Origin of the sequence: Mycobacterium sp. RTGN4 (assembly GCF_033804635.1) — a bacterium.
GTDB lineage: Bacteria > Actinomycetota > Actinomycetes > Mycobacteriales > Mycobacteriaceae > Mycobacterium.
The window spans coordinates 1-114,560 of sequence record NZ_JAPZLB010000013.1 but is presented as its reverse complement, the minus strand read 5'-3'; the positions used below and the strand labels follow the sequence as shown (position 1 = coordinate 114,560).

The 114,560-nt window shown below is 66.9% G+C and carries 104 protein-coding genes and 1 pseudogene (1 of these 105 running past the window's edge); 60 read left to right on the top strand and 45 right to left on the bottom strand.

Features of this window, described 5'->3' with window-relative positions; translation table 11 throughout:
• Positions 1-1,330, top strand: partial view of an ABC-F family ATP-binding cassette domain-containing protein gene (locus SLQ30_RS24755; RefSeq protein ID WP_319449429.1) — the 3' portion only. Its footprint begins 278 nt before the window's first position; only the last 1,330 of its 1,608 coding nucleotides appear in the window; its start codon lies beyond the left edge, outside the window; its stop codon occupies positions 1,328-1,330.
• On the opposite strand, the gene SLQ30_RS24750 is transcribed toward SLQ30_RS24755, so the two are convergent.
• Positions 1,327-2,199 carry a type VII secretion target gene (locus SLQ30_RS24750; RefSeq protein WP_319449428.1) on the bottom strand — a complete coding sequence of 291 codons (873 nt, stop codon included), beginning with the start codon at positions 2,197-2,199 and terminating at the stop codon, positions 1,327-1,329. The two genes, SLQ30_RS24755 and SLQ30_RS24750, sit on opposite strands and share 4 nt — an antisense overlap.
• Before the next feature lie 160 nt (positions 2,200-2,359).
• Between SLQ30_RS24750 and SLQ30_RS24745 the strand changes: the two genes are divergently transcribed.
• A complete protein-coding gene (locus SLQ30_RS24745) occupies positions 2,360-2,581 on the top strand; it encodes a hypothetical protein (protein WP_319449427.1) in 222 nt (73 codons plus the stop codon).
• A 61-nt stretch (positions 2,582-2,642) separates the two neighbouring features.
• On the opposite strand, the gene SLQ30_RS24740 is transcribed toward SLQ30_RS24745, so the two are convergent.
• From SLQ30_RS24740 to SLQ30_RS24720, 5 genes and pseudogenes are all read right to left on the bottom strand, one after another.
• A complete protein-coding gene (locus SLQ30_RS24740) occupies positions 2,643-3,545 on the bottom strand; it encodes a hypothetical protein (protein ID WP_319449426.1) in 903 nt (300 codons plus the stop codon).
• A 12-nt stretch (positions 3,546-3,557) separates the two neighbouring features.
• Positions 3,558-5,909 (bottom strand): EspA/EspE family type VII secretion system effector, encoded by a 2,352-nt coding sequence (locus SLQ30_RS24735; protein WP_319449425.1) that lies wholly within the window; start codon positions 5,907-5,909, stop codon positions 3,558-3,560.
• 73 nt (positions 5,910-5,982) lie between these two features.
• On the bottom strand, positions 5,983-6,576 hold the full coding sequence (locus SLQ30_RS24730) for a type VII secretion target (protein ID WP_319449424.1): 594 nt from the start codon (positions 6,574-6,576) through the stop codon (positions 5,983-5,985).
• A 2-nt stretch (positions 6,577-6,578) separates the two neighbouring features.
• On the bottom strand, positions 6,579-7,076 hold the full coding sequence (locus tag SLQ30_RS24725; RefSeq protein ID WP_319449423.1) for an EspA/EspE family type VII secretion system effector: 498 nt from the start codon (positions 7,074-7,076) through the stop codon (positions 6,579-6,581).
• A gap of 9 nt (positions 7,077-7,085) precedes the next feature.
• Positions 7,086-8,324 (bottom strand): annotated as a pseudogene (locus tag SLQ30_RS24720) (AAA family ATPase); the annotation flags it as partial.
• A gap of 62 nt (positions 8,325-8,386) precedes the next feature.
• Between SLQ30_RS24720 and SLQ30_RS24715 the strand changes: the two are divergent.
• The 7 genes from SLQ30_RS24715 to SLQ30_RS24685 all read left to right on the top strand — a co-directional run bounded on the left by SLQ30_RS24715 (position 8,387) and on the right by SLQ30_RS24685 (position 14,141).
• Positions 8,387-8,950, top strand: coding sequence for a TIGR00730 family Rossman fold protein (locus SLQ30_RS24715; RefSeq protein ID WP_319449422.1), 564 nt, complete (start codon positions 8,387-8,389; stop codon positions 8,948-8,950).
• A gap of 31 nt (positions 8,951-8,981) precedes the next feature.
• The gene (fadD6, locus tag SLQ30_RS24710) at positions 8,982-10,793 is read left to right on the top strand and encodes a long-chain-acyl-CoA synthetase FadD6 (RefSeq protein ID WP_319449421.1); all 1,812 of its coding nucleotides are present in this window, start codon (positions 8,982-8,984) and stop codon (positions 10,791-10,793) included.
• Positions 10,794-10,922: 129 nt separating this feature from the next.
• Positions 10,923-11,753: a dihydropteroate synthase gene (gene folP, locus SLQ30_RS24705; RefSeq protein WP_319449505.1), complete on the top strand. Its 831-nt coding sequence runs from the start codon at positions 10,923-10,925 to the stop codon at positions 11,751-11,753.
• The gene (locus tag SLQ30_RS24700) at positions 11,750-12,700 is read left to right on the top strand and encodes a glucosyl-3-phosphoglycerate synthase (protein ID WP_319449420.1); all 951 of its coding nucleotides are present in this window, start codon (positions 11,750-11,752) and stop codon (positions 12,698-12,700) included. The genes folP and SLQ30_RS24700 overlap by 4 nt, the downstream gene beginning before the upstream one ends.
• A gap of 46 nt (positions 12,701-12,746) precedes the next feature.
• Positions 12,747-13,199, top strand: a complete 453-nt coding sequence (locus SLQ30_RS24695) for a DivIVA domain-containing protein (RefSeq protein ID WP_319449419.1) — start codon at positions 12,747-12,749, stop codon at positions 13,197-13,199.
• Positions 13,196-13,801, top strand: a complete 606-nt coding sequence (locus tag SLQ30_RS24690; protein ID WP_319449418.1) for a DNA-3-methyladenine glycosylase I — start codon at positions 13,196-13,198, stop codon at positions 13,799-13,801. The genes SLQ30_RS24695 and SLQ30_RS24690 overlap by 4 nt, the downstream gene beginning before the upstream one ends.
• 172 nt (positions 13,802-13,973) lie before the next feature.
• Positions 13,974-14,141 (top strand): DUF3117 domain-containing protein, encoded by a 168-nt coding sequence (locus SLQ30_RS24685; RefSeq protein WP_003406247.1) that lies wholly within the window; start codon positions 13,974-13,976, stop codon positions 14,139-14,141.
• A 69-nt stretch (positions 14,142-14,210) separates the two neighbouring features.
• Here SLQ30_RS24685 and glgA read toward each other — a convergent pair whose 3' ends face one another.
• Complete coding sequence (gene glgA / locus SLQ30_RS24680; RefSeq protein WP_319449417.1) at positions 14,211-15,374, bottom strand: glycogen synthase; 1,164 nt, start codon at positions 15,372-15,374, stop codon at positions 14,211-14,213.
• A gap of 134 nt (positions 15,375-15,508) precedes the next feature.
• Here glgA and glgC point away from each other — a divergent pair, with 134 nt between their 5' ends.
• A complete protein-coding gene (gene glgC, locus SLQ30_RS24675; protein WP_319449416.1) occupies positions 15,509-16,723 on the top strand; it encodes a glucose-1-phosphate adenylyltransferase in 1,215 nt (404 codons plus the stop codon).
• Between the two features lie 6 nt (positions 16,724-16,729).
• Here glgC and SLQ30_RS24670 read toward each other — a convergent pair whose 3' ends face one another.
• Positions 16,730-17,320, bottom strand: a complete 591-nt coding sequence (locus SLQ30_RS24670) for a DUF4126 domain-containing protein (RefSeq protein WP_319449415.1) — start codon at positions 17,318-17,320, stop codon at positions 16,730-16,732.
• 93 nt (positions 17,321-17,413) lie between these two features.
• Positions 17,414-18,583 carry a Fic family protein gene (locus tag SLQ30_RS24665; protein ID WP_319449414.1) on the bottom strand — a complete coding sequence of 390 codons (1,170 nt, stop codon included), beginning with the start codon at positions 18,581-18,583 and terminating at the stop codon, positions 17,414-17,416.
• Positions 18,584-19,200: 617 nt separating this feature from the next.
• Between SLQ30_RS24665 and SLQ30_RS24660 the strand changes: the two genes are divergently transcribed.
• The 9 genes from SLQ30_RS24660 (at position 19,201) to SLQ30_RS24620 (ending at position 29,267) form a co-directional block, all read left to right on the top strand.
• The gene (locus tag SLQ30_RS24660) at positions 19,201-19,683 is read left to right on the top strand and encodes an NADH-quinone oxidoreductase subunit NuoB (RefSeq protein ID WP_319449413.1); all 483 of its coding nucleotides are present in this window, start codon (positions 19,201-19,203) and stop codon (positions 19,681-19,683) included.
• Positions 19,684-19,724: 41 nt separating this feature from the next.
• Positions 19,725-21,656, top strand: a complete 1,932-nt coding sequence (locus SLQ30_RS24655) for a proton-conducting transporter membrane subunit (protein WP_319449504.1) — start codon at positions 19,725-19,727, stop codon at positions 21,654-21,656.
• A 5-nt stretch (positions 21,657-21,661) separates the two neighbouring features.
• On the top strand, positions 21,662-22,612 hold the full coding sequence (locus tag SLQ30_RS24650; RefSeq protein WP_319449503.1) for a respiratory chain complex I subunit 1 family protein: 951 nt from the start codon (positions 21,662-21,664) through the stop codon (positions 22,610-22,612).
• A gap of 10 nt (positions 22,613-22,622) precedes the next feature.
• On the top strand, positions 22,623-23,285 hold the full coding sequence (locus SLQ30_RS24645; RefSeq protein WP_319449412.1) for a hypothetical protein: 663 nt from the start codon (positions 22,623-22,625) through the stop codon (positions 23,283-23,285).
• Positions 23,285-24,754: a proton-conducting transporter membrane subunit gene (locus SLQ30_RS24640; protein ID WP_319449411.1), complete on the top strand. Its 1,470-nt coding sequence runs from the start codon at positions 23,285-23,287 to the stop codon at positions 24,752-24,754. The genes SLQ30_RS24645 and SLQ30_RS24640 overlap by 1 nt, the downstream gene beginning before the upstream one ends.
• Positions 24,751-26,232 carry an NADH-quinone oxidoreductase subunit C gene (locus SLQ30_RS24635; protein ID WP_413468176.1) on the top strand — a complete coding sequence of 494 codons (1,482 nt, stop codon included), beginning with the start codon at positions 24,751-24,753 and terminating at the stop codon, positions 26,230-26,232. The genes SLQ30_RS24640 and SLQ30_RS24635 overlap by 4 nt, the downstream gene beginning before the upstream one ends.
• Before the next feature lie 205 nt (positions 26,233-26,437).
• Positions 26,438-26,830: a DUF5313 domain-containing protein gene (locus SLQ30_RS24630; RefSeq protein WP_319449410.1), complete on the top strand. Its 393-nt coding sequence runs from the start codon at positions 26,438-26,440 to the stop codon at positions 26,828-26,830.
• A gap of 131 nt (positions 26,831-26,961) precedes the next feature.
• Positions 26,962-27,324, top strand: a complete 363-nt coding sequence (locus tag SLQ30_RS24625; protein ID WP_319449409.1) for a metalloregulator ArsR/SmtB family transcription factor — start codon at positions 26,962-26,964, stop codon at positions 27,322-27,324.
• Positions 27,325-27,419: 95 nt separating this feature from the next.
• Entirely contained in the window at positions 27,420-29,267 is a 1,848-nt protein-coding gene (locus SLQ30_RS24620; RefSeq protein ID WP_319449408.1) for a phosphoenolpyruvate carboxykinase (GTP), read from the top strand.
• Between the two features lie 672 nt (positions 29,268-29,939).
• Here SLQ30_RS24620 and SLQ30_RS24615 read toward each other — a convergent pair.
• The 6 genes from SLQ30_RS24615 to SLQ30_RS24590 form a co-directional block, all read right to left on the bottom strand.
• The gene (locus SLQ30_RS24615) at positions 29,940-30,614 is read right to left on the bottom strand and encodes an isoprenylcysteine carboxylmethyltransferase family protein (protein WP_319449407.1); all 675 of its coding nucleotides are present in this window, start codon (positions 30,612-30,614) and stop codon (positions 29,940-29,942) included.
• Between the two features lie 8 nt (positions 30,615-30,622).
• Positions 30,623-31,297 (bottom strand): isoprenylcysteine carboxylmethyltransferase family protein, encoded by a 675-nt coding sequence (locus SLQ30_RS24610; protein ID WP_319449406.1) that lies wholly within the window; start codon positions 31,295-31,297, stop codon positions 30,623-30,625.
• Between the two features lie 9 nt (positions 31,298-31,306).
• The gene (locus tag SLQ30_RS24605; protein ID WP_319449405.1) at positions 31,307-32,950 is read right to left on the bottom strand and encodes an ABC transporter permease; all 1,644 of its coding nucleotides are present in this window, start codon (positions 32,948-32,950) and stop codon (positions 31,307-31,309) included.
• Complete coding sequence (locus tag SLQ30_RS24600; protein ID WP_319449404.1) at positions 32,947-33,876, bottom strand: ABC transporter ATP-binding protein; 930 nt, start codon at positions 33,874-33,876, stop codon at positions 32,947-32,949. The genes SLQ30_RS24605 and SLQ30_RS24600 overlap by 4 nt, the downstream gene beginning before the upstream one ends.
• A 2-nt stretch (positions 33,877-33,878) precedes the next feature.
• On the bottom strand, positions 33,879-34,532 hold the full coding sequence (locus SLQ30_RS24595; RefSeq protein WP_319449403.1) for a TetR/AcrR family transcriptional regulator: 654 nt from the start codon (positions 34,530-34,532) through the stop codon (positions 33,879-33,881).
• Positions 34,533-34,703: 171 nt separating this feature from the next.
• On the bottom strand, positions 34,704-35,363 hold the full coding sequence (locus SLQ30_RS24590; protein WP_319449402.1) for an O-methyltransferase: 660 nt from the start codon (positions 35,361-35,363) through the stop codon (positions 34,704-34,706).
• A 174-nt stretch (positions 35,364-35,537) separates the two neighbouring features.
• Here SLQ30_RS24590 and sigE point away from each other — a divergent pair, with 174 nt between their 5' ends.
• From sigE to SLQ30_RS24565, 5 genes are all read left to right on the top strand, one after another.
• Positions 35,538-36,308, top strand: coding sequence for an RNA polymerase sigma factor SigE (gene sigE / locus SLQ30_RS24585; RefSeq protein ID WP_319449401.1), 771 nt, complete (start codon positions 35,538-35,540; stop codon positions 36,306-36,308).
• A 92-nt stretch (positions 36,309-36,400) separates the two neighbouring features.
• Positions 36,401-36,796: an anti-sigma E factor RseA gene (gene rseA / locus SLQ30_RS24580; protein ID WP_319449400.1), complete on the top strand. Its 396-nt coding sequence runs from the start codon at positions 36,401-36,403 to the stop codon at positions 36,794-36,796.
• A gap of 61 nt (positions 36,797-36,857) precedes the next feature.
• On the top strand, positions 36,858-38,342 hold the full coding sequence (locus tag SLQ30_RS24575; protein WP_319449399.1) for a S1C family serine protease: 1,485 nt from the start codon (positions 36,858-36,860) through the stop codon (positions 38,340-38,342).
• A gap of 2 nt (positions 38,343-38,344) precedes the next feature.
• Positions 38,345-38,755 carry a Sec-independent protein translocase protein TatB gene (gene tatB, locus SLQ30_RS24570; protein WP_319449398.1) on the top strand — a complete coding sequence of 137 codons (411 nt, stop codon included), beginning with the start codon at positions 38,345-38,347 and terminating at the stop codon, positions 38,753-38,755.
• Between the two features lie 73 nt (positions 38,756-38,828).
• Positions 38,829-40,310, top strand: a complete 1,482-nt coding sequence (locus SLQ30_RS24565) for a S1C family serine protease (RefSeq protein WP_319449397.1) — start codon at positions 38,829-38,831, stop codon at positions 40,308-40,310.
• Positions 40,311-40,319: 9 nt separating this feature from the next.
• On the opposite strand, the gene SLQ30_RS24560 is transcribed toward SLQ30_RS24565, so the two are convergent.
• The 4 genes from SLQ30_RS24560 to SLQ30_RS24545 form a co-directional block, all read right to left on the bottom strand.
• Positions 40,320-41,462: a P-loop NTPase gene (locus tag SLQ30_RS24560; RefSeq protein ID WP_319449396.1), complete on the bottom strand. Its 1,143-nt coding sequence runs from the start codon at positions 41,460-41,462 to the stop codon at positions 40,320-40,322.
• A 61-nt stretch (positions 41,463-41,523) separates the two neighbouring features.
• Entirely contained in the window at positions 41,524-42,777 is a 1,254-nt protein-coding gene (locus SLQ30_RS24555) for a lytic transglycosylase domain-containing protein (RefSeq protein ID WP_319449395.1), read from the bottom strand.
• A gap of 59 nt (positions 42,778-42,836) precedes the next feature.
• Complete coding sequence (locus SLQ30_RS24550; RefSeq protein WP_319449394.1) at positions 42,837-43,361, bottom strand: DUF1003 domain-containing protein; 525 nt, start codon at positions 43,359-43,361, stop codon at positions 42,837-42,839.
• Complete coding sequence (locus SLQ30_RS24545; RefSeq protein ID WP_319449393.1) at positions 43,358-44,677, bottom strand: magnesium transporter MgtE N-terminal domain-containing protein; 1,320 nt, start codon at positions 44,675-44,677, stop codon at positions 43,358-43,360. Before SLQ30_RS24545 ends, SLQ30_RS24550 begins: the two co-directional genes overlap by 4 nt.
• Before the next feature lie 25 nt (positions 44,678-44,702).
• Here SLQ30_RS24545 and SLQ30_RS24540 point away from each other — a divergent pair, with 25 nt between their 5' ends.
• Positions 44,703-45,659, top strand: coding sequence for a CoA ester lyase (locus tag SLQ30_RS24540; RefSeq protein WP_319449392.1), 957 nt, complete (start codon positions 44,703-44,705; stop codon positions 45,657-45,659).
• A gap of 49 nt (positions 45,660-45,708) precedes the next feature.
• On the opposite strand, the gene SLQ30_RS24535 is transcribed toward SLQ30_RS24540, so the two are convergent.
• Together SLQ30_RS24535 and SLQ30_RS24530 are read right to left on the bottom strand one after the other, a co-directional pair.
• Complete coding sequence (locus SLQ30_RS24535) at positions 45,709-46,248, bottom strand: DUF4190 domain-containing protein (RefSeq protein WP_319449391.1); 540 nt, start codon at positions 46,246-46,248, stop codon at positions 45,709-45,711.
• Between the two features lie 62 nt (positions 46,249-46,310).
• Positions 46,311-47,012 carry a DUF4190 domain-containing protein gene (locus SLQ30_RS24530; protein WP_319449390.1) on the bottom strand — a complete coding sequence of 234 codons (702 nt, stop codon included), beginning with the start codon at positions 47,010-47,012 and terminating at the stop codon, positions 46,311-46,313.
• A gap of 175 nt (positions 47,013-47,187) precedes the next feature.
• Between SLQ30_RS24530 and SLQ30_RS24525 the strand changes: the two genes are divergently transcribed.
• The 6 genes from SLQ30_RS24525 to SLQ30_RS24500 all read left to right on the top strand — a co-directional run bounded on the left by SLQ30_RS24525 (position 47,188) and on the right by SLQ30_RS24500 (position 52,818).
• Positions 47,188-47,685, top strand: coding sequence for a general stress protein (locus SLQ30_RS24525; protein ID WP_319449389.1), 498 nt, complete (start codon positions 47,188-47,190; stop codon positions 47,683-47,685).
• Positions 47,686-47,850: 165 nt separating this feature from the next.
• The gene (locus SLQ30_RS24520; RefSeq protein ID WP_319449388.1) at positions 47,851-49,248 is read left to right on the top strand and encodes an ABC transporter substrate-binding protein; all 1,398 of its coding nucleotides are present in this window, start codon (positions 47,851-47,853) and stop codon (positions 49,246-49,248) included.
• A complete protein-coding gene (locus SLQ30_RS24515) occupies positions 49,245-50,177 on the top strand; it encodes a carbohydrate ABC transporter permease (protein ID WP_413468175.1) in 933 nt (310 codons plus the stop codon). The genes SLQ30_RS24520 and SLQ30_RS24515 overlap by 4 nt, the downstream gene beginning before the upstream one ends.
• 40 nt (positions 50,178-50,217) lie before the next feature.
• Entirely contained in the window at positions 50,218-51,042 is an 825-nt protein-coding gene (locus SLQ30_RS24510; protein ID WP_319449500.1) for a carbohydrate ABC transporter permease, read from the top strand.
• Positions 51,043-51,045: 3 nt separating this feature from the next.
• Positions 51,046-52,218, top strand: a complete 1,173-nt coding sequence (locus tag SLQ30_RS24505; protein WP_319449387.1) for a sn-glycerol-3-phosphate ABC transporter ATP-binding protein UgpC — start codon at positions 51,046-51,048, stop codon at positions 52,216-52,218.
• A 6-nt stretch (positions 52,219-52,224) separates the two neighbouring features.
• Positions 52,225-52,818 (top strand): suppressor of fused domain protein, encoded by a 594-nt coding sequence (locus SLQ30_RS24500; protein WP_319449386.1) that lies wholly within the window; start codon positions 52,225-52,227, stop codon positions 52,816-52,818.
• 34 nt (positions 52,819-52,852) lie between these two features.
• Here SLQ30_RS24500 and corA read toward each other — a convergent pair whose 3' ends face one another.
• On the bottom strand, positions 52,853-53,950 hold the full coding sequence (gene corA / locus SLQ30_RS24495; protein ID WP_319449385.1) for a magnesium/cobalt transporter CorA: 1,098 nt from the start codon (positions 53,948-53,950) through the stop codon (positions 52,853-52,855).
• A gap of 148 nt (positions 53,951-54,098) precedes the next feature.
• On the opposite strand from corA, the gene SLQ30_RS24490 reads away from it, so the two are divergent.
• Positions 54,099-55,268 carry an NADP-dependent malic enzyme gene (locus SLQ30_RS24490; protein ID WP_319449384.1) on the top strand — a complete coding sequence of 390 codons (1,170 nt, stop codon included), beginning with the start codon at positions 54,099-54,101 and terminating at the stop codon, positions 55,266-55,268.
• Between the two features lie 7 nt (positions 55,269-55,275).
• Positions 55,276-56,106 (top strand): glycine betaine ABC transporter substrate-binding protein, encoded by an 831-nt coding sequence (locus tag SLQ30_RS24485; protein WP_319449383.1) that lies wholly within the window; start codon positions 55,276-55,278, stop codon positions 56,104-56,106.
• Positions 56,107-56,117: 11 nt separating this feature from the next.
• On the opposite strand, the gene SLQ30_RS24480 is transcribed toward SLQ30_RS24485, so the two are convergent.
• Positions 56,118-56,948 carry an SDR family NAD(P)-dependent oxidoreductase gene (locus tag SLQ30_RS24480; RefSeq protein ID WP_319449382.1) on the bottom strand — a complete coding sequence of 277 codons (831 nt, stop codon included), beginning with the start codon at positions 56,946-56,948 and terminating at the stop codon, positions 56,118-56,120.
• A 104-nt stretch (positions 56,949-57,052) separates the two neighbouring features.
• Between SLQ30_RS24480 and SLQ30_RS24475 the strand changes: the two genes are divergently transcribed.
• Positions 57,053-57,418 (top strand): DUF732 domain-containing protein, encoded by a 366-nt coding sequence (locus tag SLQ30_RS24475; protein WP_319449381.1) that lies wholly within the window; start codon positions 57,053-57,055, stop codon positions 57,416-57,418.
• A 22-nt stretch (positions 57,419-57,440) separates the two neighbouring features.
• On the opposite strand, the gene SLQ30_RS24470 is transcribed toward SLQ30_RS24475, so the two are convergent.
• Together SLQ30_RS24470 and SLQ30_RS24465 are read right to left on the bottom strand one after the other, a co-directional pair.
• Positions 57,441-61,139, bottom strand: coding sequence for a multifunctional oxoglutarate decarboxylase/oxoglutarate dehydrogenase thiamine pyrophosphate-binding subunit/dihydrolipoyllysine-residue succinyltransferase subunit (locus tag SLQ30_RS24470; protein ID WP_413468179.1), 3,699 nt, complete (start codon positions 61,137-61,139; stop codon positions 57,441-57,443).
• A gap of 224 nt (positions 61,140-61,363) precedes the next feature.
• Complete coding sequence (locus SLQ30_RS24465; protein ID WP_319449379.1) at positions 61,364-62,107, bottom strand: hypothetical protein; 744 nt, start codon at positions 62,105-62,107, stop codon at positions 61,364-61,366.
• A gap of 152 nt (positions 62,108-62,259) precedes the next feature.
• On the opposite strand from SLQ30_RS24465, the gene SLQ30_RS24460 reads away from it, so the two are divergent.
• Complete coding sequence (locus SLQ30_RS24460) at positions 62,260-63,540, top strand: multidrug effflux MFS transporter (RefSeq protein WP_413468174.1); 1,281 nt, start codon at positions 62,260-62,262, stop codon at positions 63,538-63,540.
• 190 nt (positions 63,541-63,730) lie between these two features.
• On the top strand, positions 63,731-65,803 hold the full coding sequence (locus SLQ30_RS24455; RefSeq protein WP_319449498.1) for an MFS transporter: 2,073 nt from the start codon (positions 63,731-63,733) through the stop codon (positions 65,801-65,803).
• 18 nt (positions 65,804-65,821) lie between these two features.
• Here the strand turns inward: SLQ30_RS24455 and SLQ30_RS24450 are convergent, their stop codons facing one another.
• The 3 genes from SLQ30_RS24450 to SLQ30_RS24440 all read right to left on the bottom strand — a co-directional run bounded on the left by SLQ30_RS24450 (position 65,822) and on the right by SLQ30_RS24440 (position 71,222).
• On the bottom strand, positions 65,822-67,180 hold the full coding sequence (locus tag SLQ30_RS24450) for an FAD-binding oxidoreductase (RefSeq protein ID WP_319449378.1): 1,359 nt from the start codon (positions 67,178-67,180) through the stop codon (positions 65,822-65,824).
• Positions 67,173-70,610, bottom strand: a complete 3,438-nt coding sequence (locus tag SLQ30_RS24445; RefSeq protein ID WP_319449377.1) for a TM0106 family RecB-like putative nuclease — start codon at positions 70,608-70,610, stop codon at positions 67,173-67,175. The genes SLQ30_RS24450 and SLQ30_RS24445 overlap by 8 nt, the downstream gene beginning before the upstream one ends.
• A gap of 63 nt (positions 70,611-70,673) precedes the next feature.
• On the bottom strand, positions 70,674-71,222 hold the full coding sequence (locus SLQ30_RS24440) for an LppP/LprE family lipoprotein (RefSeq protein ID WP_319449376.1): 549 nt from the start codon (positions 71,220-71,222) through the stop codon (positions 70,674-70,676).
• A 71-nt stretch (positions 71,223-71,293) separates the two neighbouring features.
• Between SLQ30_RS24440 and SLQ30_RS24435 the strand changes: the two genes are divergently transcribed.
• Both SLQ30_RS24435 and SLQ30_RS24430 read left to right on the top strand, forming a co-directional pair.
• Complete coding sequence (locus SLQ30_RS24435) at positions 71,294-72,979, top strand: DEAD/DEAH box helicase (RefSeq protein WP_319449375.1); 1,686 nt, start codon at positions 71,294-71,296, stop codon at positions 72,977-72,979.
• On the top strand, positions 72,964-74,079 hold the full coding sequence (locus tag SLQ30_RS24430; protein ID WP_413468178.1) for an acyltransferase family protein: 1,116 nt from the start codon (positions 72,964-72,966) through the stop codon (positions 74,077-74,079). Before SLQ30_RS24435 ends, SLQ30_RS24430 begins: the two co-directional genes overlap by 16 nt.
• On the opposite strand, the gene SLQ30_RS24425 is transcribed toward SLQ30_RS24430, so the two are convergent.
• From SLQ30_RS24425 to SLQ30_RS24415, 3 genes are read right to left on the bottom strand one after another with little or no spacing between them, the layout of a single operon-like run.
• A complete protein-coding gene (locus SLQ30_RS24425) occupies positions 74,069-74,644 on the bottom strand; it encodes a TetR/AcrR family transcriptional regulator (protein ID WP_319449497.1) in 576 nt (191 codons plus the stop codon). The genes SLQ30_RS24430 and SLQ30_RS24425 overlap by 11 nt on opposite strands.
• The gene (locus SLQ30_RS24420) at positions 74,641-75,879 is read right to left on the bottom strand and encodes a cytochrome P450 (RefSeq protein ID WP_319449373.1); all 1,239 of its coding nucleotides are present in this window, start codon (positions 75,877-75,879) and stop codon (positions 74,641-74,643) included. The genes SLQ30_RS24425 and SLQ30_RS24420 overlap by 4 nt, the downstream gene beginning before the upstream one ends.
• A 44-nt stretch (positions 75,880-75,923) precedes the next feature.
• The gene (locus tag SLQ30_RS24415) at positions 75,924-76,946 is read right to left on the bottom strand and encodes a LacI family DNA-binding transcriptional regulator (protein WP_319449372.1); all 1,023 of its coding nucleotides are present in this window, start codon (positions 76,944-76,946) and stop codon (positions 75,924-75,926) included.
• Between the two features lie 157 nt (positions 76,947-77,103).
• Between SLQ30_RS24415 and SLQ30_RS24410 the strand changes: the two genes are divergently transcribed.
• The 8 genes from SLQ30_RS24410 (at position 77,104) to SLQ30_RS24375 (ending at position 86,076) form a co-directional block, all read left to right on the top strand.
• Entirely contained in the window at positions 77,104-78,435 is a 1,332-nt protein-coding gene (locus SLQ30_RS24410; RefSeq protein ID WP_319449371.1) for an aryl-sulfate sulfotransferase, read from the top strand.
• On the top strand, positions 78,432-79,298 hold the full coding sequence (locus SLQ30_RS24405; protein WP_319449370.1) for an ABC transporter permease: 867 nt from the start codon (positions 78,432-78,434) through the stop codon (positions 79,296-79,298). The genes SLQ30_RS24410 and SLQ30_RS24405 overlap by 4 nt, the downstream gene beginning before the upstream one ends.
• A gap of 1 nt (position 79,299) precedes the next feature.
• Positions 79,300-80,085: an ABC transporter ATP-binding protein gene (locus SLQ30_RS24400; RefSeq protein WP_319449369.1), complete on the top strand. Its 786-nt coding sequence runs from the start codon at positions 79,300-79,302 to the stop codon at positions 80,083-80,085.
• Positions 80,082-81,050: an ABC transporter substrate-binding protein gene (locus tag SLQ30_RS24395; protein WP_319449368.1), complete on the top strand. Its 969-nt coding sequence runs from the start codon at positions 80,082-80,084 to the stop codon at positions 81,048-81,050. The genes SLQ30_RS24400 and SLQ30_RS24395 overlap by 4 nt, the downstream gene beginning before the upstream one ends.
• Positions 81,050-81,382 (top strand): YidH family protein, encoded by a 333-nt coding sequence (locus SLQ30_RS24390; RefSeq protein WP_319449367.1) that lies wholly within the window; start codon positions 81,050-81,052, stop codon positions 81,380-81,382. Before SLQ30_RS24395 ends, SLQ30_RS24390 begins: the two co-directional genes overlap by 1 nt.
• Positions 81,379-81,699, top strand: a complete 321-nt coding sequence (locus SLQ30_RS24385; protein WP_413468173.1) for a DUF202 domain-containing protein — start codon at positions 81,379-81,381, stop codon at positions 81,697-81,699. Before SLQ30_RS24390 ends, SLQ30_RS24385 begins: the two co-directional genes overlap by 4 nt.
• Positions 81,700-81,781: 82 nt before the next feature.
• On the top strand, positions 81,782-84,328 hold the full coding sequence (locus tag SLQ30_RS24380; RefSeq protein ID WP_319449366.1) for an ABC transporter ATP-binding protein/permease: 2,547 nt from the start codon (positions 81,782-81,784) through the stop codon (positions 84,326-84,328).
• Positions 84,325-86,076, top strand: a complete 1,752-nt coding sequence (locus SLQ30_RS24375; RefSeq protein ID WP_319449365.1) for an ABC transporter ATP-binding protein — start codon at positions 84,325-84,327, stop codon at positions 86,074-86,076. Before SLQ30_RS24380 ends, SLQ30_RS24375 begins: the two co-directional genes overlap by 4 nt.
• Here the strand turns inward: SLQ30_RS24375 and SLQ30_RS24370 are convergent.
• From SLQ30_RS24370 to SLQ30_RS24360, 3 genes are read right to left on the bottom strand one after another with little or no spacing between them, the layout of a single operon-like run.
• A complete protein-coding gene (locus SLQ30_RS24370; RefSeq protein WP_319449364.1) occupies positions 86,069-87,433 on the bottom strand; it encodes an FAD-binding oxidoreductase in 1,365 nt (454 codons plus the stop codon). The genes SLQ30_RS24375 and SLQ30_RS24370 overlap by 8 nt on opposite strands.
• Before the next feature lie 30 nt (positions 87,434-87,463).
• Positions 87,464-88,123 (bottom strand): pyridoxal 5'-phosphate synthase, encoded by a 660-nt coding sequence (locus SLQ30_RS24365; RefSeq protein ID WP_319449363.1) that lies wholly within the window; start codon positions 88,121-88,123, stop codon positions 87,464-87,466.
• 11 nt (positions 88,124-88,134) lie between these two features.
• Complete coding sequence (locus tag SLQ30_RS24360) at positions 88,135-89,376, bottom strand: MFS transporter (protein ID WP_319449362.1); 1,242 nt, start codon at positions 89,374-89,376, stop codon at positions 88,135-88,137.
• A gap of 90 nt (positions 89,377-89,466) precedes the next feature.
• Here SLQ30_RS24360 and SLQ30_RS24355 point away from each other — a divergent pair, with 90 nt between their 5' ends.
• Both SLQ30_RS24355 and SLQ30_RS24350 read left to right on the top strand, forming a co-directional pair.
• Entirely contained in the window at positions 89,467-90,282 is an 816-nt protein-coding gene (locus SLQ30_RS24355; RefSeq protein ID WP_319449361.1) for a uracil-DNA glycosylase, read from the top strand.
• Positions 90,283-90,360: 78 nt separating this feature from the next.
• Positions 90,361-91,413: an LLM class flavin-dependent oxidoreductase gene (locus tag SLQ30_RS24350; protein WP_319449360.1), complete on the top strand. Its 1,053-nt coding sequence runs from the start codon at positions 90,361-90,363 to the stop codon at positions 91,411-91,413.
• Here SLQ30_RS24350 and SLQ30_RS24345 read toward each other — a convergent pair.
• The 3 genes from SLQ30_RS24345 to SLQ30_RS24335 are packed head-to-tail and all read right to left on the bottom strand — an operon-like array spanning position 91,410 to position 92,788.
• Complete coding sequence (locus SLQ30_RS24345) at positions 91,410-91,862, bottom strand: nitroreductase family deazaflavin-dependent oxidoreductase (RefSeq protein ID WP_413468172.1); 453 nt, start codon at positions 91,860-91,862, stop codon at positions 91,410-91,412. The genes SLQ30_RS24350 and SLQ30_RS24345 overlap by 4 nt on opposite strands.
• 2 nt (positions 91,863-91,864) lie before the next feature.
• Entirely contained in the window at positions 91,865-92,299 is a 435-nt protein-coding gene (locus tag SLQ30_RS24340; protein ID WP_319449359.1) for an HIT family protein, read from the bottom strand.
• A 21-nt stretch (positions 92,300-92,320) separates the two neighbouring features.
• The gene (locus tag SLQ30_RS24335) at positions 92,321-92,788 is read right to left on the bottom strand and encodes a VOC family protein (RefSeq protein WP_319449358.1); all 468 of its coding nucleotides are present in this window, start codon (positions 92,786-92,788) and stop codon (positions 92,321-92,323) included.
• Positions 92,789-92,884: 96 nt separating this feature from the next.
• Here SLQ30_RS24335 and SLQ30_RS24330 point away from each other — a divergent pair, with 96 nt between their 5' ends.
• Genes SLQ30_RS24330 through SLQ30_RS24315 form a run of 4 tightly spaced genes read left to right on the top strand, consistent with a single transcriptional unit; the run spans position 92,885 to position 96,673 of the window.
• Complete coding sequence (locus SLQ30_RS24330) at positions 92,885-93,514, top strand: helix-turn-helix domain-containing protein (RefSeq protein WP_319449357.1); 630 nt, start codon at positions 92,885-92,887, stop codon at positions 93,512-93,514.
• A complete protein-coding gene (locus tag SLQ30_RS24325; protein WP_319449356.1) occupies positions 93,511-94,443 on the top strand; it encodes an SDR family NAD(P)-dependent oxidoreductase in 933 nt (310 codons plus the stop codon). The genes SLQ30_RS24330 and SLQ30_RS24325 overlap by 4 nt, the downstream gene beginning before the upstream one ends.
• Positions 94,444-94,453: 10 nt before the next feature.
• Positions 94,454-95,266, top strand: coding sequence for a helix-turn-helix domain-containing protein (locus tag SLQ30_RS24320; RefSeq protein ID WP_319449355.1), 813 nt, complete (start codon positions 94,454-94,456; stop codon positions 95,264-95,266).
• Between the two features lie 18 nt (positions 95,267-95,284).
• Positions 95,285-96,673 carry an amidase gene (locus SLQ30_RS24315; protein WP_319449354.1) on the top strand — a complete coding sequence of 463 codons (1,389 nt, stop codon included), beginning with the start codon at positions 95,285-95,287 and terminating at the stop codon, positions 96,671-96,673.
• Here the strand turns inward: SLQ30_RS24315 and SLQ30_RS24310 are convergent.
• Positions 96,670-97,161 carry a DNA-deoxyinosine glycosylase gene (locus tag SLQ30_RS24310; protein WP_319449353.1) on the bottom strand — a complete coding sequence of 164 codons (492 nt, stop codon included), beginning with the start codon at positions 97,159-97,161 and terminating at the stop codon, positions 96,670-96,672. The two genes, SLQ30_RS24315 and SLQ30_RS24310, sit on opposite strands and share 4 nt — an antisense overlap.
• A gap of 40 nt (positions 97,162-97,201) precedes the next feature.
• On the opposite strand from SLQ30_RS24310, the gene SLQ30_RS24305 reads away from it, so the two are divergent.
• Together SLQ30_RS24305 and SLQ30_RS24300 are read left to right on the top strand one after the other, a co-directional pair.
• Positions 97,202-98,326 carry an adenylate/guanylate cyclase domain-containing protein gene (locus tag SLQ30_RS24305; RefSeq protein WP_319449352.1) on the top strand — a complete coding sequence of 375 codons (1,125 nt, stop codon included), beginning with the start codon at positions 97,202-97,204 and terminating at the stop codon, positions 98,324-98,326.
• Between the two features lie 61 nt (positions 98,327-98,387).
• On the top strand, positions 98,388-99,221 hold the full coding sequence (locus tag SLQ30_RS24300) for a glycoside hydrolase family 16 protein (RefSeq protein WP_319449351.1): 834 nt from the start codon (positions 98,388-98,390) through the stop codon (positions 99,219-99,221).
• 4 nt (positions 99,222-99,225) lie between these two features.
• Here the strand turns inward: SLQ30_RS24300 and SLQ30_RS24295 are convergent, their stop codons facing one another.
• Genes SLQ30_RS24295 through SLQ30_RS24280 form a run of 4 tightly spaced genes read right to left on the bottom strand, consistent with a single transcriptional unit; the run spans position 99,226 to position 104,044 of the window.
• Complete coding sequence (locus tag SLQ30_RS24295) at positions 99,226-101,361, bottom strand: heavy metal translocating P-type ATPase (RefSeq protein WP_319449350.1); 2,136 nt, start codon at positions 101,359-101,361, stop codon at positions 99,226-99,228.
• A gap of 2 nt (positions 101,362-101,363) precedes the next feature.
• A complete protein-coding gene (locus SLQ30_RS24290; protein WP_319449349.1) occupies positions 101,364-101,567 on the bottom strand; it encodes a heavy-metal-associated domain-containing protein in 204 nt (67 codons plus the stop codon).
• Positions 101,568-101,612: 45 nt separating this feature from the next.
• Positions 101,613-103,169, bottom strand: a complete 1,557-nt coding sequence (locus SLQ30_RS24285) for a class I adenylate-forming enzyme family protein (RefSeq protein WP_319449348.1) — start codon at positions 103,167-103,169, stop codon at positions 101,613-101,615.
• Positions 103,170-103,180: 11 nt separating this feature from the next.
• The gene (locus SLQ30_RS24280) at positions 103,181-104,044 is read right to left on the bottom strand and encodes an AIM24 family protein (protein ID WP_319449347.1); all 864 of its coding nucleotides are present in this window, start codon (positions 104,042-104,044) and stop codon (positions 103,181-103,183) included.
• Positions 104,045-104,168: 124 nt separating this feature from the next.
• Here SLQ30_RS24280 and SLQ30_RS24275 point away from each other — a divergent pair, with 124 nt between their 5' ends.
• Together SLQ30_RS24275 and SLQ30_RS24270 are read left to right on the top strand one after the other, a co-directional pair.
• A complete protein-coding gene (locus tag SLQ30_RS24275; protein ID WP_319449346.1) occupies positions 104,169-104,369 on the top strand; it encodes a hypothetical protein in 201 nt (66 codons plus the stop codon).
• 69 nt (positions 104,370-104,438) lie between these two features.
• Entirely contained in the window at positions 104,439-104,996 is a 558-nt protein-coding gene (locus SLQ30_RS24270; RefSeq protein ID WP_319449345.1) for a hypothetical protein, read from the top strand.
• Between the two features lie 66 nt (positions 104,997-105,062).
• On the opposite strand, the gene SLQ30_RS24265 is transcribed toward SLQ30_RS24270, so the two are convergent.
• Both SLQ30_RS24265 and SLQ30_RS24260 read right to left on the bottom strand, forming a co-directional pair.
• On the bottom strand, positions 105,063-106,946 hold the full coding sequence (locus SLQ30_RS24265; RefSeq protein ID WP_319449494.1) for an ABC transporter ATP-binding protein: 1,884 nt from the start codon (positions 106,944-106,946) through the stop codon (positions 105,063-105,065).
• 8 nt (positions 106,947-106,954) lie between these two features.
• The gene (locus SLQ30_RS24260) at positions 106,955-108,721 is read right to left on the bottom strand and encodes an ABC transporter ATP-binding protein (protein WP_319449493.1); all 1,767 of its coding nucleotides are present in this window, start codon (positions 108,719-108,721) and stop codon (positions 106,955-106,957) included.
• Positions 108,722-108,946: 225 nt separating this feature from the next.
• Here SLQ30_RS24260 and SLQ30_RS24255 point away from each other — a divergent pair, with 225 nt between their 5' ends.
• A complete protein-coding gene (locus SLQ30_RS24255; protein ID WP_319449492.1) occupies positions 108,947-109,456 on the top strand; it encodes a DUF3558 domain-containing protein in 510 nt (169 codons plus the stop codon).
• A gap of 5 nt (positions 109,457-109,461) precedes the next feature.
• Entirely contained in the window at positions 109,462-110,013 is a 552-nt protein-coding gene (locus SLQ30_RS24250; RefSeq protein ID WP_319449344.1) for a DUF3558 domain-containing protein, read from the top strand.
• A gap of 5 nt (positions 110,014-110,018) precedes the next feature.
• Here the strand turns inward: SLQ30_RS24250 and SLQ30_RS24245 are convergent, their stop codons facing one another.
• Positions 110,019-110,531, bottom strand: coding sequence for a SixA phosphatase family protein (locus tag SLQ30_RS24245; RefSeq protein ID WP_319449343.1), 513 nt, complete (start codon positions 110,529-110,531; stop codon positions 110,019-110,021).
• A gap of 136 nt (positions 110,532-110,667) precedes the next feature.
• Here SLQ30_RS24245 and SLQ30_RS24240 point away from each other — a divergent pair, with 136 nt between their 5' ends.
• Together SLQ30_RS24240 and SLQ30_RS24235 are read left to right on the top strand one after the other, a co-directional pair.
• Complete coding sequence (locus SLQ30_RS24240; RefSeq protein WP_319449342.1) at positions 110,668-111,819, top strand: exonuclease SbcCD subunit D; 1,152 nt, start codon at positions 110,668-110,670, stop codon at positions 111,817-111,819.
• A complete protein-coding gene (locus SLQ30_RS24235) occupies positions 111,816-114,428 on the top strand; it encodes an AAA family ATPase (protein ID WP_319449341.1) in 2,613 nt (870 codons plus the stop codon). Before SLQ30_RS24240 ends, SLQ30_RS24235 begins: the two co-directional genes overlap by 4 nt.
• Positions 114,429-114,560 lie beyond the last annotated feature (132 nt).

The window sequence follows — 114,560 nt, the reverse complement described above, 5'->3', positions numbered from 1 at the left end:
GCTCGATGTGATGGCCGCCGGTGACGCCTCCGAGGCGGTCTTCGCCGCCATCGGCGACGACTGGGACGTCGAGGAGCGGCTGCGCGCTCAACTGGACCGGCTAGGTCTGGCGCACCTCGCCCTCGACCGGCCGCTTGGCTCGCTCAGCGGTGGGGAAGTGGTCTCGGTCGGGCTGGCTGGGCAACTGCTGCGACGGCCCGATGTGCTGTTGCTCGACGAGCCCACGAACAACCTCGACGGCGACGCCCGGCACCGGCTCTACGCCGCGCTCGACGACTTCACGGGCACGTTGCTCGTCGTCAGTCACGACCGGGTGCTGCTCGACAGGATGGACCGTATCGCCGAGCTTTACCGTGGTGAGATCGTCTTCTACGGAGGAACTTTCACCGAGTACGAAGCGGCGCTCGAGGCGGCCCAGCGCACCGCCGAGGCGGACATTCGCAACGCCGAGCAGCTGCTGAAACGCGAGAAGCGGCAGATGCAGCAGGCCCGCGAACGTGCTGCGAAACGCTCGAGCACCGCGGCGCGCAACGTCAAGGACGCCGGACTGCCCAAGATCGTGGCGGGCAAGCTCAAGCGCGATGCCCAGGAGTCGGCCGCCAAAGCGGATGACGTGCACGCCAAACGCGTCGACGGCGCGAAGACCCGACTCGATCAGGCCGAGCGGGCGCTGCGCGACGACGACGCCATCGTGCTCGAGCTACCCGACACCGAGGTACCGGCGGGCCGCACCGTAGTCTCCGTCCGCGGTCTTCAGTTTCAGGTGGGTGGACGAAAGCTGTTTGGCGACAAGGGTATCGACGTGGATATCCGCGGTCCGGAACGCATCGCGCTGACCGGGGCCAACGGGGCGGGCAAGTCCACGCTGTTGCGCATCATCTCGGGCGATTTGGTTCCCGCCGCCGGTGACGTGCAGCGGGCCGACGGTCGGATCGCCTACTTGTCGCAGCGCCTGGATCTGCTCGATCCCGAGCGCACGGTGGCGCAGTGTCTGGCGTCGTCGGCGCCGAGTCTGAGCCACACCCGCCGCATGCATCTGTTGGCGCAGTTCCTGTTTCGCGGTGATCGTATCCATCTGCCGGTGTCGGCGCTCTCGGGTGGTGAGCGGCTGCGCGCCACCCTGGCGTGTGTGCTGTTCGCTGAACCGGCGCCGCAGCTGCTGCTGCTCGACGAGCCGACCAACAACCTCGACCTGGTCAGCGTGGCGCAACTGGAATCCGCGTTGAATGCCTACCGCGGGGCGTTCGTCGTGGTCAGCCACGACGAGCGGTTCTTGGAGGCGATTGGGGTCCAGCGGTGGTTGCGGCTGGCTGACGGTGGGTTGGCTTAGAGCGGAGACTGCTGCGGACGGGTCTGCGCGGGCTGCGGGCGTTCGGCCGGAGGTGGCGGAACGGGTGCCCGGCCGCCGTCGGTGTTGGAACCCTGCTGTGCGCCGTCGGAATGGGGTGGAGGCGCCGAGTGCCGCCCGCGCTGTTCCTCGGCGTTGTTGTCGTCTGGCTTTCCGTCCTTGTCCTTGTCCCTGTCCTCGAGGGCCTTCTCCTCGGCGGCCTTGACCGCGTCATGGGCGGTGCCCCCGGCGGAACCGGCACCCTGCGCGGCCGACCCGCCAATACCCTGGATGCCCTGCATGATCTGCTGGGGGAGTTGGGTAAGCCCCTGGGCGAGCCCTTGTACCGATTGGGCCAGTCCCTGTGCGAGCTGCCCGACTTGCTGACCGACCTGAGTTGCCATCTGGCCCGCCATCTCGGCCCCGCCCCCGCCTGCCGCCCCCGCGCCACCGGCGCCGGCCCCGGTGGCGCCCGCTCCGGTCGAGCCACCTGCGCTGCCGGCACCGCTGGCGCCTCCGCCTTCCGAGGCTTGCAGCGCTTCGGCCGCCGCCTTGAGTTTGTCGGCGCCCTGCTGGTCGCCCTGCAAGTACATCTGGTGGGCCTTGTTGAGCAGCTCCCCGATGGTGTCGCTGGAAGTCTTCGTTGACTGGATGGTGCTCAAGCGGCTCTGTGAGGCGCCGTCGAGGGCCGAGTTGAGGCCGAACGCGATGTTGCCGAACGACTTCGCCACATCCGCCGATTGCGGTCCGCCTCCGCTCACCAATTGGCCCAATCCCTGGGCCACCTGGGAGTGAATGTCGGACAGCGGACTTAAACCACTGCTGTCGAGGTGGAACTCGCCGCCCATTTCGATCCTCCCCACGCCTGCCATCGCTGCACCACTGTCACGCAGCACCATCGATTCTATTGCCAGTCGGTGGCGGGGTATGCCGGGAACTTGGACTCGGCGCGGGTCCTCGCTTTTGCGATTAGCGTTGTGGCGTGCGCACGAAGAAACTGGCCGTACGTGTCCTCAACCGTGGAGTGTTCTGATGTTGCCGGTTGTCTTGAAGGTCGCGCTCGTCGTATTTCTGGTGATCTGCGTGGTCGTTCTGGTGGTCACGTTCATTCGAAAGTCGCGAGCAAAGGGATTTCCAACGCCGGAATCCGATAGCCAATTCTGGCAGATCAAGGGTGCAATGCCGCCCAATCCGAAACCGGACCGGATGGAGCCCGATGCCGACGACGAACGCCAGGAAGGACGTCAGATTTAATGTCCGCAGGCCTACCGCAACGGCCGAAGACGCGTAGTCAGTACGGCGTGACGCGATCCAGCTAATTGGCCTGCAAGGGCCATCCAGGGTCCGCATCACCAGGTGGTGGTGGCGCGTCCTTGTAGCCGGTCATTAGCGCGGTCCGTTCAACTTCGTTCTGGGGCATGCTGTCCGCGCAGCGTTGCTCGAGTTCCGGCGTGGGGAAGTGGGGCGTATCCGGGTGGCCGACGGGACCCCAAAATCCGATGCTCTCCGCGGTGACGTACCAATTGCCGAAGACGTCTTCGTAGGGCGCTGGCGATGGTCCCACTTGAGGCGCGGACGGCGGTTGCGGTGGTGTGAGTCCGACGCGCGGATCGTGTTGGGTGAACTCGATGCGGTGGACGTACACCCCGCTGGTGGGGCCCAATTTGAAGGGCTTGCCGGTCTTGTCGTCCGTCCCCAGGGAAATGAACTTTCCTGGTCGTGCGGTGCTCTCGATGAAACTCCCGTACTCCGCAGTACACACCGTGGCTTCGTACCCGGCTGCCAGTGGAGCGAGTTCGAGCACGTGATAGGGCACGAAGCCGTAGTGCGGTCGCGCGTCCTTTGGTGTCTTTGTGTTGTAGTAGCCGAGCGGTCGGATACCCAGGAGTTGATTTAGGGCGTCCGGAGCATTCCGGTCGGTGTTGGGTGGCGTGGCGCGGAGAAAACCTGGATATACGTTGTCCAAATCGAATGTGTACTCGGCGATGTCGTAGGACTCGAGGTAGGCGCGAATCAACACGCTGGGCCCCGTCGTAAGGTCGATGTTGGGTGCTGCGGTCCAGTGAAAGCGAAAATCGTTCAGGGTGGCAGGCCAATTCGCGAGCCGCTGTTCCTGAGTCGACTTCGCCGATGGAACGGCATTGTCGGTTTTCGGTGTCGACGGTGTGCAGGCGCTGAGTAGCGCGGCAACGACGACGAGCGTCAGCAATCTCCTCATGGTCGTTCGAGCCTAGGTCGCACCGAATACCGACGACGTATAGGTGTTCCAGTAGGTCTGCATGAGGTCATTCATTGCGCCTGGTCGCCCGACGGAGTCGAGGTACGTCGTGATGGTGTTGTGGTAGTCACGGTATTCACCGCTGCCGGTTTGATCTGGGGGTGCGTGCAGCACTCCGTTCTCGTAGATGCCGTTGAGCGCCGACATGTCCCCAGCGCCGTGGTCCGCCAACGTCTCGGCCATGAGGCGCTCGGTCGGGAAGGTACCGGGGATGGTGACGTTCGGAGCCTTCCCCTCGACCGGTTCCGGTCCGATGATGAAATCCTTGCTGAACGCGGCGATGTCGTTTGCCGCGCCGCCAGGTGCCCCGTATTGGTCTATGAACCCCGCGCTGAGGTCGTACAGCTTGCCCTGCAATTGCCACGACTCATGCTGCGCTTCGAATGTGTTGTGGAGCCTGGACGCCGCTTCGTCGTAGCCCCCGAGGTTGAGCGCCGCCTGGAGGCGGCCGGCGGACTGCATCGCAAAGTCGTCCGTCACGGGACCACCGTTCACTGCGGAGAGTGCCGCATTCTCGAAGGCCTTGTGGACGTGCTGTTGCGTGCTGTCGAAGAGGATCTCGCTTGCCGTCTGTGGTGCGCCCGAACCGGGTTGCTGGTCCAAAGGTGGATGGTCTGACATCAACACGCTCATCAGGTTCCGGGTGTTGGTCGGTTCGGTCTTCGTCCCGTCGGCCGGGTCCAGCGGAGCAAACAGGCTGTCGTTGCCGCCGGTGTTGTTGCCTACCATGTCATCGAAATATGGCGAAAATGCGCGCGCCCAGTCACGGGTGAGCTCTGGATTGATCTGGCCAAGCGACTGCCCCTCTGCTCCGTAGCCTCGAGTGCTCTCGAGGTTGAGCAGATCGCCGTGGTGGCTGCTGGTGTACTCGGCAAGGGCGTGCGCAGTCTGGGCGGCCCGGCCGGTTGGGTCGTGGGCAGCATCCTCTCCAACCCATTCGAACAGTCCACCAGCCGCGCGCCCGTCGTCCTGCCATTGGTGGTTCGTCAAGTCGTTGAGGAAGTGTTCGCTACCCGGTCCGGTCACTGCGTCGTGAATAACCATGTCGTCCTTGTTGACCGCGTTGAGCATGTTCTGCAGCGTCGGGTCGACTGTCTCGTGGTACCACCGGGGTGGGTCGTCGGTCGGGCCGAGTTGGGAGTGCTTGTTCGATACATCAAGCATCTCTTGGCTTTTCGCCATCAGTCCGGAATCGAGTGCGGTCCCGTGCTGCAAATTGCGGTCGCCTTGCTGGACGATGTTGGCGAGGTCATTTAGGCCCTGCGTCGGCTGCAGTGGTCCCGTCGGTTCCTGCGGGACGACCCATCGACCGTCTTGGAAGACTCCGCTCGTCATGGGCTGAGTCATCGCCGGACCGTCGAGCACCTTCTGAATGCCTTCGGGGAGTGCATATTTGCCACCACTGGATGGATGGTCGATCGATGGTGGGTCCGTCTGCGGAAGCCCGGTCGTGATATTCGGGTTCGAGGCCAATTGAAATACGTCCGCGACTCGGTCGCCATCCGCCCCGGATTTGTCCATGATGGCATTTATCTCGGCCGGAGTCTTGTCACCGAACTCGCGCGAGAAGCCCTGAAGGTATGCCATGCGATCGGGCGGAAGGGCCAGCTTGCCCTGGTCCAAGGCGGCCTGTTGCTCGGGCGTGAGCTTTGTGTTCCTAGCAAGGCGCTCTTGCTGTTCGGACGTCAGCTTGCCGTCCTGAAGCGCTTCGGAGTCCGCGGCCCCCTGCTCGCTCGGTGACTTCTTCTTATTGTCGTCTTCGTCGCCCTTGACCCCTTGGAGATCCGGCCCCTCCTTAGGAGTTCCGAACTTCTGATTCCCCAACGCGTCGTACTCGCCGCCCAGCTTTTTCACGTCGACGCCGACGGCGTTGAGTTGGCCGTTGGACGTGGTGACCACGTCTTGAACTTGCCCAAGACCTTTCTGCACGATCGGCAGCAGCAACTGCTCGCGATTCTTTCCTGCGGGCACCGACCCAGCAGCGTCCTGCACCCACTGCCGGATCGAGTCAAGGTTCTGGCGGCCGGTCTGCACGATGTTCGCCGCTTGAGTGACCTGCGCACCAAATCGCTGGTCGAGCCCAGCCATTTGTCCGATGACGTTGCCGTGATCGGTATTCGCCGCGCCGTAGGCACCGGCGGCCGTACCCGACCATCGCGATCCTGGAGCAGCCGAGTCGACGGTCGTCTTTAGCTGGTTTAACGGCCCGCTTTGATCGAACCGCTCGCCCGTCTGCGGCACGCCCTCGCCGAACGTTTCACGCGCCTTCGACCACGTCGACATGAACGCCTCAAGGACACCCACGCACGCACCCCCAAAGTCAGATTTGGATCAATCCTAGAGCCGCCCAGCTACCGACCGACGCGGCAATCGCCGATCAATCCCGCGTCAGCTTCTCGGCCTGTTCGTCGGCGGATCTGGCTGGCGGCACAACCGTGGGTGTTGCGACGGCCAGTCCGTCGGAGTGGGCGGCGCCCGCACCAACGCCGGCAGACAGCCCGGCCCCGGCCACCGTTTGCGCCAGCTGAGCGCCTTGCGGTGCAGCCTGACCGAGCGCGTCGGTGACGCCACTTGATTCCGCCGCCCCCACGGCGCCGGACGGGCCCGACGAGCCGGCCGCGATCGGAGTGCCGGACGAACCCGGGGCAGCGCCGATGGCCTCTGCGGCTGCCCGCACCGACTCAGCGCCGCTCTCGTCGCCACGTCCATATGCCCACACGGCCTTGGCTAGCCGTTGCGAGAGCTCACCGCTGGTGTGCGCGGCGGCAGTCAGGGCCTCGTGGCGAGCGTCGAGCAATTCGCTGAAGGCGCCGGTCACTCGGGTGCCGATGGATCCGTGCGTCAGGTCGGCGCCGGCCGACTTGGCCAATGCGGACTCGGTGGAACCGTTCAGCGCTTCCGCGGCGCGGGCGTGCACCCGCGACAATCCGAGCACACCGTCGAGGTCGACGTGAAACGGATCGAAGGCCATGGTCAGGACTTCCCGAACCGCTGATTGGCGAGCGCCGCGTACTGGCCGCTGAACCCTTGAAGCCCGGCGCCGATCTCGTTCAGCTGGGCATTCGAGCGGGTGATGACGTCGATGAGTTGCTCGGTGGCCTGCTTGACGACGGGGTGCAGCACGTCGTCTTGGTTTGCCTCAGGAGGAACGCTGTCGGCCAGGTCGACCACCCACTGACGCAGCCCGTCGAGTTCCTCCCGACCCGCGGCCACCACCCTTGCCGCCTCGTTCATGTGGGTGGCGATCCGCTTGTCGAGTTCGGCCAGCGCGCCGAGCGTCTGACGGTGTTCGGCGTTGACGGCCTCGTATGCGCTGGCGGCCTGACCGCTCCAATGCTGGCCAGGGGCCGCCGCCCCCAAGTCGGAGTGCACCCGGGTCAGCGCGTCTCCGTCGAAGTGGTCGGGGATGCCCTCACCGAACGTCGCGCGCGCGTTGGTCAGGGTCGTCAGGAACCCCTCCAACACACTCACGCAGCAATTCTAGGTGCGCGCCCGGTCGGCCTGGGTCGTCGCGTCCGCAGCGACGCCCTTCATTCCGATGTCGGCGAACGCCGCCGCAGCAACCGAAAGCTCCGACGCGTCGGCTGCGGTCAGGGCTCGCGCGTAGTCGAGGGCCAACCGGCCGACGACGCAGTCGACGCCGAGCCGCGCAATGGCGTCCGCGGCCCGGGTGTCGCCGAGTCGCACCGCGTCCAGCAACGCCCGCAACGCGACCGCCGACTGGCCGCCGCGTTCGGCCGCGCGGGCAGCTTCCCGGGCCGCGTTGACCGCGCCCGGCCCGTCGCGGCGGGCCGCCGCAGTCCACGCCTTCGCCAGCGACAGTTCGGGCGCGAACAGCATCGACTTGAGCCCGTGCCTGGACTCCGCCCGGCCGAGCATTCGGCCTGCGTCCGCGGTCCGGCCTTGCTGACCGAGCGCCTGCGCCAACAACATCCACGCCAACGGCCCCCACGAATAGCCGGTGAGCGCCAGTGTGGTCGCGGCCGGCTCCAGCAGCTCGACCGCCGCGGCGACGTCGCCGCGGGCGATCAGCACGTCGGCGACGAGCAGCAGCCCGATGGCGTGGCTGGGCTGCGGCGGTTCGGTGGCGTCGACGAATTCCTGCGCGAGCGCCTGCGCGCGGTCCAACTCGCCGGACATCAGCAGTGCGGTGGTCTGTCCGTAGCCGCTGGTGAAGCGCAGCAGTCCGGGGTGTCCGGCGGCGATGGCCCGCTCCGCCAATTCGTCGACGTCGGCGAAGCGGCCCATGCGGGCGTTGCTCAAGGCCGCGGCCGCCGCTGCCCAGCCGACGGCCTGGTCGTCGGCGTCGGGCGAGGCCAGCACCTCCCGCGCGAGTTCCATCGCGCGTTGCGGGCTGCCTGCGTTCATGGCGAACGTGCCAAGCAGCGCGTCGACCGTCGCAGTAGCGGGCGCCGACGTCACCCGGCCCCGAGTGGCGCGCAGGAACGCCGTCGCACGCTCGGGCTGATCGAGCATCCAGAACTGGTTGGCCGCACGGGGCAGCGCCCACGTCATGAGCTCGGCCTCGGTCAACGTCGCCGGGTCGACCTCGTCGAGCACCGAGTCGGCGTCGCGGCCCCGGCCCTGCCAGGCCAGTGCTTGAGCCAACGTCAGGCGGGCGGTCAGCGAATCCTGCTCACGGAGCGCTGCGCGGCCGAGTTCCTCGGCGGCCTCGAGATCGCCGTTCGCCAAGGCCTGCTCGGCTGCGGCGATTGGTTCTGGCACCGCCGCAGTGTATTGCCGTCCGGCTGTTGGAAATCGTGGAACGGTACGTTGCATTCGTGGCAGAAACCCCGTCCGACGGCCAGTGGGCAGTGTGCGTGTACTGCGCCTCTGGGCCCACTCATCCCGAATTGCTCGCGCTCGCAAGCAACGTCGGGGCAGCGATCGCCGACCGCAATTGGACACTCGTTTCCGGCGGCGGCAACGTATCGGCGATGGGCGCGTTGGCGAACGCGGCGCGCTCGCGAAACGGACACACCGTCGGCGTCATCCCCAAGGCCCTGGTGCATCGCGAACTCGCCGACGTGGATGCCGACGAACTCGTCGTCACCGACACCATGCGGGAGCGCAAGCAGGTCATGGAAGACCGCGCCGATGCCTTTGTCGTACTGCCCGGTGGGATAGGCACACTCGAGGAGTTCTTCGAGACGTGGACGGCCGGGTACCTGGGGATGCACAACAAGCCGTTGGTGATGCTCGATCCGTTCGGGCACTACGACGGCCTGTTGGCGTGGGTGCGCGGACTCGCCGACAGCGGCTATGTCGCACCGGGTGCGCTGGATCGGCTCATCGTGGTCGCCGACGTCGATGCGGCGCTGGCCGCATGTGCCCCGGTGAAGTGATGGGTACCACCCGCGCGGTTAGGGTTGAACCGTGAGTGACGACACATCGGGCACCCGTAGCAACGTCGGCCTGCTTGACATCGCGACGAAGTTGCCAGGTCTGCTGATGGACGCGCCAGTCATCGTGCGCGGCGTGATCACCGGCTTCGGCGCTCGTCCGACGGCAAAGACGTCGATCGGCAAGGTGTTTCAAGAACGGGCCGCCCGCTACGGCGACAAGCTGTTCATCAAGTTCGAAGACCAACAGTTGACCTATCGCGAGGCCAACGAGACCGTCAACCGCTACGCCGCGGTGCTCGCCGCGCGCGGCGTGGGGCACGGCGACGTCGTCGGCGTCATGCTTCGCAACTCGCCGCATTCGGTGCTGCTGATGCTCGCGGTGGTCAAATGCGGGGCTGTCGCGGGAATGCTCAACTACCACCAACGCGGCAAGGTGCTGGCGCACAGCATCGGCCTGCTCGGTGCGAAGACCGTCGTCGCAGAGACCGACTTCATCGAGCCGATCAGCGAAAGTGAAGCCGACACCAACGGATTGATGACGCTCGACGAGCTTCAGCAGTTGTCGGCGTCGGCGCCTGCCACCAATCCGGCCACCACCGCGGCCGTGCTCGCCAAGGACAAGGCGTTCTACATCTTCACCTCGGGCACGACCGGGATGCCGAAGGCCAGCGTCATGACCCACTACCGGTGGCTGCGCGCCCTGGCCGGGTTCGGCGGCCTTGGGATGAGGCTGACCACCGACGACACCCTGTACTGCTGCCTGCCGCTCTATCACAACAACGCGTTGACGGTGGCGCTGTCGTCGGTGCTCAACTCGGGTTCGACACTGGCCCTTGGCAAGTCGTTCTCGGCGTCGAAGTTCTGGGACGACGTGATCCGCTATGACGCAACGGCGTTCGTGTACATCGGAGAGATCTGCGCCTATCTGCTCAACCAGCCGCCCAAGCCGACCGATCGCAAGCATCACGTCCGGGTGATCGCGGGCAACGGGTTGCGCCCGGCGATCTGGGACGAGTTCACCAAGCGCTTCGGTATCGCGCGGGTCTGCGAGTTCTACGCGGCGAGTGAGGGCAACACCGCCTTCCTCAACGTGTTCAACGTCGACAAGACGACGGGTATCTGCCCGTCGCCCATCGCCTTCGTCGAGTACGACGACGAGACCGGGGGACCGGCGCGCGGGCAGGACGGCCGCGTACGCAAGGTCAAGACGGGGCAGCCAGGGCTGCTGTTGTCGAAGGTCAGCAGCTTCCAGCCGTTCGACGGCTACACCGACAAGGAGGCCACGGAGAAGAAGTTGGTCCGCGGCGCCTTCAAGGACGACGACGTGTGGTTCAACACCGGCGATCTCATGCGCTCGCAGGGGTTCGGCCACGCTGCGTTCACCGACCGTCTTGGCGACACGTTCCGCTGGAAGGGCGAGAACGTCGCCACCACCGAGGTGGAGGCCGCCATCTCGACCGACCCGCAGGTCGAGGAGGCCACCGTCTTCGGCGTCGAGGTGGAGGGTGCAGGCGGCAAGGCCGGCATGGCCGCGATCCAGCTGAAGGATGGCCAGGAGTTCGACGGTAAGGCGCTGGCCAAGGCGGCCTACCAACACCTGCCCGCGTACGCGGTGCCGCTGTTCGTCAGGGTCGCGGCCGAACTGGCCCACACGTCGACATTCAAGAGCCAGAAGGTCGACCTGCGCAAGCAGGGATACGGCGGGAACACCGGCGAGGGCGACGAGGATGCCGGGAAGCTCGACGATCCGGTCTACGTGCTGGCCGGCCGCGACGAGGGCTATGTCGAGTTCTACGACGACTACCCGTCCGAAGTGGTCGACGGCAAACGCCCCAAGTCCTGAGCGCTTTGTGGGGTCTGAGCGGCGCGCACCGCCGAAAAAACTCCACAAATCGCAAGTTGGTGAGGCGCAAGTAGCCTGGTAGGCGTGCAGTCGACGTTTCTGGGTCGCCCGGTGGCAGGCGATCGCGCCATGATCATGGCCATCGTGAACCGGACGCCCGACTCCTTCTACGACCGCGGCGCCACGTTCACCGACGAGGCAGCCAAGGCGGCCGCCCACCGGGTCATCGACGAGGGCGCTGACGTCGTCGACGTCGGCGGGGTCAAGGCAGGCCCTGGCAGCGACGTGGACGCCGACGAGGAGACCGCCCGCGTCGTGCCGTTCATCGAGTGGTTGCGGGCCACCTTCCCCGATCAGCTGATCAGCGTCGACACCTGGCGCGCATCAGTCGCCAAGCAGGCCTGCGCGGCCGGCGCTGACCTGATCAACGACACCTGGGCCGGGGCGGATCCCGGATTGGCCGAGGTCGCCGCCGAGTTCGGGGCGGGCCTGGTGTGTTCGCACACCGGCGGCGCGACCCCCAGGACCAGGCCGTTCCGGGTCAACTACGGCACCTCTGAGCGTGGGGTAGTCGACGACGTGATCGCCGAGGTCACCGACGCGGCGCAGCGCGCCGTCGCTGCGGGGGTGGCGCGCGACGCCGTCCTCATCGATCCGACTCATGATTTCGGTAAGAACACTCATCATGGTCTTAGTTTGTTGCGCCACGTAAAAGATCTTGTAAATACCGGATGGCCTGTACTGATGGCGCTGAGTAACAAGGATTTCGTCGGGGAGACTCTGGGTGTGGGCTTGACCGAACGCCTCGAGGGCACCCTGGCCGCGACGGCGCTTGCCGCCGAGGCAGGCGCCGCGATGTTCCGAGTGCACGAGGTGGGGCCCACTCGACGCGTGCTGGAAATGGTCGCGTCGATCCAGGGCGTGCGTCCACCGACGCGGACCGTGAGGGGACTGGCATGAGCTTGACACCTGAACTCGACGCAGCCGATGCCGTAGCGAACCATCGCTGGCTGACAGATCACACCTGGCGCAGGCCGGATTGGACCATCGCCGAACTCGTTGCGGCCAAGGCCGGACGCACCGTGTCCGTCGTCCTTCCTGCACTCAACGAGGAGGAGACCGTCGGCTCGGTGGTCGAGACCATCACTCCGCTGCTCGGTGGGCTGGTCGACGAGATCGTCGTGCTGGACTCCGGCTCGACCGACGACACCGAGATCCGGGCGCTCGCCGCGGGCGCCAAGGTGATCAGCCGCGAGGTCGCGCTGCCCGAGGTCGAACCTCAGCCGGGCAAGGGCGAGGTGCTCTGGCGTTCGCTCGCGGTGACCACCGGCGACCTGATCGTCTTCGTCGACTCGGACCTGATCGATCCCGATCCGATGTTCGTGCCCAAGCTGCTTGGGCCACTGCTGACGACCGACGGGGTACACCTCGTCAAGGGCTTCTACCGCCGCCCGTTGAAGGTCAGTGGCAGTGAGGACGCCAACGGCGGCGGACGGGTCACCGAGCTCGTCGCCCGCCCGCTGCTGGCCGCGTTGCGCCCGGAGTTGACGTGCGTGCTGCAGCCGCTGGGCGGCGAGTACGCAGGCACCCGCGAACTGCTGACCGCGGTGCCGTTCGCGCCTGCCTACGGTGTCGAGATCGGGTTGCTGATCGACGCCTATGACCGCCTCGGGCTGGACGGGATCGCACAGGTGAACCTCGGCGTGCGCACGCACCGCAACCGACCGCTGACCGAGCTGGCGTCGATGAGCCGACAGGTGATCGCCACCTTGCTGTCCCGCTGCGGCATCCCCGATTCCGGAGTCGGGCTGACTCAGTTCTTTGCCGACGGCGACGACTACACGCCGCGGTCCTCGACGGTCTCGCTGGCCGACCGTCCGCCGATGGTGACCCTGCGGCCGCGCTAAGCGGCCGGGACGCGCGCTGTCGGCGGGTTAGGGCAGTATCGACGCCGTGACCATGATTCTGCTGTACCTGGTCGTGCTGATCCTGGTGGCCATCGTGTTGTTCGGCGTGGGCAGCGTGCTCTTCGGCCGAGGTGAACGGCTGCCACCGTTGCCCCGCGCGACCACCGCCACGGTGCTACCCGCTTCCGGAGTCACCGGTGAGGACGTCGACGCCGTCAAGTTCACCCAGACGTTCCGCGGCTACAAGACCAGCGAGGTCGACTGGGTGCTGGACCGGTTGGGGCAGGAGCTCGACCTGCTGCGTGGCGAACTGTCCGCAGTCCACGCGGCATACGGCATCGCGGAGGACCACGGCTACGAGGATCGTGCCGAGGGCGCGCACGCATTGCACGACGAACTCTCCTCGGTGCCTGCCGGATCGGCGAGCGCACCCGACTCGGCCACCGAGGATCGTCCGGAGGGCACGCATGCGCTGTCGGACGACGGACCCGAGTCGTGACGGACTTCGTCGTCGACGACGGCAAGACCCGCTGCGGGTGGGCGGTGGCATCCGGATCGCGCGGCGCGACAGCCGATTCGATCCTGTACCGCGACTACCACGACACCGAGTGGGGGCAGCCGCTGCACGGTAATCAGCAGCTGTTCGAGCGGATGTCCCTCGAGGCCTTTCAAAGTGGACTTTCGTGGCTCATCATCCTGCGCAAGCGGGACAACTTCCGGCGCGCCTTCAAGGACTTCGACATTGCGAAGGTCGCGCGGTTCACCGACCGCGACGTCGAACGGCTGATGGCCGACGAGGGCATCGTCCGCAACCGCGCGAAGGTCGACGCCACCATCGCCAACGCCCGCGTGGCAGCCGACCTGGACGTCGAACTCGGCGAACTGCTTTGGTCGTTCGCTCCGCCCTCGCGCCGTCGTCCCGCGCAGTTGTCGGACGTGCCCGCCGTCAGCCCGGAGTCGACCGCGATGGCAAAGGAACTCAAGCGGCGCGGATTCAAGTTCGTGGGTCCGACGACGGCCTATGCGCTCATGCAGGCGACCGGAATGGTCGATGACCACCTGGCCTCTTGCTGGGTGGCGCCGCCCTCCGGGGCGGTGTGACGCGGGCGCTCCACCCGTCCATAGCCGGGTCTTTGCACACGCAATGCGATGGATAGGGAACAATGGTGCTAGATCAGATGCAGTTCAGTGCCGGGAGCTGTCGACGGGTGGACGGTCTCGGCCTCTACCGGATCCGTTGACGCGGCCCGGCTCACGTTGGAGGGAGCACTCGATGGCGGCGATGAAGCCCCGGACCGGAGACGGCCCGTTGGAGGCAACCAAGGAGGGGCGAGGCATCGTGATGCGAGTACCACTGGAAGGTGGCGGTCGACTCGTCGTCGAGCTGACGCCCGACGAAGCCGCCGCACTCGGCGACGAACTCAAGGGTGTCACCAGCTAGTTCTTGCGGCGCGGGAATGTTCACACGGACGGAACCGCGCCGATCCGCTGCGCGGGGCCGACTGCGTCGCTACGCGGTCACCTTGCGGTAAATCTCCAACGTCTGTTCGGCGATGTGCGCCCATGAGAATTCGGCGATGCACCGCTGACGTCCGGCCCGCCCGAACTCCTCGGCGCGGCCTGGCTCGGCGACGAGGGTGTTGACGGCGTACGCCAGTTCCTGCTCGAAGTGTCCGGTGTTCGCGGGCTCGTAGTGCACCAGCAGCCCGGTCCGCCCGTCGTCCACCACCTCTGGAATGCCTCCGACGTCGGAGGCGACGACCGCCGTACTGCACGCCATCGCTTCGAGGTTGACGATGCCGAGCGGCTCATAGACTGATGGACATACGAAAACAGCTGCCGCCGAGAGTATTTCGCGGATCTTGTCCGTCGGCAGCATCTCCTGGACCCAGAACACGCCGGTGCGCGCCCGTGCGAGTTCCTGCACCGCTCCGGCCACCTCGGCAGCGATCTCCGGCGTATCGGGGGCGCCCGCGCACAGCACCAGCTGAACGTCCGGCGCAAAGTGGTGCGCGGCTGCGACCAGGTGAGCGACGCCCTTCTGCCGTGTGATCCTGCCGACGAAGGCCACGATGGGCTTGGCCGGGTCGACGCCAAGGTCGGCCAGCACCGAACCCTGCGCGGAGGGCGCGGCCGGATACCAGACGTCGGTGTCGATTCCGTTCTTCACCACGTGGACGCGGCTGGGGTCGAGCGCGGCGTAGGTGCTCAGCACGTCTTCCCGCATGCCTGCGCTGACGGCGATCACGGCATCGGCGGCCTCGACGGCGGTGCGCTCCACCCAGGACGACACCCGGTATCCGCCGCCGAGTTGTTCGGCCTTCCACGGACGCATCGGTTCCAGCGAATGCGCCGTCAGCACATGGGGAATCCCGTGCAACAGCGCGGTGAGGTGACCGGCGAGGCCGGTGTACCAGGTGTGCGAGTGGACCACCGTGGCCGACGCGGCGTCGTTGACCATGTTCAGGTCGGCGGACAGCGTCACCAGTGCCGCGTTGGCCCCAGCCAGTGCGGGATCGGGTTGCGCGACGATCGCGGTGTCCCGCGGTTGCCCCATGCAGTGCACGTCGACCTCGCACAGATGTCTCAGTTGGGCGACGAGTTCGGTGACGTGTACGCCTGCGCCGCCGTATACCTCTGGCGGATACTCCCGAGTCATCATCGCCACTCGCATGGTTACGACCGTAATGGACCGCCGAGGTCCTTGAGGGCTGCTGAACTCAATTGCGTTGACCTACAGCCCAAAGGACACGCGGTCAATAGTGCGAATGGCTAGCCGCGACCCCTGGTGGCCGATAGGTTTGACGCATGAGGGAACTGCCACACGTGCTGGGCATCGTGCTGGCCGGCGGCGAGGGCAAACGGCTCTACCCGCTGACCGCAGACCGTGCCAAGCCGGCGGTGCCCTTCGGCGGCGCCTACCGGCTCATCGATTTCGTACTGTCGAATCTCGTCAACGCCCGCTACTTGCGGATCTGCGTTCTCACGCAATACAAGTCGCATTCGCTGGATCGACATATCTCGCAGAACTGGCGGCTTTCGGGGCTTGCGGGCGAGTACATCACGCCGGTGCCCGCGCAGCAGCGACTCGGGCCGCGCTGGTATACCGGCTCTGCCGACGCGATCCTGCAATCGCTCAACCTCATCTACGACGAAGACCCCGATTACGTCGTCGTGTTCGGTGCCGACCACATCTATCGGATGGACCCCGAGCAGATGGTCCAGTTCCACATCGACAGCGGCGCGGGCGCCACGGTCGCCGGCATACGGGTGCCGCGATCTGAAGCCAGCGCGTTCGGGTGCATCGATGCGGACGAATCGGGGCGCATCCGCGAGTTCGTCGAGAAGCCGGCCGACCCGCCAGGGACGCCCGACGATCCCGAGCAGACCTTCGCGTCGATGGGCAATTACATCTTCACCACGAAGGTGCTCGTCGACGCCATCCGTGCCGACGCCGACGACGACCACTCCGATCACGACATGGGCGGCGACATCATTCCGCGGCTCGTCGCCGATGGGATGGCCGCCGTCTACGACTTCAACGACAACCAGGTGCCCGGCGCTACCGAGCGTGACCACGGGTATTGGCGCGATGTCGGCACACTCGACGCGTTCTACGACGCGCACATGGACCTGGTGTCGGTCCATCCGGTGTTCAACCTCTACAACCGGCGCTGGCCGATCCAGGGGGAGTCCGACAACCTTGCCCCTGCGAAGTTCGTCAACGGCGGTTCGGCGCAGGAGTCGGTGGTCGGGGCGGGCAGCATCATCTCGGCTGCCTCGGTGCGCAATTCGGTGCTGTCCAGCAACGTGGTCGTCGACGATGGCGCCATCGTCGAAGGAAGCGTGCTGATGCCGGGCACTCGTATTGGTCGTGGCGCGGTGGTGCGGCACGCGATCCTGGACAAGAACGTCGTCGTCGGGCCTGGCGAGATGGTTGGCGTCGACCTGGAGAAGGACCGCGAGCGCTACGCGATCAGCGCAGGCGGCGTTGTCGCCGTCGGCAAGGGTGTCTGGGTCTGACGCAAGCTAGGCGGGCTGCGCCCGCTGCTTGCGCCGCCGACGTCGCCACAAAGACACTGCGGCCCAGGCGATCACGACCAGCACCACCAATACCAGCACGGGCAGCAGGATGGCCACGAACACCAACCCGATGCTCGTGACGTCCTCGAAGGTGCTCAACACCGGCGCGGCCACGCCCGCCGTCGCGACGTTGGCGACCGGCCGCACCGCGGTCTTGGTCAGGTGCATGACCAGGGCCACCACGACGCCGATCGCGACCGGAATCCAGTGGCCGGCAGACACGAAAGCGCCCGGGTCGGTGACGGCGGCGGTCTGCGCCGCAGTGCCCGCGCCGAACACGATGCCACCCGCGGTCGGACGAACGACGGTCTGAACCACGTCGTTGACGCTGTCGAGCGCGGGGATCTTGTCGGCGACGACCTCGACCACTAGGAGGGCCGCGACGATCGTCAGCACCCAGCCGTTCTCGAGCCAGACCCAGCCGTGCGGAAGGTTCACCAAATGCGTGAATCGGCCCAACAGTCCCATCGCCAACAGCGGGATGTAGGCGTTGAGGCCGGCAGCGCTCGCCAAGCCAAGGCCGGTGAGCAGTTCCATGGATTCAGTATGCGGCGGGCAATGTGTCCCGACCCGAGCTTTGAAACTAGATTGCTCGATGAGCCACCGTTCTTCTCCGACGTCCCCGGCTGGCTAGCTTTCCCTGGCGGGCGGTTGCGGGTCCAGCACGCGCAGGATGTCGTCGCCGAACCAGCGGTGTCGTGTTCCCGGGCCCTCGCCGACTTCGGTCACGATGTCGGCGGTGGCGAGGGTGCGAAGGAGGTTTGTTGCACCCGGCTGGCTCATCCCGAGCCTGCGTTGGACGGCCTTGACGGTCAACACGGGATTCGCGAAAAGTAGGTCAACCACTTCGATTGCGCGACTGCGGCTTCCTTGCAGTCGTAGCCGGTATTGCTCGCGCAGGTCGGCCAGCTCCTCGGCACGGTTGATCGCATCCGCGGCCTGCACTGCGACGCCGGCGAGAAAGAAGTCCAGCCATTGATCGATCTCGCCGCGCTCACGGACGAATTGCAGGCGGTCGTAGTATTCGCCCTTGCGCTGGTCGAAGTAGCTCGAGATATATAGCAGGGGAGTCGGCAGTCGGCTGGTCGTGACGAGATAGAGCACGATGAAAAGTCGGCCGAGTCTCCCGTTGCCGTCGAGGAACGGGTGGATCGTTTCGAATTGATAGTGCAAGAGTGCGCAACGGATCAGGAGCGGCAGCTTGGGCTGCTCGTCGTGCAGGTATTTCTCCCAATCGTCGAGGGCCTTCCACATCTCCTCCACCGTCGGTGGGACGAAGCGCGCCGTGCTTGGTCGGTTGTCTGGCGATGAGATCCAATTCTGGCTCTGGCGGAAATGTCCAGGCGTCCGTTCGTGGCCCCGAACACCCGTAAGCAGCAGGTCGTGCATCTCGCGAATCAGGCGCAGGGAGATAGGAAATCCGTCGCCCAATCGACTCACGCCGTGTTCGAGGGCGCGGATGTAGTTCCGCACCTCCTGGACATCGGCACGTGGTGACTTGTCCGTGACGGCGGCGTCGAAGATCTCGGTCACTGAAGCTTGCGTGCCCTCGATTCGCGAGCTCGCGACGGCCTCTCGGGTGATGTACGCATTGACCAGCAGGTGCGGGTCGGGGAGGAGACGGCCTGAACCCGCGAGTCGACCCAAGGCAGCATCGGCGTCTGATAGCAGCATGATGGTGTCGGGTTTCAACGTCAGCTTGCGCGGTAGCGATGCAGGTACGAACGCGTGGTAGGCAGCGGAGCCGCCGGTCGATACCGCGCGACCCCAATCCGGAGCTACAAATTTCGTTGCATCCACGAGAGCAACCTATAACTAGACTCTGGTTTTGTTATAGCTTTTGCTGGCGGGTCCAACGTTCGTTATGTCACGGCTTGGTAACTCCCGAGGGCTGGAACGGGTCCCGATCCCTACCTGTTATCGCGGATCGCGGGTGGACTTACCGCGCGGCTTGTCGTGCGGCGGGACCTTCGGCGTGTCCTTCACGGACCGCCCCTTGCCTGCGACGGTGCTAAGCGCGCGCCGACAGCGCGGACATATGGGCTTGCCGGCGATGTCAACGGTCCAAGCCTTGCCACCGCCAGGGCAGGGTCGCGCGACGCCACCTGACGATGGTTGCGATGCCTGGCCGTCGGGTCGCATGTTCACTGCTGGCTGCTCGCTTCGCTCGTACGGAACTGAACCGCACTGTAATCGAGCTCCAGTCATCGGTTCGAAGGGCGGCGGCGGCAACTCTGGTGAATGCTTACCTGCTAAATTCTTTAATTGACTGATTGCGGTACTGAACAACTCATCAGGGGGCGTCGGATGGCGAAATCGCTGGACGCCCTGAAAGCGGAGTTCTTCAAGTCCCGGCCGGTGCTCGCGGGGCTGGTGAACGAGCAGGTTGGCGCGCTTGAGCGTTCGGCGGGCGACACGTGAGGGGCTGGATCGCCAAGATCGCACGGGTGGGCCGCGTCACCGAGGCGGCCGGGGACCGGCCGGAGGCGGCCGTCGATGCCCCCACCGGGGTGGTGGGGTCGCTACAGGTGCGCCACGTCGACGCCGGTTCCTGCAACGGCTGCGAGGTGGAGATCTCCGGCGCGTTCGGACCCGTCTACGACGCGGAGCGATTCGGCGCCCGCCTGGTGGCCTCCCCGCGGCACGCCGATGCGCTGTTGGTGACGGGCGTCGTGACCCGCAACATGGCGCAGCCTCTGCGTAACACCCTCGACGCGACACCGGCACCGCGAGTGGTGATCGCCTGCGGCGACTGCGCTTTGAATCGCGGGGTGTTTGCCGACGCCTATGGGGTGGTCGGGGCCGTCGGGGAGGTGGTGCCGGTCGACGTCGAGGTCCCGGGCTGCCCGCCAACCCCCAGCCAGATCGTGGCCGCACTGCGATCGGTGACCGGGCGGTGACCCTCACCGTCGACCCGGCTCCTGAGATCGCCCCGGACACCATGCAGCACAACGGTTTCCGCTCGGCTGCTGGCGGAGTGCTGACCTCTGCGCTAGGTGCCGCGGGGGTCGGGATCGGGCTAGCCGGGGTGCTGGGCCCGCCGCGCTCAGTGCAGATCGACGGGTTGGTTCCGCTGATCGGCGTGGCGCTGCGGCTGGATCCCCTCGGCGGGTTCTTCATGGCGTTGACCGGTGCGGTCGCGGTCCCGATCGGGGTGTACGCGGTCGGGTACGCCCGCCGCGAGCACTTGGGCGCCGTCCCGCTGTCGGTGCTGCCATTGTTCGTGGCGGCGATGATGCTGGTGCCCGCCGCGGCGTCGGTGTCGACGTTCCTGCTGGCCTGGGAGCTAATGGCAGTCGCGTCGTTGATCCTGGTGGCCGCGCAGCACACTCGGACCGCGGTGCGCTCGGCGGCAGTCTTCTACGCGGTGATGACCCAGCTCGGGTTCGCCGCGATCCTGCTCGGCCTGATGGTGCTGTCTGCGGCCGGCGGTGCCGACCGTTTCGCCGACCTGTCCGCCGTACCTTCGGGGGTTCGCACGGCCGTGTTCGTCCTGACGTTGGCCGGGTTCGGGTCCAAGGCTGGGTTGCTACCGCTGCACGCCTGGCTGCCACGTGCCCACCCCGAGGCACCCAGTCCGGTGTCGGCGTTGATGAGCGCGGCCATGGTCAACCTCGGCATTTACGGCATCATCCGCATCGACCTGCAGCTGCTCGGACCCGGACCTCGCTGGTGGGGAGTGACGCTGTTGGCGATCGGCGCGATGTCGGCGGTCTATGGGGTACTGCAGGCATCGGTGGCAACCGACCTCAAACGGCTGCTGGCCTATTCGACCGTGGAGAACATGGGGCTCATCACCGTCGCGCTCGGCGCGGCGACGCTGCTGGCCGCCTCGGGCGCGGCCTCGGCGGCCACGGTGGCGATGGCTGCGGCGCTGCTGCATCTAGTGGCTCACGCCGCGTTCAAATGCCTCGGTTTCCTGGCCGCCGGATCTGTGCTCGCCGAGACCGGGCTGCGTGACCTGGACCGTCTGGGCGGCCTGGCCCGCCGGATGCCCGCCACCACAGTTCTGTTCGGGGTGGCTGCGCTGGGCGCCTCTGGTCTGCCATTGGGTGCGGGGTTCGTGAGTGAGTGGCTCCTCGTACAGTCGCTGATCCACGCTGGGCCGGACCACAACACCGTGGTGGCGCTGGCCACGCCGCTGGCGGTCGGCGCGGTCGCGCTGACTACCGGGCTCGGGGTGGCGGCCATGGTGAAGGCATTCGGCATCGGATTCCTGGCCCGGCCCCGGTCCGTCGCCGCGGCCGACGCCCGCGAGGCGCCCGCCAGCATGCTCATCGGAATGGTCGCGGCAGCCGTCGCCTGCGTGGTGCTGGCCGTCGCGCCGTTCGTACTCGCCACCCCGTTGCGGCGAGTGCTGGCAGCATTGCCCGCTTCTGCGCGCGCCGATCTGTCGGGCTTGGGAACGGTGCTGCATCTGCCCGGGCTTGCCGGGTCGATGGCACCGGGCCTCATCGCTGCCTTCCTGCTTCTCGCGGTGCTGGCGGCGGTCCTCGCATCCCAGTGGGGATCGCGTCGGCGCCCACCGCCGGTGGCGTTACCGCTATGGGCTTGCGGCGCGGATGAATTGACCGCGCGCATGCAATACACGGCCACCTCGTTCGCCGAACCGCTGCAGCGGGTGTTCGACGACGTGCTGCGCCCCGATACCGACGTCGAGGTCACCCCCTTCGAGGAGTCGCAGTACCTGGTGGCGAAGGTCGCCTACCGCGCCAAGATCAGCGACGCCGTCCAAGACCTGCTCTACACCCCGGCGATACGGCTGGTTATGTTGTGCGCCAATGGTGTTCGGCGTGCGCATACCGGCAGTGTGCACCTGTACCTCGCCTACGGCGCACTTGGGGTCCTGATCGTCCTGATGGTGGCGCGATGAACGTGATGTCGTATGTCGCCGGTCTCACGCAGATCGCGGGCGTGGCGCTGGGCGCTCCCGTGCTAGTCGGTATGACACGCCAGGTCCGGGCCCGGCTGGAGGGCCGCGTCGGGGGCGGGGTGTTGCAGCCGTGGCGTGACCTACGCAAGCAGCTGCGCAAACAGCAGCTCACCCCGAACGGCACCACCGTGGTGTTCAGCGCAGCGCCCGCCATCCTGGCCGGAACGACGCTGCTCATCGTCGCCGTGCTGCCGCTGGTGGCCACCGGCTCACCGCTGGACCCTGTCGCGGATCTGTTCGCCGTCGTCGGACTGCTGTTTCTGGGTACCGTCGCGCTGACCCTGGCTGGCATCGACACCGGGACCTCGTTCGGCGGGATGGGCGCCAGCCGCGAGATCACCATCGCCGCCCTGGTGGAACCCACCATCTTGTTGGCGGTGTTCGCGCTGTCCATTCCCACCGGGTCGTCCAACCTCGGCGCCATCGTGGCGCACACCGTCGACAACCCGGCGCAGGCGGTGTCGCTGCCCGGTGTGCTCGCCTGCGTGGCACTGGTGGTGGTGATCGTCGCCGAAACGGGCCGACTTCCCGTCGACAACCCCGCTACGCACCTGGAGTTGACGATGGTGCACGAGGCGATGGTCCTCGAATACGCGGGACCGCGCCTGGCGGTGGTCGAATGGGCCTCCGGGATGCGTCTGACGGTGCTGCTCGCGCTGCTGGCGAATCTGTTCTTCCCGTGGGGCATCGCCGGCTCGGATCCAAGCGCACTGGACGTTGGCATTGGCATCCTCGCGATCGCGGCGAAAGTCGCGGTCCTGGCCGTCCTGCTCGCCGGTACCGAGGTGTTCCTGGCCAAGTTGCGATTGTTTCGGGTCCCCGAGCTGCTCGCCGGCTCGTTCCTGTTGGCGCTGCTCGCGGTCACCGCCGCCAATTTCTTCACCACCCGGGCATGAGGGTGACATCATGACCGACACCGCCGTCGCCAGCTTGATCGACCTCGCCGCAGGCGCCCTGGTCCTGGCCGCCGTCCTCATCGTGTGGCGCCGCGACCTGCGCTCCATCATCGCGCTGCTCGCGTGGCAGGGGGCCGCGCTTGCCGCGATCCCCATCATCCGGGGCGCTCACGAACACGATGCCACCCTGATCGTCGTCGGCGCAGCCATCGCCATGCTGCGCGGGGTGCTGCTGCCATGGCTGTTGATGCGCGCCCTCGGCGCAGAGCACCACGGACAACGCGAGGCCACCCCACTGGTCAATACCACAGCGTCCCTGCTGATTGCGGCGCTGCTCACGGTCACCGCGTTCGCCGTCACCCGCCCCGTGGTCAACCTCGACCCCGGGCCTGCCACCGGCGCGGTCCCCGCCGCGTTCGCCGTGATCCTGATCGCGCTGTTCGTGATGGCCACCCGGCGCCACGCCATCTCGCAGGCAGCCGGATTCCTCATGCTGGACAACGGAATTGCCGCGAGCGCATTCTTGCTGACGGCCGGAGTGCCGCTGATCGTAGAGTTCGGCGCATCGCTGGACGTGCTGTTCGCGGTCATCGTGATCGGTGTCCTCACGGGCCGGTTGCGTAGCAAGTTCGGAGGCGCTGACCTCGACGCGCTCCAGGAGCTGCACGACTGATGACGCTACTTCTACTCGCACCGATCTTGGTGCAGCTGGGCGCGGCAGTGATCACTGCGGCGGCCGGTTGGCGCCGTTGGACTGCCACCCTCACCGTGCTGGGCGCACTGACCATCCTGGGGTGCGGGGTCGCGCTCGCATTTCAGGTCGGATCACACCCGCATGTGCTCGCCGGCGGACTGCTGCGGGCCGACGCCTTGTCGGTGGTGATGCTGATCGTCATCGGCGCGGTCGGCACGCTGAGTACCGCGGCCGGCATCGGCTACATCAACGCCGAACTCGACCACGGCCACACCGATCCCGCGGGCGCACGCCTGTACGGCACGCTTACCCCGGGTTTCATGGCGGCGATGGTTGTGGCGGTGTCGGCCAACAACATTGGTGTCATCTGGGTCGCGATCGAGGCGACCACCGTGATCACCGCGTTTCTCGTCGGGCACCGCCGTACCCGTGCCGCGCTCGAAGCCACCTGGAAATACGTGATCATCTGCTCGGTGGGGATCGCGATGGCGTTCCTGGGCACGATCCTGCTCTATTTCGCCGCCCAGCACGCCGGTGCCGACAGTGGCCACGCACTGGATCTAGACGTCCTGACCGCTCATGCCAGCGGCCTGGACCCCGGCGTCGCCCGGCTGGCCGGCGGGTTGCTGCTGATCGGCTACGGCGCCAAGGTCGGGCTGGTCCCGTTTCATACCTGGCTGGCCGACGCACACAGCCAGGCGCCCGCTCCGGTGTCCGCGTTGATGAGCGGAGTGCTGCTCTCGGTCGCCTTCTCGGTGCTGCTGCGGATCAAACCGATCATCGACGTCGCGGTCGGAACGGCGTTTCTGCGCTGGGGATTGCTGACGGTCGGGCTGGCCACCGTCGCCGTCGCGGCGCTGCTACTAACGGTGAGCACCGACCTGAAACGGATGCTGGCCTATTCCTCGATGGAGAACATGGGACTGATCGCGATCGCCGCCTCGGCCGGGACCACACTCGCGATCGCCGCGCTGCTGCTGCACGTCCTGGCCCACGGCATTGGCAAGACGGTGTTGTTCTTGGCCAGCGGGCAACTGCAGGCTGCGCACGATTCCACCGCCATCCCCGACATCACTGGCGTCATCCGACGGTCCCGCCTGGTCGGCGGGTCGTTCGCGATTGGCATGCTGGTGCTGCTCGGGTTGCCGCCATTCGCGATGTTCGCCAGCGAACTGTCCATCGCGCGGGCGATGGCTGACGCCCGGCTGGCCTGGGCGCTGGCCGTCGTTCTGCTACTGATCGTGATCGCGTTCGCAGCGCTGGTCCGCAACTCGGGACTGATACTCCTCGGGGTGCCCGCCAGCGGGTCGCCGACAATCCGGGTCCCGGTGACGGTCGCCGCCGCGCTGCTCGTCGGCGTGGCGGCCAGCGTCGCGCTGGGGGTCACCGGCGGCTCATTGACCGCACTGTTTCACACTGCCGCAGCGCAACTCGGGGTGCCACGGTGATCGCGCAGCGCAGCAGTCGCACGGTCAGCGCCGACGAACGCGCCTCCGCGACAGCGGAATTGCTCGCCGCCGGGTACCGGCTGGCGCTCATGGCCGCCCACGACGACCGGGACGGGGTCCGGATCGTGTCGCTGTTTCTCGCCGGGATGCCCGAACGACGCGCAGAACTCACCCTCACCCTGCCGACCGACACCTTGGTGCTGCCCTCGCTGGCCTCGATGTCGTTCCCAGCGGGGCGTTTTGAGCGAGAGCTGATGGATCTCTACGGGATTGAGCTGATCGGGCACCCGCGACCGCGGCGCATGGTGCGTCACGCGCATTGGCCCGAGGACTGGCATCCGATGCGCGCCGACGCAGGCGCGCCACCGGATTTCGCCGCCAGCGGGGGCTTTCCGTTTCTCACCGTCGACGGCGACGGCGTCTACGAAATCCCCGTCGGACCGGTCCACGCCGGGCTGATCGAGCCCGGGCACTTCCGATTCTCGGTGGTCGGAGAAACCGTTCTGCGCCTTAAGATCCGGCTCTGGTTCGTCCACCGCGGCATCGAGAAACTCTTCCAGGGCCGCGCCGCCACCGACGGCATCGAGCTTGCCGAACGGATCAGCGGCGACACCTCCGCGGGTCACGCCCTTGCGCACAGCCTGGCCATCGAGGACGCCCTCGGAATCACAGTTCCCGACGAGGCGCATCGGCTGCGCGCGCTGGTGCTCGAACTCGAACGGCTCTACAACCACGCCACCGATCTAGGCGCGCTCGCCAACGACGTCGGCTTCGCCCTGGCCAACAGCCACGCGCAGCGCATCCGCGAACGGCTCCTGCGGATCAACGACGCCGTGACCGGTCATCGGTTGCTGCGTGGCGCGATTCGACCCGGCGGAGTATGCCTGCGTGTCCTGCCCGACCCCCACGAACTCGAGGCGGTCGCCGCGGATCTCGCAGAGGTTGCCGCACTCACCCTGGGCAATGCCGGGATCTACGACCGGTTCGCCGGAACCGCCGTTCTCAGCAGTGAGCACGCCCGCGATCTCGGCTGCCTGGGTTACGTCGCCCGCGCCAGTGGTGTGGCCACCGATGCCCGCCTCGACCACCCCACCGTCGCGCTGCCGATCAGTGCGGTCAGCGCGGCCGCCGGGGACGTGCTGGCCCGCTACACCGTGCGCCGCGACGAATTCGCGGCCTCGGTCGCCCTGGCGCGTCACCTCATCGATGCCGCCGATACACGGCTGGACTATCTCGGCGCCGTACCTCTACCGCCCGGAGCTGCACGCAGCGGCGTCGGCATCGTCGAAGGGTGGCGGGGGACGATCGTGCATCGCGTCGAACTCGACGACACCGGCACGATCACCCGGTCCAAAGTCGTCGATCCTTCGTGGTTCAACTGGCCTGCGCTGCCGGTCGCGATGGCTAACACGATCGTCCCTGACTTCCCGCTGACCAACAAGAGTTTCAACCAGTCCTACGCCGGCAACGACCTCTAACCAGCGCCGACGCTGTCCTGCTGGGCCTGTCGGGACACTGCAGAGACGTACCCCAAATGCGTGCCGCCGTGTGAGGAATGTCGCGACGCGTGGGCATGATGTGTCGGCTACATTCGAGATTGCTAACATTCGCAATCAATCGAATACGTGCCGGCTCGGGAAGCTCGATACGGCCGACAGTGTCGTACCCCAGCCAGGAGTTCCGATGAGCAACGAGCCAGAACGCCGTCGACCGTCCGCCATGCAGTACATCGCGTACTGCTATGGACGAGTCCTGCCCGCTTCGATGCGCGACTGGGTGCGCAACGACCTCGCCGGCAAGGGCGCCACCCGACGAACGATGATCCGCGCCATCATTCCGGCGTTTCTGGTGCTCGCCCCGTTTTGGCTGATCCCGACAACGCTGTACGTCCACGCCAGCATGACCTTGCCGATTTTCCTGCCGTTCATCCTCTTCGCGCACGCGCTCAACAAGGTGTGGCGACGCCACCGACTGGCCCAACACGGGCTCGACCCCGACGTCGTCGACGAATACATCCGTAAGCGCGACGCGCACATCCACCGCGCCTACATCGATCGCTACGGCCCGCGGACGTAACCGGTGAGATTTAGTACCCACAACCAGTAATTATGCTAGATTGCTAAGGTATGCAAGTAACGATGTTGGGAAACAGCATCGTGCGCGTCGAGGCGAACGCCGGCCCGCATGACGATACCTGAGGAGAGCCCGTGGTAGAGGCATCGCGCCAGCCGCTCTATCGGATGAAGGCAGATTTCTTCAAGACACTGGGCCACCCCGCCCGCATCCGGGTGCTCGAACTGCTCAGCGAACGCGAGCACGCGGTCTCGGAGATGGTGCCCGAAATCGGGATCGAGCCGGCCAACCTCTCTCAACAGCTGTCGATCCTGCGCCGGGCCGGCCTGGTCGTCGCCCGCCGCGAAGGGTTGTCGGTGTCCTATGCGCTGACCTCGCCGCGGGTCGCCGAGCTGCTGGCGACCGCACGGGCAATTTTGACCGGAGTGGTCGCTGGACAAGCCGAGACGCTCGACGACCGACCCGTACCCGACCTGGTCGGCGGCCCTACGGGCTGACCGGACCGCAGAAGCGAGAAGTTGAGGCTGCTTATTAGTTGCAGAAATTCTAAAGTGCGAACTTAGACGCTTATCCACGGATCCCGAGGAACACCATGACTGCCGCAATCATCTCCAACCCCGTCGTTGCACCGAGCACCCATCCCGACATCACCGCGTGGGTCGACAGCATCGCCAAACTCACCGCGCCCGCCCAAATCGTGTGGTGCGACGGATCCGATGACGAATGGCGCACCCTGACAACACTTCTCGTTGACAGCGGCACCTTCGTGCGGTTGCCTCGCAAACCCAACTCGTTCTGGTGTGCCTCGGACCCGGAGGACGTGGCGCGCGTCGAAGACCGCACCTTCATTTGCTCGGAAGCCGAATCTGACGCCGGCCCCACCAACAACTGGATGGACCCCGTCGACATGAAGACGGTGATGACCGAGGAATACCGCGGCGCGATGGCCGGGCGCACCATGTACGTGATCGCCTTCTGCATGGGCCCCCTGGATGCCGCCGAACCCAAATTCGGCGTCCAGATCACAGACTCGGCCTACGTTGCGGTGTCCATGCAAATCATGACCCGCTCGGGAACTGCCGTCTGGGACAGACTCGTCGCAGGCGCCGACTTCGTGCGCTGCCTGCACTCGGTCGGCAAGCCCCTCTACCCGGGGCAAGACGATGTGCCGTGGCCGTGTGACCACACCAAGTACATCGCCCATTTCCCGCAGGACCGCACCATTTGGAGTTACGGGTCGGGCTACGGCGGGAACGCCCTTCTGGGCAAGAAGTGCTACTCGCTGAGGATCGCATCGAAGATGGCCAGTGACGAGGGGTGGCTGGCCGAACACATGCTGATCGTCAAACTCACCTCACCGGAAGGCGTCGTGCACTACATCGCCGCGGCGTTCCCGTCCTCGTGCGGGAAAACCAACCTCGCGATGCTCGAACCCACGCTCGCGGGGTGGACCGCGGAGACGATCGGCGACGACATCGCCTGGATGCGATTCGGTGCCGACGGCCGCCTATACGCGACCAACCCGGAAGCCGGATTCTTCGGCGTCGCCCCCGGCACCGGTGCGCACACCAACCCGCATGCGATGGCCACGATCGAGCGGGGCAACTCGATCTTCACCAACGTCGCACTCACTGATGACGGGGACGTCTGGTGGGAGGGCCTCACCGACACCAAACCCCGACACCTCACCGATTGGCAGCGCCGCGATTGGACCCCCGCATCGAGCGAGCCAGCGGCACACCCGAATTCGCGGTACTGCACGCCCATCGCACAAAGCCCCACGGTAGCGCCGGAATGGGACGACCCAGCCGGGGTACCGATCTCGGCGATCTTCTTCGGCGGGCGTCGCGCCAGCACCGTCCCCTTGGTGACACAGTCGCTGAACTGGCAGCACGGGGTGTTCCTGGCCTCGACGCTATCCTCGGAGACGACCGCGGCCGCGGTCGGCGCGGTCGGGGTGGTGCGCCGGGACCCGATGGCGATGCTGCCGTTCCTGGGTTACCACGTCGGCGACTACTTCCAGCACTGGCTCGACATGGGTACCAAAACCCGCCCCGAGCTGCTGCCGAAGATCTTCTACGTCAACTGGTTTCGTCGAGGCGACGACGGCGCCTTTCTGTGGCCGGGGTTCGGCGAGAACTCCCGCGTCCTGAAGTGGGCGCTGCAGCGCATCGAGGGCACCGCCGACGCGGTGCGGACTCCGATCGGCGACATTCCGGCACCCGATAGCTTGGATCTGAACGGACTGGGCAGCCTCGGCGTGATGACCGATGCCGTCGCGGCCGCCGTGAAGGTCGACCTTGTTGAGTGGACCACCGAGACGGCACTAATCGATCGGTGGTACAAGAGCATTGGCGAGCGGCTGCCCGAGGCGTTGCGCGTGGAACTGGCAGGCCTCGAAGCCCGTCTCGCCGATGCGCAGGCCGGGCACCGCGACTGACCCACTTCCCCCGACAAGGAGACCTACGTGAGTGCTATCCGCGAACTCGTTTCCGCTGGCCAGGATTCGGTCGCCCCACACGGCCAAGTGAGTCCGTCGGTGTCCTCGCGCCGCGACGTCAACGATCGGAGTCGACATGTCCGCACTCGTTCCCCACACCGGTTCCCGAGGAACTCAGCTCGCGACGCTTTCACGTATGAGTAGCCCGCAGGGACAGCCCGAAGGCGGCGCGGAAGCATTGGCGCCCACGCAACACGCTCTTGCACTGCAACGGATCACTGCGGCCGGAGAAAGAGTGAAGGCTGTCGGCGGAGCTTCGGCTGACCGAGACGAGCTACAAGCTGCCGTCGATGCCGCCCGCGAAGTCGGCATCGGTTGGACCAAAATTGGCGATGCACTTGGAATCGCCAGTGGAAACGCATATAAGCGATACCGCACGAGACCAGCATCACGACACCGTCCCGGCTAGGGTACGAGGCACAGCGGCTGCTTCGACGGTGTGTCAATGGTCGGCGATCGGTGGATCGTGGTCCAGGTCAATTCCGGGACGGAATTCGTTTGCGCCCCAGACAGATCCGGACCGGTGGAACCGGGCGACAGCGACGCGGGCCCGAGCAACGTCCGCCCGTTCGGGTAAACGCCTCGGCTCGGGAACTGTGGCGCGGTTAGCGTTCACCACACATGGGGCACCAGCCGATAGCGCACCTTCTGCGCGTACGAGGGGTATCCCGGCAGCTGCTCGGCAAGCATCTTCTCCTCGTCGACGATGCGCACGGCCAGCGCGACGAAACCCGGGATGAGAATCAGCAGGGTCCACAGGGAGCCCAGGGCCAAGGGCGATCCGACCATCATCACCAGCGCGCCGACGTAGAGCGGGTGCCGCACGATCCCGTACAAGCCGGTGTCGACGAGCGGCTGTTCGTGCTCGACGGTGATTGTCGCTGCGGCATAGCTGTTCTGGATCACCACGTACTGCGCCAGTACCAGTCCGGCCGCCACCAGCACGTCGCCGACGAGCACGACCGGCACCGGCACCGTCGACCAACCGAAGCGGTGGTCGAGGCCGGCGATGACCAACATGGCGGGGATCAGCAGGAAGCAGACGGCGATGACGACGCGTTGCACGGGCCTCGTCTCGTTGGTCGGACCCGCCTTCATGCGCCGCTTCAAGGCATCCGGATCGTGCCGTGCCAGATAGACGCTGGGGACCAGGGTGGCGACGGTGAACACGGCGATGAAGGTCCAGGCCTGCCACCAGTTCAGCGTTCCAGCCGGCACGAAGAGCAACAGGGCGAATGCCCCGATGCCGAGCACCGACGCCACGGCGGTCTGCAATGCGATCTTCACGAGTCCTCCTACCAGATGTACGGAATCAATCGGGAGCGCACGCGCGTCGTGTACTCGGGATAACCGGCGAGTTCGTCGACGAGCATGCGCTCCTCGTCGACGATGCGTGCGGCCAGCACCGGCACGGCCAACGCGACCGTGACGAAGCCCCAGAGCGAGTCGAGGGCGAGCGGGGTTCCGATCATGTTGATGACGACGCCCAGGTACATCGGATGGCGAACCACTCCGTACAGTCCCGTCGAAACGAGCGGCTGGTCGGCCTCCACGGTGATTTTGGCTGCGGCATAGCCGTTTTGGATGATCACCAGTTGGGCGACTATCAAGCCGACGGCCACCAGCACGTCGCCGATGACGATGAACGCCAACGGCACGGTCGACCATCCGAACCGATGGTCGAATGCGCTGATCACCAGCGTCGCCGCCACGAGCAGGACGGTCGCGGTGATGATGATCCGTTGCGCAGGTCGGCTTTCCGCAGTGGGGCCAGCATGCAGGCGACGCTGCAGCGCGGCGGGATTGTTCACCGCGAGGTAGGCGCTGGGCACGATGGACGACCCCATGAAGATCGCAATGAAGACCCAGGCCTGCCAGTAGTGGAAGGTCCCGGCGGGCCAGAAGAGTGCGAGCCCGAAGAACACGATGCCGAATACCAACGAACACGTCATTTGAAATGCGAGCTTCACGATTCCTCCTCAGCGTAGGTCGCGGCGCCGGAAGGCGAAGGCGCCCAGGGTGATCAGTGCGGCATCGATGGCGAGCAACCACACCAGCGGCGTAGCGGTGAACTGTTCTGACCCCACCTTCGGGGTGTGCGTGAACGGTTCGAGGTCGAGCAGCCATTGCGGCGAATTCGCCAGCGAGCCAAGCAGATACACCGCGATGAACGCGACCAGCACGCCCCATGCCACCGGAGCGAACCGGGGGAGCAGTCCGAACACCGCGACGGTGACGGACGACAACAGCCACACCGCAGGAAGCTGCATCGCCGCGGTGCCCAGCACCGTCGGCAGCTTGCCAGCGACGTCACCGGCGGCGGCTCCGTACGTCAGGCCGGCGACCAGGCCTGCGATCATGATCGCGGAGGCCGAGCCGATCAGTGCGACTGCCAAGTGGCTTGCGAGCCAACGGGTGCGGCTCACCGCGCCTGCCAGCAGGGCCTCGGCGCGCTGACTGGATTCCTCCTGATGCAACCGGAGCGTCAGCGAGATCGCGAAGGCAGCGGCCACCATGCCGAGCATGCTGAACGCCACCGCGACGAACGCCTGTTCCATCGCGTCGGTTCCGCCGAGCCGGCCCACGATGTCACGCGCCGAGGCGCTGCCGCCGAGCTCGTCGCCGATCCCGTTGACCACGCTGCCGATGAGCAGGCCGTAGAGGATCAGCCCGACGGTCCACAGAATCAGCGAGCCCCGGCTCAACCGCCACGCCAGGCTGGTGGGGCCGTGCAACCCGGCGCCGGCCCGCGAAGGCCCGGACCGTTCCGCGATCAGGCCCGCCCCGACGTCGCGTCGCGCCAACAGCTGATAGGCGAGCGTGACCAGCACGGCGGTCAGCGCCAACGACGGCAACAGGGCCCAGAAGCGGTCGCCCGCATACGGCCGGACCTGAAGCGCCCATCCCAGCGGGGAGCACCACGACAGTGCGCCTGCGGCCGAACTCGCGTCTCCGACGGCACGCAAGGTGAACGCCGCTGCGAGTACGCCGAACGCCGCTCCCCGCGCGAATCGTGCGCTCGGCGACAGTTGCGCCGTCACCGCGGCGACCGCGGTGAACACCAGCCCGGTACACGTAAGCGCCGCCCCGAACGCCAGCGATCCGGCGGCGGGGATGTCGAGGGTCAGCAGCCCCGCGGTGCCGATGACACCCGTGAGAATCGTTGCGCCGCCGGCGAGCGTCAGCGCCGCAGACAGGCTGGCGTAGCGGCCGACCGCGGTCGAGTCGATGAGCTCCGCGCGTCCGGTCTCCTCGTCAGCCCTGGTGTGTCGGATGACGGTCAAGATCACGGCGACGGCGATCAGCACGTGGAACATGCCTGCCTTCCAGATGCCGGTGGCACCGAGGCTGTCGCCGTAGATGTTGCCGTACAGCGCGCGCTGTGCGGGGCTGGCCATGATCGACGCCGCGAAGCTCGCCCGCTCGGCCTGGGTGGGATACACCGCGGCGATGCTGCCGACGTACACGGTGGACAGCGGCACCGACAGCAGCAGCACCCACAGCGGGAGCACGATGCGGTCGCGGCGAAGGTAGAGCCGAAGCAGCCCAACGGTTCCCGAGAAGTTCGAGCCACTCGTTCGCGCCTCGTGCGCGGGCCGGTGTGGTCGGTCGAGGACGGTCATGCGGGCACCCCCTCCGGAGTGTCGGCGGCGGTGGTGTCGTAGTGCCGAAGGAACAGCTCTTCGAGCGTCGGAGGCTGGCTGACCAACGTGCGGACCCCGGCGTCGCCGAGCACTTTGATGACCTGGCCCAGACTTTCGGCGTCGACCTGCGCACGCAGCGTGTGGCCCTCGATGCTGACGTCGGCGACGCCCTTGATGCGGGACACGTCGCCCGGATCGCCGATGAGCTCGGCCTTGATCGAGGTGCGCGAAAGGTGGCGCATGGAGTCCAACGTCCCGCTCTCGATGGTCTTGCCCGCGCGAATGATGGTTACGCGATCGCAGAGCGCCTCGGTCTCGGCCAGGATGTGACTGGACAGCAGCACGGTCGCGCCGCGATCGCGGGCCTCGCCGACGCACTGCTGAAAGATGTTCTCCATCAGCGGGTCCAGCCCACTGCTGGGTTCGTCCAGCAGCAGCAGCCGGGCGTTCGACGAGAAGGCCGAGACGAGCGAGACCTTCTGCCGGTTGCCCTTCGAGTAGGTGCGCGCCTTCTTGGTGGGGTCCAGACTGAATCGCTCGACGAGTTCGGTACGACGCTGCTCGTCGATACCGCCGCGCATACGGGCCAGCAGATCGATCGTCTCCCCGCCGGTGAGCGACGGCCACAGCGTGACATCGCCTGGGACGTAGGCAATGTCGCGGTGTAAGGCGACGGCGTCGGCCCACGGATCGCCGCCGAGCAGTCGTGCAGTGCCGCCGTCGGCGCGCGCCAACCCGAGCAGGATGCGGATCGTCGTCGACTTGCCAGCGCCGTTGGGTCCGAGGAACCCGTGCACCTCGCCTTCGGCCACCTCGAGGTCCAACCCGTCGAGCGCGCGCACGGATCCGAACCTCTTGGTCAGCCCGCGCACCTCGATGGCGTTGGCGCCTGAATTACTCGACATCGCTACTCCTCCTTCGACGTGACGATTGGGATGCCTTGGGCCCGTTGGGCGATGAATGCGTCGTACATGGTGGTGTCGGTCATCAGACCTTGCGTGTAGACCTCGAGGGCGGGCAGCACCATGTCCTGCGCGTAGTCATGGAGCACCGCGCGCAGATCGGTTGGGGTGTCGTGCATCTGCAGATAGAGCAGGAAGCCGCCACCGCCGGCCATCGCCAGGAAGCGCGCCCTCGCCTTGGGGTCGGGGCTCGGCTTGATGGTGCCGGCCTGAACGCCGTCGTCCATGTACTGCTCGGCATTGTCGATCATGGTGCGCCACAATGACTTAGCCAAGTCTCCACCGGTCTGCAGGCTGCGCACCAGGTAGGCCATCATTGGCGCGAACGATTCGATCTCGGCCAACTGCGCGAACCACCCGGCCGGGTCGGCATTCTGCAGCGATTCGCTCTTGGACGTGCGCACGGTCTCGGCGACGAACTCGTCGCACGCCTGGCGCAAACCGTCCTTCGAGCCGAAGTGGTGAATCACCAACGCGGCGCTGACTCCCGCGCTCTTCGCGATGGTGCGCAAGCCGACGTCGAACCCGTGCTGGCCGAACTGCTCGACCGCCGCGTCGCGGATTCGGGCGGCGGCGGTCAGATCGTTGACTGAACGCATGTTTAGTACGCTAAACGCATGTTCAGCCATCGGTCAAGGGGGCACGCCGTCAAGAAGCCGTAAAGACCCGCCAAACGAGGGCTTGGAAGCGTCGAGACCGCGTAGGTGGTCGCCAACTCACGCGCTCAACGACAGGGAACGGGATTTCGGCGAAAGGCGAAAGTGAGAAGGTCAGTCGCGGGCGGCGGCCAGCAGCCCGTCGCCAAGCGGGATAAGCACCGGCGTCAGGCGGTCGTCCTCGGCGATCAAGCGAGCTGCTTCCCGTACCGCGCTGACCTCGGCATCCGTGGCCGCCGCGTCGCCCGCGCGGCCGCCGAGCGCGGCGCGGTGAACCACGATCGCCCCGCCCGACCGCAGCAACCGCACGCCCTCGGCCACGAAAGCCGGTTGATCTATGGGGTCCGCGTCGACGAACACCAGGTCGTAGGAGTCGTCGGCCAGTCGCGTCAGCACGTCCTGGGCGCGTCCACCGATCAACCGGGTCCGCGACGCGCCGATACCCGCTTCGGAGAAAGCCTGCTTGGCCAGCCGCTGATGTTCGGGCTCGACGTCGATGGTGGTCAGCACGCCGTCCTCGCGCATGCCCGAAAGCAACCAGAGTCCACTGACGCCGGCGCCGGTGCCGATTTCGACGACGGACTTGGCGCCCGCGAGCTTCGCCAACACGCTCAGCAAAGCGCCCACCGCGGGCGTCACCGCACCTGCGCCGCTGTCGTCGGCGCGCTCGCGCGCTGCTGACGTGATGGCGTCTTCGGATATCGAGTGCTCGGCGTGGGTCGCGATCGCCTCGGCCCGGCTGGGCCGCACCTGGCCCCCAGTGTCCTCGGCCATGCCCGCAGCGTAGAGCGAACCCGCAACCTCCGTATCGCGACACGCCCGCGCAACGCTTCGCAATCAAGCTGTAACAGGGCGATTTGCGCTGGTGGTGGCCGCTCGCGCGGGTTTCTCAGGAAAAGTTCAGTTTGCTCATATGCGAAGCTCACGGGAGTCGGCAACGGTAAGCCCATGGAATACGGCGGAAGCTCGCAATCAGGGAACAATCGCGTCGAGCTTTCCGTTGCCGAATGTGTCGGGCCGTCGGTTCTCCGTCGCGTCCGCACTATTGATCTGGAGGATCCGACGACCACCACCTCGATTGGCCCCGTGTCCATGGCTCACCTCGAGTCCGCCGGCGACGGCGACTGGGTGGAGCCGACGGACGAGCTGACCGGTACCGCAGTGTTCGACGCGACCGGAGACAAGACGACCATGCCGTCGTGGGACGAGTTGGTGCGCCAACACGCCGATCGCGTCTACCGCCTCGCGTACCGCCTGTCGGGCAGCCAGCACGATGCCGAGGACCTGACCCAGGAAACGTTCATCAGGGTCTTCCGGTCGGTCCAGAACTATCAACCAGGCACCTTCGAGGGTTGGCTGCACCGCATCACCACCAATTTGTTCCTCGACATGGTCCGGCGGCGCAACCGCATCCGCATGGAGGCGCTCCCCGAGGACTACGACCGCGTCCCGGCCGACGAGCCGAACCCGGAGCAGATCTACCACGACTCACGACTGGGTCCTGACCTGCAGGCCGCGCTCGATTCGCTGCCGCCCGAGTTCCGCGCCGCCGTGGTGCTGTGCGACATCGAGGGGCTCTCGTACGAGGAGATCGGCGCCACCCTCGGGGTCAAGCTCGGCACGGTGCGCAGCCGCATCCACCGGGGCAGGGCCGCGCTGCGCGAATACCTGTCCCGGCACTCCGCCGACTACGTCGAGGATCAAGCCCGGTCGGCCTGACCGTTCACAGATGTCGTGAGTCGTCCGCCGCGCTACATTCGTATGAGTAAGTGTCGCCCTTAAGATGCGAGTGACCGGAGAGGAGCTGGGCCATGGCAGACCCGGGACACGTATTCCGCCGAGCATTCTCCTGGCTACCGACTCAGCTCGCCTCGCAGAGCGATCAGCCGGTCGGCCCACGCCGATTCGGCTCCACTGAGCACCTGTCCACCGAGGCCATCGCGGCATTCGTCGACGGTGAGTTGCGGATGGGTGCACACCTGCGCGCCGCCCACCACATGTCGTTGTGCCCCGAGTGCTCGGCGGAGGTCGACGCGCAGGGCCAGGCCCGTGCGGCGTTGCGGGACTCCTGTCCGATCGTGGTGCCGACCGCCCTGCTCGGAATGTTGTCCCAAATTCCCCATCACGCCCCACCGGAACCTCCCGTGGAGCCCATCGACCCACAGCTTGCTGACCACGCACAGCGTGCTCGTCGCAAGCGCCGGTAACGTGAATGAACGCATCGCGTCCGCCGGGTCAGGCGGACGCTCCAATGGAGAGTGAATACGGGTGACTAATCAGGACCAGTCCGGTACCGGCCCCCGCTTGGTACCCCGCCCGGTCTCGCGTCCGCCCGTCGACCCGGCGTCCACCCGGGCCTTCGGCAGGCCGGAGGGTTTCTCGGGCTCGTTCCTAGAAACCGACAGGCAGCGCGACCAGGGCGAGTACACGCCCACGAACCAAGCTCCCGATCCAGTGCTGGCCGAGGCATTCGGTCGACAGGGCACCAACGACTCGCTGCAACGCCATCCCGCCGACGTCGGCGCGATGGAGGCCGAGAAGGACCAGGAGCTTCCTGACCTTCCCCCTGATCCGTGGCGCGACCCGGGTGCCGCGCCGTCGCTGGGGACGCCTGCGATGGCCAAGCCCCCTCACGTCGTGCCTGACGTGCCCGTCGGCAAGGTCGGCGTGCGTGATGTGTTGTTCGGCCGCAAGGTTTCGTGGCCGGCGCTCGGGCTGCTGACCGTCGTCGCGTTGGTGATCGGCATCGGTGGCGCGCTGGTCGGCCGTTACACCGCCGAGGTAATGGCGGCCTTCACCACGGCAAAGGTCACGCTGGAGACTCCTGACAACCCGGAAGCGTCGACCAGCAGATTCACCAAAGTAGCTGCAGCAGTTGCCAATTCGGTGGTCACCATCCGAGTCATCAGCGACGAGGACCTCAGCCTCGGGTCCGGGGTCGTCATCGACGGCCGTGGCTACATCATGACCAACAACCACGTGATCTCCCAAGCCGCCCAGGACCCCGGCAAGCACAAGATTTCGGTGGTCTTCAACGACGGCACCGAAGTACCGGCCAGCCTCGTCGGGCGGGACCGCAAGACCGACATCGCCGTACTCAAGGTCGACAACGTGGACAACCTGACGGTCGCCAGACTTGGTGACTCCGACAAACTCCAGGTCGGTGAAGAGGTGATCGCCGCCGGCGCGCCCATCGGGCTGCGCAGCACCGTCACGCACGGCATCATCAGCGCGCTGCATCGGCCGGTGCCGATACCCAGTGACGGTCAGAGCGACACCGACACGGTGCTCGACGGTTTGCAGACCGACGCCTCGATCAACCACGGCAACTCCGGTGGGCCGCTGATCAACATGGACTCCGAGGTCATCGGCATCAACACCGCCGGTCGCGAGGACGGCGTGCTGCTGAACTTCGCCATCCCGATCAACGAGGCCAGGACCGTGGCCCAGACCCTCATCAAGGACGGCAAGATCTCGCACGCGACGCTCGGCCTCACGGCTGAGTCGGTGAGCAACTCGGGCGCCTCCGGCGCTCGGGTGGGCAAGGTGAACCCAGGCAGCCCAGCCGAGCGGGCAGGCCTCAAGCCTGGCGACGTCGTGATCAAGATCGGCGACCGTCCGGTAACCGACGTCGACTCGTTCGTCGTGGCACTGCGCCAGCTCAAGATCGGTCAGGATGCGCCCATCGAGGTGTTGCGGGACGGACGCCACGTCGCGCTCACGGTCAGCCCCGCCCCCGATACGAAGACCTAGCGATGTTCGCCAACGTCGGTTGGGGTGAGATGTTGGTGCTGGTGATCGCCGGCCTCGTCATCCTCGGCCCCGAGCGCCTCCCAGGTGCCATCCGCTGGAGCGCCGGAGCGATCCGTCAGGCCCGCGAGTATCTGTCCGGCGCAACGAGTCAACTTCGTGAGGATCTTGGCCCCGAGTTCGAGGACCTCCGCCAGCCGCTGTCCGAGTTGCAGAAGCTGCGTGGCATGACGCCACGGGCGGCGCTGACGAAGCATCTGCTCGATGGTGACGACTCCATCTTGACCGGCAACTTCGACAAACCCGTTTCGCCCAACGGACCCACGGCGCAACCGCCACAACCGCAACCAACGGTGGACCCGCAGTCCGGCCCCGACGCGTCGAAGGAAACCCCGTTCGACACCGACGCGACCTGAGCCCGCGTCGGTAACGTGTACGTAGAGCGCGTCCGCCGGTCATGGCGAACGCTCCGACGGAGAGTGAATACGGGTGACTAATCAGGACCAGTCCGGTACCGGCCCCCGCTTGGTACCCCGCCCGGTCTCGCGTCCGCCCGTCGACCCGGCGGCCACCCGGGAGTTCGGCAGGCCGGAGGGATTCTCTGGTTCGTTCCTCGAGACCGACCAACACCTCGCCGACCGGGAGTACACGCCCCACGATCAAGCGCCCGATGCGGACTTGGCCGAAGCGTTCGGGCGGCACGGCGGAGGCGACTCGTTGCAACGCCCGCCCTCCGATGATGCCGACGGCCAGGATGAGCGGGAGTCGTCGGAAGAAGCCGATCCGTGGCGGGACCCCGAAGCCACGCCGTCACCGGGAAGGCCCGCGGAACCCAAGCCGCCGCACGTCGTGTTCGCGGGCCCCACCGGCAAGGCGGGTGTGCGTGACGTCTTCACCGGGCGCAGGGTGCAGTGGACCGCATTGGGGTTGCTTGCGCTTGGCGCGTTGGTGCTCGGCATCGTCGGCGGGATGGTGGGCAGGTACACCGTCGACCCGAAGCCGCCGACCACCAGCTCCAAACTCAGCCTCGCGACGCCAGACGACACTCAAGAACCAACCAGTCGATTTGCGAAAACGGCTGCTACTGTTGCCAATTCAGTGGTGACGGTGCGCGTGGCCAAGGTGGACAGCGATGACCTCAGCCTTGGGTCCGGCGTCGTCATCGACCCCCGCGGTTACATCATCACCAACAACCACGTGATCTCCGAAGCCGCCCAGGACCCACCCAAGTTCAAGATCTCGGTGGTCTTCAATGATGGCAGTGAGGTACCCGCGACGCTCGTCGGCCGGGACCGCAAGACCGACATCGCGGTGCTCAAGGTCGACAACGTCGACAACCTGTCCGTCGCCAAACTCGGTGACTCCGACAAGGTGCAGGTCGGCGAAGAGGTGATCGCCGCCGGCGCGCCGATCGGGCTGCGCAGCACCGTCACGCAGGGCATCATCAGCGCACTGCATCGGCCGGTGCCGCTGCCGAGCGACGGCGAAAGCGACACCGACACGGTGCTCGACGGTTTGCAGACTGACGCCTCGATCAACCACGGCAACTCCGGTGGCCCGCTGATCAACATGAACTCCGAGGTCATCGGCATCAACACCGCCGGTCGCCAGGACGGCGTGCTGCTGAACTTCGCCATCCCGATCAACGAGGCCAAGGCCGTGGCCGACGTCCTCATCAGGGACGGCAAGATCGTTCACCCGACGCTCGGACTGACCGCGAGGTCGGTGAGCAACGCGATCGCGACCGGTGCGCAGGTCGCCAATGTGGTCGCGGGCAGCCCCGCCGATCAGGCGGGCATCCTCGAGAACGACGTCATCGTGAAGATCGGCAACCGTCCGGTCACCGACGGCGACGACTACGTGGTCGCGGTGCGCCAGCTTCAGATCGGCCAGGACGCGCCCGTCGAGGTGGTGCGCGATGGCCGGCACCTGGTCCTGACGATCAACCCCGCCCCCGACAAGGGCGTCTGACAAATTCCGTTAGCGGGCGACGGGATCCAGGTTCAGCGACATCCCCACCAGCCCGCGCTTGCGCGAGGCCAACCCGTCGGCGATCGAGCGCAATTCCTTGCCTGCGGCCGAGTCGGGAGCGCTGAGCACCAGCGGCACCCCGGAATCGCCGGCCGCCACCAGCGCGGGGTCCAGCGGAACCTGGCCCAGCAGCGGCACGTCCGCCCCGACGGCTTGGGTGAGCCGTTCCGCCACTAGGCGTCCGCCACCCTCGCCGAACAAGTTCATGGTGGTGCCGTCGGGCAGCAGTAGTCCGGCCATGTTCTCGACCACGCCGACGATGCGCTGGCGGGTCTGCAGGGCGATCGCACCGGCGCGTTCCGCAACCTCGGCGGCCGCCAGCTGAGGGGTCGTCACCACCAGGATCTCCGCGCCGGGGATCAACTGGGACACCGAGATCGCGATGTCGCCGGTTCCTGGCGGCAGGTCTAGCAGCAGCACGTCGAGGTCACCCCAGTACACGTCAGCCAGGAACTGCTGCAGGGCCCGGTGCAACATCGGCCCGCGCCACACCACCGGGGTGTTGCCCTGGGTGAACATCGCGATCGAGATGACCTTCACGTCGTGGGCGACCGGCGGCAGGATCATCGATTCGACCTGCGTTGGGCGATCGGCAGTGCCCATCATCCGTGGCACCGAATGGCCGTAGATGTCGGCGTCCAGCACGCCGACCGCAAGGCCGCGGGCGGCCATCGCGGCGGCCAGGTTCACCGTGATACTGGACTTCCCGACGCCGCCCTTGCCCGATGCCACCGCGTAGACGCGGGTCAACGATCCGGGTTGGGCGAACGGGATGATGGGCTCGCGGGAGTCGCCGCGGAGTAGCTTGCGTAGTTCGGTGCGTTGTTCGTCGTTCATGACGTCGAGGGTGACCGTGACGGCACCGGTGCCTGGCACGTCGACGACCGCTTGCCGAACCCGGTCGGTGATCTCCGATTTCTTCGGACATGCCGAAGTGGTCAGGTAGATCTCGACGTGCACCGCGGCGTCGGCGGCGACGGCGACGTTCTTCACCATGCCGACCTCGGTAATGGGCCTGCGCAGTTCGGGGTCTACGACCTTGGACAGGGCGGCGCGGACCGCTGCTTCCAGATCGGTGGGGTTCGAGGACATCGCCTCCGAGTCTAGGCCGACCCTGGCCAGGCTCCAGCGTGCACCGTCTCGGGCGGCAAGCTCAGGCCGGTGGGCCCGGCGCACCGGGGAGCGGACCCGCAGGCACCGGTGCGGGCGGCGGCGGAGGCGGAGGCGGGGCGAAGAACGGCAGCCCCGGGGGCGGTGCGACCGGCTCGGGGGGCGGCGCCTGCAGGCAGAACACCTGACAGTTCTGTCCAACAGGTGGAGCCGGAGCCTGGCTCGGCGGGGCCTGCAAACAGTAGATCGCGCAGTTCTGCACGGGGGTCTGTGGACCAGGCAACGGACCCTGGGCAGGCACCCCGAGTTGGCCTGCGACGTCGGATCGTCCGGGGCCTAGCAGTGGCACGACGGCCAGCGGATCGTTGGCGGGTAGGCCAACGGCGTTGAGCGGCAGCCCCGGGCCCAGCCCTTCGGGTTTGGCATCGAGGTGGGCGTCGCCGAGCGGGTTCGCCCCGCTGATCGGTGGCAGGTCAACGGGTACGACGCCCGTTGCGTAGGCCGCCGCCCACCCGAGCACGTTGCTGGCGTAGGCCGTCGAGTTGTTGTACCGGAGGATGGCACTCATGACCTGTGAGGGATCGCGCAGGTTGAGCCCGCCGCTGCACAGATAGCGCGCCGCGGCCAGCGAGGCGTCGAAGACGTTCTGGACGTCGGCCTTGCCGTCGCCGTCGCCGTCGGAGGCGTAGCGCGCCCAGGTGCCGGGCAGGAACTGCATGGGGCCAAGCGCCCTTGCGTAGTTGACGCGACCGGCCTGAACGCTCTGCACGATGACCTCGTTGCCGGCAAGTGTGCCGTCCAGCGTGGGTCCGAGGATGGGGTTGACGGCGGTGCCGCTGGGGTCGGTAGCGCCACCGTTGGCGTGCATTGATTCGATGCGCCCGATGCCTGCCAGCAGGTTCCAGCTGATGCCACACCCCGGATACGCCGCCGCCATCATGCGCTCGGCGTTTTGGTATGCAGTCAGCGCGATCATCGGAATGCGAAGGCTGCCAGGTGAATTCACGACAACCGCCGGCGGCGGAGCCGACACGCTGGCTGCGGCGATGTGGAAGTACGGGAGCGGCCGCGTCGCGGCGACGATCGTCGTGCTGGAACTGTCGCCGGTATTCGCCACGGCGGCGAGCGGCGTAATGCCGTTGTCGCTCATCGAATTCTTGTGCTGGGGTGGGGCCGCGCCGACCGCGAGCACGAGCACCAGCGGGGTGATCACCGCAGCACCGAACCACGGCGTACGCGCGACGCGGCCCAAGCGGTGCCGCGCTGCCTTCAAGGCCGCGGATCCCCCTATGTGCACTCGGACCGTCCTCGCTCATGCCCCGGCAAACTTGTGAACCAAGTCACCATACAGACTTGTCATTCATCTGTTGCAGCAATGCCCTTAGCCTGCTTTTTTGTCTTGCCGGACTTCAGGTCGTTGAGAAGGTCCAAAACCTCTTCGAGTTCACGACGCAGGTAGTCACGGGTGGCAACTTCTCCGACCGCGACGCGCAGCGCGGCGAGTTCCCTGGCGAGGTATTCGGTGTCCGCCTTGGTCTGTTGGGCGCGGCGGCGGTCCTCCTCGAGCGACACCCGGTCGCGGTTCTCCTGCCGGTTCTGGGCGAGCAGGATCAGGGGCGCCGCGTAGGCGGCCTGTGTCGAGAACGCGAGGTTCAGCAGGATGAACGGATACGGGTCCCATTGGAGCCCGATCGCGAAGAGGTTCAGCGCGATCCAGATGATCACGAAGATGGTCTGAATGGCCAGGTAGCGCCCGGTGCCGAGGAAGCGTGCGAGCCGCTCGCTGTACCGACCAACGGCCTCGATGTCGACCCGCGGGGTGAATCGCCTGCGGGAGGTCCGGGGGGTGTCGAGGCGCTGACGGGCCGACAGATCGCTCATGATGCACCGCCGGGCGGCGTCGCCTGGTCAAGCTCGGTCGTCGGCAGCTCGGGTTCGTCTTCGCGCACGCGCCAGTCGTGCGGCAGCAGGTGGTCGAGCACGTCGTCGACGCTGACCGCGCCAAGGAGGTGGTTCTCCTCGTCGACGACCGGCCCGCACACCAGGTTGTAGGCGGCGAAGTACCGCGTCACCGCGGCCAACGTGTCTTCCGGAGCGAGGTTCGGCAGATCGGAGTCGACGATTCCGCCGACCAGCGAGGACGGCGGTTCGCGCAACAGGCGCTGCAGATGGACGCAACCGATGTAGCGCCCCGTCGGCGTGGACGTCGGCGGCCGGACGATGAAGGCCAGCGATGCCAGCGCCGGGGTGAGGTCGGGATCCCGCACCCGGGCCAGGGCCTCCGCGACGGTCGTTCCGGGGCCAAGCACCACCGGGTCGGACGTCATGAGCCCGCCCGCAGTGTCGGGGGAGTGCTTGAGCAGTCGGCGGACAGGTTCGGAGTCCTCGGGATCCATCCGAGCCAGCAGCGCCTCGGCCTGAATGGCGCCGAGTTCGCCGAGCAGGTCGGCGGCGTCGTCGGGATCCATCGCTTCGAGCACGTCGGCCGCCCGCTCGGTGTCCATCTGGTGGAGCAGGTCGGCCTGTTCGCTTTCGGGCAGTTCCTGCAGGACGTCGGCGAGTCGCTCGTCGTCGAGTGCGTTGACGACCTCGTAGCGACGCTTGGTGGGCAGCTCGCGAATGGCGTCGGCCACGGTGATGGGCCGCTGCCCCTCGAACTGCTCCAGCAGGTGCGCGACGCCTTGGCCGGGCAGCGACAGCGCCGAAGGGGTGAGGCCCGAAACGTTCTGCCAAGCGACGACGTGGACGGCGGTGCGGCGGCCCAATCGCCGATGCGGACGGACGGCCACCCGGGACACCATCCAGTCGCGGGTGCGGACTTGTTCGATGGCCAGGTCGACCACGACGACGTCGATGCCCGCCAAATGTTCGAGTTCGGGATCGTCGACCCGCACCCTCGTGTCGAGCACCTGGCCGAAGACCAGGACCTCGCCGGGCCGTTGCGCGAACCGGCGTAGCGAGACGTTGGCCGTCGTCAGCGTGACGGCGCTGGGTTCGATGGCGGTGATGCGCAGGATCGGGACGAAAATCCTTCTCCGGTTGAGCAATTCGACGACCAGGCCGAGCACGCGTGGCTGCTGGGCGCCGTAGCTGATGCTGATCACCACGTCGCGGACACGGCCGATCGACTCGCCGTCGGGACCAAGCACAAGCATCCCCGAGAGCCGGGCCGTGTAGACCCTGTTGACCGCGACCATGCCCCAAAGAGTAGAGAGTGAACCCGTGGAGAACCGATATCGCCCCCGTAGAACTTGCCTGTCGGTTCCTGGAAGCAGCGCCAAGATGATCGAGAAGGCCAAGTCCCTTCCGGCCGACGAGGTGTTCCTCGATCTCGAGGACGCCGTCGCGCCGGGGGCGAAGGCCGAGGCGCGTACCCGCGTCGCGGCCGCGCTTGCCGAGCCAGGGTGGTCAGGTCAGCTACGCGGAGTACGGGTCAACGACTGGACCACACCGTGGACGCACGCCGACGTCATCGAGGTGATTGCGGCCGCAGGCGCGTACGTCGACCTCATTGTGTTGCCGAAGGTCGTCGACGTCTCGCACGTGCACGCGCTGGACCTCTTGCTCACCCAAATTGAGGCCACCCACGGCCTACCGCTGGGCCGCATCGCCATCGAGGCCCAGATCGAAACGGCCAAGGGCTTGACCAACGTCGACGCCATCGCAGCGGCACCGCGGGTGCAGGCGCTGGTGCTCGGGCCCGCCGACCTGATCGCCAGCCTCAACATGCGCACGCTCGTCGTCGGCGAGCAGCCGGAGGGTTACGACGTCGGCGATGCGTACCACCACGTGCTGATGAAGATTCTCGTCGCGGCCCGCACCCACGGCATCGCCGCGATCGACGGTCCCTATCTCAAGGTGCGCGACGTCGAGGCGTTTCGTCGGGTGGCAGGCCGCTCGGCGGCGCTGGGCTACGACGGCAAGTGGGTACTGCACCCCGATCAGATCACCGCGGGCAACGAGCTCTTCAGCCCGCGGCAGGACGACTACGACAAGGCCGAACTGATCCTGGACGCCTACGAGTGGCACACCTCGCACGCCGGAGGCGCACGTGGTGCGGTGATGCTCGGCGACGAGATGATCGACGAAGCCAGCCGGAAGATGGCGCTGGTGATCGCGGGCAAGGGGCGGGCCGCCGGGATGGCCCGCACGACGGGCCCCTTCGAGCCGCCGAGCTAGCGCGATACAGCTGGCCGATGACGTTGGCGGCCAACGAAATTGGTGTTGATCAGCGATAGCTCGACGTATTCGAAATCGCTCCGGTGAGCCAGAACACCACGGTGAGTGCGAGCGAGACTCCGCCGACGATGACCGCCGCGAGCGCCATGCCGCGGCCCTGCTGGCCGGTCTTCTTGATGTCGTTCATCGCCACGATGCCGAGCACGATCCCGACGATCGACGGCAACGCACAGAAGCAGAGCGGCAGTCCAACCAGCGAGGTGACCAAGGCCCCGATCGCCTTGCCACTCGTCGAGGTGGGGTCGGCGCCGTATCCGTATCCGTAGGCCGACGGCGGCGGCCCGTAACCGACGGGCGGCGGGTACGGCGGGTAGGCGCCCGGTGGTGGGAATGGTCCAGGGGGCGGGAACGCCGTGGCCGGCCCATAGTTGGGCGGCAGCGGCGGTGGCATGGGCGGCATCGGGTAACCGGGCGGCGGCGTCGGGTTGTATTCGATGGGCGGGTATTCGACGGCTCCGGACAGCGGGTCAACCGCGGGTTCCGGGTCTCTTCCCATCGGGTCCCCCGCGGAACTGGGCGGGTTCGTCATGCGGTCAATTTACCGAAGCGTGGACGTGGCGACGGGAACACGTCGTGCATGGCCTCTCGTGGTCAACTGGCCGAGAGGTAGATCGCATAGAAGACGACGTACACGCCGATCGCAAACACCAGCGCCGCCGCTCCTACGGCGATGCCCGCGATGGCAAAGCTGCGCCCGCCTTCTCGGCGGCTCTTGATCTGGCTCAACGCCACGATGCCCAGCACGATGCCGACCAGCGCGGGAATCGACCCGATGAAACCCCCGAAGAAGAACAACACGACCGATAAGAAGAGCCCAACGCCCGACGATGCCAGCGATGCGATCGCCAGGCCGTTGGTGTGTTGCTTCGGCGGCCCATATGGCCCGTAGCCGCCTGGGTAGGCCGGCGGCCCCGCGGGTGGGCCGTAGCCGGGTTGAGGCGGGTATGGCGGCGGTGGTCCGTAGCCCGGCGCGCCGTATGGCTGCGGCGGCGGGGCCGCGAAACCCGGTGGCGGCCCATACGGCTGGGGCGGGGCGCCGTAAGCGGGAGGCGGCCCGTAACCCGGTTGTGGCCCGAAAGCTGGTGGTGGCCCGTAACCTCTCGGCGCGTCGAAGCCCTGCGGCGGCCCGCCGTAAGCCGGGGGCGAGTCGTACGGCGGCTGCTCTGCGTACGCAGGGGGTAGCTGAACCTGCTCGGTCGCCTCGGCTTCGGGCCCACCGGACTGCGGCGCCTCCTGGTCCGAGTTCGGCTCGGCCGTCGGTGGCTGGCCTGCGGCTTCGCCGGAAGCTGTCATGGCGCCAACCTAGCGCACTGCCCGATTACCAATGGTGGGTCGACGTTTCGGGGCACCATTGTGGGTGCCCGGCCGTTGTCTGTTGGACGCTGTCGAGCGACTTGTGCATCGCTGGTCGCGCCCAGCGCGACTGCGGGTGCACGAGTCGCGATGGAAGTTCGGAGGAGAAGAAACGATGACCAGTCCGCTATCGCCAGGACAGAACCCTCGTCGGGCCGGCCCGGGGTTGCCGACGCCGCCCAAGGGTTGGCCGATCGGGTCCTACCCGACCTACGCCGAGGCCCAGCGTGCGGTGGACTACCTGTCCGACCATGAGTTTCCAGTTCAACAGGTGACCATCGTCGGCGTGGACCTCATGCAGGTCGAGCGCGTCACCGGACGATTGACCTGGCCCAAGGTGCTCGGCGGTGGCGCGGTCACCGGCGCGTGGCTCGGCCTGTTCATCGGTTTGGTGCTGGGCTTCTCGAGTCCCAATCCGTGGGGACCGTTGATCGCCGGGTTGATCGCAGGCGTGTTCTTTGGGCTCATCACTTCTGGGATCCAGTACGCGATGGCACGCGGCACAAGAGATTTCAGTTCGACCATGCAACTGGTTGCGGGCCGGTACGACGTGCTGTGCGATCCCCAGGGCGCCGAAACCGGGCGGGATCTGCTGGCGCGCTTGAAGATCTGATCGCGGCGCAGCGCACGCGTCGAGTTCGCTGACGGGTACGTCGCAGGTCACGATTGCGACGCACGCGCGTGGAAGTGTTGCACATCACGCGCAAAGCGCTCTACGGTTTGCGCGCGGGAGGTTCTCGCCCGGAGCGGCGACTTCACATGCGGACGGAGGCGGGCGGTGCGCGGTCGACGGCTGTGGACTGCGGCGGTGACTGCGCTGACGGCGGCAGGTCTGGTGTCTGCGTGCAGTTCCGGCGGTGGCGGAATCGTCATCAACTACTACACGCCGGCCAGCGAAATGGCGACGTTCACCGCAGTGGCGAAGCGCTGCAACGCCGAACTTGGTGACCGGTTCACGATCAAGCAGATCAGCTTGCCGAAGGGCGCCGACGATCAACGCCTTCAACTGGCCCGTCGACTCACCGGAAACGACAAGACACTCGACCTGATGGCGCTCGACGTGGTGTGGACCGCCGAGTTCGCCGAGGCCGGTTGGGCTTTGCCGCTTTCCGACGACCCTGCTGGCAAGGCCGAAGCGGATGCGCGCTCCAACACGCTGCCCGGACCGCTCGCGACGGCCGAGTGGCAGCACCAGCTGTATGCCGCACCGATCACGACAAATACCCAATTACTTTGGTACCGAGCAGATTTGATGGACAAGCCGCCGGCAACGTGGGACGGCATGGTGGCCGAGGCCACCAGGCTGCACGCCGCGGGCAACCCCAGCTGGATCGCGCTTCAGGCCAAGCAGTACGAGGGCCTGGTGGTGTGGTTCAACACATTGCTGGTCAGCGGCGGCGGACAGGTGTTGTCCGACGACGGGAAGACCGTGACGCTGACTGACACCCCTGAGCACCGCGCCGCCACCGTCAAGGCGCTGCAGATCATCAAGTCGGTTGCCACCGCGCCGGGAGCCGATCCGTCGATCACCCAGACGGACGAGGGCACCGCGCGACTGGCACTGGAGCAGGGCAAGGCCGCGCTCGAAGTGAACTGGCCCTTCGTGCTTCCGTCGATGTTGGAGAACGCCGTGAAGGGCGGGGTCAGCTTCCTGCCGCTGAATGAGGTCGCGGAACTCAAGGGCTCCATCAACGACGTCGGCACCTTTTCGCCCAACGACGAGCAGTTCACGACGGCCTACGACGCCAGCAAGAAGGTGTTTGGGTTCGCCAATTACCCCGGGGTGAAGCCCGGTGAGGACGCCAGGGTGACGATCGGCGGGCTCAACCTCGCCGTCGGTAAGAACACCCAGCACAAGGCCGAGGCGTTCGAGGCCATCCGTTGCTTGCGCTCCGTCGAGAATCAGCGTTACACCTCCATCGAGGGCGGCCTGCCCGCGGTACGCACCTCGTTGTACGACGACCCCGACTTCCAAGCCAAGTACCCGCAATACGAGGTCATCCGTCAGCAGCTGACCAACGCCGCGGTGCGGCCCGCCACGCCCGTCTACCAGGCCGTGTCCACCCGAATCTCGGCGACGTTGGCTCCGGTCACCGACATCGATCCGGAGCGCACCGCCGACGAGCTCACGGTCCAGGTGCAGAAGGCCATCGACGGGAAGGGGCTCATTCCGTGACCTCCGTTCCCGCGCCAGCCGCGGCGGCTGTTGCCGTCGCAGGCGGGACCGACGACAGCAAGTCCGAACGGCGACTGGCCTTCTGGCTTGTCAGTCCCGCGGTCATCCTGATGCTGGCGGTGACGGCGTACCCGATCGGTTACGCCGTCTGGCTCAGCCTGCAGCGCTACAACCTGGCCGCCCCGGACGACACCAAGTTCGTCTGGTTCGCCAACTACCAGACCATCCTCACCGACCGGTACTGGTGGACGGCGTTCGTCGTCACGCTGGCCATCACGGTGGTATCGGTGGCCATCGAGTTCGCGCTCGGCATGGCGCTGGCGTTGGTGATGCACCGCACGATCTTCGGCAAGGGCCTGGTGCGCACCGCGATTCTGATCCCGTACGGCATCGTCACCGTGGCGGCGTCCTACAGCTGGTACTACGCGTGGACGCCGGGCACCGGCTACCTTGCCAACTTGCTTCCGACGGGCAGCGCGCCGCTGACCGAGCAGTTGCCGTCGCTTGCCATCGTCGTGCTTGCCGAGGTGTGGAAGACGACGCCGTTCATGGCGCTGCTCTTGTTGGCGGGCCTTGCGCTGGTTCCGCAGGATCTGCTCAACGCGGCTCAGGTCGACGGAGCGGGCCCGTGGAAGCGGCTGACGAAGGTGATCATCCCGATGATCAAGCCGGCCATCTTGGTAGCGCTGCTGTTCCGGACGCTCGACGCCTTCCGCATCTTCGACAACATCTACGTGCTGACCGGCGGCGCCAATGACACTGGCTCGGTGTCAATCCTGGGTTACGACAACCTCTTCAAGGCGTTCAACCTGGGGTTGGGGTCGGCGATCAGCGTGCTCGTGTTCTTGTGCGTGGCGGTAATCGCGTTCATCTACATAAAGCTCTTCGGCGCATCGGCCCCAGGTTCCGATGAAGAGGGGCAGCGATGAGCGCTTGCGCGAAGAGCAGAGGGCACTGATGTCTGAGCGGGTGAGTCCGGGGCGGGCGACGGGCTGGACCGTCGTCAACGTCATTGTCGTGCTCTACGCACTGTTTCCCGTGCTGTGGATCCTGTCGCTGTCGCTGAAGCCGACGTCGAATGTCAAGGACGGCAACCTGATCCCGACGCAAGTGACCTTCGACAACTACAAGGCGATCTTCACGGGCGACATCTTCAGCTCGGCATTGGTGAACTCGATCGGCATCGGCCTGATCACCACGGCCATCGCGGTGGTCATCGGTGGCATGGCCGCGTATGCCATTGCCCGGCTTGCCTTCCCGGGGAAGAAGGCGCTCGTCGGGGTCGCGCTGCTCATCGCGATGTTCCCCCAGATCTCGCTGGTCACCCCGCTGTTCAACATCGAGCGCCGGATCGGGCTCTTCGATACCTGGCCCGGCCTGATCATCCCCTACATCACCTTTGCGTTGCCGCTTGCCATCTACACCATGTCGGCGTTCTTCCGGGAGATCCCTTGGGATTTGGAGAAGGCCGCCAAGATGGACGGGGCTACCCCTGGCCAAGCCTTCCGCAAGATCATTGCGCCGCTGGCCGCTCCGGGAATCGTGACCGCGGCGATCCTGGTGTTCATCTTCGCGTGGAACGACCTGCTGCTGGCGCTTTCGCTGACCGCTACGCAACGGGCCATCACCGCGCCCGTGGCGATCGCGAACTTCACGGGCAGTTCGCAATTCGAGGAGCCGACGGGGTCGATTGCGGCGGGCGCGATGGTGATCACCGTACCGATCATCATCTTCGTACTCATCTTCCAACGACGTATCGTGGCCGGTTTGACCTCCGGCGCGGTGAAGGGGTAACCGATGGCCGAAATCGTGTTGGAGCACCTGACGAAGAGCTACGCAGGTGGCGCTGCGGCGGTGAAGGACCTGTCCATCACCATCGCCGACGGCGAGTTCATCATCTTGGTCGGACCATCCGGTTGCGGAAAGTCGACCACGCTCAACATGATTGCCGGCCTCGAGGACATCAGCTCCGGTGAGCTGCGCATCGGCGGCGACAGGGTGAACGACAAGGCCCCCAAGGACCGCGACATCGCGATGGTGTTCCAGTCGTACGCGCTGTACCCCCACATGACCGTGCGCCAGAACATCGCATTCCCGTTGACCCTGGCCAAGATGTCCAAGGCCGACATCGCCAGCAAGGTGGAGGAGACCGCGCGGATACTCGACCTGGGCGAGCTCTTGGACCGCAAGCCCGGGCAGCTGTCCGGTGGGCAGCGGCAGCGGGTGGCGATGGGCCGCGCAATAGTGCGCAGCCCCAAGGCATTTCTCATGGACGAGCCGTTGTCGAACCTCGACGCGAAACTCCGCGTTCAGATGCGGTCGGAGATCGCGCGGCTGCAGAACCGGCTTGGTACGACGACCATCTACGTCACGCACGATCAAACGGAGGCCATGACGCTGGGGGATCGCGTCGTGGTGATGCTGGCCGGGGTGGCGCAGCAAATCGGTACGCCCGACGAGCTTTACAACAGCCCCGCGAACCTCTTCGTGGCGGGTTTCATCGGGTCGCCGGCGATGAACTTCTTCCCCGCCACGCTGACCGACGTCGGGGTGCGGGTTCCGTTCGGCGACGTCACTCTGACGTCTGAAGTGCACGACATGCTGGCCCTACATCCCACGCCCAACAACGTGATCGTCGGTGTCCGTCCCGAGCATTTGGACGACGTGGCGCTGATGGATACCTACGCGCGGATCAGGGCGTTGACCTTCCAGGTCACCGTCGACTTCGTGGAATCGCTGGGGGCCGACAAGTATCTGCACTTCCGGACCGAGGGCGCGGGTGCCAAGGCCGCCCAGCTGGCCGAATTGGCCGCCGAGTCCGGAGCCAGTGAGAACCAGTTCGTGGCAAGGGTTTCCGCCGAGTCGAAGGTCACCGCGGGGCAGCAGGCGGAGCTGGCCTTCGACACCACCAAGCTGACCCTGTTCGATGCGGATACCGGGGTGAACTTGTCGATCCCGCCCATCGAATAACCCAGCGTGAACGACATTCTTGCAAACGTTCGCGCGCACCTGCGCGACCACTTCGCCGGACTTGGCCTCGAGGACGAACCCGTTTCGGCCAGCGTGACGTTTCTCGGGGCCGAATCCATCGAGATCCTGCGGTTCGGCCCCGACCGCGACGGCGTGTATCACTATGCTTCCCTTGGCTGTTCGCGTCACCCGATGATCGAACCCACCGAGTTGCTCGCCGACCCGCATCAGGGTCCCCGCGCCGAGGTGATGTTGTCGCTGAAGGGGCCGACGCCGAGTGGGTTGTCCCAAACTATCGCGGTGCTCGCGGCCGCGCCTGCCGTCGAGGGCTTGGTGCTCGGGCCTGATGCATTGATCGATCTCGAGACGCCACTGTGGGTTCCGTCGCCATTCACCGCAATGCTTTTGGGCGAGAGTGGGCTCGAAGACGTGGTGCTGCCCGCGCCGAACGAGCCCGTGAAGCTGCTCTCGGCGACGCCGATCACCCCGACGGAGGCGGCATGGGTGCGGTTGAAGGGAGCCGAGGCCATGCGCGAAGCGTGGCGAGCCGACGGCGTCGACGTGCTCGACCCCGCCCGTCCGGCCGCGCAACCCCGCTAACCGTCCCGCCGTTCGGCGAAGGGGGAGGGTGGACCTAGAGCCAGTGGTTTCGCCGGAACGTCATGTACAGCAGGATGCACACCGTCGCCATCACGCCGAGCACCGCGGGGTAGCCCCACACCTGGTGCAGTTCGGGCATGTGATCGAAGTTCATGCCGTAGATGCCCGCGAGCGCCGTCGGCACCGCGGCGATGGCGACCCAGGCCGAAATCTTGCGCATGTCGAGGTTCTGCTGCATCGACACCTTGCCCACGGCGGCCTGCACCAGTGAACTGAGCACCTCGTCGTAGCTGGCGACGCGATCGGAGGCCTGCGTGTTGTGGTCGACCACGTCGCGGATGTACCGCCTGACCTCCTTGGAGATCAAGTCGTTGTGGTCGGAGCCGAGGCGCTGCAGGGCCAGGTTCAGCGGGCCCACCGCCCTTCGCATTTCGACGACCTCCCGCTTGAGCATGTAGATGTGCTCGATGTCGGTTTCAGTGGTCGGAGAGAAGACGTTCTCCTCCATCGCGTCGATGTCGTTTTCGACCAGATCGGTGACTTCGAGGTAGTGATCGACGACGTGGTCGGCGATCGCGTGCAGCACCGCGTATGGGCCGAGCACACAGTTGGACGGCGTCGAGTCCATCCGCTTGCGCACCCCGGCCAGGCCGCCGTGGTCACCGTGCCGGACCGTGACGACGAAGTCCGGGCCGACGAAGATCATGATCTCGCCGGTCTCGACGATCTCGCGGGCCTTGGCCACCGACTCGTGCTCGACGTACATGATGGTCTTGAGCACCAGGAAGAGCGTGTTGTCGTAGCGTTCCAGCTTCGGCCGCTGATGGGCGTTGACGGCGTCCTCGACGGCCAGTTCGTGAAGGCCGAAGACGTCGGCCACCGCTTGCATCTGATGGTGGTCGGGCTCGTGCAGGCCCACCCAGACGAAGGCCGGGACACCGCTTCGTTCCAGTTCGCGGACCTTGTCCAGCGCCGCGGCGTGGGTGTACTTGCCGGGCAGCCGCGAGCCTTCGGCGTAGACCCCGCAATCGACCATTGCCCGCGCCACGGGGACGTGGATGGACGCCGCGTCGGGAACTCTGCGCCCCGCGGGCCGCAGCAGCGCCGGTTGGAGTGCGCGGAAGGATGGCATGCGCGAACCTCCGTTGGGGTTGTGACGTGCGGAAACCGAGCCCCTGAATGGTACGCGCCGGGCCTGAAATTGCCCTGACGGCCGAACTTTCGCTTAGTACCGACCAGTACGCCTTAACGGCCGTCGGCTGGTGAAGTAACGTGACGCCGTGGCTGAATTAGTGCGCACCCCCCAGGTCGTCATCACTGATGCGGAGATCTTCGACGCCCACGAGGGCGGCAAGCTCTCCATCGGACTGAAGGAGCCGCTCGATACCCAGCGGGCGTTGTCGATCGCCTACACCCCGGGCGTTGCGCAGGTCAGCCGGGCGATCGCGTCCGACCACACGTTGGCGAAGAAGTACACCTGGGCCAACCGACTGGTCGCGGTCATCAGCGACGGCACGGCGGTGCTCGGCCTCGGCGACATCGGTCCGGCCGCATCGCTGCCGGTGATGGAGGGCAAGAGCGCGCTCTTCAAGACGTTCGGCGGGTTGGACTCCATCCCGATCGTGTTGGACACCAAGGACCCCGACGAAATCGTCGAGACCATCATCCGACTGCGCCCCACGTTCGGTGCGGTCAACCTCGAGGACATCTCGGCCCCCCGCTGCTTCGAGATCGAGCGACGTGTGATCGAGGCCCTGGACTGTCCGGTCATGCACGACGATCAGCACGGAACCGCGATCGTCGTGCTCGCTGCACTGCTGGGCGCCACCAAGGCACTCGACCGTGACATGCACACGCTGAAGGTGGTGATGTCGGGTGCTGGCGCCGCCGGTGTCGCTTGCACGAACATCTTGTTGGCCAAGGGAGTCGCCGACATCACGGTGCTGGACAGCCAGGGCATTCTGCATTCCGGTCGCGACGACATGAATCCCTTCAAGGAGGAGCTGGCCACCAGGACCAACCCGCGCGGCCTCACCGGCGGCATCGCCGAAGCGCTCAACGGCGCCGACGTGTTCATAGGGGTCTCGGCGGGGCTCGTTCCAGAGGAGCTGATCGCGACGATGACGCCGGGTGGCATCGTGTTCGCGATGTCGAATCCGGACCCCGAGATCCACCCCGATGCGGCGCGCAAGTACGCCGCCGTGGTGGCCACTGGCCGCAGCGACTTCCCCAACCAGATCAACAATGTGTTGGCCTTCCCCGGTGTGTTCCGTGGAGCGCTTGACGCGGGTGCCCGCCGCATCACCGAGAAGATGAAGGTGGCCGCCGCCGAAGCGATCTTCTCGGTGGTCGGCGACGACCTCGCCGTCGACCACATCGTGCCGAGTGCGCTCGATCCGCGTGTCGGTCCTGCGGTCGCCGCTGCGGTGGCGGCAGCGGCTGACGTCTGAGTCGCGTATGCGGCGATGGGCGGTTGCGCTATGCGCGCTGCTGATCGCCGGTTGCGGAGCTAACTCGCCGCCGCCCTCGATCGGTGTGGGTGCTGGTCCAAATGCCGAATCACGAGTACTAGCTCATGTGTACGCCGCCGCGCTGCGATACCACGGCAGCGCCGCGCACGTCGAGCAGAGCAGCGATCCCATGGCCGACCTGGATGGCGCCGACGTCGAGGTCGTACCCGGCCTGACGGGCCGACTGCTGCAGCGGTTCCAACCCGGCGCCGTCGCCCGCGGTGACGAGCAGGTGTACCGGACCATGATCTCGGCGCTTCCCGAGGGGCTCGCCGCCGGCGACTACGCGCAGGCCGCAGCCGACAAACCCGCGCTGGCGGTCCTGGAGGCCACCCAAAAGAAGTGGGGCGGACGCGACGTTGCGACGTTGGTCAGGCATTGCGACGAGTTGACCGTCGGCGCCGCCGCCGGCAGTGTCCCGCCTCCCGTGGTGGGTACCTGCCGGTTGCCGGCCGTACGTGAATACCCGGACGCCGCAGTGTTGTTCGGCGCGCTGCGTTCGGGTCAGGTCGAGGTGGCGTGGACGTCGACAGCTGCCCCCAACGTGCCCGACGACGTCGTCGTACTCGCCGACCGCACCTCGCTGATCCGAGCCGAGAACGTCGTGCCGCTCTATCGGCGGAACGAACTGACCGAGCCGCAAGTGTTGGCGCTCAACGAAATCGCGGGCGAACTCGATACCGGCGCGCTCGCAGACATGCTGCGACAGGTCGCAAAGGGCGCGGATCCCGGTGCGGTGGCGGCCGCCTGGTTGACCGACCATCCGCTCGGCCACTGAGCTTGCAAAATTCAGTGCACCGGCGGCATCAACTTCGACGTGACCGTTGAGAACAGCTTCTGGTAACCCGATCCGGTGATTCGGACGATGAGGTCGAGCGCCTTCGCGTCGGGTCCGACGAGCACCCTCGCCTTGTTCTTGCGCACCGCGTCCAAGATGATCGTGGCCGCCTTCTCGGGGGTGGTCATGGTCAGCTTCTTGTCGAAGAACTCGGTGAGCGTCTTCGTGTCCACCCCGTCGGCAGCGGTCGAGTTCCGCATGATCGCGGTCTTGATGCCCCCGGGGTGCACCGTCGTCACCTTGACGGGGTGCTTGGCCAGGTCCATCTCCTGGCGCAGCGCCTCGGTGAAGCCGCGGACGGCGAACTTCGCCGAGTTGTAGGCCGCCTGGCCGGGGACCGAGAAGATGCCGAAGAGGCTGGATACGTTGACGACGTGGCCGTCGCCCGAGGCGATGAGATGGGGCAGGAATGCCTTGGTGCCATTGACGACGCCCCAGAAATCGACGTCCATCACGCGTTCGATGTCCTTGAACGCGGTCACCTCGACGTCGCCGACGTAGGCGATGCCTGCGTTGTTGTAGATCTGGTTGACCTTGCCGAAGTGATCCTTCACGCCGTCGGCGTAGAGCAGGAACGCCTCGCGCTCGGTGACGTCGAGCCGGTCGGCCTTGACCGGGGCGCCGATGGCCTTCAGCCGCTCCTCGGTGACTGCCAGGCCCTCGGTGTCGACGTCGCTGATCGCGACACTGGCCCCAGAGCGTCCGAGTTCGAGCGCCAACGCCTGCCCGATGCCTGATCCGGCGCCCGTGACGACGGCGACCTTTCCGGCGAAGCCTTCCATGGGCACTCCTCTGTTCGCTATTGGACTCATGTGGAGTTTAGCCAGTACCGGCGGTAACGCCCGCATCGGGTAACGGTTCGCCGGCCGGCCGCGACGACCACACTATGAAGCGAACCCGCATTGCGGTGCTGGCCATGTCCGCCGGTGTCGTAGCCGCTGCGCTCTTCGGCGCCGCTCCGGCCCAGGCTGATCCCGTTGCCGACGACTTCCTCTCGAACCTGTCGGCGGCGGGGTTGACCGACATCGATCCTGCGACGGCGGTCTCGGTCGGTCAGGACGTGTGCCCCATGCTCGCCGAACCCGGACAGCAGATGGCCGACGTCGCCGGTGACGTGTCCGAGGCGATCGGCAAGCCGCTGGGGCCTGCGACGATGTTCACCGGATTGGCGATCACGATCTTCTGTCCCGGGGCCGTCTCGTCACTGGCCAACGGTGACACGCCGATCCCGCTGGATTTCCTCGGCTTCTAGGTCTCCGGGTCCGGCGTGCGGGTCAGCCGAAGGCCTCGTCGACGATCTCCTGCTGCTCGACGGCGTGCACCTTCGAGCTTCCCGACGACGGCGCCGACATGGCCCGCCGGGAGATCCGTTTGATTCCGATCAACTTGTCGGGCAGCTGCTCGGGCAGCGCGAGGCCGAATGTCGGCCAGGCGCCCTGATTTGCCGGCTCCTCCTGCACCCAACGGAACTCGTCGGCGTTCGGATACTGGTCGAGTGTGGCGCCGAGCCGTCGCTTCGGCAGCGGATACAGCTGCTCGATCCGAACGATCCCCACGTCCTCGCGCTTGTCGTTGTTCTTGCGCGCGACGAGGTCGTAGTAGATCTTGCCGCTCGTCAGCAGCACGCGCTTGACCTTCGAACGATCGCCGTCGCCGTCCTCGTAGGTGGGCTCCTCGAGTATCGAGCGGAACTTCTGCTCGGTGAAGTCGCGGATGTCGCTGACGACGGCCTTGTTGCGCAGCATCGACTTCGGGGTGAAGACGATCAACGGGCGGTGAATCCCGTCCATCCCGTGCCGCCGCAACAGATGGAAGTAGTTCGCAGGTGTCGACGGCATCGCTACGGTCATCGAACCCTCTGCGCACACCTGCAGGAAGCGCTCGATGCGGCCCGACGTGTGGTCCGGCCCCTGGCCTTCGTGGCCGTGGGGGAGCAGCAGCACGACGTCGGACAGCTGGCCCCACTTGGCCTCGCCAGAGCTGATGAACTCGTCGATGATGGACTGGGCACCGTTGACGAAGTCGCCGAACTGCGCCTCCCACAACACCATTGCGTCCTGGTTGCCTACCGAGTAGCCGTACTCGAAGCCGACGGCCGCGTACTCCGACAGCGCCGAGTCGTAGACCATGAACCTGCCGCCGGTCGGCGTGCCGTCCTCGGAGAGCGTGAGCAATTCCAGCGGGGTGAACTCCGCGCCGGTCTTGCGGTCGATGATCACCGCGTGGCGCTGGGTGAACGTGCCGCGGCGGACGTCCTGGCCGGAGAACCGCACTAGCTTGCCCTCGGATACCAGCGTGCCGAGCGCAAGGAGCTCACCGAACGCCCAGTCGACCTTGCCCTCGTAGGCCATCTCGCGCCGCTTGTCGAGCACCGGCTTGACGCGGGGGTGCACGGTGAAGTCCTCGGGGAACGCCAGGTGGGCGTCGCCGATGCGGGCCAATAGCGACTTGTCCACGGCGGTACTGAGTTTCGCAGGCAGCACCTGGTCGGCCTCGACGGATTCGCTGGGTTCGATCTCATGTTTCTCGAGATCGCGGACCTCGTTGAACACCCGCTCGAGCTGGCCTTGGTAGTCGCGCAGCGCGTCCTCGGCCTCCTTCATGGAGATGTCGCCGCGGCCGATGAGCGCTTCGGTGTAGGTCTTGCGGACGCCGCGCTTGGTGTCGATGACGTCGTACATTCCGGGCTGGGTCATCGACGGGTCGTCACCCTCGTTGTGCCCGCGGCGGCGGTAGCACAGCATGTCGATGATGACGTCCTTCTTGAACTGCTGACGGAAGTCTACGGCCAGCCGAGCCACCCACGACGCGGCTTCGGGGTCGTCCCCGTTGACGTGAAAGATCGGTGCGCCAACCATTTTCGCGACGTCAGTGCAGTACTCCGAGGATCGCGAATCCTGCGGCGAGGTGGTGAAGCCGATCTGGTTGTTGACGATGATGTGGATGGTGCCGCCGGTGCGGTACCCGCGCAGCAGCGCGAGGTTGAGCGTCTCGGCAACCACGCCCTGGCCGGCGAAGGCAGCGTCGCCGTGCATCATCACCGGAACGATGGTGAACTTTTCGGAACCGTCGGCGCCATTCTCGAAGTCGGCCACGTCCTGCTTGGCGCGCACGATGCCCTCGAGCACCGGGTCGACGGCCTCGAGGTGGCTCGGGTTGGCCACCAGCGACACGTCGATGTCGTTGTCGCCGAACATCTGTAGGTAGTTACCGGTCGCGCCGAGGTGATACTTCACGTCGCCGGAGCCATGGGCTTGGCTCGGGTTCAGGTTGCCCTCGAACTCGCTGAAGATCTGCGAGTACGGCTTGCCAACGATGTTGGCCAGCACGTTGAGCCGACCGCGGTGCGGCATGCCGATGACGACCTCGTCGAGCCCGTGTTCGGCGGCCTCGTCGAGCACGGCGTCCATCATCGGGATGACGGTCTCCGCGCCCTCAAGCGAGAAGCGCTTCTGCCCAACGTATTTGGTCTGCAAGAACGTTTCGAAGGCCTCGGCGGCATTGAGCTTGGACAGGATGTACTTCTGCTCCGCGACGGTCGGCTTCGCGTGCTTGACCTCGATACGCTCCTGCAGCCACTTCTGCTGGTCGGGTTCGAGGATGTGCGTGTACTCGACGCCGACGTGCCTGCAGTACGCGTCCCGAAGCAGCCCGAGCACGTCGCGCAGTTTCTTGTACTCGGCACCGGCGAACCCGTCGACCTTGAACACGCGGTCCAGGTCCCACAACGTGAGTCCGTGGGTGTTGACGTCGAGGTCGGGGTGGCTGCGGAACCGGGTCTTGTCCAGCCGCAGCGGGTCGATGTCGGCCATCAGGTGGCCACGGTTGCGGTACGCCGCGATCAACTCGATGATGCGGGCGTTCTTGTCGAAGATCGAGTCGGGGTTGTCGGTCCGCCAGCGCACCGGCTCGTACGGGATGCCGAGCTCGCGGAAGATCTCGTCGAAGAAGTCGTCGGACAGCAGCAGCTGGTGGATGGTGCGAAGGAAGTCGCCGGACTCCGCACCCTGGATGATGCGATGGTCGTAGGTCGACGTCAGCGTGATGAGCTTGCCGAGGCCCATCTCGGCGATCCGCTCCTCGCTGGCCCCCTGGAACTCGGCCGGGTACTCCATGGCGCCCGCGCCGATGATCGCGCCCTGGCCGCTCATCAGGCGTGGCACCGAGTGCACGGTGCCGATGGTGCCGGGGTTGGTCAGCGAGATCGTGACGCCCGCGAAGTCCTCTGCGGTCAGCTTGCCGTCGCGTGCGCGTCGGACGATGTCCTCGTACGCAGCGATGAACTGACCGAATGCCATTGTCTCGCAACGCTTGATGGCTGCGACGACGAGTTGACGCTTGCCGTCCTTGCCCTGAAGGTCGATGGCCAGGCCCAGATTCGTGTGAGCCGGGGTGACCACATTCGGCTTGCCTTCGAGCTCGGCGAAGTGCCGGTTCAAGTTGGGGAAGCTCTTGACCGCCTGCACGATCGCGTAACCCAGCAGGTGGGTGAACGAGATCTTGCCGCCGCGCGTGCGCTTGAGGTGATTGTTGATGACGACGCGGTTGTCGATCATCAGCTTGGCCGGGATGGCCCGCACGCTGGTGGCCGTCGGAACGTCCAGCGAAGCGTTCATGTTCTTCACGACGGCCGCGGCCGCGCCGCGCAGCACGGCGACCTCGTCGCCTTCGGCGGGTGGTGTGGGCGACGGCTTCGCTTTTTCGGGCGCGGCAGCCTTGGCAGGTGCTGGGGCGGGGGTGGCCGCCTTTGGTGCGGCGGCCGGCGTGCCGTTGCTTGACGGTGCGGGTGGGGCTGCGGGCGCCGGAGCGGCGGGCTTGGGCGTCGCGGCGGCAGGCGCGGGGCTCGGCTGACCATTGCCGCTCGGTGCCGCGGAAGTCGTTGCGTCCGTGGTCGGCTCGGGGGAGTAGTCGACGAGGAACTCGTGCCAACTGGGGTCGACCGACGAGGGATCCTCGCGGAACTTGCGATACATCTCCTCGACCAACCATTCGTTCTGGCCGAATGGTGAAGGTGAAGTGCTCACGGCGGCTTCTCGCCTCGATTCCTTCTGCTGCGAACGTCTTTGCTTACGCCCGCTCGTTTCCCGCGGTTGCCCGCCCTATGCCGTCCTAAAGGCTAGCGCCTTCGGAGCCGTCGGGACCCGGCAACCGCACTTGTCCTCCGAGGCCGGCATCAACGGCGGCCCAGGGTGTCCGGCTAAGGCTGCCGGACGGGTAGCACGTGCAGCGTCGACGGCCACCGCGGCGGGGGGCTGCCGAAGGCCAGCTGCGCGTTCTTGACGATCTTCTTGCCCATCATCCTGTTGCCGACACCACCGACGACCGCGCCGATGCCGACGGGCAGCATCTTGCCGAATGCGATGGCCCCGCGCTTCAGCGCGTACTTCTTCACGAAGAACTTGAGCAGTCGCGAGTTCAATTGCGACACCGCGGGCAGTGGCAGCGACGCCGCACCATCGGACAACCAGGCCCCGCTGGTACGGCCGGTCCCCAGCAAATCAGCGACGGCGTGCTTGCTGTCCTCACCCACCAGCACCGCCAGTACGAGGGCGCGACGTCGCTCGCGGTGCTCTGCGGGGATGCCGTGGACCTCGGCGACGGCGAGCACGAAAACGGCGGTGGCCTCGAGGAACACCACCGTTTCGCCGGCGATCGCCGACATCGCGACCAACGTGCCGATGCCAGGGAAGGCCGCCGCGGAACCCACGGCGGCGCCGCTGGCCATCACCGCGGCGAGGTAGTGCTTCTCGAGCTTGGTGACGAGCTCGGCGGGCGTCGCGTCGGGGCTGTGCCCGCGCAGCCGCTCGACGTAGGCCTTGACCGCGGGTCCCTGGACGCGCGCGCCGCTCTCGATGAGCTGAGACAGGACCTTGGCGGCCATGCTCGGGTCGTCGTCGATGGTGGCAGGCACCTGGCTCTTGGCGTTGGAACGAGCACTCATGTCTCGACCTTCCCTCTACTTCCGACGAGCCTTCAGGCTATCGGTTAGTCAACGAATGCCGACATGCCGGTAGTGCCCGAGCGTGAGCTCGGTCACGTATGGCGCGTGGGCCTGCGGGAAGAAAAAACTCATATGCGTTGCTAACCAAGTTCATGGCAGCATCGACTCACATGGACCTCGCGGGCATCGATACCGACGTATCGGTTGGGCCTGCCCCCAGTCGAGTCAAGATGATCGTGGTGCTGGGGCTGCTCGTCGCCCTTGGCCCGCTCACCATCGACATGTACCTGCCCGCACTACCGCGCATCGCAGACGAGTTTTCGGTGTCGTCGTCGGTGGTGCAGTTGACGCTGACCGGGACGTTGGCCGGGTTGGCGCTCGGTCAGTTGATCGTCGGGCCACTCTCGGACTCGCTGGGCCGCCGCAGGCCGTTGATGGTGGGCATCGCGCTGCACATGGTGGCGTCGGTGTTGTGCCTGTTCGCGCCGAACATCGTGACGCTGGGGCTGGCCCGTGGGCTGCAGGGTGTCGGGGCCGCGGCGGCCGCCGTCGTGGCGATTGCCATCGTCGGCGACCTGTACGTCGACAACGTCGCCGCCACGGTGCTCTCCCGGCTGATGCTGGTGTTGGGCGTGGCGCCGGTCGTCGCGCCGTCGCTGGGCGCGGCCGTGCTGCTGAAGGCATCGTGGCACTGGGTGTTCGCGGTGCTCGTGGTGCTGGCAGGCGCGCTGTTGCTGCTCGCGGCGCTGGCCTTGCCGGAAACGTTGCCCGCTGCGCATCGTCGGCCCTTGCGGGTGCGGGGCATCGTCGCCACCTACGGCGAGCTGCTCGGCGACGCGCGGTTCGTGATCCTGGTGCTCGTCGCAGCGCTTGGCATGTCGGGGCTTTTCGCGTACATCGCAGCAGCCCCATTCGTGCTGCAGGGGCAGTACGGCCTGGACCAGCAGTCCTTCGCGCTGGTGTTCGGTGCGGGCGCGGTCGCGCTGATCGGCGCGACGCAGCTCAACGTCGTGTTGTTGAAGCGGTTCACGCCGCAGACCATCGTGGTGTGGGCGCTGGTGGCGTCGTCGCTGGCCGCGTTGCTCTTCGTGGGATTGACCGCCGCTGGCGTGGGCGGGCTGCCCGCCTTCCTGGTGCCGGTGTGGCTGATTCTGGCCGCGATGGGTCTGGTCATCCCCAATGCTCCGGCCCTGGCGCTGTCCCGGCATCCGGACGCGGCGGGCACGTCGGCCGCGCTGCTCGGGGCGGCCCAGTTCGGACTTGGTGCAGCGGTGGCGCCGCTGGTCGGGGTGCTCGGCAATGACGAGTTCGCGCTCGCGCTGGTCATGGCCTTCGGTGTGGTGGTGGCGCTATTTGCGCTGCTCGCGGTGGGGGTACCTACCCCCGATGGCGAGCTGTCGCAGGCTGCGGAGGCCGTCGCCGACCCAGCGTGACCCTACTGCGTCGCTGAATGGCCGACTTGTCCCGATAACTGCGGGTCCGTAGCGTCGCTTCGATAGCTTCGTTACCCATGGTCAAGTAGATGTTGCAGAGACTCGCCATCCCGCAGGTACCCCGCGCCACCGCGGCCCGGGTGCTTAGCCAACTCGTCGTGGGCCGGGGGGCACCGTGACGGCAGCGCTGATGGAGCGTCTACAGGACCCGAAGCGGATGGAAAATCCGTGGCACGCGCTGTGGGCCATGATGGTCGGCTTCTTCATGATCCTGCTCGACGCGACGATCGTCGCGGTCGCCAACCCAGAGATCATGAAGCACGTCCGCACGGACTATGACTCCGTCATCTGGGTCACCAGCGCCTACCTGCTGGCGTATGCGGTACCGCTGTTGTTGGCGGGCCGGCTCGGGGACCGGTACGGGCCCAAGAATCTCTACCTCGCCGGGCTGGCGGTCTTCACCTTCGCCTCGCTGTGGTGCGGGCTGGCGGACAGCCTCCAGATGTTGGTCGCCGCCCGCGTGCTGCAGGGCATCGGCGCCGCATTGATGACCCCGCAGACTCTTTCGACGATCACCAGGATCTTTCCCCCCGACCACCGCGGCGTCGCGCTGAGCGTGTGGGGTGCCACTGCGGGCGTCGCCACCTTGGTCGGTCCGTTGGCGGGCGGGTTTCTGGTCGACGGTCTTGGCTGGCAGTGGATCTTCATCGTCAACGTGCCGATCGGAATCGTCGGACTTGGGCTGGCGTTCTGGTTCGTCCCGGAATTGCCCACCGAGCAACATGGATTCGACCTGCTTGGGGTGGCGTTGTCCGGCGCTGGGATGTTCCTGGTGGTGTTCGGACTGCAGGAAGGTCCGGACCACGACTGGGCGTGGTGGATATGGGCCATGGTCGCAGCCGGTTTGGCGTTCTTCGCGGGCTTCGTCTATTGGCAGTCGGTGAACCCGGGTGAGCCCCTCGTCCCGCTGAAGCTCTTCCGCGACAACGACTTCAGCATGGCCAACCTCGGAATCACGGTGATCGCCTTCGCGGTGACGGCGATGATGCTTCCGGTCATGTTCTATGCGCAGTCGGTATGTGGATTGTCGCCGATCCGCTCGGCGCTGCTGATCGCGCCGATGGCGGTCGCCTCGGGTGTGCTCGCCCCGTTCGTCGGCAAGATCGTGGACCGAAGCCATCCGCGTCCGATCGTCGGGTTCGGTTTCTCGGCGGTGGCGATTGGGTTGACGTGGCTCTCGGTGGAACTGACGCCGACGACGCCGATCTGGCGGTTGGTGCTGCCGTTCATCCTGATCGGCGTCGGGATGGCCTTCATCTGGTCACCGTTGGCGGCCACGGCGACCCGGAACCTGCCCGCACACCTTGCGGGCGCGGGTTCCGGGGTCTACAACACGACCCGTCAGATTGGTGGCGTGCTCGGCAGCGCGGGGATGGCGGCGTTCATGACCGCGCGGATCGGCGCCGAGCTACCCGACGGCGCTGAGCCTCCCGCAGGCGCTGACGGTCCGGTGGTCGAGCTGCCCACGTTCCTGCACGCGCCGTTCGCGGCTGCGCTGTCTCAGTCGCTGCTGTTGCCTGCCTTCGTCGCATTGTTCGGCGTCGTCGCCGCCATGTTCCTACGCGGATTCGGTGGCATCCGCCTCTCGTCGAGCACCTCGCCGCGCGTCGACGTCTTCGCGGGGTCAAACGAGTTCACCGCGGCACGAAACCTGCGCTCGAGCGTCGTCTTGGCACCCGACGAGGACGACTACTTTCCCGACGACGACGAGTACGTCGAGTTCACGGTCGAGTGGGACGACGAGCCAACGTCGCCGCCACCCAAGCCCAAAGCCGCGCCCAAGCCCGCGCCTGTCCCCGATACCTACCCGGCCGACGACAGCGTTACCGCCCCCATGCAGATCCACGCGGACCATCCGTTGCCCGCCCCCGCAGACACCTGGCACGGCGGTGCTCCTGAGTCGTGGCACAGCCTCCTCGAGGAGGAACCGGAGCCCCAGCACGACGTTTCCGAACCCCTTGCCCCCGAGCCGGTTGGGAACGCGAGTCAGCCGTGGCGCAGCATTCTGGACGAGCTGCTGGCCGATCCGGCCGCCCCACCAGATCCCGAGCCGATCGGGTTCGCGCACAATGGTTTTCACGTGAACGGTGACGGTCACTCGCAGGAACCCCCGCCTGCGCCGGAACCCGCACCGGGCCGGCATTCACGCGACGACGGGGACTCCGGCACCTATGGGCGGCACTCGATGCGATTCCGGGACTGACGCCTCGCGCGGGAAACGTCAGTCGAACAGCACCGCGGGATTGAGGTAGCCGGTCGGATCGAAGGCCGTCTTGACCGCTCGCATCGCGGCGATGTCGGCCGGGGTACGCGACATTGCGAGGTAATCGCGCTTGCGGCTGCCGACGCCATGCTCGGAGCTGACGTTGCCGTGGTGGGCGGCGATCAACTCCATCATCTCCGCGTACAACTGCCGCTCGCGCTCGCCATCGAGCATGCACCGCACCAGGTTCAGGTGCAGATTGCCCTCACCGACGTGGCCGAACAACAACGGGATCGCGTCAGGGGCGTGCGTGGCGACGAGTTCGTCGGCCGCCGCGGCGAAGGACGCGATCTCGGCAAGCGGAAGCGACACGTCGAACTTCAGCGGCGGACCGTAGATGCCGAGGATCTCCGCGATCGATTCCCTTACCTGCCAGAGCCTCCGCTGCGCCGCGACGTCGACGCCGACGGCGGGCTCTCCGGCAAGGTCCGCACCCTCCAACGCCTCGGCGAGGCGTTCGGTGTGGTCGACGTCCCCGGCGAGTTCGATCAGCAGCTGCCATGCGCCGGCGACGGGTGCGCCGACGCCGAGGTGCTCGGCCGTCAGTGCGCTCGCCCGCGCGTCGACCAACTCCAGTGCTGCGATGCCGTCGGCGTCCCGCAAGCTACGGCCGACGACGAGTAGCGCGTCCAGGTCTGCGAACCCCGCGACGGCCGTCACCCGATGTGCGGGCTTGGGATGCAGGCGCAGATCGAGTGCCGTGATGACCCCCAGGGTGCCCTCGGCGCCGACGAAGAGGGCCGCCAGGTCGTAACCGGTGTTGTCGCTGCGCACCTCGCTGTGGCGTCGCACCACGGTGCCGTCGGGCAGTGCGACGTCGAGCCCGAGCACCTGCTCGCCCATGTTGCCGTAGCGCACCGTGCGCAACCCGCCCGCATTCGTCGCCGCCATACCGCCGACGGTTGCGCTGTCGCGCGAGGCGAGGTCGACACCGAACACCAGGCCCGCCTCGCCGGCGGCCTGCTGCACGGCCGCCGCGGTGGCTCCTGCCCCCACCTGCACGCGCCGTTCGACGGAGTCGATGGGGCCAATCTCGTCGAGCCGCTCGGTGGACAAGAGCACGTCGTCGCGTTCGGGCACGGTGCCGGCCACCAGCGAAGTCCGGCCGCCCTGCACCGTCACGTAGCTGCCCGCGTCACGGCACGCCCCGAGCACGGCGGCCACCTCGTCGGCGGATCCCGGCCGCACAAGGGCGGACGCCTGGCCCCGATAGCGTCCGGTGTGGTCGACGCAGCGCCCGATCAGCACGTCGGGATCGGTGCTCACGTGGCGGGCGCCGACGATCTCCGTCAGCCGGTCGAGCAGCGGGTCACTCACTCCGTGGGTTTATCACAGGAGCGCTGAGCGACAGGAATGCGCCGAGTTCGACGAGCCGGTCCGGAGTGGACGGCAGGTAGTCGGTCAGCAGTGTCGACCGCACGATGACGGCCGCGTACTTGGCTCTGCTGACGGCGACGTTCAGCCGATTCCTGTTGAACAGGAACGACACTCCGCGTGGCGCGTCGTCCGCCGACGATGCAGTCATCGACACGAAGACGACTGGCGCCTGTCTGCCCTGGAACTTGTCGACGGTGCCGACCTCGACGCGGGTCAGCCCGGCCTCGTCGAGCTTGCGTCGCAAGGTCACCACTTGCGCGTTGTACGGGGTGACCACGAGCACGTGCTCCTGGGTGAGCGGAGTGATGCCGTGTTCGTCCGTCCACGCCGCGCCGAGCAGGCCCTCGAGTTCGGCGACGATGGCGTCGGCTTCCTCTGGGCTGTCGGTGGAGTTGCCGTCGTGGTCGACGGTCAACAACCGAACGCCGGGCGTCACGCCGTCCAACCGCCGCGCGGCGGTGACGTCCTCGCGCGCCCGCAGTCGGCCGTCGTAGGACAGTCGCGACACCGGACCACACACCGCGGGGTGCATCCGGAACGAGCAGTCGAGGAAGTACCCACGCTCGGAAGGCAGCGTGTGATGACCTTCGACCAACCAGCCCAACGCCGATTCGTCGACGGGTTCCGGGTGCGTGCCTTGGCTGACCTGCGGCAGCTGCTGCGGGTCACCCAGCAACATCAGGTTCCTGGCCGACGGGGCTACCGCGATGGTGTTCGCCAGGCTGTATTGGCCGGCTTCCTCGACGACCAGCAGATCCAGGGCCAGCCTCGGAATCTTGTTGGCATTGGCGAAGTCCCAGCCCGTTCCGCCCACCACGCAGCCGTCGTGATCGGCGACGAAACCGGCGAACTCGGGGTTCTTGAGTTCGGTCCAGCCTGGGTTGACGGTGTTGAGTTTCTTGCCGATGCGGGTCCCGTCGACCCCTGCGGCCATGACGTCGCCGAACAGGTTCTCGACCACCGCATGCGACTGCGCGACCACGCCGATACGCCACCCGTGCTCGTTGACGAGGCTCGCGATGACCTGGGCTGAGGTGAACGTCTTGCCGGTACCCGGCGGGCCATGGACCGCCAGATACGACGAGTCGAGGTCGAGCAGGGCTTTGGTCAAGACATCAGCCATGTCGTCGGCGCCGCGGCCGCTGCGGGGGAGCGGTCCGCCGCTGACGGTGCGCGGCGCCCGTCTCAGCAGGATGTCGGTGACGGCATCGGCTGGCAGGTTCGGGAGCCAGGCCGCCACCATGGTCGCGGTGTCCGCGATGGACTCCTGCAAGGGCTTGGTGTTGATCGGCGGACCGGGTGTCAGGGCGAACGGCAGCTGGTCGAAGACGTCGCCGTCCTTGGGTTGACGCTCGCAGACGACGACTTCGGTGGGAGCCTCCGGGTTGTCGCACTCGATGACCGTCACCGAGCCGAAGGCCCTGCGGTCCGGGTCGTCAGCCAGGCCCTCCGGCGCGGGCGGGTCGTACAACGCGTACATCTCGGTGGCGAGGTCGCCGTTGGCGAGGTCGCCGGTCAGTCGAACGTGACGCTGCGGCTTGCGCGCCCTTGGCGGCTGGTGCCAATCGGTGACGACTTCGGCCCGGTCGGCGATGAAGACGTCGCTGTTGTCGGACCATTCGTCGACGGGACTGTTGACGCGATCGAAGTGCGCCCACCAGAACGGCTTGTCCTCGCGCTTGTGGAAGCCGCGGGAAGCGGCGACCATCGCGACCGCGGTTTGTTCGGCGGTGCGTGGCTCGATGCCGTCGCCCGCGAACTTCAGCAGCGCGCGTTCGACGTCGTCCGCGGGTTCGGCCCCGGCTTCGATGGAGCCGCCGTCGGCCACCGGTTGGGGACCGCGCGGCGGTACCCCAGATTCGATGGCACGGGCCATCATCCAGTCGCGCAGCCGGCGGGTGGACCGGCAGTCGTATCGGTTGTAGTCCTCGATCTCCTTGAGCACGTTGGTCGCTTCGTCGGGGCGGCCCTCGTCGCGCAGCGCACAGAAGCGGGCGTACTGCGTGATCGAGTCGGTGGCCGTGGTGACCTCGCCGCTGCGTAGCTCGTTGCCCATGTACAGCGGCTCGAGGTACTTGATGCTGTAGCTCTCGGTGCCGACGCGAATGCTCTTGCGCACCAACGGGTAGAGGTCGACCAGGATGCCGTTGCGCAGCAGTTCGTCGACGTCGTGCTCGCCGACTCCGTAGCGGCCGGCCAGCCGCAGCAGGGTGCTCTTCTCGTAGGCCGCGTAGTGGTAGACGTGCATGCCCGGGTAGCGCTTGAGACGCTTGCGCACCATGGCGAGGAAATCCTTGAGCGCCTCGCGCTCGCTGGGCCGGTCGTGCGCCCAGTACGGGGTGAACTCGTCGGTAGTGGTGAGCACGCCCCAGAGGTATTCGAGACCCCACTCGCGGCCGTCGACGGTCCACAGTGGATCGCCCTCGAAGTCGAAGAACAGGTCGCCCTTGTTCGCATCGGGCAGCACCATGAGTGGCTGCGGGTCGACGACTTCGTAGGGCGGCTTGCCGTGGACCCTGTCGGCGACCTGAAGCCGCGCCTGCGCAGTGAGCGCCTTGAGGGCGCGGGTGGACAACTCGGGCACCGGGCCGTGGTGTGCGGCCAGCTCATGGAGGGTGCTCACGCCTGCGTCGATGAGCCGGGCCCGTTGGCTGACCCGCATGCCCGCGACGAGCAGCAGGTCGTCGTGTGCCCGCACTTGAACGGTGCACTCCGGACAGCGGAAGCACGCGCGCACCTCGGTGTCCTCCCATGACACGGCGACGCCCCCGGCGAGGTGGCGATCGAGTAGCCGCTCCAGCGCCTCTCGGCGTGGCTGATAGATCGGGAGCAATTCGTCGGTGCGGTAACTCGCCATTTCGCCGTCGCCGAGCATCAACTCGACTTCGGGGGCCACCGGCACCGCGGCCCTGGCCAGCGTGTCGGCATAGGCGGCCAATTGCAGCAGCGCCTCGACCTTGACCGAGCGGGCCAGCTTGGTGTCGCGGAGCCGATAGCGGTCGCCGTCCAGGATCAGGAAGTCGGCGAAGCCCAGGAAACGGCCGTCGAACATCGCGGCCTGGTAGATGACGGGCGCGCGGCGATCCACGGCCTCCCGCGTGGCGGCCGCGGCCGCGGTCAGCCCGGCCAGGGTGTAGGCGGGCCGCCCGATGACGACGACGTTCCCGTCCGCGGCGCGGAGTTCGTCGAGGTGTCTTTGCTCGTGCTCGTCGCCGAGTTGCGCGGTACGGGCCAGCAGTTCGTCGTCAGAGGACACCTCGGGGCCCCAGCCGAGCCGCGCGTCGAACGAGCGCAGCAGTGCGTATTCGCACCGCGCGGCGGCCGCGAGATCGGATGCGCTGTAGATGACCCGGCCGTCGACTACGAACACGGTGCCACTGTAGGTCAGTGGTCCGACACCGCCCCTTCCCGCCGAGGAGGGCAGAAGCGAGCGTCAGCCGCCGGTATTGCCGATGAGTTCGACGCCGTTGCCGTTCCAATGGAATCGCACGACGCCCTTCAAACCTGTCGCGGCGTTGAGGTACATCAGCGCAACGGTGTCGCCGTTGGATCCGGTCTCGTCGATGCCGTTGAACCCGAAGGTGTCCGGCACCCCGGTCGGAATGAACTTGCCGAGGTGGAACATCACCGCGCGCGTATTCGGGTTGTCGGCGTTGGTGTTGGCCTTGACGATCACGACCGACAGTTGCGCGCACTCGTTGTAGTTGCCCGCGAGCGGCTCCGGATTCCACGGCTGGTTGCTGCGCGGATCGCGCGGCAGGTCCGAGACGGCCTTGGCGATCTCGGGCGCGGCGAGGTTGACCGCACATGGGTCGACGGGTCCGGCCGTGGTCGTGGGCCCGGCAGCCACCGTGGGCGCAATCTTCGGTGGCGCGCTGGACGCGGGCGGAACCGTGGCCTCGGGGGTCTTGGAAACGGTGGAATCGCTGGACCCGCATCCGGCCAAGGCCAGTACCGCCGCCAGCGTCGCGACCCACTTCACAACCCGCACCGTACCGGGCTGATGGCCATGAGGCGGGCATCGGCCGCATCACCCCGTAGACTGCCAACTCGATGACGTCGCCCGATGCGGACGCAACAAGCGCCCAGCCCACCTTCGCCGACCTGCAGATTCACCCTTCGGTGCTGCAGGCCGTAGCCGACGTCGGATACGAGACGCCTTCGGCGATCCAAGCCGCGACCATTCCGGCGATGCTTGCGGGTTCCGACGTGGTCGGGCTGGCGCAGACCGGCACCGGCAAGACGGCAGCCTTCGCCATCCCGATCTTGTCGAAAATCGACACCACCAGCCGCATCACGCAGGCGCTGGTGCTGGCGCCGACGCGCGAGTTGGCCCTGCAGGTCGCCGAGGCGTTCAGTCGCTACGGCGCGCACCTGCCGGTGAACGTGCTGCCGATCTACGGCGGATCCCCGTACGGTCCCCAACTCGCCGGGCTCAAGCGTGGCGCTCAGGTCGTCGTCGGCACTCCCGGGCGTGTCATCGACCACCTCGAGAAGGGCAGCCTCGACCTGTCCCACCTCGATTACCTGGTGCTCGACGAGGCCGACGAGATGCTGCAGATGGGCTTCGCCGAGGACGTCGAACGCATCCTCGAAGGCACCCCGGAGTACAAGCAGGTCGCCCTCTTCTCGGCGACCATGCCGCCCGCGATCCGCAAGATCACCACCAAGTACCTGCACGACCCGGTCCAGGTGAAGGTCGAATCGAAGACCGCGACCGCCGACAACATCACGCAGCGCTACTACCAGGTTTCCGGGCATCGGAAGATGGACGCGCTGACCCGGCTGCTCGAGGTCGAGCCGTTCGAAGCGATGATCGTGTTCGTCCGGACCAAGCAAGCCACCGAAGAAGTCGCCGAAAAGCTCCGTGCCCGTGGATTTTCCGCGATGGCCATCAACGGCGACATCGCACAGGCACAGCGCGAGCGCACCATCGCGTCGCTCAAGGACGGCAAGCTCGACATCCTCATCGCCACCGACGTCGCCGCGCGCGGACTCGACGTCGACCGCATCTCGCACGTGCTGAACTACGACATCCCGCACGACGCGGAGTCCTACGTGCACCGCATCGGGCGCACCGGGCGGGCCGGAAGATCAGGCACCGCAATCTTGTTCGTCACACCGCGCGAACGGCATCTGCTGAATTCGATCGAGCGGGTGGCACGGCAGAAGCTCGTCGAATCCCAGCTGCCGTCGGTGGACGACGTCAACGCTCAGCGTGTGGAGAAGTTCCGCGAGTCCATCACCGGTGCACTTGGCTCGCCGGGAATCGACTTGTTCCGCAGGCTGATCGAGGATTACGAGCACGACAACGACGTGCCCCTTGCCGACATCGCCGCGGCGCTGGCACTGCTCAGCCGCGACGGCGACCAGTTCCTGATGACCGAACCGCCGCCGGACAAGCGTCGGGACCGAGACGACCGGCCGCCGCGCGAGGGCGGTTCGCACAAGCAGCGCGAGCGGCGCAACGACCTGATCACCTACCGCATCGCTGTTGGCAAGCGCCACAAGGTCGCACCTGGCGCCATCGTCGGTGCCATCGCCAACGAGGGCGGCCTGCACCGCAGCGACTTTGGTCACATCACCATCAAGGTGGACCATTCGACGGTGGAATTGCCGGCGAAACTCTCCCCGGAGACGCTGAAGAAGCTCCAGCACACGCGAATTCAGGGTGTGCTCATCGACCTGCAACCTGATCGGGGCTCGAAACCCCATCGAGGGAAATACCAGTCGAAGTGACCCCAGCCGGATCAGCCGGGCGGGTTGCCTCCCTGACCGGAATTCGGGCGGTGGCCGCACTTCTGGTCATGCTGACTCACGCGGCCTACACGACGGGTAAGTACAACCAGGGTTACCTCGGCCTGGTCTACTCGCGTGCCGAGATCGGCGTGCCGATCTTCTTCGCGCTCTCGGGGTTCCTCCTGTTCGGGCCGTGGGTGCGCGCGGCCGCGGCGGGGGCGCCTGCCCCGTCGCTGCGCCGCTACGCATGGCACCGCGTGCGGCGCATCATGCCCGCCTACGTGGTCACCGTGCTGGCCGCGTACCTCATCTACCACTTCCGGGTGGCTGGGCCGAATCCCGGCCACACCTGGATGGGGTTGTTCCGCAATCTCACGCTGACGCAGATCTACACCGACGACTACCTCTTTTCCTATCTGCACCAAGGGCTTACGCAGATGTGGAGCCTGGCGGTGGAGGTCGCCTTCTACGTCGCGTTGCCGCTGCTGGCCTACCTCCTGCTGGTGGTGCTGTGCCGCAGGCAGTGGCGCCCGCGGATGTTGCTGGGCGGCCTGGCGGGGCTGGCGCTCATCAGCCCGGCGTGGCTGGTGTTGGTCCACACCACCGACTTCCTGCCAGACGGTGCGAAACTGTGGCTGCCCGGGTACCTGCTCTGGTTCTTGGGCGGGATGTTGTTGGCGGTGTTGCAGGCACTGGGCGCCAGAGCCTTTGCCGCCCTGTGCATACCGCTCGCGGCGATCTGCTATCTGATCGTGTCCACCCCGATTGCCGGTGCGCCAACCACATCGCCGGCAGAACTACGGGAGGGCTTGGCGAAGATCGCCTTCTATGCCGTCATCGCGGCGCTGGCGATAGCGCCGTTGGCATTGGGCAACCACGGCTGGTACGCGCGCATGCTGGCGAGCAGGCCCATGGTCTTCCTCGGCGAGATCTCCTACGAGATATTCCTGATCCATTTGGTGGTCATGGAATTGGTGATGGTCGAGGTGCTCCGAACTCCGGTGTACACAGGTTCGATGCCTGCGCTATTCATTGTCACGCTGGGGGCGACGATTCCGCTGGCCTGGCTGTTGCATCGGGTTACCCGCGTCAGGACCTAGCCGTGTCGGTGCTCGGCATCAGCGTCGGGAGTACGAATTCCTCCAACATGGCCCGTTCGTCGGCTTCGTCGTGGCCGGGGAACACCAGTAGCGAGACCATGACACGCACTAGCCAGCGCGCGCGGTTCTCGACGTGTGCAACTCCGAGCGCCGCCAGGTAGGCCTCGGTGCGTGCCCTGATCACATCGGAGCGTTCCGCCATCTCGCCGCCGATGGGGCGCTGCGACGGATCGAACCACGAAGAGAGCGCAGGGCTTTCGCGGACTCGACGCAGCGACGCCAGCACGCCCGCAACGATCTGCTCACCTGGGTCGGCGGTGCCGTCCAACTGTTTGCCCAGGCTCTCGAACACGCGGTGGGCCTCGCGGTGCACGTAGGCGGTGTATAGCGCGTCGCGATTCTCGAAATAGCGGTAAAGCGTGGCGCGCGAACATCCGGAGGCCTTGGCGATGTCGTTCATTCCCACGCTCGCCGCGTCGTGTTGGGTGAACAGGGCGTCGGCGGCGTCGAGGATCCGGTCGGCGGCAGCCTCGGTCCGACTTTCGGCCAGCCAGTCGGCCACTATTTCACCGTGAACGGCACAGAGAGCGGGCGCCGCACGTAACTGCCACCCGCCCAGATGATTCCGTCCTCGTCGACCTCGAAGTCGGGGATGCGGGCCAGAAGCTCCTCGAGTGCCACCCGAGCCTGCATCCGCGCGGCGGCCGCGCCAAGGCAGTGGTGTGCACCGTGGCTGAAGGTCAGGATGTTGCGCGGCTTGCGCGCCACGTCGAGTTCGCTTGCATCGTCACCGTATTGGCGTTCGTCGCGGTTGCCCGACCCGTAGAGGAACATCACCCGTCGGCCCTCGGGGATGGTGGTGTCCGCGACCGTCACGTCGCGGGTCACGGTGCGGCCCAGCATCTGCACGGGAGCGGTCAGTCGCAGCAGCTCGTCGATGGAATCACTGATCAGGTCTGGGTTTTGGGCCAGCAGCTTGCGTTGGTCGGGCCGCTGGTGCAGGAGTTGGACCGACCCGCCGAGCATGCCCGTGGTGGTGTCGTTGCCGCCGGTGACCATCGTGAAGGTGAACGCCAGAATGGACAGCACTCCTGCGATGTCGCCGTCGGCGCCGACTCCCGCTGCTACCAGGTGCGACACGGTGTCGTCCTCGGGTTCGACGCGGCGGCGTTCGATGAGTGCGGTGAAGTAGGTCATCAGCTCGCCGAGCGCGTCGCCGAGCGTTTCCAGCGCACCACCGATGCCTCCTTCGACAGTGTTGGCGGCGACGATCGCCTCGGTCCAGCCGTCGAACTGGTCGCGGTCGGACTCGGGCACCCCGAGGTAGTGCGCGACCACCATCGACGGCAACGGCTTGAACAGTTCGGCGACGATGTCGCCCCCACCGTTGTTTCGGATGCGCTCGATGCGCTCGACGACGTACTCGCGGACCTTCGGTTCGACGGCCTCGACCTGCCGCGGGGTGAACCCACGGGAGACCAGCTTGCGGAACTCGGTGTGCACCGGCGGGTCCTGCATGACCATCGGCGGGTTGTCGGCCAAGCCGATGAGTTCCAGTTCGCCGTAGTTGACCGTCAGCCCCTGCGCCGAGGAGAAGGTCTGGTGGTCCCGCGCGGCGGTGAAGATGTCCGCGTGTCGGGACATGACGTAGTAGTCGTGGTCCGGCTTGTCGTCGGGGACGACGTGGTGCACCGGATCGTGGTCGCGCAGCGCCCGGTACATCGGCCAGGGGTTGGTCCACGTCTCCGCCGAGGCCAGCTGGAAGCGCGCCGGAGTGTCATGAGACAAAGTAGCTGTCATGTCTTATGAATACGACAGCAATGGATCCTTGTCAAGGGGTCTTGTCAGGCGATTTCCTGCGAGTCATGGCACCCGCAGCTGTTCCCGATCCGTAGTGACGGTTCCATCGGAGTCGGGATTGCCGCGGGAGCGTCGAGTAGTTGGGTGAGCGCCGCTCGGGCCAGGGCATCGACGGGTTGTTGCACCGTGGTGAGGTCGAACCGCCCGTAGTCGGTGATGGCCCCGTCGAAACCGACCACGCGGATGTCATTGGGAATGGTCAGGCCGGTGTCGACAATGGCTCGGATGGTCGCCGATGTCTGCCCGTAAGTGCCGATGACGAACGCATCTGGAGCGTCGCCGGAGGCTCGAAGAAAGGCGGTGACGGCGCCGTACGCGCCCGCCGGGGTGAGGTCGGTAGCGATGTGCACGACGTCGGCCGTCGCCGATTCGGCACCGATGAAGCGCTGCTGCACGGTCTCCCTGTCGCCATGGGTGACGTCGGATTCGGTGAAGCCTCCAACGAACGCGATCCGTCGGCAATCGTGGGTGTCGACGAGGTGTCGGGTGACGAGTTCGCCGGCGTGGACGTGGTCGACACCCACGATCTCGGAGACCACGCCTCCGCGAATGTTGTGCATCCAGACCACCGGGATCCGCTCCTGGGCGCAGAGCCTTGCCGTCTGCGATGCGTTCGCCGCTCCGATCACGACGAGCCCGTCGATGCCGACTTCGGCGAAGGCCGTTGCAAACTCGAGTTCACGTTCCGGGTCGTACCTGGTGTTCCCGATCATGGTGAGGTGATCGCGTGCCCTGGCCTCCATTTCGATTCGTCCCACGAAATCCCCGAACAGGGGCATCGTCAGGTCGGGTACGAGAAGACCGATCTGACGCCACCGTCGCGGTCGACGAAGCGCGCGGGCGCGGTGGTCGAAGCGGTAGTCCAACTCCTCGATTGCAATGAGCACTTTGGCGCGCAACGACTCTGACACCGGACGGGGTCCGTTGTTGAGCACGTAGCTCACCACCGCGGTCGACGTGCCGGCGCGGGAGGCCACGTCGGCGAGGGTCGGACGCTTCCCAGTCATTGCTGTTCCTCTTTGCCTCGCCCGATGGCTTGTCGCCAGGCTTTGAATCACGTCGATTGTGACAGTTCCAACGCCGCTGTAGCTCGTTACGCTAATCGATTAGAACAGTTACGGGGACGACACATCGTGGCAACAAGGGATTGGTGGACTGGCCGACATGGCATTCGCGAGACTCAGCGGAGTTACCTACCTCGACCCCGAACTCGTCCATGAGAGCTACGTCCTCTTCACCGGTGCCGACGGAAATACCCACCTCATCGACCTCAACGGAAGCGTCGCCCACTCTTGGCCGTACGCCGGCGTGCCGTCCCGAATCCTCGATCCGGCGCTAAACGGCGGGCGCGTCGGTGACGTTGGCGTGCAGTTGTCCGAGAGCGGCGATGCGCGCGGCGGCATCTATGCCAATGGCACCGTCGGGCAGATCAGCTGGGACGGCGACTTGGTCTGGCAGTGGGGAGCACAGGCACCCGGCGGTGCCGCACGGCAGAACCACGACTGGGAGCTGCTCCCCAACGGCAACCGAATGTTTTTGGTCACCGTCCCTCGCGTCGTGCCTAGCCTCGGCACAGACGTCGTCGGCGATCAAGGACTGTACGAGGTAACGCCCGATGGCGAGCTCGTGTGGACGTGGCTCGCCGGAGACCACCTCGAGGAGTTCGGCTTCTCAGAAGCGGGTTGGGCCGCGCTCCGGGAGACCGCTGCTCGCGACCCCGAAGATCCGTGGGGCTATCTGGAGATGAACAGCGCCAAGACGCTTGGCCCGAATCGTTGGTACGACACCAGACTCGACACCGCTTTTCACCCGGACAACGTCCTTGTCAGCTTCCGCAAGGCGAACGTCATTGCGCTCGTTGATAAGTCGACGGGCAAGATCGCATGGAAGTTCGGACCGTACTACGACGCCGAAGCAGGATCGCAGCATCAGCGGATCACCGCTCACGCGGTGCCGCGCCCGCTCGATCAGACGTCCGGTCAGCACAATCCGCACATGATCGCCTCCGGACTGCCTGGCGCGGGCAACATCCTGGTCTTCGACAACCAGGGCGGCGCAGGATATCCGCCGGCTGCGGTCGGTATCTACGCCGGCTCTCGCATCCTTGAGATCGATCCGGTCACCGAGGAAATAGTGTGGCAGTACACGGCCGAGGACTCCGGGCTGCCCCCGTGGACGTTCTTCAGTTCATTCGTCAGCAACGCGCAGCGGCTACCCAACGGCAACACACTCATCACTGAGGGCATGCAGGGCAGGCTGTTCCAGGTGACGCCCAGCGGTGACGTCGTATGGGAGTACCACAGCCCCTTCGTCGGATACGGGGTCGCGGGCGAACCCGAAGTCAAGCACCCCAGGGTGCCTGGCATCGACCGGCTCACGCAGACCGCATTGGTGTACCGGTCGCAGGCGGTTCCCTTCGACTGGACGCCCATCGACGGCCCGCGGCCACCGCTGCGCAAGGTGGACGTTCGCCCAGAGCCAGAAGGTCTTCCATGACAACCGAACTCGACGCGAAGGCTGTCGGTTCGCGATCGCGGACGGTGATCGCCGACTCGGGCCGCAACGCGGCTGGCCGGCGACCGTGGTCGACGTCGGCGTTCGGACGCTTGCGGACGCTCGGATGGACGATCGCCGGGCTGATTCTGGCGGCGTCGGCGTGGTCGCTGGTGGTGGCGACCGGGCGCTTTCCCCGACAACTTTTTCCCAGCGTGCCCGAGATCCTTGCCGCCGGTCACACGCTGTGGACCAGCGGGCTGTTGGCAGACGACATTGGCGCCAGCTTGCGCAGGGCCGCAGTGGGATTCGCGATCGGCGCTGCCGCAGGAATCGTGGTGGCGGTCCTCACCGCCACGACCGCGGCAGGGCGCAATCTTCTTCAACCCGTATTGCGGGTCTTCTCACCGATTCCCACGATCGGCCTGGTCCCGCTGGCCATTCTGTGGTTTGGGCTGGGGGAGAACAGCAAGACACTGGTGATCGCGCTCGGCGTCTTCGTCCCGGTGTGGATTAGCAGCCACGCGGGGCTGGCGAGTACACCGAGCGACTATCTCATGGCCGCCCGATGCCTGGGCGCCAGACGATGGCAGACACTGCGCAAGATCGTGTTGCCTGAGGCGGCGCCAGACATCGCCTCCGGCTTGCGGGTGGGTGCCGCGATGTCGTTCGTGCTGATCGTCGTCGCCGAAATGACCGGCACCACTTCGGGTATCGGGTATCGAATCTCTCAGGCGCAACTGTTCTCCCAAGCCGATCGGCTGATCTTCTGCCTGATCGTCTTAGGTCTCGTCGGTGCGCTCTGCGATCTGCTCATCACTTCGGTCACCACACCGTTCACGCGCTGGGCGGGCGAGGAGCACTGACATGGCCATCGAAACTCACGACCTGGTGCTCCAATTCCCTGGCAAGCGACGACCCACCCTCGACCACATCTCCATGAGCGTCCCCGACGGCGCCTTCGCCGTGCTGGTCGGCGCCTCCGGCAGCGGGAAGTCGACACTGCTGCACTGCCTGGCCGGCCTGATCACACCGACCTCCGGCACGGTGACCGACAACGGCGACACCGTGCAGGCCCCTCACCCACGACGCGGAGTCGCCTTTCAGCGCGACGTCCTGTTTCCGTGGATGACGGTGGCTGACAACATCGAATTCGCCCTCACTGCAAGGCGGTTGCCCAAGGCCAGACGAAGTGCGGAGATCCGCGAGCTACTCGATCTTGTCGGGCTCCACGAGGACGTCGGCGGGCAGCGCCCCGCCGAATTGTCCGGTGGCATGCGGCAACGAGTCAGCATTGCACGGGTCCTGGCGGGCCAACCCGCCGTGATGCTCATGGACGAACCGTTCGCCGCACTCGACGCGCTCACGCGCCTGCGGATGCAGGACCTGCTGATCGATCTGTGGACCCGACTCAACCGAACCATCGTCTTTGTCACGCACGATATCGACGAAGCGATCCGACTCGGTGACACCGTCAGCGTGCTCCGCGACGGCGTGATCGTCGATCAGATCACCAACCCTCTCAGTCGCCCACGACCGTCTGACGCACTGGCAGATCAGCCGGGCTACAGCGATATTCGCAAGACTCTGCACCACCAACTCGGCATCGACCATGCGGTGCACCGACCTCGTGAAGGACTAACACGACAATGAAGACATCCCTTCGACGGCTGCTTGCCGCCGTCATGACCGCAGGCGCACTCGCGGCATCGGTCACCGCGTGCGCGAGTTCGGGCAACACCGACGCCGGCACCCTCACCGTGGGGTTCGTCGTCGACCCCTCGTGGGCGCAGATCCCGGTGGCCGCCGACACCGGACTGTTCACCAAGCACGGCGTGAACGTGAAGGTGGTGAACTTTCAGTCGGGAGTGGAGGCGCTGCAAGCCGCCGCTGCGGGTCAGGTCGACATCACCACGGCCGCAGACGTACCCACCTCGGCCGTGCTCACCCGCACGCCGACCTTGAGAGTCGTCGCGGACGGCTCGCGTTGGCAAGGCTCGCGGATCGTCGCGCGCCGCAGTGCCGGCATCAACACCATCGAAGACCTCGCAGGTAAGTCAATCGGCACCCCACTCGGCACCAGCGCCGCCTACTTCATCTCGAATGCGCTGGCACAGAACAAGATCGATGCCAAACTTGTTCAGGTATCACCATCGGCCATGGTGACGGCGGCGAGTCAGCGCAACGTCGATGCGGTGTCGATCTTCCAGCCCTACCAGGCGCAGGTGATCCAGACACTCAGCACCGACGCCGTCGAGCTGACGGGTGGCACGTACAACCAGCACAGCCTGTATCTCGCCACTCAGCCCGCCATCTCCGGGAAAGGCAAGGCGATCACGGCATTCTTCGCCGCCCTCGACGAAGCCGGTACCGCGCTCTCCCAAAAGAACGGCGCCGCCACGGACGCCGTCGCCAAGGCAACCCAACTCGATCCGGCACTGCTGGGCCCCGTGCTCGCCGAGTTCGACTTCACGCTCCAGTTGAAGCCGGACCTCGCGCAGAAGCTGACCGAGCTTGGCGAATGGGCCAAGACGCAGGGATCCGTCGAGCCGTCGACCCAATTGCCCAACTACGCAGACACATTCGATGCCAGTTTCCTCGCCAAGTCCGCTCGGTAATGGAGGAGGAGCCCGACTACCGGTTCACACTGGCCAACGAGCGCACGTTCCTGGCCTGGATTCGGACCGCCTTGGCGCTGCTGGGGGCAAGTGTCGTCATCGGTGAGATGTCCGCTTCATCGAGAATCCACGGGCCAGACCTCACGGTGCTCGCCATCATCTGCACGACGACAGCCACGCTGATCTCACTGATCGCGTTCAGTCGCTGGCGCCGTGTCCAAGACGCAATTCGACGGCACCAGCCCTTGCCGTCGCCAACCGTGATCCTGCAAGTCACGGTGGCGAGCGTCTGCCTGAGCGCCGTGGTGTGTATCGCGATCGTCATCAGGTGATGGCGCGCGGCGCCGACGATCGGGGCCTACCAGTCGAGCGCACGATCCTGGCGTGGCGCCGCACGGCGTTGACCGCGGCATGCGTCGTGCTGTTGGCGGTTCGCGAATACATCGTGGCGCCCTCGAAGGCCGGGCTGGCCACGGTCTTGCTCAGCGGTCTCGTCGTCTGCGGGCTAGCTGCCGTCGGAACAGCACTGCGAACACGCGATCAGGGCAGGGCATCCCGCGGGACGCGCGCAGCGCCAAGTTTCTTCCTGCTCTCGATCAGCGTCGCAACGAGCATCGGCAGCCTCTGCGTTCTGGTCTCACTCCCATAGCGCAACGACGGAGCCCCCACGCGAGCGTGAAGTAAGGCTACCCTTAGCCGTCGTATCGACACGTCGCGAAAGGGGATGGCCGATGGCACGCGGGTTTCAGGGAGCGATGCTGCGTGGCTTCGGCGCACGTGACCACGAAGCCACCGTGCTCGAGACCGAACACTTGGCCCCGCACTTCCTGCGCATACGCATGGTTTCCCCGACGCTGTTCGAGGATGCGTTGGCCGAACCGACCTCGTGGTTGCGGTTCTGGTTTCCCGATCCCGACGGCACGGATGCGGAGTTCCAGCGCGCATACACGATCACCGAAGCCGACACGAGCACGGGCCACTTCGCGGTCGACGTCGTCCTGCACGAACCTGCCGGACCGGCGAGCAAGTGGGCGCGCACCGCGGCGCCGGGCGCGACGATCTCGGTGATGTCCCTGGGTTCGGCCGGTTTCAGCGTCGGCGACGAGCCCCCGGCTGGGTATCTGCTCATCGGCGACTCGGCATCGACGCCTGCCATCAACGGCATCATCGACGCAGTCCCGCACGACATTCCGATCGAGGCCTACCTCGAACAGCACGACGAGCACGATCTGCAGATCCCGATTGCTGAGCACCCCCGACTCAACCTGCACCGGGTGATCCGGAAGGATGCGACGAGCCTGGCCACCGCCATCGAGTCCCGCGACTGGTCGAACTGGTACGCGTGGCTGGGACCCGAGGCGGGCGCCCTCAAGCACCTGCGCACCCGGCTGCGCGACGAGTTCGGCTTTCCCAAGTCGGAACTACACGCGCAGGCCTACTGGACCGAGGGCCGCGCGATGGGCAAGCGGCGCGGCAACGAGCCGTCCGCGGCACCCAAGATTCCCGAACCGCTCGCGGCACAACCCGCCCGCGGCAACTGGCGGGCACAGGCGGGCGGACGGCTGCTCGCGCCGTTGAAGGCGCCATTGCTCGGTTCCGGTGTGCTGCAGGCACTGATCACGTTGATCGAGCTGGCGCCGTTCGTGTTGCTGGTCGAGTTGGCCCGACTGCTACTGACTGGTGCTGACGAGGCTCGACTGTGGACGCTCGGCATCGCCGCAGTGTCGCTGCTCGGCGTCGGCACCATATTGGCCGCCGCCCTCACACTATGGCTGCACTGGGTCGACGCCCGATTCGCCAACGATCTCCGCGGGAAGTTGCTGACCAAGTTGGCCCGGCTTCCGTTGGGCTGGTTCACCTCCCGTGGCTCGGGTTCGATCAAGCAACTCGTACAGGACGACACGCTTGCGTTGCACTATCTGGTCACCCATGCGATCCCGGACGCGGTCGCGGCCGTCGTCGCACCGGTGGCGGTACTGGTGTATCTCTTCGTCGTCGACTGGCGACTGGCGCTGGTGCTCTTCGTGCCCGTATTGGTCTACGTCGTCTTGATGTCCGTCATGACGATTCAGTCCGGCCCGCGTATCGCGCAGGCCCCGCGGTGGGCCGAGCAGATGAGCGGAGAGGCGGGCGCGTACCTGGAGGGCCAGCCCGTGGTCCGCGTGTTCGGCGGTGCCGCGGCGTCCAGCTTTCGGCGCCGACTCGACGGTTACCTCGCGTTCCTGGTGAGTTGGCAGCGGCCGTTCGTCGGGAAGAAGACGCTGATGGACCTGGTCACCCGGCCCTCGACCTTCCTGTGGCTGATCGCCGTCGTCGGGACCCCGTTGATCGCCACCGGTCGGATGGATCCGGTGAACCTGCTACCATTTCTGTTCCTGGGCACCACTTTTGGTGCCCGTCTGCTGGGCATCGGTTACGGGCTCGGCGGAATTCAGGGTGGCCTGCTCGCCGCGCGTCGGGTGCAGACCGCGCTCGACGAGCCAGAACTGGCCGTGCGCGAGCTCGAGTCGTCGTCGGAGGGTGTCGATTCCACCGTCTTCTTCGACCGCGTCACCTTCGGCTACCGCCCCGACGTGCCGGTGATCAAAGGTGTGACGCTGGCGCTGCGCCCGGGCAGTGTGACCGCACTCGTCGGGCCGTCGGGGTCGGGCAAGTCCACCCTCGCCGCCTTGCTGGCCCGGTTTCACGACGTGCAGCAAGGTTCGATCACCATCGGGGGCAAGGACATTCGAGCGCTCAGCGCCGACGAGCTCTACCGCCGGGTCGGGTTCGTGCTGCAGGACGCCCAATTGGTGCACGGCACCGTGGCAGAGAACATCGCGCTGGCCGACCCCGAAGCCGAGCTGGCGCGGGTGCAGGCGGCGGCCCGGGAAGCTCAGATCCACGACCGGATACTGCGCCTGCCCGACGGCTACGACACGGTGCTGGGCGCAGGCGCCGGCCTGTCCGGAGGTGAGCGGCAGCGGCTGACGATCGCACGGGCCATCCTCGCCGACACGCCGGTGCTGATCCTCGACGAGGCGACCGCCTTCGCGGACCCGGAATCGGAATACCTTGTCCAACAAGCACTCAACCGGCTCACCAGAGACCGCACGGTGCTCGTGATCGCGCACCGGTTGCACACCATCACACACGCCGACCAGATCGCCGTGCTTGACGACGGTGAGCTCGCGGAACTCGGCACCCACGACCAACTCCTGGCCGCGGACGGGCGTTACCGCACGCTGTGGGATTCCGGCAGACGCGGCGCATCCGCGGTAGTGGAGGTCCGGCAGTGATCCGCACCTTGCTGGCCTTGATTCCAGCCGACCATCGCGGCAGGGTCGCCACCTACACCATGCTGGCTGTCGTTTCGGTGTTGCTCCGCGCTGCGGGCACGGTGATCTTGGTCCCGCTGGTGGCCGAACTGTTCGGCGACGCACCGCAACGCGCGTGGGCCTGGCTGGGCTGGTTGACGGCAGCGACCGTCGCCGGCTGGGCGATCGACACCGCGACCGCGCGCATCGGTTTCACGCTCGGTTTCGCCGTCCTCGACAACACCCAACACGATGTGGCCGACCGGCTTCCGAACATCCGGCTGGATTGGCTGACCCACGACAACACCGCGACCGCCCGGCAAGCCATCGCCGCCACCGGGCCGGAACTGGTCGGGCTCGTCGTCAACTTGCTGACTCCGTTGATCAGCGCCGCGCTGCTGCCCCCGGCCATCGCTGTAGCGCTGCTGGCGGTGGCCCCTGGCCTTGGACTGGCTGCTTTGGCGGGGGTCGTGGTGCTGCTTGGCGCACTGTGGATCGGCACGCGGCTCACCCGCCGGGCCGACGCGGTGGCGGGCGGCGCCAACACCGTATTCACCGAGCGCATCATCGAATTCGCCCGCACGCAGCAGGCGCTGCGGGCGGCACGGCGCGTCGAGCCGGCCCGCAGTCTGGTGGGCGGAGCGCTGCAGGCGCAGCACGGCGCGAGCCTGCGACTGCTGACGATGCAGATTCCCGGCCAGCTGCTCTTCAGCCTCGCCAGCCAGGTGGCACTCATCCTGTTCGCCGGGACGGCCACGTTGCTGACGGTGCGCGGTGAATTGGAAGTACCGGTGGCGATCGCCTTGATCGTGGTCGTCGCCAGATACCTGGAGCCGTTCACCGTGCTGAGCGAATTGGCTCCTGCGCTGGAGTCGACTCGGACCACACTCGGCAGGATTCAGGCCGTGCTGGACGCGCCGACATTGGCTTCCGGCGTTGCCACGCTCGCGGATCCGACCGCACCCCCGCGCATCGAGTTCGACGACGTCGGCTTCGACTACGGCACCGAATCGGTCTTGGAGAGTTTGAGTTTCGTGCTCGACCCCGAGTCCACGACGGCCATCGTCGGACCGTCGGGTTCGGGCAAGAGCACGATCCTTGCGCTCATCGCGGGACTGCATCACCCGACGCGGGGACGAGTGCTGTTCGACGGCGTCGACCTCGCGACGCTGGACCCCGTGGCGCGGCGCGCAGCGGTGAGTGTCGTGTTCCAGCACCCCTATCTGTTCGACGGCGCACTGTGCGACAACGTGCTCGTCGGCGACCCGCACGCCGCGCCCGAAGCGCTGGCCGAGGCGACGCGGCTGGCCCGGGTCGACGAGCTCACGGGTCGGCTACCCGACGGAGCTCAGACGATGGTCGGGGAAGCGGGGGCCGCGTTGTCCGGGGGTGAGCGCCAGCGCGTCAGCATCGCGCGGGCACTGGTCAAGCCGGCGCCGGTGCTACTCGTGGACGAGGCGACCAGTGCCTTGGACACCGAGAACGAGGCGGCCGTCGTCGACGCGCTGACCGCCGACCTGAGGCCGCGCACGCGGGTGATCGTTGCCCACCGGATGGCCAGTATCAGGCAAGCGGATCGGGTGCTGTTCGTCGAGGCGGGACGGGTGCTCGAGGACGGGGCCATCGACGAGTTGCTCGCAGCGGGTGGCCGTTTCGCGGAATTCTGGAATCAGCAGCGGGCCGCCGCCGACTGGCACGTCGCTACTGCCCCCGAAATCGCGGCTAGATAGCGGCGCCGGGGTTGAGGATGTCGTCGGGGTCGAGCGCCTTCTTGATGCGGCGGTTCAGTTCCATCGCCTCGGGTCCCAGGTAGCCCGCCAGCCACGGCCGCTTGAGTCGGCCGACGCCGTGCTCGCCGGTGATGGTGCCGCCGAGTCCGACGGCCAGGTCCATGATCTCGCCGAATGCGCTCTGTGCGCGCCGAGTCATCTCGGCGTCCGTGGGGTCGTACACGATCAGCGGGTGGGTGTTGCCGTCGCCGGCGTGCGCGATCACCGAGATCAGCAGGCCGTGCCGTTCGGCGATCTTCTCGACGCCGGAGACCAGGTCGGCCAGCGCGGGAAGTGGGACGCCGACATCTTCGAGTAGCAGTGAGCCCTTGGCCTCGACCGCGGGGATGGCAAACCGGCGGGCCGCCACGAAGGCCTCGCCCTCGTCCGGGTCGTCGGTCGAGAACACCTCAGTCGCACCGGCTTCGGTGAACACCCGTGCCATGAACTCGGTGTCCTCCACGCCCGCAGGGCCTCGGTCGTCGGAGGCCGCGACCATCATTGCCGCCGCGTTGCGGTCGAGCCCCATCTTGAGCTTGTCCTCGACGGCGTTGATGGCGACCGCGTCCATGAATTCGAGCATGGAGGGTCGGATCTTGCCGGTGATCGTCACGACCGCGTCCGCGGCGGCCGCCACGTTGTCGAAGGAGGCGACCACCGTACATCCGCGATGCTGGGCTGGCAGCAGCTTCAACGTCACTTCGGTGACGATCCCGAGCGTGCCTTCGCTGCCCACGAATAACTTCGTCAGGCTCAGTCCCGCAACGTCTTTCAAGCGCGGACCACCGAGGCGTACCGCGGTGCCATCGGCCAGCACGACCTGCAGCCCCAGCACGTAGTCCGTGGTGACGCCGTATTTCACGCAGCAGAGCCCGCCCGCATTGGTGGCGATGTTGCCGCCGATGCTGCAGATCTCGAACGACGATGGATCGGGCGGATACCACAGCCCGTGTTCGGCGACGGCCTTCTTGACCTCCGCGTTGAACAGGCCCGGTTGCGTGACCACGGTGCGGGTCACCGGATCGACCGCGATGTCGCGCATGCGTTCGGTCGACAACACGATTCCGCCGTCTAGGGCAGTGGCCCCGCCGGACAGTCCGGTACCGGCGCCGCGCGGCACGACTGCCACCTTGTGCGCGGTCGCCCAGCGCATCACGGCCTGCACCTCCTCGGTGCGCCTTGGCCGCACGACGGCCAGCGGGGTGCCGGCATTCGGGTCTGCGGCCCTGTCCTGACGGTAGGACGCCAGGATGTCAGGGTCGACGACGACGGAGCCGTCCGGAAGGTCGGCGATCAGGGCGTCCAGTGCGGAGTCCATCGCTCGATCGTAGGCGTTAGCGATTCGACGTCACGGCCACAGCAGTTGTGTGTGCCAGCCGCCTTCGGGGTGAGCGGTATAGAGCAGGCGTTGATGCCGCCGCTCGGGGTCGCCCTGCCAGAACTCGACGCGTTCGGGGCGGACGGCGTAGGACACCCATTCGTCGGGAACCAGGCCGGGATGGGCATCGAGTTCGGCGCGCGTCACCGCGAGCGCGTCGTCCAGATTCGTTGTTGCCGAGAGTGGCTGGCTCTGCATTCGCGTCAACACCAGCGCGCGCGCACCGTCCGTTCGGGCCAGGAAGTCGGATGCGGTGACGTCCGGCGGATCGACGACGACGGCGCCGCGGACCCTGACCTGACGCACCAGCTGCGGCCAGTAGAACGTCAGCGCCGCAACCGGATTCGACGACAAATCGGCACCCTTCTTGCTCGCGGTACTGACGGCGAAGTGCCAGCCAGCGTCGTCGACGTCCTTGAGAATCAACATGCGCGCATCGGGGTGACCATCCGCGCCGACGGTGGAGAGTGTCATCGCGTGCGGCTCCGCCACGTCGGCCTGAATTGCGGCGTGGAACCACTCGGCGAACAGCGCGGTCGGATCGTCCGGGCACTGGGCCGGATCGAACTCGGGCGCAGCGCCGCTGAGCACGGGCAGGGCCCGCAACGTGCTGCGCAAGTTGTCGGCCATGATTCTCCTGCTCACTCGGCGGGGCTAACCGACTCGGGATTGCGGTCCAGGTGACGCAGCGCGGGCAAGAAGATCGCCACCACGCCGAGCAGCAACATGGGCAGCGACAGCGCGAGGAACGTCACGTGCAACCCCGCCGCATCGGCAAGCGGTCCCGCCACGACCAACCCGAGCGGGCCTGCGGCATAGGCGAGCGAGCCCATCACCCCGACCACCCGGCCGCGAAGATGCGTAGGCGCGCGGGTCTGCATGACGTAGTTGTAGATCGGTGCCATCGGTCCGTAGACCAGGCCGACGATGGCGCACAGCACCAGGATCACCGGCAGTGGTGGCAGGAACGCGATGACCGTCATCGCAACGCCCAGCACGAGCACCGCGATGAGCATGATCGTGCGCCGATTCGAGTACTTCGACCACACGGCGTAGCCGAGCGCCCCGATGAGTCCGCCGACGCTCAACGCCACCAGCACCCAGCCCAGCTGCGCAGGTTCGTTTCGGTCGGTGAAGTACTTCGGGAACAGCACGCTCTCCATCGGCATGTACAGCCCGGTGGCGGCCAGGTCGACGAAGGCCAGGGTGCGCAGCACCGGCGTGTGCCACACGAACTTGAGGCCCTCGACGATGCCGGCCCACACCTGCGGCAGCTGTTCGCGATTCGGGGTGCCCGCGCCCTTGAGTCGCAGCACGGCCACGGCCGAGATGGACAGTATGAACGCTCCCGCCGTCACCCACATGGTGTTGATGCCGCCCAGCGTGGCGATCAGGAGGCCGCCGATGCCCGGCCCCACGATGTAGGCGAGGTTGAACACCGCCTCGTACACGCTGTTGGCGCGATCGAGCGTCCACTCGGCGCGCGTCGCAGCCTCCGGAAGCATCGTCTCGCGGGCCGTCATGCCTGCCGGATCGAAGAATGCGCCGAGCGCGGCCAGTCCGGCCAACACCGCGACGTTGATGGCGCCGACGCCGAAACTCAGCGCGATGACGGGCACCGCAGCGACCGCAAGCGCAGACAACCCGTCGGAGATCATGGACACCCGCCTGCGGCCCAGGTAGTCGACGGCCGCACCTGCGATCAGGGTGGCCACCAACAGCGGCAGCGTCCCCGCCATCGCCACGATCGACGCGTCGAGCGCAGACCCGTTGTGCTGCAACACCAGCCACGGGAACGCCACGATCGAGATGCCGTTGCCCGCTCCGGCGGTCAACGCCGCAAGGAAGATCAGGAACAGTGGGCCGCGCTTCTTGAGGTTCATGAGCCGTGCTTCTCGATTCTGGGCGATCTGAATCTAGCAGCGGCCCAGCCCACGTCGCGACGAATTTTCCGCGGCGTGCACAGTGTTGGGGTGAGCCTGCCGCATGTCCGCACCGGTGCGGAGTTCGATTCGCCAGTGCCTGCCGGTGTCGGCTGGCCGGGCGACCCGGCCCGGCCGGACACTCCGGTCGCGACGACGCCTGCGCGGGTGCGCGCCCTGGCCAAGCGGATCGGCGACGTCGACGAGTTGGATGCGGCGGTCAGCGTGTGCCGGGCCTGCCCGCGCCTGGTGAGTTGGCGCGAGCGGGTGGCCGTCGAGAAGCGGCGCTCGTATGCCAGCGAACCGTACTGGGGGCGACCGGCACCCGGTTTCGGCGCGGCGGACCCAAGCATCCTGATCCTCGGGCTCGCGCCAGCAGCCCACGGAGCCAACCGAACCGGGCGCGTCTTCACGGGCGACCGCAGCGGCGACTTCCTGTTCGCCGCGATGCACCGGGCCGGCCTCGCGAGCACCGCGGACAGCGTGGACTCGGGAGATGGGTTGGTGCTCAACGACACTCGCGTGGTGGCAGCCGTGCGCTGTGCGCCGCCCGACAACAAACCGTTGCCCGAGGAGCGTGCGACGTGTGCGCCGTGGCTTGATGCCGAGTGGCGACTGGTAGCGCCTTCGGTGCAGGCGATCGTCGCGCTCGGCGGGTTCGCGTGGCGGGCCGCACTGGACATGATCCGCGCGGGTGGTGGGACGGTGCCGTCGCCGCTGCCGAAGTTCGGCCATCTGGCGACGGCGCAGCTGGGCGAGTTGACCCTCATCGGCTGCTATCACCCCAGCCAGCAGAACACGTTCACCGGCCGGTTGACCCCGGCGATGCTCGACGACGTCTTCCACCTCGCGATTTCGGCGCGCTAATCGGGGCTCACCCCGGAAAACCGCGCCCAAATCACGGGGGAGGGGAACGTTCGCGCGGTCTCGGCGGTTGAATACCTCGTGCGACTTTCAGTACTAGACCTCGTGCCCGTCCGCAGCGACCAGACCACGTCGGACGCGCTGGCCGCGACCCTGCGGCTGGCGCAGACCGCCGACGGCTTGGGCTACACCCGGTACTGGTTGGCCGAACACCACAACATGCCCGCGGTGGCCGCCACCAGCCCGCCGGTGCTGATCGGTTACCTGGCCGGCCAGACCTCCCACATCAGGCTTGGCTCCGGCGGCGTCATGCTGCCCAACCATGCGCCACTCGCGGTCGCCGAACAGTTCGCCCTCCTCGAGGCGGCGGCGCCGGGCCGCATCGATCTCGGCCTCGGGCGCGCACCGGGCAGTGACCCCGTCACGTCCATTGCGTTGCGCGGGCCTGCGGGCCGTAGCGATGCCGACATCGAGAACTTCCCGCAGTACCTCGACGACGTCGCCGCGTTGATGAGTGCCGACGGGGTGTCGGTGGCGCTTCAGGGCCGAAACATGTTGGACCAGAACTACCTTCTGAAGGCGACCCCTGCGGCGGCGAGTGAGCCGCGGTTGTGGCTGCTCGGGTCGTCGATGTACTCGGCGCACTTGGCCGCGGCCAAGGGGCTGCCGTACGTGTTCGCCCACCACTTCTCCGGTGAGGGCACCGAGCAGGCGCTGGCCACGTACCGGTCGGAGTTTCGGCCCAGCGACCTGGCCGCCGAGCCCACCACCTTCATGACCGTTAACGCCTCGGTCGCGCCTACGCGTGAGGAGGCCGAGGCGCTGCTGCTGCCCAACCTGCACATGATGGCCTGGTTGCGCACCGGTGAGCGGCTGCGTCCGCTCGACCTGGTCGAGGACGCCCAAGAGCGTGAGTTGACCCGCCAACAGCAGGCCATCGTCGAGTCGGGCCTGTCCCGGGCCATCGTCGGGGCGCCTGCGGAGGCGGCCGATCAGGTGCGCGCACTGGCCGAGCACTTCGATGTCGACGAGGTGATGATCAGCCCCGTCGCCTCGGCCCGTCGCGGTGTCGACGCGCGTACCGCACCGGGGCGGGAGCGCACGTTGGAGCTGCTCGCCAAGGAGCTGTTCTAGGGCGTCAGCGCGACGATCGGTATGGGTCGCGTGGTGCGCGTCTGATACCCCTCGTACACGTGGTTGTTGTTGTCGTTGACCAACTTCCACCGTCTCTGGTAGTCGGGGTCGTCGGGCGTGACGACGGTGGCAGACACCGGAAAGCGCTTCGGTCCGACGTTGATTTCAACGGCGGGGTTGGCCTTCGCATTGAAGTACCAGCCGGGCGCCTTGGGGTCGCCGCCCTTGGATGCGACCACCAGGTAGGAGTCGCCATCCTTGGCGTAGCTCAACGAGTTCGCTCGCTGGCTCCCGGTCTTCGCGCCGACCGTGTGCAGGATCAGAATCGGCGCGGTGAACGGGATCTTGTGCCCGATCCGGCCGTTCGTCTTCCGATAGATCTGGTCGTGCAGCTTCAATAGTGGGAGTCCGACTAAGCGCTCCCACAGGGGCATGAACTCGTTGCTCATGGTTACTCCTTCACCGCGTCGAGGTTGGCAAGCGCGTCGCGCAGGATGCGCCCCGTCGCTTCCCGGTCTGGGTCCCGCCGCACGATCAGGCCCTTGGCGAACGACAGCTTGTCACCGGCCTGTCGTGGTGCGACGTGCAGGTGGATGTGAAACACGCTCTGAAAGGCGGCCTTGCCGTCGTTGATGACGATGTTGTTGCCGTCGGCCTTCAACTCGGACGTGCGTGCGGCCTGTCCGATGCGTTGGCCGATGCGCGCGAGGTCCGCGATGGTTGACGGCGGGGTGTCGGTCAGGTCGACGGTGTGCTTCTTGGGGATGACGAGCGTGTGGCCCCGCACGATGGGTCGGATGTCGAGGATGGCGAGGTAGTCGTCGTCCTCGTAGACGCGGATCGCGGGCGCATCACCGGCGACGATCGCGCAGAACACGCAAGACATGTCGCCACGGTAGTCCCCGCGTCAGACGTTCTGCTTCGCCCACTCGGCCAGGCGCCGGTCACGCTCGGCAGCGTCGACGTCTTCAACCCGGGTCATGACGGCCCAGCGCTGGCCGAACGGATCGACGATCGACGCGAAGCGGTCACCGGTGACGAACGTCTGCGTGGCCTCGCGGACAGTGGCCCCGGCCGCCGCGGCCCTGGACACCACGTCGTCGACGTCCGGGCAGTACAGCACCATCGAGTGCGTGACGGACTCCTTGCGCGCAGGTGCCTCCAGTCCGTACTGGGGATTCGGATCGGACAGCTGCAGGCGACCGGCCCCGAAGTCGAGCTCGGCATGGGCAACGGAGCCATCGGAGCCGTCCATCTTCTCGAGCAAGGTTGCCCCGAACACCGAGACGTAGAACTCGATGGCCTCGGCGGCGCCGTCGACGACCAGGAACGGGGTCAGGCTGGTGTAGCCGTCCGGAATGGGTTTCACGTACATGTCAGCCAGTTTCGTGGGGCCGACGACGCGGGGGCTTGGAAAAACGCGTCAGCGCCGGTAGTTTGTCTGTAACGATCCTTACAGACAGGGCGAAACGTGTCGACCGCACCCACCAAACGGCAGCAACAGGGCGAGAGCTCACGCGAGCTCATCCTGGACGCCGCTGAACGGCTGATGGCCACGCGCGGGTACGCGGCGACGGCGATCAGCGACATCCGCAAGGCCTGCGGGCTGCCCGCCAGCTCCATCTACTGGCACTTCGGGTCGAAGGAGGGCGTGCTCGCGGCGGTCATGGAACGCGGTGCGCAGCGTTTCTTCGCCGCGATCCCTCGCCATGGCGAGACGTCCGCGGCCCCGGATATCGAGGTGCAGCTCGCCGCGACTGCGAAACTGCTCTCCGAGCATCCCGTGTTCCTGCGGCTGGTCTACCTGTTGGCGCTGGAGCGCACTGACGATCCGGCCGTCGGTGCCGCCGTGCGTCGGGTCCGCGACACCGCGGCCGCGGGCTTTCGCGTCGCCATCGCCACCCTGATGCCGCCGGATGTGCCGCAGGACAAGGCCGCCCGTGTTCTCGACGAACTCACTGCACTCGCGATGGCCATCTCCGACGGAGTGTTCATCGCCGACCACGTAGAGCCAGACGACACCGACGTCGAACGGATGTACCGACGGCTGTTGCAGGCCGTCACCACCCTGCTACCGATCCTGCTGGAGGAAGAAGAATGAACACCCGCACCGTCATCATCACCGGCGCCAACGCCGGTCTCGGCCTGGAATGCGCGCGAAACCTGTTGGCGCGCAGGTGGGGCGAGCGAAGCGACGGGGGAAATGACGATTCCTGGCACGTCGTGCTCGCCGTCCGCAATCCCGAGCTGGGTGCGGCGGCGATCGCAGAACTCGGAGCGCCCGACCGCTGCAGCGTCATCCGGTGCGACCTCGCGTCACTGGAGTCGGTGCGCGAGTTCACCGAGGCGTTCGCCGCCGCCGCGCTGCCGCCGTTGCACGCCATCGTATGCAACGCCGGCCTGCAGACGGTGGAGCCCAAGTTCACCGTCGACGGCGTCGAAATGACCTTTGGTGTAAACCATCTCGGTCATTTCGCGCTCGTCACGGGATTGCTCGACCGACTCGTCGCACCCGCGCGAATCGTCGTGGTCGCCAGCGGAACGCACGACCCGGCCAAGTTCACGGGGATGCCCGATCCGCACTACACCTCGGCCGAGGAACTCGCCCATCCGGCCGCCGATGCTCCGGCCGAGGGACGACGCCGCTACACGACGTCCAAGCTGTGCAACGTGCTCTTCGCCTACGAGTTGGACCGACGCCTCGGCGAGGGTGCCAAGGGCGTCACCGTGACCGCGTTCGACCCCGGTCTGATGCCGGGTTCGGGGCTGGCCCGCGACTACTCGCCATCGCAGAGGTTCGTCTGGCGCTTCATCGCTCCCGTGCTACGCCTGCTGCCCAACGTCAACAGCACTCGCACGTCCGGCAGCAGGCTCGCCGCACTGGCCGTCGACCCGGCGTTCGAGGGCGTCACCGGCCGTTACTACGAAGGCGCAAAGGAGATCCGGTCCTCGGCCGACTCCTACGACACCGCCAAGGCCCTCGATCTGTGGGCGACCAGCGAGCGGTTGGTTCAACCCGTCACGACGTAGTGTCGAGCGGGTGAACGCCGACGGACCGCAGCTTGGCGTCGTCGGGCGATCGAACACTGCGTCGGTGTTCGACCTGACCCGGTGGGCGCCGTCGGACGCCGCCGCGCCGTGGGTCGAGCACTTCTGGTCGGTCAGGTGGGACTTGCGCGGCGAGCCGCCGTTCGAGAGCACGGTCATCACGTTTCCCGTCATGCACCTCACCCACGAATGGGGCACCGACTCGCCACGGCACGGGTATCCACTGCCCTCCACGCTGATCCAGGGCGTTGTGGAGCAGGTGTTCACCACGACGCTGTCCGAATGCGGCGCGGTCGTCGGGGCCCGCTTCCGGCCCGGTGGATTCGCGGCCCGGTTCGGTCGGGACGCCGGCTCCTACACGGGGCGCACCGTGCCGGTGGACGACGAGTTGTTCTCCCGCACCATGACTCTCGCCGACGAGCCAGCGGCCGCAGGCGCCGCACTGGACGCCGCGATCTCGGAGTGCGCCGCGCCACCCGATTCCACCTACCTGGCGCTCACGGCGTTGGTGAACCGCATCCGCGACGACGACCGACTGCATCGCGTCGAGCAGGTCATGGAGCTCTCGCCGTGGGGCACGCGAACCACCCAGCGCGTGTTCCGCCGTTACGTCGGCGTGTCGGTGAAGTGGGTGCTGTGTCGCTACCGATTGCAGCATGCGGCGCTGGCGCTCGAGCGCGATCCGGAGGCCGACAGCGCCGCGCTCGCCGTGCGGCTGGGCTGGTACGACCAGGCGCACTTCATCAACGGCTTCCGCTCGATGCTTGGTTGCACGCCGGGGGAGTACGCCACGCGGCACGGGTAGCTCGCTATTGTCTGGGCGATGGACCCACGCGAGCTCGCGTTCGCAGGCGCGGCCGAACAGGCTCGCCTGCTCGCTGCGGGCACCGTCACAGCGCCCGCCCTGCTCGACGTCTATCTCGACCGGATTACGCGGCTCGACCCCGAATTGCGTTCGTACCGCGTCGTGCTCGCCGACTCCGCACGGAGGGAAGCGGCGGCCGCGCAGGACCGCATCAATGCGGGGGAGCGGCTGCCGCTGCTCGGTGTTCCAATCGCCATCAAGGACGACACCGACGTTGCGGGCGAGGTCACGACCTATGGCAGCAGCGCGCACGGTCCGGCTCGCACCGCTGACTCCGAGGTCGTGCGCCTGCTGAGGGAGGCCGGCGCCGTCATCGTCGGCAAGACCGCGGTGCCCGAGCTCATGATCTGGCCGTTCACCGAGACCCTGACCTTCGGTGCGACCCGCAATCCGTGGAACACCGACTACGCGCCCGGCGGAAGCAGCGGCGGTAGTGGAGCCGCGATGGCGGCGGGCCTGGCGGCGCTGGCGCTGGGGTCCGACGGCATGGGATCGATCCGCATCCCTGCCACGTGGGGCGGCCTGTTCGGGATCAAGCCGCAGCGCGACCGGGTACCCCTGACGCCGCACGACGGCACGTGGTGCGGACTGTGCGCATACGGTCCGATCGCCAGGACGGTGGAGGACGCGGCACTGTTCCTCGACGTGACGTCGACGATGCCCGCCCCCGACGGCGGATTCGTCGCGGCTGCGAAGCGCACACCCGGCCGGCTGCGAATTGCGTTGAGCACCAAGGCTCCGCTGCCGCTGACGCGGGTTGGCAAGGCTCAGCTGGCGGCCGTAGGAGAGGCGGGTGCCCTATTGCGCGAACTCGGGCACGACGTGGTGGAACGCGATCCGGACTACCCGCCGTCGGCGGTGTACACCCACGCCTTGCCGCGCTATTTCCGCGGCGTGTACGAGGACGCGAAGGCGCTGCCGCATCCCGAGCGGCTCGACCGTCGTACGCGCTCCTTCGCGCGGGTGGGCGGGTTGATCCCCGCGCGGACGATGGCCGCCATCATGACCGCCGAGAGCGACGTGGCGGCGCGCGTGCAATCGATCTTCGATGACGTGGATGTGCTGCTCACTCCTGGCGCGGCAGCGGGACCTTCCCGGGTCGGCGCGTACCAACGTCGCGGCGCCATCTCGACGCTGGCGTTGGTCGCCGCCCGGGTGCCCTTTCAGGCCATGTTCAACGTGACGGGGCAACCCGCCGCGGTGGTGCCGTGGGGGCGCGACGGCAATGGCATCCCGACGTCGATTCAGTTGGCGGGCAGGCCGTTCGACGAGGCGACCCTGCTGGCGCTCGGGGCGCAACTCGAGTCGGCCCGGCCGTGGGCGCAGCGTAGGCCGCCGGTCAGCTAGGCGTGCGACGACACCGCGCTCCACTGGGCCAGCTTGTCCGCGAACGACATCGTCATCGCCCCGCTGCTTGACGGCAGCCGAACGGCGGGCAGCGTCGTCGCGACGTGACGCTCGAACAAATCGAAGGCCGTCAATCCGTTCACGAACACCCGCGCGATGGCCGGGTTCGTGGCCAACAGCCCTTCGAAGTCGTTGACCACGAGCGTCTTCCGGTCGATTTTGGCGTCCATGCTGCCAACTCGACGGCAGCTGCGCACGACGTCCCAGAGCGCCACTCCGTGTTCCACTGCGGCGGCTATCCGCTGCGCGTACGGCAGGTCGACATCGAACCCGAACATAGCTCCGAGCAGCGGCCAGAACTGGTTGCGCCGATTGGCGTAGTACTCGCTTGTCACCAGCGAGCGCTCGCTGGGGAACGAGCCCAGGATCAGCACTCGCGCGCCGTCGCCGACGACGGGTGGAAGGCCTTCGCGCATCGGTTCGGTCATCGATGGAAATGATCTCAGATGATTCGGATACGTTGACTCGGTGGCTGAGGACTTCGATGTCGAAGCGTCCGGACTGCTCGATGGGCTCGAGGGCAGGGCCCGAGCCGAACGAGCCGAGTTGATCCCCTGGCTGCTCGAGCGCGGCGTTGCCGTGGCCGAGATTCGGGACGCGGTCCAGCCGATGCTGCTGGCGTCGCGGCGCTTCTTCAGCGAGGACCGCACCTACCTGTCGGCGCGGCAGATCAGCGTGCAGTCCGGGCTCGACTTGGACTTGCTCGAGCGGGTTCAGCGGGCCAGCGGTCTGCCCTGGGTCGGCGATCCCGACGCGGAGGTGTACCTGCGCACCGACGGTGCAGCGGCCAGCTACGCGCAGAAGTTCCTGGAGCTCGGGTTCACGCCGGACCAGATCGTGCTGGTGGTGCAGGTGCTTGCCGAGGGGCTGACCCGGGCCACGGAGGTGATGCGCTACACGGCGCTGGCCGCCACGATGGAGGCCGGCTCGTCCGAACTGGACATCGCCAAGCGCTCCGAGGTCTTGTTGGGCTCCGCCGCGCCGCTGCTGGGCCCGATGATCACCGACCTGCTCCGGGTGCAATTGCTGCACCAGATGGAAACCGAGGCCGTCAACGCAACCGAGCGGGCCGAGGGGCTGACGCTTCCGGGCGCACGCGAGGTCACGATCGCGTTCGCCGACCTCGTCGGGTTCACCAAACTCGGCGAGGTGGTGCCGCCGGAGGACTTGGAGAAGCTGGCGCACCAGCTGACCGACCTGGCCCATCAAGTGGCCGCACCCCCGGTCCGTTACGTCAAGAGCATCGGCGACGAGGTGATGTTGGTCAGCACCGACCCCGCCGCCATGCTCGACGCGGTGCTGAACCTGGCGGGTGCTGCGGAGGCCATCGAGGGCTTCCCGAGGTTGCGCACCGGGCTGGCGTCTGGGCTGGCCGTGAGCCGCGCCGGTGACTGGTTCGGCAGTCCGGTGAACCTCGCCAGCCGCGTGACCTCGGCGGCGCGGCCCGGGGCGATTCTGGTGGCGGAGCCGACGCGGGAGGCGATTGGCGACGACTCCCGTTTCACCTGGTCATTCGCCGGTGCGCGCAGCCTCAAGGGCATCAAGGACGACGTCAAGCTCTACCGCGCTCGGCGGGCCGATCCTGCAGGTTGACCCGCTCGAGCGGCCGAGCGTCGACTTGCACCCCGCGTGACGTTGCGGCTTGTATGGAGCAATGTCTGAACTGGATCGTCGCAGTCTCATGTTGATGACGGGGCTCGGATTGCTGGGCGCAGCGGTCTCCGTCCCAGAAGCCCGTGCCACGCCGTGGAGCGGCCCGCCACCGGCTGCACCGCCGGCCGACGGGAAGTACATCTTCGCCGACGAGTTCGACGGACCGGCAGGTTCGGCCCCCGATCCGTCGAAGTGGGAGATCGCGACGGAACGTGAATCGATGGAGGACCCGACCTTCTGGGAGCTGCCCGAGAACGTCGGCCAATACCGCGACGATCGCCGAAACGTGTACGTCGACGGCAAGTCCAACCTCGTCTTTCACGCTGCCAAGGACGGCAACACCTATTACAGCGGCAAGGTCTTCGGCAAGTTCCGCGGCGGCATCGGGCACAACTGGGAAGCCAGGATCAAGTGCAACTGCCTCACCCCCGGTGCGTGGCCTGCCTGGTATCTGGCCAACAACAGCCCGGTCAACGGTGGCGAAGTCGACATCATGGAGTGGTACGGCAATGGCAAGTGGGCGGCCGGCACGGCGGTCCACGCCAAGTTGAACGGCGGCGAGCACGTCAGCCAAGGGATCACCGTCGACAGCGCCTGGCACACGTGGCGAGTCCAGTGGGACGACGCCGGGATGCGCTTCTGGAAGGACTACGTCGACGGCGCGTCTCCGTACTTCAACGTTCCGGCGAACTCGCTGCCCGACTGGCAGTTCAACTCGGATGGCTACCAACTGTTTCCGGTCATGGATCTTGCGGTCGCTGGTTCCGGCGGCGGCGATCCCGGACCGGGCACGTACCCGGCCGACATGCTGGTCGACTACGTACGCGTCTGGTAGCTCGCTAGCGCGACGGCGTGAAGCGACGCAACCGCAGACTGTTGGTCACCACGAACACCGAACTGAAAGCCATTGCGGCAGCGGCGATCATGGGATTGAGCAGACCGAGTGCGGCAAGCGGAAGCGCCGCGACGTTGTAGGCGAACGCCCAGAATAAGTTGCCCTTGATGGTGCGCAAGGTGGCGCGGGAGAGTCGGATCGCATCGGGTACGGCCCGAAGGTCGCCGGTCACCAGCGTCAGGTCGGACGCTTCGATGGCCACGTCGGTGCCGGTGCCCATCGCGAGCCCGAGGTCGGCCTGGGCCAGTGCCGCAGCGTCATTGACGCCGTCGCCGACCATCGCGACCACCTTGCCGTCGGCTTGCAACCTCTTGACGTGGTCGAGTTTGTCGGCGGGCAGCACCTCGGAGATCACGTGCTCGATGCCGACCTGCGCGGCCACCGAAGCAGCCGCACGACCGTTGTCGCCGGTAAGCAGGATCGGAGTGAGCCCGAGCGCGCGCAGGCTCGAGATCGCCTCTGGGGCAGTCGCCTTCACCGTATCCGCGACGACGATCACGGCGCGCAACCGGTCGTCGACCGCCAGCCACACCGGGGTGTGCCCGGCGGCTTCGGCGTCCTCGGCGGCGCCGCGCAGGTCGTCGGGGATCCGGAGGCCGCGCTCGCCGCTGAGCCACGACAACCTGCCCGCCGCGAGCGAGTGCCCATCCACGTCACCGGTGACGCCCTTGCCGCCGTGATTGACGAACTCCGTCACGGCGGGCAACGGTCCGGACTCCAGGGCACGGGCAGCCACCGCGCGCGCGATCGGGTGCTCGGAGCCGCGCTCCAATGCGCCTGCCCACGTGAGCAATTCGGGATCGTCGACGGGGTGGACGGCGACTACGGTCATCTGCCCGGTCGTGACGGTGCCGGTCTTGTCCAGCACGACGGTGTCGACGCGACGGGTGGACTCCAGCACCTGTGGCCCCTTGATCAGGATGCCCAACTGCGCTCCGCGCCCGGTTCCGACGAGCAGCGCCGTCGGCGTCGCCAACCCGAGCGCACACGGGCAGGCGATAATCAGCACCGCAACCGCGGCCGTGAATGCCGCATCCGCCGAACCGCCCGAGAGCAGCCAGCCGATCAGCGTCAGCAGGGACAGCGCGATCACGATGGGCACGAAGATCGCCGACACCCGGTCGGCCAGCCGCTGCACCTGCGCCTTACCGCTCTGGGCCGCTTCGACGAGTCGCGCCATTTGCGCAAGCTGCGTATCCGCCCCCACGTGCGCCGCCCGCACGTGCAGTAGCCCGCCCACGTTGACGGTCGCCCCGACGACGTCATCGCCGGGCCCGACCTCCACCGGAACGGACTCGCCGGTCAGCATCGCGGCGTCGACCGCCGACGTTCCGGTCGTGACGACACCGTCGGTGGCGATCTTCTCGCCGGGTCGTACGACGAACACGTCGCCGACCGCGAGTTCGGCTATGGGGATGCGTGTTTCGGCGTCGTCACGCACAACCGCGACATCCTTGGCACCCATGTCGAGTAGCGCGCGTAGCGCCGCGCCCGACTGGGACTTGGCGCGGGCCTCGAGGTAGCGCCCCGCCAGCACGAACGACGTGACGACTGCGGCCACTTCGAAGTAGAGGTGTTGTGGCGATCCGGTGAGTAGTTCCCACACCGACCACGCGTAGGCCGCCACCACGCCGACCGAGATCAACGTGTCCATCGTGGCCGCGCCGTGCCGCAGGTTGGCCAGCGTGGCCCGGTGGAACGGCCACGCGCCCCACGCCACGACAGGCGTGGTCAGCGCGAAGACGAGCCACTGCCAGCCGCTGAACTGCCACGCCGGTGCCATGGACAACGCCAACACCGGGAGGCTGAGCGCGGCGGATACCGCCAGCCGGCGCAGATACGGGGGCTCGGAGTGGTCGACGGGTAGCTCATCGGTCTTCACCGTCGCGCCGTAGCCGGTGGCTTCGACGGCAGCCATCAACTCGTCGGTGCTGACGTCTGCGGGGGCATCGACCGAAGCTTGTTCGGTGGCGAAGTTCACGGTGGCGTGCACGCCGTCGATCCGGTTGAGCCGCTTCTCGATTCGGGCCGCGCACGACGCGCACGTCATGCCGTCGATGTTGAGCGTGACGGTCGTCATGCTCAGGCTGATTGGGCGAGTTCGTAGCCGGCGTCGTCGATGGCCGCACCGACGGCGGTGGCGTCCGGGGTGCCGTCGACGCGAACCACGCCGCCGGCCAGGTCGACGTCGACGCCGGTGACTCCGGGTAGCGCGGAGACCGCCGACGTGATGGCGGCGACGCAATGCCCGCAACTCATACCGCGTACTTCGAAGACCAAACTCATGACCCCACTATATACCCATGGGGGGTATGGGTAGTTGGCTAGCTCTCACCCGCGGAATCCGCGAGCGAGCGACTTCTTGTCGACCTTCTCCCCGGCCAACGTCGGCAGGGGATCGGAGCGGATCTCCCACCGCGTCGGGATGGCGAAGTACGACAGCGTGGCGGAGACGTGGTCGACCAGCGCGTCCTGCGTCGGCGCAGGAGTGTCGACCCGGTGTACGACCACGGCCACCAACTCTTCGCCGAGGTCAGGATGGGGAATCCCCATGGCCGCGACCTCGACGACGGCCGGGTGAGTGGCGATGGCCGCCTCGACGTGCGGGCAGGCGATGTTCTCGCCGCCGCGGATCACGACGTCCTTGCTGCGCCCGTCGATGAAGAGGTAGCCGTCGTCGGTGAGGTGCCCGAGGTCACCCGTATGCAGCCAGCCGTCCTCGTCGACGGTGTCGTCATCGGCAATCCCCGCGTATCCGATCATCACCGTGGGGGAGCGGGCCAGCACCTCGCCCACGCCGGCGGCGTCGGGGTCGGCGATCCGAAGTTCCACGACGGGGTACGGGCGGCCGACGGTGCCGGGGTGGGCCGCCAGATCGCGCGCGACGGCCGCGGTGAGGAACCCGCCCGCCTCGGTCATGCCCCAGGTATTGCTGAGGCCGCGCGTGCGCAGGTTCGGAACCTTCGCGCGGATCCGGTCGAGCAGGTCGGTGGTGACCGGCGCGCCACCCAGCGGCCAGGACTTCAGGCTGCTCAGGTCGAACGAGTCGAAGTCGGGGTGCGCGAGCAGCCGGATCGCCATGGTGGGCACCGCGCCCCAGACCTGGATGCGTTCCCGTTCGATGAGCCCGAGGATCTGTCCGGCGTCGAAGCGGCCTTCGGTGATGACGATCTTCCCGCCGGTGAGGAAGTGGGTGAGCAGGCTCGACAGTCCCCCGACGTGGAACATCGGCGTGGTGGCCAGACTGACCGCTTGTGGGGACTCGTCCGTGAGCAGGTGTGGAAACCGGCCGTTGCGGGCAAGGATGTTGTGCTGGTTGCAAATGACCGAACGACGCGACAGCTCAACGGCTTTCGGCATGCCCGAGCTGCCGGAGGTGAAGAGCACCACGGCAGGCGCGTCACCGTCGGTGTCGGGGCCGGTCGCGCCGTCGCCCACTGCGTCGAACGCGGCACCCAGGTCGCCGAGCGGGCTCGTCGGCGCATCGACGGTCAACTCGGCGTCGGACAGCACCAGTCGAGGCTGCAGCAGCGTGACGGCGTGGTCGAGTTCGGCGGGACTCCACCACCGATTGGCGAGCACCGGAACCGCGCCGCTGACCCACGCTGCCCACAGCGCGACGATCCACTCGGGACTGTTGTACCCGTACACCATGACCCGGTCGCCGGCCTGGACGCCGAGCGCCGCCAGCATCGGACGCGCCGCGCCGACGGCGTTGCGGAACGCTGCGAAGGAAATCCTGCGTTCGCCGTGTACGAGAAAGGTTCGGTCCGTCCACGCCGACGTTCCGGTGAGCAGATCGTCGAACGTCGACGGACCCTCGGAGTAGACCAGTCCGTCGTGTCCACCGAACGATCCCTGGCGGACGTCGGATCCCCAGAGCGCCATGTGTCGGCACCCTACTGCGTCGCGAGTTGGATGCCCTCCGACGGTTGGACGATGACGAAACCCTGGCCGTGGAACGCGACCTGCAGTGCTTCACCGGAACCACGCCCGATCAGCGCACCTGCCTTGAAGCTCGTCTTCAACTGGGTCTGCAGGCTCGCCGACCACGCCACGACGGCGTTGGTGTCGGCGAACGTCGGCGCCTCGGCTGCGTTGAGCACCACCGGCGGACCGTCCGTAGTCAGTGCCACCCACCCCGTGCCGCGAAGTGTGGTGTTGAACAGCCCGCCGGTCGCGATGCTGCCGCCCTTCACGCGCTCGATGTTCCAGTCCAGGCTCGAGGAGAACGCGAGCACGTTCTTGCCGCTGATCGAGAGGCCGGTGTTGTTCAGGTTCAGCATGTGCACGTCGTAGGCACGCTCGGCGAGGAACACGTCGCCCTGGCCCTGGCAGCGCATCAAGGGCAGGCCTTCGCCGGTGAGCGCCTTCTTGAGAAACTTCCCCGCGCCGCCGCCCTCGAACGCGAAGTCGACATTGCCCTGGTAGGCCACCATCGCGCCTTGGCGTGCCATGAAGGGCTCGCCCAACCGAACCCGGAGCAGCTTGCTGTTCTGGTTCGCGATCGGCTTTGCTTCCTTTTCACTGAACCGTCCGTCGACCAGGTCGCCGGTGATGCCCGCGAAGCCGTCGCCGGAGGGTTGCGCGGCAGATGCAGGTGGGGTGCCCTGGCCGGCCTGCGCGGGCGCGCCGCCCAACGGTGCGGTGCCCGTCCGCCCCTGATGGGAGATCTGCTCGGTCCAATTCCGGCCGTCCCACCAGCGGTATTCGTAACGACCTTCGGGGTCGGGTTGCCAGCTGCCGGGTCCAGGTGCAGTCACCGCGTTGCTCCTTGCGCTAGAAGTCCGCCCATTCGCAGGCGGCTCACAGGAACTGTATGGCAATCCGATGGACGCTCTGGGGCAGATCGACCGCCGCGGCGCCCTGAACTGGCATCCTGGGCATATGGCAAAGGAAATCGACCCGCTGCGCGCCAAGGGCGCCCTAGCGGTGGTCAAGCAACACCCCGGCATGGTGTTGTTCGCGGCGGCACCCGGCATCGTCGCGCTGGGTGTCGTGTGGTGGCTTTTCGGGAGCGGATGGGCGGCGCTGCTGTTCATTGCGCTGGTGCTCGGCGGTGGGGCTGCACTGCTGCGGAAGCGTTAGCGGAAGGTCCGGCGTTCGCCCGTGGTGAACTGCGCTCCTTTACAGCTGTAACGGTGTAATCATGTAATCATGAGAACTCACCATCACCGCGGCCGCTCCGGCGGCTGGCAGCAAGCCCAACAGCCCGACGCAAGTGACGCCCCCGACTGGATCGCCGGTCGACTCCCCGAGGCCTGGTTCGCGGGCGACCCCAGCGTCGTCGTCGACCGTGAAGAGATCACCGTCGTCGGCCACCTGCCCGAGCCGGAAGGCGACGAGAGCGAGGCCCGCGCGTCGGGTCGGGCCGCGCGCTTCCGCGAGGAGACCCGCTCGGAGCGGATGCGGATCGCCGACGAGGCCGAGCACCGCTACGGTCGCAAGGTCGCCTGGGGCGTCGAGATCGGGAGTGGCGAGGCGGCGGAGCGAATCCTGTTCACCCACATCGCCGTTCCCGTGATGACGCGCCTTAAGCAGCCGGAGCGCCAGGTGCTCGACGTCTTGGTCGACGCGGGCGTGGCCCGCTCGCGTTCGGACGCCTTGGCGTGGTCGGTACGGCTGGTCGGCGAGCACGCCGACGAGTGGCTTGGCAAGTTGCGCGAGGCGATGTCGACGGTCGACGACCTGCGCGCCGAGGGCCCGTCGCTCTAACCCCCTCCCGCGATTTCGGCGCGGTATTCGGGGTCGTGCCCGGAAAAGCGCGCCGAAATCGCAGGGTTAGACCTGCGTCATCGACCAGTACTCGCCGCGGCGGGCCAGCAGTTCGGTGTGTGTGCCACGCTCGACGATCTGCCCGGCCTCCATTACCAGGATCAGGTCGGCGTCTCGGATGGTCGAAAGTCGGTGGGCGATGATGAAACTCGTCCTATCCCGGCGAAGTTCGGCCGTGGCTAACTGAATCAGCAGTTCGGTGCGGGTGTCCACCGAACTGGTGGCCTCGTCGAGAATGAGCAGTCGTGGCTGGGCGAGCAGCGCCCTAGCGATGGTGATCAGCTGCTTCTCACCCGCGCTGATGTTGCTGCCGTCATCGTTGACCCAGGTCTGGTAGCCCTTCGGCAGCGAATGGACGAACCTGTCGACATGAGCCGCCTCGGCCGCCTCGACGACCTCTTGCTCGGTCGCGGCGGGCTTGCCGTAGGCGATGTTGTCGTAGATCGTGCCGCCGAACAGCCACGTGTCCTGCAGCACCATGCCGATCCGGGAGCGCAGTTGGTGACGAGCCATGGTCGCGATGTCGATGCCGTCGACGAGGATCCGACCGGAGTCGACCTCGTAGAAACGCATCAGCAGGTTCACCAGGGTGGTCTTGCCAGCTCCCGTAGGGCCGACGATCGCGACGGTGCTGCCGGGCTCGGCGACCAGGGAGAGGTCTTCGATGATCGGTGTGCCCGGCCGGTAGGCAAAGTCGACGTGCTCGAACTCGACGCGGCCGGCGAGCGGGCGGTCCGCGCCGGGAGCCGGTGACTCGGGGGTTTGCTCGTCGGCGTCGAGTAGTTCGAATACCCTTTCCGCACTGGCGATCCCAGACTGCATGGTGTTGTACATCCCGGCCACCTGAGTGAGTGGCTGATTGAACTGGCGGACGTACTGAATGAAGGCCTGAATGCTGCCGAGCGTGAGTTGGCCCGTCGCGACCTGGATTCCGCCGATCACCGCAACGCCGACATAGCTCACGTTGCCGATGAACGTCGTCGCCGGGCCGACCAGACCCGAGAGGAACTGCGCCCCGAAGCTGGCCTGGTAGACGTCGCCGTTGAGTTCGCCGAACTTGTCCTCGGCCAGCGCCCGATGGCCGAACGTCTTCACCACCGTGAACCCGCTGTAGGTCTCCTCGATGTGCGCGTTCAACCGGCCGGTGTTGCGCCACTGCGCGATGAACAACCGCTGTGAGCGGCGCGCGATCGTGCGCGTGGCGAGCAGTGACAGCGGCACGGTAACGACGGTGATCAGCGCCAACAGCGGCGAAATCGTCAACATCATCACGAACACGGCCACCACGGTCAACACCGACGTCAGCAGCTGACTGATCGTCATCGACAGCGACGTCTGGATGTTGTCGATGTCGTTGGTCACCCGGCTGAGCACCTCACCGCGCTGTCGTGAATCGAAGTACGACAGCGGAAGTCGATGCACCTTGTCTTCGACGTCGGACCGCAGCGCAACCATGGTGCGTTGAACGGTCACGTTGAGCAGTCGGGCCTGCAGCCACACGAGCAGGGCGGCAATCAGATACAACCCAAGCGCCAGCAGCAGAGTGCGGCCGATGGCGCCGAAGTCGACACCATGCCCAGGAATGACGTTCATGCCGGACAGCAGGTCGGCGAAACTGTCGTCACCCCTGGCCCGGGCGGCGTCGACGGCCTGTTGCCTGGTGATCCCCGCAGGCAGTTCGCGGCCTATCACCCCGTTGAACAGCAGGTCCGTCGCGTGGCCAAGCACGCGTGGTCCGATCACTCCGATCGCGATTCCGCCGATGCCGAGCAGCAACACCGTGACGGTCATAACCCGTTGCGGAGTAAGCCGTTTCACCAACCGCAGGGCCGAGCCCTTGAAGTCCTTCGACCGCGTCGCGGGTGGCTCGACACCGATCCGCCGGTTCATCGGGCCGCTCACCGCGGCTCCCCAGCGGTATCGAAGGTCGCCGGCGGCCCGGCTCCGCCCACGGACTGGGAGTCCGCGAACTCCGCGTAGATCGGGCAGTCGGCAAGCAGCGACTCATGCGTTCCGACGCCCACCACGACGCCGTCGTCGATGACCACGACCTGGTCGGCCTCTGCCACCGTCGAAATGCGTTGCGAGACGATGAGTACCGTCGCGGTCGCCGACACCTCGCGAAGCGCAGCGCGGACCCGTGCATCGGTGTGGACGTCGAGTGCGGAGAACGCGTCGTCGAACAGGTAGATGGCGGGCCGGCGGATGACTGCGCGCGCGATGGCCAGCCGTTGGCGCTGTCCGCCTGAGAAGTTGATGCCGCCTTGCGCGACGGGCATGTCGAGTCCTTCGGGATGAGCAGACACGAAGCCGTCGGCCGCCGCTACCCGCAACGCCTCCCACATCTCGTCGGCGGTCGCGTCGGCCTTGCCGATCCGCAGATTCTCGGCGACGGTGCCCGAGAACAGGTAGCCGCGTTGCGGCACCACGCCGAGCGTCGTCCACAACTGCTCGATGTCGTAGTCGCGGACGTCGACGTCATCGATGCGGACCGCTCCGCCCGTCACGTCGAACAGCCGGCAGACCAACGAGATCAGCGTTGACTTGCCAGACCCGGTCGAGCCGACCACCGCGGTGGTGGTCCCCGGTGATGCCGTGAGCGAGACTTCTTGCAGCACAGGGCGATCAGCGCCCGGATAGCTGAACGTTGCGGATTCGATGCTGAGCCGCCCCGTGACTGCCGAAGGCATCGTAGGATGCGCTGGGCTGGCGATCGCCGGGATGGTGGTCAGCACGGCGGTGATGCGCTCGGCGCAGACCGAAGCCCGGGGCAGGATGACCAGAATGATGGTCGCCAGCAGCACGGCCATCAGGATCTGCATGAAGTAGGACAGGAACGCGATCAGCGATCCGACCTGCATTTGGCCCGCATCGATGCGTTGACTGCCGAACCAGATCAACGCCACGCTGGACACGTTGACCACCAGCGTCGTCACGGGCAGCATCAACGCTTGCCAGCGGCCCACCGCAAGGGCGGTGTCCGAAAGTTGTTGGCTGGCTTCGCCAAACCGCACCCGCTCCAGAGGTTCCCTGGCAAACGCTCGGATGACTCGGATCCCCGACAGCTGTTCGCGCATCACGCGGTTGATGTTGTCGATCAGCCGTTGCATGGTCCGGAACAGCGGCAGCAGATGCGACACGATCCAGTAGTTGGCCACCGCGAGTAGCGGAACGCTGACGAGCAACAGCCACGACAATCCGGCGTCCTGGTGGACGGCCATCGCGATGCCGCCGATGCTCATGATGGGTGCGGTGATGAACATCGTGCAGGTCATCTGCACCAGTAACTGAATCTGCTGAACGTCGTTGGTGGTGCGGGTGAGTAGCGTCGGCGCACCGAACCGCGCGGTCTCCTCGGCCGACAGCCCCGTCACGTGGTGGAAGATGGCCGACCGCAGGTCGCGGCCGAAGCCCATGCCCGCCCTCGAGCCGAAGTACACCGCGCCGACGGCGCACACCACCTGCCCGCCGGTGACCGCGAGCATGATGCCGCCGAGTTCGGTGATTCTGCCGGTATCGCCCTTCGCGACTCCGTCGTCGATGATCGCCGCATTGATGGTGGGCAGGTACAGCGAGGCGAGCGTGCTGACGACCTGCAACGCGGCCACGATGGCCAGCAGCCTGCGGTACGGCCGCACGTGCTGCCGCAGCAGAGCCCAGAGCATCTGGTAACTGTCGCATACCTTCCTGGTCGGGCCGTGCTCGGTCACGACGCGAAATGTGGCAAGAAAAGACCAGGTCAATCGGCATGTCGGTGGTTGCCGTTCCGGGCTGCCGCTACAGTTGCGGGCGTGATTGCAAGACGCGGCGGCCTGACCGCGGGAAACATCCCGTCGCTCCGCACGCCCAAGGTGCGCAACGTCAAGGTGCTCGTCGCAGCGGCCGCGGCGATGATCCCGCTATTGGCTGCCTGTGGGGGTTCGGACCAACCGGCGGGGCCGAACGTTCCCCAGACCAACGCACCGCAGCAGGGCGCGTCCCAACACGGGCCGATGTTCCCGGAGTGCGGCGGCGTCAGCGACCAGGTCATCGCCGATCAGACCAAGGTCCCCGGTTTAGTCCAGACCGCCCGCAACTCGGTCGGTTGCCAGTGGTTGGCAGGCGGCGGGATCCTCGGCCCGCACTTCTCGTTCTCCTGGTATCGCGGCAGCCCGATCGGTCGGGAGCGCAAGACCGAGGAGTTGACGCGCACCAGCGTGGAGGACGTCAACATCGAGGGTCACGACGGGTTCATTGCCTACAGCGACGATCCCAATCTCGGCATCAGCCTGTGCGAGGTCGGCATTCAGTTCAACGACGACTTCATCGAGTGGTCGATCAGCTTCGCCCAGAAGCCGTACCCCGATGCGTGTGCCGTCGCGAAGGAAGTCACCCGCCAATCGATCGTGAACGCGAAGTGAGTGGGATGAGTAGAGGCCGACGAGTGCTGGCAGGCGTAGTCGCCGTGTTGGCGGCGACCACGTTGACGGTGGGCTGCGGACGCACGGTGCAGGGCACGGCCACCAAGGAGGGCACCTCCGACGTGCCGCGCAACGACGATTCGATGAAGAAGTACCCGAATCTGTTGAAGGAATGCGACGTGCTCACCGAGGACATCCTCGCCAAGACCGTCGGCGCCGACCCACTGGACATTCAGAGCACGTTCGTTGGCGCGATCTGCCGCTGGCAGGCGGCCAACCCGGCCGGCCTCATCGACATCACCCGGTTCTGGTTCGAGCAGGGCAGCCTCGACAACGAGCGTGCGGTTGCGCAGAACCTGAAGTACCAGATCGAGAGCAGGCGCATCAACGGTGTCGACTCGATCGTGTTGCACACCACCGATGCCAACGGTGCGTGCGGAGTGGCCAGTGACGCGGCGGGCGTGGTCGGCTGGTGGGTGAACCCTCAGGCTCCGGGTATCGACGCGTGTGGCATGGCGATCAAGCTGATGGAGCTGACGCTGAATACGAGCAGCTGAGTCAACTACCGAGGCACGTGAAACGCGACCACCGTCGCACCGCGCAACTCGAGCCGCGACCATGGCTCGGCGGTCCGCAACACCGCGACGGCTGACGTCGGGTACTTCATCGCCATCTGTTCGACGGCCGCGTGGTCGCCGTCGGCGTACAGCCCGAGCGCGAGTTCGGACGTGGTCGGTTCGTGGCCGACGACGAGCAACGTCCTCACGTCGAAGTCGAAGACCTGCTCGAGCCCATTGATCACGTCGAGCGTCAGGCCCGGCGTCGAGTCGTAAAGCTGGTCGACGAACTGGGTCGGCGCGTCGATGCGAGTACGGGCCAAGGTCTCCCGGGTGCGAGTAGCCGTCGAGCACAGCACTGCGTCGACGGCAGGCGCGTTTGCCCGAATCCAGTCGCCGGCAAGGCCGGCTTCCCGAACACCGCGCGGGGCAAGGGGCCGCTCGTGGTCGATCACGCCGTCGGGATAGCCCGACTTCGCGTGCCTCAGCAGCAACAACGTGCGGTCAGGGGTGCTCACGTCACTTACGGTAACCGGTTGCGCACCCGGTTGCTGCGGGTGATCCGCTACATGCCGCGCGAGGTCCGCTGACTTGTCGGTCGGCGGACCTACACTCGCCATGCCCCGGTTAACGACAGGAAGGAGGGCCGCTCAGATGCGATTCGTGCACACCGCCGACTGGCAGCTCGGCATGACCCGTCACTTCCTCAACGGTGAGGCGCAGCCACGGTATTCGGCTGCCCGCCGCGACGTCGTCGCCGGGCTCGGTGCACTGGTCGCCGAGACGGGGGCCCAGTTCGTCGTCGTTGCGGGCGACGTCTTCGAAAGCAACCAGCTTGCGCCTGCCGTCGTCGGGCAGTCGCTAGAGGCCATGCGTGCCATCGGCGTTCCGGTGTATCTGCTGCCCGGCAACCACGATCCGCTCGATGCAGGTTCGGTGTATACGAGTGCGCTGTTCACCGCCGAGTGCCCTGACAACGTCACAGTGCTCGATCGCTCGGGTGTGCTCGAGGTGGCGCCCGGTGTGCAGATCGTCTCCGCCCCTTGGCGTTCCAAGGCTCCGACGCGAGACCTGGTGGCAGAGCTGCTCCTGGACCTGCCCGCCGATGGCGTCACCCGCATTCTCGTCGGACACGGTGGCGTCGATGTGCTCGACCCCGATCCTGACAAGCCGTCGATCATCGGCCTCAAGGCTGTCGAGGCGGCGCTCGAGCGCGGCGGCATCCACTATGTGGCGTTGGGCGACAAGCACTCTCGCACCGAGGTTGGATCCACCGGCCGGGTCTGGTACTCGGGCGCGCCAGAGGTCACCAATTACGACGACGTCGAGTCGGATCCCGGACACGTGCTGATCGTGGACATCGACACCGATGCCCCGCATCGTCCGGTGTCGGTGAGTGCACGCCACGTCGGGCGCTGGAAGTTCCTTACCCTGCGGCACACGGTCGACAATGATCGTGACGTCACGGACCTCGGGCTCAACCTAGATCTGTTGCCCGACAAGGAGTGCACCGTGGTGCGGCTCGCACTCTCGGGCTCGCTGACGGTTACCGACAAGGCGGAGCTCGACGCGTGCCTCGACAGGTACTCACGGCTGTTCGCTGCACTGACCACGTGGGAGCGCCACACCGAGCTCGCCGTGATCCCTTGTGACGGTGAGTTCGACGACCTCGGAGTCGGAGGGTTCGCAGCCGCCGCCGTCGATGAGTTGGTGGCCACCGCGCGGTCGGACGGCCCCGAGGCCGAGGCCGCCCAAGCCGCGCTCGCCTTGCTGCTGCGACTCGTCGACAGGGGGACCGCGGCGTGAAGCTGCACCGGCTGGTCCTGACGAACTACCGCGGAATCGCCCACCGCGAGCTCGAGTTTCCCGACTGCGGAGTGGTCGTGATCAGCGGTGCCAACGAAATCGGCAAGTCGTCGATGATCGAGGCGCTCGACCTACTGCTGGCGGCCAAAGACCGCTCGGGCAAAAGGGAAGTCAAGCAGGTCAAACCCACACACACCGACGTCGCGACCGAGGTGATCGCCGAAATATCCACGGGTCCTTACCGATTCGTGTACCGCAAGCGCTTTCACAAGCAGGCCCTCACCGAACTCACGGTGCTCGCCCCGCGTCGAGAGCAGCTGACGGGCGACGAAGCGCACGAGCGGGTGCTGAGCATTCTCGGTGAGCACGTCGACATGGAACTCTGGCGTGCGCAGCGGGTGCTGCAAGCGACGTCGACGGCTCCGGTCGAGTTGACCGGCTGTGACGCCCTGTCGCGCGCGCTGGATGTGGCGGCCGGCCAGGTGGTCGCGTCGTCGGGAACGGAGCCGCTCCTAGTCAACGAGATCGACGCGGAATACCGTCAGTACTTCACGGCCACGGGCCGGCCCACCGCGGAGTGGCTAGCCGCGACGAAGCGGCTGGAACTGGCCGTCGCGCAGGTGGCTGACTGCGCGGCCCAAGTCGCAGAGGTCGACGGCGCGGTAGTGCGACACGGCGAGCTCACCGAGCGCCTTGCCCGCGCAGCGCTGGAGCGCACGGCCGCGGCACAGCGCCTCGAGGCAGCGCAGGCGGCCGCGGCCACCATAGCGACGCTCGTCGAGCGGCTTGGGCAGGCCCGCGGGCTCGCCGAGGCCACCCAGACCGCGCATGCAGCGTCCGTTGCGGCGGTCGGAGAGCGCGCCTCGTTGACGGCCGACGTCGAAGTGCGCGCCGCCGTCGTCACGGAATTGACCGCATCCGTTCAGCGGGTCGTGGAGGAGCAGGCGTCAGCCGCGGAGGTCAGCGCGGCCGCAGCGGCAGCTGCCGAAACCGCGCGCGTAGCTGCCGAGGCAAGCGACGTGCGGGTCCAGGATGCGCGCCAGGCCGTCGATGCCATCACCCGCCGCGACGAAGCCGATCGGCTGACCAAGCGCATCGCCAAGATCGAGGTGCTCTGCGGTGAGCTGCGCAACAGCGATGAGGTGCTGGCCAAGATCACCGTCTCGGAGTCCTTGATGCGCGAGGTCGAGACGGCCTACGCGGCCGTCGATCGCGCTGTCATGCAGGCCGAGTTGGCCTCTGCCCGAGTCGAAGTCACCGCGGTCGCCGACATCGAGGTGCGTGTCGCCGGCGAGCTGATCGAGCTCGCGGCGGGCTCGGTGCATTCCGTCGCCGCTACCTCGACCACCGACGTCGACGCGCCCGGCGTGCTCTCCGTGCGCATCGTGCCCGGCGCGCCGGCCGCGGATTCTCAGGACAAGCTTGACTCGGCGCGCGGCGCACTCGCAGCGGTGCTGCAGCGCGCGGGTGTGCCCGACGTGGCCGCCGCCCGCGAAATGGACCAGCGGCGGCGCGAGGTCGAGACGGCCAGGGACCGGGCGAGTGCGACGCGCAACGGCCTGCTCGGGGACGACGACGTCGAAGCCCTACGCGCGAAGGTGGTCGAGCTCCGACTGGGCGTTCCTGCGGACTGCACCGGCGATGCCGAGACTGCCTGCGTCGAGCTCGAGTCGGCGAATGCTGCCCATCGGCCCGCTCGCGAGCATGCCCTGGCGCTCCGCGAAGCCGCGACGACGGCCGCTGCGGCGGCGGGTGAGCTCACCACCAAGGCCACCGTGCTGTCTGAGAAGTTGGCGGCCACCCAAGCCGAGTTGGCAAAGGCCACAGACAAATTGGGCCAGCTGCGTAGCTCGGCCACCGACGAGCAGTTGGCGGTGAAGGCCGCCGCCACCGCCGAACGGGCGCACGGCGCCGCGCAGCAGGCCGAAGCGCTTGAGGCAGAACTCGCAGGGCTCGCGCCCGACGCGGTCGCTGACGAGCTGGCCGCTGCCTGCGACATCGCCGCTACGCTCGCCAGCCGACATGACGAAATCGGCGAGCAGTTGCGCGACGTCGCGGCACAGCTGAAGGTGTTCGGCAGCGAAGGCCGACAGGGCAGGCTCGACACCGCCGAGGCCGAACGTGAACACGCCGAGGCCGGATACGGGCGGCTGCGGCGTCGTTCGAGTGCAGCCTCGTTGTTGCGTTCGGTCATGACGCGGCACCGCGACGCGGCACGGCTGCGGTACGTCGACCCGTTCCGAAGCGAGGTCGAACGCTTGGGCCGCATCGTGTTTGGGGACGACTTCGAGGTGGAGATCGACGGAGAGCTCAACATCTGCAGCCGCACGCTGGCTGGCCGGACCGTGCCCTACGACTCGCTTTCGGGCGGCGCGAAGGAGCAGCTGGGCGTCGTGGCGCGGCTGGCCGGGGCCGCTCTCGTCGCCAAGGAGGACGGCGTCCCGGTCGTCATCGACGATGCGCTCGGCTTCACCGACGCGGTCCGGCTGACCAAGATGGGTGAAGTCTTCAACGCCTTCGGTGGCGATTCACAGGTCATCGTGCTGACGTGCAACCCCGAGCGATACGCGACCGTCGCCGATGCCACGCACGTGGAATTGATCGCGTAGGACTTGCGATTTGTGGAGTGGGGGGGGGGGGGGGGGGGGGGCGCCGGCCACCACGCCCCGCGGGGCGCGACGCTGGGGGGGGGGGGGCGGGGGGGGGGGGGGGGGGGGGGGGGGGGCGCCCGGGGGGGGGGG

Bases quoted from the DNA above. Each gene is read 5' to 3' on its own strand.
- SLQ30_RS24730 (WP_319449424.1), bottom strand. From the start codon at position 6,576: ATGGCCTTCGATCCGTTTCACGTCGACCTCGACGGTGTGCTCGGATTG.
- SLQ30_RS24650 (WP_319449503.1), top strand. From the start codon at position 21,662: ATGTCGTATGTCGCCGGTCTCACGCAGATCGCGGGCGTGGCGCTGGGC.
- rseA (WP_319449400.1), top strand. From the start codon at position 36,401: ATGGCAGACCCGGGACACGTATTCCGCCGAGCATTCTCCTGGCTACCG.
- SLQ30_RS24240 (WP_319449342.1), top strand. From the start codon at position 110,668: ATGCGATTCGTGCACACCGCCGACTGGCAGCTCGGCATGACCCGTCAC.
- SLQ30_RS24250 (WP_319449344.1), top strand. From the start codon at position 109,462: ATGAGTAGAGGCCGACGAGTGCTGGCAGGCGTAGTCGCCGTGTTGGCG.
- glgA (WP_319449417.1), bottom strand. From the start codon at position 15,374: ATGCGAGTGGCGATGATGACTCGGGAGTATCCGCCAGAGGTATACGGC.
- SLQ30_RS24645 (WP_319449412.1), top strand. From the start codon at position 22,623: ATGACCGACACCGCCGTCGCCAGCTTGATCGACCTCGCCGCAGGCGCC.
- SLQ30_RS24525 (WP_319449389.1), top strand. From the start codon at position 47,188: ATGACCAGTCCGCTATCGCCAGGACAGAACCCTCGTCGGGCCGGCCCG.
- SLQ30_RS24285 (WP_319449348.1), bottom strand. From the start codon at position 103,169: ATGGCGCTCTGGGGATCCGACGTCCGCCAGGGATCGTTCGGTGGACAC.
- SLQ30_RS24685 (WP_003406247.1), top strand. From the start codon at position 13,974: ATGGCGGCGATGAAGCCCCGGACCGGAGACGGCCCGTTGGAGGCAACC.
- SLQ30_RS24590 (WP_319449402.1), bottom strand. From the start codon at position 35,363: ATGGCCGAGGACACTGGGGGCCAGGTGCGGCCCAGCCGGGCCGAGGCG.
- SLQ30_RS24480 (WP_319449382.1), bottom strand. From the start codon at position 56,948: ATGGAAGGCTTCGCCGGAAAGGTCGCCGTCGTCACGGGCGCCGGATCA.
- SLQ30_RS24300 (WP_319449351.1), top strand. From the start codon at position 98,388: ATGTCTGAACTGGATCGTCGCAGTCTCATGTTGATGACGGGGCTCGGA.
- SLQ30_RS24550 (WP_319449394.1), bottom strand. From the start codon at position 43,361: ATGAGCGATCTGTCGGCCCGTCAGCGCCTCGACACCCCCCGGACCTCC.
- SLQ30_RS24290 (WP_319449349.1), bottom strand. From the start codon at position 101,567: ATGAGTTTGGTCTTCGAAGTACGCGGTATGAGTTGCGGGCATTGCGTC.
- SLQ30_RS24455 (WP_319449498.1), top strand. From the start codon at position 63,731: ATGGAGCGTCTACAGGACCCGAAGCGGATGGAAAATCCGTGGCACGCG.
- SLQ30_RS24600 (WP_319449404.1), bottom strand. From the start codon at position 33,876: ATGTCGAGTAATTCAGGCGCCAACGCCATCGAGGTGCGCGGGCTGACC.
- SLQ30_RS24360 (WP_319449362.1), bottom strand. From the start codon at position 89,376: ATGAACCTCAAGAAGCGCGGCCCACTGTTCCTGATCTTCCTTGCGGCG.
- SLQ30_RS24595 (WP_319449403.1), bottom strand. From the start codon at position 34,532: ATGCGTTCAGTCAACGATCTGACCGCCGCCGCCCGAATCCGCGACGCG.
- SLQ30_RS24535 (WP_319449391.1), bottom strand. From the start codon at position 46,248: ATGACGAACCCGCCCAGTTCCGCGGGGGACCCGATGGGAAGAGACCCG.
- SLQ30_RS24475 (WP_319449381.1), top strand. From the start codon at position 57,053: ATGAAGCGAACCCGCATTGCGGTGCTGGCCATGTCCGCCGGTGTCGTA.
- tatB (WP_319449398.1), top strand. From the start codon at position 38,345: ATGTTCGCCAACGTCGGTTGGGGTGAGATGTTGGTGCTGGTGATCGCC.
- SLQ30_RS24410 (WP_319449371.1), top strand. From the start codon at position 77,104: ATGGCATTCGCGAGACTCAGCGGAGTTACCTACCTCGACCCCGAACTC.
- SLQ30_RS24505 (WP_319449387.1), top strand. From the start codon at position 51,046: ATGGCCGAAATCGTGTTGGAGCACCTGACGAAGAGCTACGCAGGTGGC.
- SLQ30_RS24395 (WP_319449368.1), top strand. From the start codon at position 80,082: ATGAAGACATCCCTTCGACGGCTGCTTGCCGCCGTCATGACCGCAGGC.
- SLQ30_RS24295 (WP_319449350.1), bottom strand. From the start codon at position 101,361: ATGACGACCGTCACGCTCAACATCGACGGCATGACGTGCGCGTCGTGC.
- SLQ30_RS24415 (WP_319449372.1), bottom strand. From the start codon at position 76,946: ATGACTGGGAAGCGTCCGACCCTCGCCGACGTGGCCTCCCGCGCCGGC.
- SLQ30_RS24745 (WP_319449427.1), top strand. From the start codon at position 2,360: ATGTTGCCGGTTGTCTTGAAGGTCGCGCTCGTCGTATTTCTGGTGATC.
- SLQ30_RS24315 (WP_319449354.1), top strand. From the start codon at position 95,285: ATGGACCCACGCGAGCTCGCGTTCGCAGGCGCGGCCGAACAGGCTCGC.
- SLQ30_RS24560 (WP_319449396.1), bottom strand. From the start codon at position 41,462: ATGTCCTCGAACCCCACCGATCTGGAAGCAGCGGTCCGCGCCGCCCTG.
- SLQ30_RS24420 (WP_319449373.1), bottom strand. From the start codon at position 75,879: ATGACAGCTACTTTGTCTCATGACACTCCGGCGCGCTTCCAGCTGGCC.
- SLQ30_RS24605 (WP_319449405.1), bottom strand. From the start codon at position 32,950: ATGACCGTCCTCGACCGACCACACCGGCCCGCGCACGAGGCGCGAACG.
- SLQ30_RS24700 (WP_319449420.1), top strand. From the start codon at position 11,750: ATGAGCTTGACACCTGAACTCGACGCAGCCGATGCCGTAGCGAACCAT.
- SLQ30_RS24545 (WP_319449393.1), bottom strand. From the start codon at position 44,677: ATGGTCGCGGTCAACAGGGTCTACACGGCCCGGCTCTCGGGGATGCTT.
- SLQ30_RS24435 (WP_319449375.1), top strand. From the start codon at position 71,294: ATGACGTCGCCCGATGCGGACGCAACAAGCGCCCAGCCCACCTTCGCC.
- SLQ30_RS24400 (WP_319449369.1), top strand. From the start codon at position 79,300: ATGGCCATCGAAACTCACGACCTGGTGCTCCAATTCCCTGGCAAGCGA.
- SLQ30_RS24325 (WP_319449356.1), top strand. From the start codon at position 93,511: ATGAACACCCGCACCGTCATCATCACCGGCGCCAACGCCGGTCTCGGC.
- SLQ30_RS24530 (WP_319449390.1), bottom strand. From the start codon at position 47,012: ATGACAGCTTCCGGCGAAGCCGCAGGCCAGCCACCGACGGCCGAGCCG.
- SLQ30_RS24255 (WP_319449492.1), top strand. From the start codon at position 108,947: ATGATCCCGCTATTGGCTGCCTGTGGGGGTTCGGACCAACCGGCGGGG.
- SLQ30_RS24335 (WP_319449358.1), bottom strand. From the start codon at position 92,788: ATGTACGTGAAACCCATTCCGGACGGCTACACCAGCCTGACCCCGTTC.
- sigE (WP_319449401.1), top strand. From the start codon at position 35,538: ATGGAATACGGCGGAAGCTCGCAATCAGGGAACAATCGCGTCGAGCTT.
- glgC (WP_319449416.1), top strand. From the start codon at position 15,509: ATGAGGGAACTGCCACACGTGCTGGGCATCGTGCTGGCCGGCGGCGAG.
- corA (WP_319449385.1), bottom strand. From the start codon at position 53,950: ATGCCATCCTTCCGCGCACTCCAACCGGCGCTGCTGCGGCCCGCGGGG.
- SLQ30_RS24470 (WP_413468179.1), bottom strand. From the start codon at position 61,139: ATGTATCGCAAGTTCCGCGAGGATCCCTCGTCGGTCGACCCCAGTTGG.
- SLQ30_RS24465 (WP_319449379.1), bottom strand. From the start codon at position 62,107: ATGAGTGCTCGTTCCAACGCCAAGAGCCAGGTGCCTGCCACCATCGAC.
- SLQ30_RS24670 (WP_319449415.1), bottom strand. From the start codon at position 17,320: ATGGAACTGCTCACCGGCCTTGGCTTGGCGAGCGCTGCCGGCCTCAAC.
- SLQ30_RS24260 (WP_319449493.1), bottom strand. From the start codon at position 108,721: ATGCTCTGGGCTCTGCTGCGGCAGCACGTGCGGCCGTACCGCAGGCTG.
- SLQ30_RS24270 (WP_319449345.1), top strand. From the start codon at position 104,439: ATGAGAACTCACCATCACCGCGGCCGCTCCGGCGGCTGGCAGCAAGCC.
- SLQ30_RS24345 (WP_413468172.1), bottom strand. From the start codon at position 91,862: ATGAGCAACGAGTTCATGCCCCTGTGGGAGCGCTTAGTCGGACTCCCA.
- SLQ30_RS24390 (WP_319449367.1), top strand. From the start codon at position 81,050: ATGGAGGAGGAGCCCGACTACCGGTTCACACTGGCCAACGAGCGCACG.
- folP (WP_319449505.1), top strand. From the start codon at position 10,923: ATGATCATGGCCATCGTGAACCGGACGCCCGACTCCTTCTACGACCGC.
- SLQ30_RS24265 (WP_319449494.1), bottom strand. From the start codon at position 106,946: ATGAACCGGCGGATCGGTGTCGAGCCACCCGCGACGCGGTCGAAGGAC.
- SLQ30_RS24365 (WP_319449363.1), bottom strand. From the start codon at position 88,123: ATGGCCGACAACTTGCGCAGCACGTTGCGGGCCCTGCCCGTGCTCAGC.
- SLQ30_RS24620 (WP_319449408.1), top strand. From the start codon at position 27,420: ATGACTGCCGCAATCATCTCCAACCCCGTCGTTGCACCGAGCACCCAT.
- SLQ30_RS24310 (WP_319449353.1), bottom strand. From the start codon at position 97,161: ATGACCGAACCGATGCGCGAAGGCCTTCCACCCGTCGTCGGCGACGGC.
- SLQ30_RS24275 (WP_319449346.1), top strand. From the start codon at position 104,169: ATGGCAAAGGAAATCGACCCGCTGCGCGCCAAGGGCGCCCTAGCGGTG.
- SLQ30_RS24655 (WP_319449504.1), top strand. From the start codon at position 19,725: ATGCAGCACAACGGTTTCCGCTCGGCTGCTGGCGGAGTGCTGACCTCT.
- SLQ30_RS24380 (WP_319449366.1), top strand. From the start codon at position 81,782: ATGGCACGCGGGTTTCAGGGAGCGATGCTGCGTGGCTTCGGCGCACGT.
- SLQ30_RS24340 (WP_319449359.1), bottom strand. From the start codon at position 92,299: ATGTCTTGCGTGTTCTGCGCGATCGTCGCCGGTGATGCGCCCGCGATC.
- SLQ30_RS24750 (WP_319449428.1), bottom strand. From the start codon at position 2,199: ATGGCAGGCGTGGGGAGGATCGAAATGGGCGGCGAGTTCCACCTCGAC.
- SLQ30_RS24370 (WP_319449364.1), bottom strand. From the start codon at position 87,433: ATGGACTCCGCACTGGACGCCCTGATCGCCGACCTTCCGGACGGCTCC.
- SLQ30_RS24740 (WP_319449426.1), bottom strand. From the start codon at position 3,545: ATGAGGAGATTGCTGACGCTCGTCGTCGTTGCCGCGCTACTCAGCGCC.
- SLQ30_RS24460 (WP_413468174.1), top strand. From the start codon at position 62,260: ATGGCAGCATCGACTCACATGGACCTCGCGGGCATCGATACCGACGTA.
- SLQ30_RS24405 (WP_319449370.1), top strand. From the start codon at position 78,432: ATGACAACCGAACTCGACGCGAAGGCTGTCGGTTCGCGATCGCGGACG.
- SLQ30_RS24485 (WP_319449383.1), top strand. From the start codon at position 55,276: ATGCGGCGATGGGCGGTTGCGCTATGCGCGCTGCTGATCGCCGGTTGC.
- SLQ30_RS24630 (WP_319449410.1), top strand. From the start codon at position 26,438: ATGAGCAACGAGCCAGAACGCCGTCGACCGTCCGCCATGCAGTACATC.
- SLQ30_RS24640 (WP_319449411.1), top strand. From the start codon at position 23,285: ATGACGCTACTTCTACTCGCACCGATCTTGGTGCAGCTGGGCGCGGCA.